General features: G+C 38.8%; 82 protein-coding genes, 1 tRNA gene and 1 pseudogene (1 of these 84 running past the window's edge). 48 read left to right on the top strand and 36 right to left on the bottom strand.

What is annotated here, in order from left to right:
- Positions 1-135 precede the first annotated feature (135 nt).
- A complete protein-coding gene (locus tag LLW17_RS10245) occupies positions 136-1,110 on the bottom strand; it encodes a DUF4270 family protein (RefSeq protein ID WP_228230164.1) in 975 nt (324 codons plus the stop codon).
- Between the two features lie 245 nt (positions 1,111-1,355).
- Between LLW17_RS10245 and LLW17_RS10240 the strand changes: the two genes are divergently transcribed.
- From LLW17_RS10240 to LLW17_RS10220, 6 genes are all read left to right on the top strand, one after another.
- Positions 1,356-2,198, top strand: coding sequence for a hypothetical protein (locus tag LLW17_RS10240; protein ID WP_228230163.1), 843 nt, complete (start codon positions 1,356-1,358; stop codon positions 2,196-2,198).
- Positions 2,195-2,659 carry a Kelch repeat-containing protein gene (locus LLW17_RS18985; protein ID WP_350355205.1) on the top strand — a complete coding sequence of 155 codons (465 nt, stop codon included), beginning with the start codon at positions 2,195-2,197 and terminating at the stop codon, positions 2,657-2,659. The genes LLW17_RS10240 and LLW17_RS18985 overlap by 4 nt, the downstream gene beginning before the upstream one ends.
- Positions 2,660-2,989: 330 nt before the next feature.
- Positions 2,990-3,187, top strand: a complete 198-nt coding sequence (locus tag LLW17_RS18975; protein ID WP_350355204.1) for a Kelch repeat-containing protein — start codon at positions 2,990-2,992, stop codon at positions 3,185-3,187.
- 88 nt (positions 3,188-3,275) lie between these two features.
- Entirely contained in the window at positions 3,276-3,608 is a 333-nt protein-coding gene (locus LLW17_RS10230) for a DUF4907 domain-containing protein (RefSeq protein ID WP_228230162.1), read from the top strand.
- A 13-nt stretch (positions 3,609-3,621) separates the two neighbouring features.
- On the top strand, positions 3,622-4,635 hold the full coding sequence (locus LLW17_RS18970; RefSeq protein WP_228230161.1) for a sensor histidine kinase: 1,014 nt from the start codon (positions 3,622-3,624) through the stop codon (positions 4,633-4,635).
- Positions 4,635-5,369: a LytR/AlgR family response regulator transcription factor gene (locus tag LLW17_RS10220; protein ID WP_228230160.1), complete on the top strand. Its 735-nt coding sequence runs from the start codon at positions 4,635-4,637 to the stop codon at positions 5,367-5,369. The genes LLW17_RS18970 and LLW17_RS10220 overlap by 1 nt, the downstream gene beginning before the upstream one ends.
- 12 nt (positions 5,370-5,381) lie before the next feature.
- Here the strand turns inward: LLW17_RS10220 and LLW17_RS10215 are convergent, their stop codons facing one another.
- The 4 genes from LLW17_RS10215 to LLW17_RS10200 all read right to left on the bottom strand — a co-directional run bounded on the left by LLW17_RS10215 (position 5,382) and on the right by LLW17_RS10200 (position 8,805).
- Positions 5,382-6,026: a pirin family protein gene (locus LLW17_RS10215; protein WP_228230159.1), complete on the bottom strand. Its 645-nt coding sequence runs from the start codon at positions 6,024-6,026 to the stop codon at positions 5,382-5,384.
- Between the two features lie 105 nt (positions 6,027-6,131).
- Entirely contained in the window at positions 6,132-6,881 is a 750-nt protein-coding gene (locus LLW17_RS10210; protein WP_228230158.1) for a dioxygenase family protein, read from the bottom strand.
- 95 nt (positions 6,882-6,976) lie between these two features.
- Positions 6,977-7,666: a LytR/AlgR family response regulator transcription factor gene (locus LLW17_RS10205; protein ID WP_228230157.1), complete on the bottom strand. Its 690-nt coding sequence runs from the start codon at positions 7,664-7,666 to the stop codon at positions 6,977-6,979.
- Positions 7,663-8,805, bottom strand: a complete 1,143-nt coding sequence (locus tag LLW17_RS10200) for a sensor histidine kinase (protein ID WP_228230156.1) — start codon at positions 8,803-8,805, stop codon at positions 7,663-7,665. The genes LLW17_RS10205 and LLW17_RS10200 overlap by 4 nt, the downstream gene beginning before the upstream one ends.
- Before the next feature lie 313 nt (positions 8,806-9,118).
- Between LLW17_RS10200 and LLW17_RS10195 the strand changes: the two genes are divergently transcribed.
- Complete coding sequence (locus tag LLW17_RS10195; RefSeq protein WP_228230155.1) at positions 9,119-10,069, top strand: hypothetical protein; 951 nt, start codon at positions 9,119-9,121, stop codon at positions 10,067-10,069.
- Positions 10,070-10,335: 266 nt separating this feature from the next.
- Positions 10,336-10,509 carry an adenylosuccinate synthetase gene (locus tag LLW17_RS10190; protein WP_228230154.1) on the top strand — a complete coding sequence of 58 codons (174 nt, stop codon included), beginning with the start codon at positions 10,336-10,338 and terminating at the stop codon, positions 10,507-10,509.
- A 164-nt stretch (positions 10,510-10,673) separates the two neighbouring features.
- On the opposite strand, the gene LLW17_RS10185 is transcribed toward LLW17_RS10190, so the two are convergent.
- The gene (locus tag LLW17_RS10185; protein WP_228230153.1) at positions 10,674-11,516 is read right to left on the bottom strand and encodes an AraC family transcriptional regulator; all 843 of its coding nucleotides are present in this window, start codon (positions 11,514-11,516) and stop codon (positions 10,674-10,676) included.
- A 195-nt stretch (positions 11,517-11,711) separates the two neighbouring features.
- Here LLW17_RS10185 and hxlB point away from each other — a divergent pair, with 195 nt between their 5' ends.
- Positions 11,712-12,293: a 6-phospho-3-hexuloisomerase gene (gene hxlB, locus LLW17_RS10180; RefSeq protein ID WP_228230152.1), complete on the top strand. Its 582-nt coding sequence runs from the start codon at positions 11,712-11,714 to the stop codon at positions 12,291-12,293.
- A 24-nt stretch (positions 12,294-12,317) separates the two neighbouring features.
- Positions 12,318-12,947: a 3-hexulose-6-phosphate synthase gene (gene hxlA / locus LLW17_RS10175; RefSeq protein WP_228230151.1), complete on the top strand. Its 630-nt coding sequence runs from the start codon at positions 12,318-12,320 to the stop codon at positions 12,945-12,947.
- Positions 12,948-13,138: 191 nt separating this feature from the next.
- Here hxlA and LLW17_RS10170 read toward each other — a convergent pair whose 3' ends face one another.
- The gene (locus LLW17_RS10170) at positions 13,139-13,483 is read right to left on the bottom strand and encodes a DUF983 domain-containing protein (protein ID WP_228230150.1); all 345 of its coding nucleotides are present in this window, start codon (positions 13,481-13,483) and stop codon (positions 13,139-13,141) included.
- 93 nt (positions 13,484-13,576) lie between these two features.
- On the opposite strand from LLW17_RS10170, the gene LLW17_RS10165 reads away from it, so the two are divergent.
- The gene (locus tag LLW17_RS10165) at positions 13,577-14,446 is read left to right on the top strand and encodes a helix-turn-helix domain-containing protein (protein ID WP_228230149.1); all 870 of its coding nucleotides are present in this window, start codon (positions 13,577-13,579) and stop codon (positions 14,444-14,446) included.
- A 107-nt stretch (positions 14,447-14,553) separates the two neighbouring features.
- Here LLW17_RS10165 and LLW17_RS10160 read toward each other — a convergent pair whose 3' ends face one another.
- The 5 genes from LLW17_RS10160 to LLW17_RS10140 all read right to left on the bottom strand — a co-directional run bounded on the left by LLW17_RS10160 (position 14,554) and on the right by LLW17_RS10140 (position 21,309).
- A complete protein-coding gene (locus LLW17_RS10160; protein WP_228230148.1) occupies positions 14,554-15,678 on the bottom strand; it encodes a PepSY-associated TM helix domain-containing protein in 1,125 nt (374 codons plus the stop codon).
- Positions 15,679-15,836: 158 nt separating this feature from the next.
- A complete protein-coding gene (locus LLW17_RS10155; RefSeq protein ID WP_228230147.1) occupies positions 15,837-18,257 on the bottom strand; it encodes a TonB-dependent receptor in 2,421 nt (806 codons plus the stop codon).
- Positions 18,258-18,458: 201 nt separating this feature from the next.
- The gene (locus LLW17_RS10150; RefSeq protein WP_228230146.1) at positions 18,459-19,361 is read right to left on the bottom strand and encodes a cation diffusion facilitator family transporter; all 903 of its coding nucleotides are present in this window, start codon (positions 19,359-19,361) and stop codon (positions 18,459-18,461) included.
- Between the two features lie 114 nt (positions 19,362-19,475).
- Positions 19,476-19,847: a DUF2200 domain-containing protein gene (locus LLW17_RS10145; RefSeq protein ID WP_228230145.1), complete on the bottom strand. Its 372-nt coding sequence runs from the start codon at positions 19,845-19,847 to the stop codon at positions 19,476-19,478.
- A 58-nt stretch (positions 19,848-19,905) separates the two neighbouring features.
- Positions 19,906-21,309: a sulfatase gene (locus LLW17_RS10140; RefSeq protein ID WP_228230144.1), complete on the bottom strand. Its 1,404-nt coding sequence runs from the start codon at positions 21,307-21,309 to the stop codon at positions 19,906-19,908.
- A 253-nt stretch (positions 21,310-21,562) separates the two neighbouring features.
- On the opposite strand from LLW17_RS10140, the gene LLW17_RS10135 reads away from it, so the two are divergent.
- The 3 genes from LLW17_RS10135 to LLW17_RS10125 all read left to right on the top strand — a co-directional run bounded on the left by LLW17_RS10135 (position 21,563) and on the right by LLW17_RS10125 (position 23,846).
- The gene (locus tag LLW17_RS10135; RefSeq protein ID WP_228230143.1) at positions 21,563-22,336 is read left to right on the top strand and encodes a M90 family metallopeptidase; all 774 of its coding nucleotides are present in this window, start codon (positions 21,563-21,565) and stop codon (positions 22,334-22,336) included.
- Positions 22,337-22,496: 160 nt separating this feature from the next.
- The gene (locus tag LLW17_RS10130) at positions 22,497-23,621 is read left to right on the top strand and encodes a formylglycine-generating enzyme family protein (protein WP_228230142.1); all 1,125 of its coding nucleotides are present in this window, start codon (positions 22,497-22,499) and stop codon (positions 23,619-23,621) included.
- 45 nt (positions 23,622-23,666) lie between these two features.
- Complete coding sequence (locus tag LLW17_RS10125) at positions 23,667-23,846, top strand: hypothetical protein (protein ID WP_228230141.1); 180 nt, start codon at positions 23,667-23,669, stop codon at positions 23,844-23,846.
- A gap of 184 nt (positions 23,847-24,030) precedes the next feature.
- Here LLW17_RS10125 and LLW17_RS10120 read toward each other — a convergent pair whose 3' ends face one another.
- The 7 genes and pseudogenes from LLW17_RS10120 to LLW17_RS10090 all read right to left on the bottom strand — a co-directional run.
- A complete protein-coding gene (locus LLW17_RS10120; protein WP_228230140.1) occupies positions 24,031-24,279 on the bottom strand; it encodes a hypothetical protein in 249 nt (82 codons plus the stop codon).
- 122 nt (positions 24,280-24,401) lie between these two features.
- Complete coding sequence (locus tag LLW17_RS10115) at positions 24,402-27,899, bottom strand: alpha-L-rhamnosidase (protein WP_228230139.1); 3,498 nt, start codon at positions 27,897-27,899, stop codon at positions 24,402-24,404.
- A 164-nt stretch (positions 27,900-28,063) separates the two neighbouring features.
- The gene (locus tag LLW17_RS10110; RefSeq protein ID WP_228230138.1) at positions 28,064-29,503 is read right to left on the bottom strand and encodes a glycoside hydrolase family 30 protein; all 1,440 of its coding nucleotides are present in this window, start codon (positions 29,501-29,503) and stop codon (positions 28,064-28,066) included.
- Positions 29,504-30,127: 624 nt separating this feature from the next.
- The gene (locus LLW17_RS10105; RefSeq protein ID WP_228230137.1) at positions 30,128-30,532 is read right to left on the bottom strand and encodes a response regulator; all 405 of its coding nucleotides are present in this window, start codon (positions 30,530-30,532) and stop codon (positions 30,128-30,130) included.
- Positions 30,525-32,726 carry a PAS domain S-box protein gene (locus LLW17_RS10100; RefSeq protein WP_228230136.1) on the bottom strand — a complete coding sequence of 734 codons (2,202 nt, stop codon included), beginning with the start codon at positions 32,724-32,726 and terminating at the stop codon, positions 30,525-30,527. Before LLW17_RS10100 ends, LLW17_RS10105 begins: the two co-directional genes overlap by 8 nt.
- A gap of 516 nt (positions 32,727-33,242) precedes the next feature.
- Entirely contained in the window at positions 33,243-34,157 is a 915-nt protein-coding gene (locus LLW17_RS10095; protein WP_228230135.1) for a helix-turn-helix domain-containing protein, read from the bottom strand.
- 20 nt (positions 34,158-34,177) lie between these two features.
- A pseudogene (locus LLW17_RS10090) lies at positions 34,178-34,690 on the bottom strand (SDR family oxidoreductase); the annotation flags it as partial.
- Between the two features lie 95 nt (positions 34,691-34,785).
- Between LLW17_RS10090 and LLW17_RS10085 the strand changes: the two are divergent.
- From LLW17_RS10085 to LLW17_RS10065, 5 genes are all read left to right on the top strand, one after another.
- Positions 34,786-34,953, top strand: a complete 168-nt coding sequence (locus tag LLW17_RS10085) for a tetratricopeptide repeat protein (RefSeq protein ID WP_228230134.1) — start codon at positions 34,786-34,788, stop codon at positions 34,951-34,953.
- Between the two features lie 247 nt (positions 34,954-35,200).
- Positions 35,201-35,608, top strand: a complete 408-nt coding sequence (locus LLW17_RS10080) for a VOC family protein (RefSeq protein WP_228230133.1) — start codon at positions 35,201-35,203, stop codon at positions 35,606-35,608.
- Positions 35,609-36,336: 728 nt separating this feature from the next.
- Positions 36,337-36,804, top strand: a complete 468-nt coding sequence (locus tag LLW17_RS10075) for a VOC family protein (protein WP_228230132.1) — start codon at positions 36,337-36,339, stop codon at positions 36,802-36,804.
- 319 nt (positions 36,805-37,123) lie between these two features.
- Positions 37,124-37,684 carry a Crp/Fnr family transcriptional regulator gene (locus LLW17_RS10070; protein WP_228230131.1) on the top strand — a complete coding sequence of 187 codons (561 nt, stop codon included), beginning with the start codon at positions 37,124-37,126 and terminating at the stop codon, positions 37,682-37,684.
- A 73-nt stretch (positions 37,685-37,757) separates the two neighbouring features.
- The gene (locus LLW17_RS10065) at positions 37,758-38,639 is read left to right on the top strand and encodes an aldo/keto reductase (RefSeq protein ID WP_228230130.1); all 882 of its coding nucleotides are present in this window, start codon (positions 37,758-37,760) and stop codon (positions 38,637-38,639) included.
- 493 nt (positions 38,640-39,132) lie between these two features.
- Here LLW17_RS10065 and LLW17_RS10060 read toward each other — a convergent pair whose 3' ends face one another.
- On the bottom strand, positions 39,133-39,441 hold the full coding sequence (locus LLW17_RS10060; protein WP_228230129.1) for a hypothetical protein: 309 nt from the start codon (positions 39,439-39,441) through the stop codon (positions 39,133-39,135).
- Positions 39,442-40,041: 600 nt separating this feature from the next.
- Between LLW17_RS10060 and LLW17_RS10055 the strand changes: the two genes are divergently transcribed.
- The 13 genes from LLW17_RS10055 to LLW17_RS09995 all read left to right on the top strand — a co-directional run bounded on the left by LLW17_RS10055 (position 40,042) and on the right by LLW17_RS09995 (position 52,693).
- Positions 40,042-40,440, top strand: a complete 399-nt coding sequence (locus LLW17_RS10055) for a BLUF domain-containing protein (RefSeq protein ID WP_228230128.1) — start codon at positions 40,042-40,044, stop codon at positions 40,438-40,440.
- A 678-nt stretch (positions 40,441-41,118) separates the two neighbouring features.
- Positions 41,119-41,454, top strand: coding sequence for a hypothetical protein (locus LLW17_RS10050; RefSeq protein WP_228230127.1), 336 nt, complete (start codon positions 41,119-41,121; stop codon positions 41,452-41,454).
- 77 nt (positions 41,455-41,531) lie between these two features.
- Positions 41,532-42,392: an HAEPLYID family protein gene (locus LLW17_RS10045; RefSeq protein ID WP_228230126.1), complete on the top strand. Its 861-nt coding sequence runs from the start codon at positions 41,532-41,534 to the stop codon at positions 42,390-42,392.
- 481 nt (positions 42,393-42,873) lie between these two features.
- Positions 42,874-43,638 carry a type I methionyl aminopeptidase gene (gene map, locus LLW17_RS10040; RefSeq protein ID WP_228230125.1) on the top strand — a complete coding sequence of 255 codons (765 nt, stop codon included), beginning with the start codon at positions 42,874-42,876 and terminating at the stop codon, positions 43,636-43,638.
- Between the two features lie 451 nt (positions 43,639-44,089).
- Positions 44,090-46,129 carry a kojibiose hydrolase gene (locus LLW17_RS10035; RefSeq protein ID WP_228230124.1) on the top strand — a complete coding sequence of 680 codons (2,040 nt, stop codon included), beginning with the start codon at positions 44,090-44,092 and terminating at the stop codon, positions 46,127-46,129.
- 407 nt (positions 46,130-46,536) lie between these two features.
- The gene (locus LLW17_RS10030) at positions 46,537-47,115 is read left to right on the top strand and encodes a Crp/Fnr family transcriptional regulator (protein ID WP_350355206.1); all 579 of its coding nucleotides are present in this window, start codon (positions 46,537-46,539) and stop codon (positions 47,113-47,115) included.
- Positions 47,116-47,179: 64 nt separating this feature from the next.
- Positions 47,180-47,800 carry a DUF998 domain-containing protein gene (locus LLW17_RS10025; RefSeq protein WP_228230123.1) on the top strand — a complete coding sequence of 207 codons (621 nt, stop codon included), beginning with the start codon at positions 47,180-47,182 and terminating at the stop codon, positions 47,798-47,800.
- A gap of 331 nt (positions 47,801-48,131) precedes the next feature.
- Positions 48,132-49,391, top strand: a complete 1,260-nt coding sequence (locus LLW17_RS10020; protein ID WP_228230122.1) for a chloride channel protein — start codon at positions 48,132-48,134, stop codon at positions 49,389-49,391.
- A gap of 98 nt (positions 49,392-49,489) precedes the next feature.
- Positions 49,490-50,068 carry an HPP family protein gene (locus tag LLW17_RS10015; protein ID WP_228230121.1) on the top strand — a complete coding sequence of 193 codons (579 nt, stop codon included), beginning with the start codon at positions 49,490-49,492 and terminating at the stop codon, positions 50,066-50,068.
- Between the two features lie 182 nt (positions 50,069-50,250).
- Positions 50,251-50,877, top strand: coding sequence for a hypothetical protein (locus LLW17_RS10010; protein ID WP_228230120.1), 627 nt, complete (start codon positions 50,251-50,253; stop codon positions 50,875-50,877).
- Between the two features lie 180 nt (positions 50,878-51,057).
- Complete coding sequence (locus LLW17_RS10005) at positions 51,058-51,456, top strand: DUF1398 domain-containing protein (protein ID WP_228230119.1); 399 nt, start codon at positions 51,058-51,060, stop codon at positions 51,454-51,456.
- 165 nt (positions 51,457-51,621) lie between these two features.
- On the top strand, positions 51,622-52,173 hold the full coding sequence (locus tag LLW17_RS10000; protein WP_228230118.1) for a DUF4287 domain-containing protein: 552 nt from the start codon (positions 51,622-51,624) through the stop codon (positions 52,171-52,173).
- 1 nt (position 52,174) lies between these two features.
- The gene (locus LLW17_RS09995; RefSeq protein ID WP_228230117.1) at positions 52,175-52,693 is read left to right on the top strand and encodes a DUF4199 domain-containing protein; all 519 of its coding nucleotides are present in this window, start codon (positions 52,175-52,177) and stop codon (positions 52,691-52,693) included.
- 219 nt (positions 52,694-52,912) lie between these two features.
- Here the strand turns inward: LLW17_RS09995 and LLW17_RS09990 are convergent, their stop codons facing one another.
- The 3 genes from LLW17_RS09990 to LLW17_RS09980 form a co-directional block, all read right to left on the bottom strand.
- Positions 52,913-53,095, bottom strand: coding sequence for a hypothetical protein (locus LLW17_RS09990; RefSeq protein ID WP_228230116.1), 183 nt, complete (start codon positions 53,093-53,095; stop codon positions 52,913-52,915).
- 1,330 nt (positions 53,096-54,425) lie between these two features.
- Positions 54,426-55,289 (bottom strand): sulfite exporter TauE/SafE family protein, encoded by an 864-nt coding sequence (locus tag LLW17_RS09985; RefSeq protein WP_228230115.1) that lies wholly within the window; start codon positions 55,287-55,289, stop codon positions 54,426-54,428.
- A gap of 98 nt (positions 55,290-55,387) precedes the next feature.
- A complete protein-coding gene (locus LLW17_RS09980; RefSeq protein ID WP_228230114.1) occupies positions 55,388-55,804 on the bottom strand; it encodes an RrF2 family transcriptional regulator in 417 nt (138 codons plus the stop codon).
- Positions 55,805-56,186: 382 nt separating this feature from the next.
- Here LLW17_RS09980 and LLW17_RS09975 point away from each other — a divergent pair, with 382 nt between their 5' ends.
- Complete coding sequence (locus tag LLW17_RS09975; RefSeq protein ID WP_228230113.1) at positions 56,187-58,739, top strand: TonB-dependent receptor; 2,553 nt, start codon at positions 56,187-56,189, stop codon at positions 58,737-58,739.
- A 421-nt stretch (positions 58,740-59,160) separates the two neighbouring features.
- Positions 59,161-60,138 (top strand): bile acid:sodium symporter family protein, encoded by a 978-nt coding sequence (locus tag LLW17_RS09970; protein ID WP_228230112.1) that lies wholly within the window; start codon positions 59,161-59,163, stop codon positions 60,136-60,138.
- A gap of 76 nt (positions 60,139-60,214) precedes the next feature.
- Here LLW17_RS09970 and LLW17_RS09965 read toward each other — a convergent pair whose 3' ends face one another.
- Both LLW17_RS09965 and LLW17_RS09960 read right to left on the bottom strand, forming a co-directional pair.
- Complete coding sequence (locus LLW17_RS09965; protein WP_228230111.1) at positions 60,215-61,432, bottom strand: site-specific integrase; 1,218 nt, start codon at positions 61,430-61,432, stop codon at positions 60,215-60,217.
- A gap of 224 nt (positions 61,433-61,656) precedes the next feature.
- Positions 61,657-61,734: transfer RNA gene (locus LLW17_RS09960), tRNA-Pro, on the bottom strand.
- A 228-nt stretch (positions 61,735-61,962) separates the two neighbouring features.
- Here LLW17_RS09960 and LLW17_RS09955 point away from each other — a divergent pair.
- Positions 61,963-62,406, top strand: a complete 444-nt coding sequence (locus LLW17_RS09955) for a hypothetical protein (RefSeq protein WP_228230110.1) — start codon at positions 61,963-61,965, stop codon at positions 62,404-62,406.
- Positions 62,407-62,410: 4 nt separating this feature from the next.
- Here the strand turns inward: LLW17_RS09955 and LLW17_RS09950 are convergent, their stop codons facing one another.
- Together LLW17_RS09950 and LLW17_RS09945 are read right to left on the bottom strand one after the other, a co-directional pair.
- A complete protein-coding gene (locus LLW17_RS09950; protein WP_228230109.1) occupies positions 62,411-62,863 on the bottom strand; it encodes a c-type cytochrome in 453 nt (150 codons plus the stop codon).
- A complete protein-coding gene (locus LLW17_RS09945) occupies positions 62,860-63,990 on the bottom strand; it encodes a PQQ-dependent sugar dehydrogenase (protein WP_228230108.1) in 1,131 nt (376 codons plus the stop codon). The genes LLW17_RS09950 and LLW17_RS09945 overlap by 4 nt, the downstream gene beginning before the upstream one ends.
- Before the next feature lie 189 nt (positions 63,991-64,179).
- Here LLW17_RS09945 and trxB point away from each other — a divergent pair, with 189 nt between their 5' ends.
- A complete protein-coding gene (trxB, locus tag LLW17_RS09940; RefSeq protein ID WP_228230107.1) occupies positions 64,180-65,136 on the top strand; it encodes a thioredoxin-disulfide reductase in 957 nt (318 codons plus the stop codon).
- A gap of 66 nt (positions 65,137-65,202) precedes the next feature.
- Here trxB and LLW17_RS09935 read toward each other — a convergent pair whose 3' ends face one another.
- Together LLW17_RS09935 and aroB are read right to left on the bottom strand one after the other, a co-directional pair.
- A complete protein-coding gene (locus LLW17_RS09935; RefSeq protein ID WP_228230106.1) occupies positions 65,203-65,535 on the bottom strand; it encodes a hypothetical protein in 333 nt (110 codons plus the stop codon).
- A gap of 74 nt (positions 65,536-65,609) precedes the next feature.
- On the bottom strand, positions 65,610-66,689 hold the full coding sequence (gene aroB, locus LLW17_RS09930; RefSeq protein ID WP_228230105.1) for a 3-dehydroquinate synthase: 1,080 nt from the start codon (positions 66,687-66,689) through the stop codon (positions 65,610-65,612).
- An 89-nt stretch (positions 66,690-66,778) separates the two neighbouring features.
- Here aroB and LLW17_RS09925 point away from each other — a divergent pair, with 89 nt between their 5' ends.
- A complete protein-coding gene (locus LLW17_RS09925) occupies positions 66,779-67,951 on the top strand; it encodes a proline dehydrogenase family protein (RefSeq protein ID WP_228230104.1) in 1,173 nt (390 codons plus the stop codon).
- A gap of 17 nt (positions 67,952-67,968) precedes the next feature.
- On the opposite strand, the gene LLW17_RS09920 is transcribed toward LLW17_RS09925, so the two are convergent.
- The 5 genes from LLW17_RS09920 to porX all read right to left on the bottom strand — a co-directional run bounded on the left by LLW17_RS09920 (position 67,969) and on the right by porX (position 72,536).
- Positions 67,969-68,352 (bottom strand): hypothetical protein, encoded by a 384-nt coding sequence (locus LLW17_RS09920; RefSeq protein WP_228230103.1) that lies wholly within the window; start codon positions 68,350-68,352, stop codon positions 67,969-67,971.
- Between the two features lie 15 nt (positions 68,353-68,367).
- Positions 68,368-69,564 carry an alanine dehydrogenase gene (locus tag LLW17_RS09915; RefSeq protein ID WP_228230102.1) on the bottom strand — a complete coding sequence of 399 codons (1,197 nt, stop codon included), beginning with the start codon at positions 69,562-69,564 and terminating at the stop codon, positions 68,368-68,370.
- Positions 69,565-69,640: 76 nt separating this feature from the next.
- Complete coding sequence (locus tag LLW17_RS09910; protein ID WP_228230101.1) at positions 69,641-70,210, bottom strand: hypothetical protein; 570 nt, start codon at positions 70,208-70,210, stop codon at positions 69,641-69,643.
- Between the two features lie 350 nt (positions 70,211-70,560).
- Positions 70,561-70,968, bottom strand: a complete 408-nt coding sequence (tsaE, locus tag LLW17_RS09905; RefSeq protein ID WP_228230100.1) for a tRNA (adenosine(37)-N6)-threonylcarbamoyltransferase complex ATPase subunit type 1 TsaE — start codon at positions 70,966-70,968, stop codon at positions 70,561-70,563.
- A 20-nt stretch (positions 70,969-70,988) separates the two neighbouring features.
- Entirely contained in the window at positions 70,989-72,536 is a 1,548-nt protein-coding gene (gene porX, locus LLW17_RS09900; RefSeq protein ID WP_228230099.1) for a T9SS response regulator signal transducer PorX, read from the bottom strand.
- 78 nt (positions 72,537-72,614) lie between these two features.
- Between porX and LLW17_RS09895 the strand changes: the two genes are divergently transcribed.
- The 11 genes from LLW17_RS09895 (at position 72,615) to LLW17_RS09845 (ending at position 83,818) form a co-directional block, all read left to right on the top strand.
- On the top strand, positions 72,615-73,844 hold the full coding sequence (locus LLW17_RS09895; protein WP_228230098.1) for an HD domain-containing protein: 1,230 nt from the start codon (positions 72,615-72,617) through the stop codon (positions 73,842-73,844).
- Positions 73,845-73,868: 24 nt separating this feature from the next.
- Positions 73,869-74,897: a UDP-3-O-(3-hydroxymyristoyl)glucosamine N-acyltransferase gene (lpxD, locus tag LLW17_RS09890; RefSeq protein ID WP_228230097.1), complete on the top strand. Its 1,029-nt coding sequence runs from the start codon at positions 73,869-73,871 to the stop codon at positions 74,895-74,897.
- Positions 74,887-76,296 carry a bifunctional UDP-3-O-[3-hydroxymyristoyl] N-acetylglucosamine deacetylase/3-hydroxyacyl-ACP dehydratase gene (locus LLW17_RS09885; RefSeq protein WP_228230096.1) on the top strand — a complete coding sequence of 470 codons (1,410 nt, stop codon included), beginning with the start codon at positions 74,887-74,889 and terminating at the stop codon, positions 76,294-76,296. Before lpxD ends, LLW17_RS09885 begins: the two co-directional genes overlap by 11 nt.
- A 4-nt stretch (positions 76,297-76,300) precedes the next feature.
- Positions 76,301-77,086: an acyl-ACP--UDP-N-acetylglucosamine O-acyltransferase gene (lpxA, locus tag LLW17_RS09880; RefSeq protein ID WP_228230095.1), complete on the top strand. Its 786-nt coding sequence runs from the start codon at positions 76,301-76,303 to the stop codon at positions 77,084-77,086.
- Positions 77,087-77,130: 44 nt separating this feature from the next.
- On the top strand, positions 77,131-77,697 hold the full coding sequence (efp, locus tag LLW17_RS09875) for an elongation factor P (protein WP_228230094.1): 567 nt from the start codon (positions 77,131-77,133) through the stop codon (positions 77,695-77,697).
- Between the two features lie 4 nt (positions 77,698-77,701).
- Positions 77,702-78,637, top strand: coding sequence for a UDP-3-O-(3-hydroxymyristoyl)glucosamine N-acyltransferase (locus tag LLW17_RS09870; RefSeq protein ID WP_228230093.1), 936 nt, complete (start codon positions 77,702-77,704; stop codon positions 78,635-78,637).
- A 1-nt stretch (position 78,638) separates the two neighbouring features.
- Positions 78,639-79,052, top strand: coding sequence for a nuclear transport factor 2 family protein (locus LLW17_RS09865; RefSeq protein ID WP_228230092.1), 414 nt, complete (start codon positions 78,639-78,641; stop codon positions 79,050-79,052).
- Positions 79,053-79,112: 60 nt separating this feature from the next.
- Positions 79,113-79,985 (top strand): succinate--CoA ligase subunit alpha, encoded by an 873-nt coding sequence (gene sucD / locus LLW17_RS09860; RefSeq protein WP_228230091.1) that lies wholly within the window; start codon positions 79,113-79,115, stop codon positions 79,983-79,985.
- 122 nt (positions 79,986-80,107) lie between these two features.
- Complete coding sequence (gene fabG, locus LLW17_RS09855) at positions 80,108-80,854, top strand: 3-oxoacyl-[acyl-carrier-protein] reductase (protein WP_228230090.1); 747 nt, start codon at positions 80,108-80,110, stop codon at positions 80,852-80,854.
- 20 nt (positions 80,855-80,874) lie between these two features.
- Entirely contained in the window at positions 80,875-82,914 is a 2,040-nt protein-coding gene (locus LLW17_RS09850; RefSeq protein ID WP_228230089.1) for a VWA domain-containing protein, read from the top strand.
- 88 nt (positions 82,915-83,002) lie between these two features.
- Positions 83,003-83,818: a prohibitin family protein gene (locus tag LLW17_RS09845; protein WP_228230088.1), complete on the top strand. Its 816-nt coding sequence runs from the start codon at positions 83,003-83,005 to the stop codon at positions 83,816-83,818.
- Positions 83,819-83,866: 48 nt separating this feature from the next.
- On the opposite strand, the gene LLW17_RS09840 is transcribed toward LLW17_RS09845, so the two are convergent.
- Both LLW17_RS09840 and LLW17_RS09835 read right to left on the bottom strand, forming a co-directional pair.
- Entirely contained in the window at positions 83,867-84,451 is a 585-nt protein-coding gene (locus tag LLW17_RS09840; RefSeq protein WP_228230087.1) for a helix-hairpin-helix domain-containing protein, read from the bottom strand.
- Positions 84,448-84,979 carry the 3' portion of an OmpA family protein gene (locus tag LLW17_RS09835; RefSeq protein WP_228230086.1) on the bottom strand. It continues 188 nt past the right edge of the window, so 532 of the gene's 720 nt are visible here — the last part of the coding sequence; the start codon falls outside the window, past its right edge — the gene reads right to left on this strand; its stop codon occupies positions 84,448-84,450. The genes LLW17_RS09840 and LLW17_RS09835 overlap by 4 nt, the downstream gene beginning before the upstream one ends.

Genomic DNA, 84,979 nt, shown 5'->3' with positions numbered 1-84,979 from the left:
ATCTATACCAACAATTAAAAACGTATTTTAGTTATTACAATACAAAAAGAAGGCATCAGGGAATAGAAAACGAAATACCGCTGGTAAAGTATTTAAACAAACAACAAAAAGCAGCTTAGTCAATATAGCCGGAACTTAATTTAAGCTGAAAACTGCCCTACAAATGGGGGGATGCTCAGTACCCTTGCCCTCAATATAATCTAAACCCGAAAGATTTGGGATTTCAATGCGGGTAGCCAGTCCCACTCCGCCCTGTACATAACTCATGCCACCGGCTTCAGTCGAGGAGACTACATTTTCCTGATCCTTTAAGGTTTCAAAATAGGTCCCTGTACGATCGCTGCTTATAGCATGAAAACTATAACTGCTGTTAAAATCCATGTCAAAGTAGTTTAGAGTGTCATCTTCCAGCTCATCGGGCAGGGAGTAGTACAGACGTACGGAACTTGTGGGTAGAAAACCTAAAATGACCGTGTTGTTGGCTCCCGGACTTAGAAGCAGACCACGGTGGGCATTTAGAAACTCATCAGAATTATTGATTTCGTTATCTCTAAGCTCCGAAAAGAGCAAGCGCCCGTAAGAGTCGTTAAGGCGCAAATGCAACGAATCTTCGCGGGTTGGTTGCGGTATAAAAACTAACTTACCTACAGGGTTTTCATCATAATCGAAAGAGGTAGTCGTATAAAAAGACCCGTCATCACTGGGTTTTATGCTCTGAAGTAACTCATAAACCTTCAGGCTTTGTACCTGGGTAGTATCATTGTAATAATAGTCATCATAATGGAGTATTAAAGCGATAGAGTCAAAAACGGCATCACGGTCAAGCGTATAGGTGCTGTTAGCTAATTGAGTGAATATCTTACTTTCGGTCTTACCAAAAATGGGATCTTGATAGGATCCCAAAAGTAAACGGTCTGTTGAAGAAACGGCAAGCGAGTCAAATTTAAACGTACTGCTGTTTACTTCTATAGTGTCAATATAAATGACCCGCGTATCACTTTGTATCCAATCTTCCCCCACTGTAATACTCGCATCTTCTTCAGAACACGACATAAACAGAAGTAGTGCTATTACAATGGCAGTAAGAAGTGTCGACTTATTTCTAGACATAGCTTTTAAATTTTGAGCAAACCTAAAAGCCAGCACGCTGCTGTTCAAATGCGATAGACAAAACCTGAAATAAAGCCCACTAAAGCTCATTTTTAATCTACCAGTCCAATAAGGCCCTGTTTATAGATAAAAATCAGCTATAGGCAGACATAAATGCACTACCTATCTAATCAATTTGGAATGCATAGGCATCCAAATCTAGTTTTGGCTCAAATTAAAAGCGCATAATGTTCAGGTTTATAAGTATGATTATTTTTTTAGGGCTTGGTACTGTGGTTTTCGCTCAGGATAGCACACTGGTGGGAACATTGGATTATCAGCTCATTCCTGCCTCAAAAGAGGTTGGCTCCACCAGTCAGCTTCAGGTAGCTTTAAATGTACCTGTTAATTTGGGAAACCTAAAGCTCGCATTCACTCCGGGATTACGCCATTATAATTTTGACTACTGGGATAACGCACCTTTCGATTTCACCCTTTTTGAACAGGTAAATAATGCATTTGTAAGTATGACGGCAGGCTATTCCTTCAATTCCAATTTAAAACTGCAAACAACTGCCGAAGCATCCTGGGCTTCCGGAATCAATGTAGAAGAAATGGTTGTTACGGGTAGCTCATCACTGATTTATAAATGGGGTCTGGTGAATCCTGCACGATTGCGTTTTGGACTTCAGTATGACTCGCCTTTGGGTAACCTAAGTTTGCTCCCTTTGATTGAAATAGCCTTTCAAACCTCTAAATTCAAGGTCAACTTAGGTTTTCCCAATAGTCAGATAAGTTATCCCCTTTCAGCCGCCGGAACCCTAAGCACTTCCTTCAGCTTTACCGGCGACTACTTCTACATACCCAAAGAGGTTGCGCTAAATGGCTATACAATGACGAAAGCCGGGCTATCCCGCCAACAGCTGGGGCTGGACTATACCTATAGGGTAGACGATTCGTGGGGTTTTTCACTGGGCGGCGGCTATTTGTTTACAAACGATTTAAGGCTTTATGGAAGTCAAAGCGATACAGATTATAAGCTAAATATGGGTGCCGGCCCCATTTTCTCAGCCGGAATTAAATTCAATTTTCCAAAATATAAATTATGAAACGAATGACTTACAATCAATTAGGTTTAACCTTGATCATCCTGCTTTTTGTGACAAGCAGTTGTAGTTCAGATGATGATGACAGCGATCGGGGAAACTGGCAGGAACGATCGGTTTTTGATGGTGTGCCGCGTAGTAATGCTGCTGCATTTACCATTGGGGATTATGGTTATATGGGTACAGGTTATGATGGGGATGATTATCTGTCCGATTTCTGGCAATATAATATTGACGGGGATTACTGGGTTCAAAAGGCAGATTTTCCGGGAACAGCCAGAAGTTCGGCAAAGGCCTTTACCCTTAATGGATTGGGGTATCTGGGTACCGGTTATGACGGGGACAATGAACTGGCAGATTTTTGGTCTTACGACCCCGATACCAATCAATGGATCCAAAAGTCTGATTTTGGCGGAGGTGTGCGCAGGGCAGCCACAGCCTTTAGCGGCAATGGTTATGGATAAATAGGTACGGGCTATGATGGTGATAACGACCGCAAGGACTTTTGGAAATATGATCCGGTTGCAGATACGTGGGAGGAACTTGTAGGCTTTGGCGGAGATAAGCGCCGGGATGCAACAGCTTTTGAAATTAACGGTCTTATCTATTTTGGTACAGGGGTTACAAACGGGCAATACCTTACCGATTTTTGGAGTTTTGACACCGCATCAGGAGATTGGGCGCGTCTCACAGATCTTGATGAAGAAGATGATTATGATATTACCCGATCAAATGCGGTAAGTTTTGCAGTAGATGGCCTGGGTTATATCGTTACGGGTTACAAGTCTGGGGCTTTGGCAAGTACCTGGGAATATGACCCCTTACTTGATGAATGGGAAAATATTACAGCACTTGAAGCTACAGCAAGACAGGACGCCGTAGGTTTTAGCACCGGGCTTAAAGGTATTGTCTCTTTGGGCAGAACCGGAAGTTTATACCTTGATGATACTTATGAACTTTTTCCTCAACAGGAATATGACGATGAAGATTAATAGTTGAGTTTTGTTTCCCCCGGGGTGTTTAAATATACAGATGTTCGGCATCCCGGGTTTTTTTAAAAGACGTTTAGACTGCTGAAATATGAATTATAAAGGCACAATTTTATACCTGGGGATTTCATTAAATGTAATTCTGTTAGTGATAGCCATTTGGCTTGTATATAGAGAAGATAAGGTCTATACGCATGTTTTTGAGACCGAGCAGGGCTATGGATATGCAATCGTAGATCACGGCCATATTTTAATAAAACAGGCGTTTATACCGGCTGTAACCAAAGAAAGGGCATTCTGTACAAAACAGGATGCAGAAAAGACAGCCAGGCTTGTCCTTAAAAAATTAAACGATCATCAAAACCCTGCAGTTTCAGAACCCGAGTTGAAGGCTTTGGGGATCGATTTAGATTGTCAAAAATAAAGATACAGATACCGTGACCAGAAAATTAGTATTGCACGCAGGAGTTTGGCTCCTGTTTTTATGCCTCTTTACAGTTGAGGTCTTTTGGAATACCGATAGGTTTCCGGCTCTGTCGGCTACAATTCTTTTGGTCAATCTGCTTCTTTTTTACATCAATTACCTCGTACTGGTTCCCTATCTTTTACTGAGAAAAAGAACCTGGCTTTATATATTGAGTATTCTCATCCTGCTGGTTCTTATTTTGGGACTAAGAGAATTGGTCTTGCACCAGCCCCGTGGCGGAGTCCCTAAGCCGCCCCGGGGATTTGGTCCAGAACCTCCTTTTTTCAGCATTTTAAAATACCTGTTTCCTCTTTTAATCTCTTTAAGTTTCATTGTAGTTGGCACTGCCGTAAAAGTTTATGAGCAATGGAGTCGCACGCTTGTCGAAGAAAAGGAAATAGAAGCTTTTAAAACCCGAACAGAATTGCATTACCTTAAAAATCAATTAAGTCCGCATTTTTTGTTCAATTCGTTAAACAGTATTTATTCCCTCATCAACAAAAAATCTGAAGAAGCTTCAGAAGCAGTGATCATGCTTTCAGAGCTTATGCGCTATATGCTTTATCAGGCAGACAATGAGTATGTGTCTCTCGCAGATGAGCTGGCCTATATGCAAAATTATGTGCGCCTGCAGCGCCTGCGCATCGCAAATAATGAAAATGTGTCCCTCAATATTCATGGAACGGTGACCCACCAAAAAATTAGGCCCTTGCTGCTCATTTCGTTTATAGAAAATGCATTTAAATACGGTACAGATTATAAAGGCAATACCGAGGTGCGCATTGTTATCACTGTAGAAGGGAGTGAACTTCTTTTTGTTTGCCAAAACCTTATTGGTACCCGCAAAGCAGACCTTCACAACTCGGGTATCGGACTCAAAAACACCACAGATCGTATAAAGCTGCTCTATCCGGAAAGCCATCAGCTCAAGGTTTACGAGGAAGACTCAAAATTTATAGTACATTTGAGACTAAACCTTAATTGATGCGTTGCATTATTGTAGATGACGAGCCTCTGGCATTAGATGTATTGTCTTCCTATCTCGAGAAGATTGAAGGAATCGAACTGGTCGCTCGCTGCACCAGTCCTTTAGACGCTGTCAATATCCTAAGCAGTGATGAGGTTATAGATCTGGTTTTTTTAGACATTGAAATGCCAAACCTCACGGGAATAGAACTCGTAAAATCTTTAGACCGCTTACCTCAATTTATCTTTACAACAGCATACCCGCAATACGCCCTCGAAGGCTTTGACCTCAACGCGACAGATTATCTCGTTAAACCGGTTCCATTTCATAGATTTCTAAAAGCTGTAAGCCGGGCCAGGGAGAAGTACGACTCCATAAGCAAACAAGCAGAGCCTAAATCTCAGGTTTCAGGTATTATACAGGAAAATGTGCCTGATTTTATTTTTGTCAAGTCTGAATATGAAAATATCAAAATCGATACAGCAGACATTAAATACCTGCAGGGATTGAAGGATTATATCAAAATATACACCTACAGCCAGACTAAGGCAATCTTAACGTTAAGCAGTTTTAAGGAGCTTCTTGATAAATTACCGGCAGCCAGTTTTATACGGGTACACCGAAGTTATGTTGTAAATATCAATGCTATAAGGGCTGTTCAGAAAAGCAGGGTGATTATAGGAGAAATGCGCATTCCTATTGGAGAAACCTATAAAGACGAAGTGCTCAAAAAGCTTCATATTTCAGGATAGGGAACTCAGGTTTTAGAATTCAAGCACCAGTAAATACGCGTTATTGGAAAGGGCCTCCAATTCAAGCTCTGTTTGATCCCATAAATAGATCGCTTCCCCCGCTTCCAGGAGACGTTCCTCAACTTCAAAAGCTCCCTGAATGAAATAGACAAAAAAGCTTTTGTCTGGCTTCGAACGGGTATATGCTGCTTCCGTTCGGCCTGTAAACTGTCCCAAATTTAAAATGCTGAAAGTGTCTTTATAGATTTGCTGAAGCATGTTTACGGTGGAAAAAGTATAATTTTCAGTTTGAGGCCTTTTTACAGCCTCACCTTTCCGAAAGATCATTATAAACCGAATGGAATCATCAGGATAGACGTTTTTAAATTCCATTTTAGTCCCCGCTTTTACCGGAAACGTGGCAATCTGGTTGATGTGAATAAACCCGGTTTTATTGTTTTCCCTGACTTCAAGTGCCCCAAAAAGCGGAAGGATCAACACGTTTCCGGATTCTGAAAACCAGTTGCTGCTTCTTTCGGTTTGTTTCAATACGACATCAGAAAAAAGTTCGATAGAGCCGAGGTCATTAAAATTGCCTATTGCTCGTATTTCACGTCCGGGTGTAAGATTTCCTTTTTTGGGGTAAAACTGAGCGGGTGATTGTTCTTTAATATCCATGAGAAGCATTGTTTTAAAACTGAAGGGGATATTAACAGGATAGGGGACCTTTAATGTAAAATACCCCCAACAGCTTTCTTATTGATAAAATGTAAAGGTTCTGGTTTAGGCCCTCACATTGATAATGTGATCCAGAGTATAACCATCTTCGATAGAACCACTCACTGTCGAGAGTTCATTAGCTACACCATCGCCAAATACGTTGTCATTTGCATTATACGTATAGCCAGACATCCCTTTGGTATAACCATATTCTGATGTGGCATTTACTGCGTTGACGGCGCTGTCGCTGCCTTCGGGAAAAGCGATTTGAGTCACCAGCAATGAGCTGCCGGTAGCGCTGTATACGTGAACATGTGTGTGTGTTGCCCTGCCGTTATACCATCCCGGAAAGATAGACTTGAACTTGACCACACCATTGGCGTCACTTACCTGCCTGCCTCTTAAAAAATGATAGTTTTGGTAATTGGTACTTTGCATACCGGTGCCTCCATATTCCGAATAATTACCATCAGCATCACAATGCCAAATATCTACAATGGCATTTTCAAGTACCGCACAGGCTTCATTTACATTTCTGATCACGATATTGATGGCCAGGTCAATACCCGTACGATCACCTGTGATGTCAATACGTTCATAGGAAGCCGGGTTTTTGGTAGGAAATGGGCCTTCGGTTTCAGAATTGGTTACTGCACATTCAGAACTGGTAGAATCGGGGTTAGATACAGCCGTATCCCCGTCTTCTGTTACAGAGGTTTGCGCGTCAGAGTCAACAGTACAGGCAAATAATGTTGCTCCCGTTGCAGCCAGGCCCATAAGGCCTATGCCTTTTAAAAATTCTTTACGATCCATAATTCTCTTTTTTACAGAACTAAAAGTAGTAGTACCCTGTAAATCCAAAAAAAAAGATGCGGTAAAGACAGGAAATTTTGCGGTATATACGTTTTTTAAACGGAGAATTGGCTTAAAACCTGCTCTTTATAGGTGTTCCGGATTGGTAATTCTGCACCGGCTATTTCGATGCAGCTAGCTTTAACAGCCTCAACTTTTGAATTGTTTACGATGTACGATTTGTGAATGCGGGTAAAATTTGCTTCGGGCAATTTTTCTAGAATGCCTTTCATCGTCGACCTTGCAACAACAGTAGGTTTGCCCAATCGCTTTACTTTTACATAGTCGTCCATCGCTTCAATAAAAAGGATTTGCTCCAGAGGTATTGTATACAGTTTATAATCTGCCCTTAAACTTAAATGGGTATTGAAGCGTACGTTGTTGAGCTCAAGTTGAAGCTCTTGCTTCACACGTTCTACGGCTTCTTTAAAACGTTCAAAGCTTATGGGTTTTAATATATAATCACTGGCTCTTACCTCAAAACCTTCAACAGCAAATTCGCTGTGCGCAGTGGTAAATATGACTTTGGTTTCCTGCTTTAGGGATTTGTAGAGTTCAATTCCATTTTGGCGGGGCATTTGTATATCCAAAAAAAGCAGGTCAACTTCAAATTTATTGATGTAGCGCTGAGCTTCGTTTTGGCTCGTAAACTTTTTTTCAAGCTTTAAACCGTCTATACGTTCACAGAAGGACTCGAGGATTTCAAGAGCCAGGGGTTCATCATCTATGGCAACAGCTTTGATCATACCAGTTCAAGATAAAGTTTTACCTCATAAAAGCCATCAGCCTCTTTTAGAAATAATTCGTATTTGGAAGGGTAGAGGTGATCTAAGCGCTTTTGTGTATTTCTTTGACCTTCACTGGAGTCTGCCGAAAGGGTATTTTTAGTTATCACAATACGGTTGGTAACCCGGAGTTCAACGCCCTTTTCACGCACGTCCATGTTTATATTTATTTCAGAATTCTCGTCGGGATTTATGCCGTATTTAAATGCGTTTTCAATGTAAGTGATCAGAATAAGGGGGGCAATCTCAAGGTTTTTGGGCTCCCCTTTTACTTTAAACGAAAGCTTTACGTTTGCCGCAAGTCGCAGTTTTTGTAAGGCCACATAATCGTGTAAATAATCCAGTTCCTTTTTTAAGGCTACCCTGGTGTGGTTGCTTTCAGTCACCACATAGCGCATCATCCCCGATAATTTTAAAATCGCTTCCGGTGCTTCGTCAGATTTGCGAAGGGCCAGTGCATAGAGACTGTTAAGCGTATTGAACAAAAAATGCGGATTGATCTGCGCTTTGAGGTAAGAAACTTCAGCTATCAATTTTTCCTTTTGTATTTGTTTTAAGTGCGTATTAAGGCGCATCAATAATGAAAGTCCTGTAACAAGGGCAAATTGTAAAATGTAGCTTTCCTTAAATTTAAACAAGGCCTGTTGCGAAATAAACGCATTTGCCGGTCTCTGCTGAGGTCCTTCCTGAAAGGGAGGAAAGGAAGGTGGGGGAGTATTTTCAGGCGGTTTTATCGCTGAGTTAAAATCAGGTCCGGCAGACAGGTCGAATAATAGGTTAGGTAAAAGCGATATTACCGCATAACAACCAATAAGGAGCACCAAATAGATACCGTATTTTTTAGAAATGTAAAATCTGGGGATAAGAATGTAATAGTTGCTGTAAAAAAATACGAGCAGTAAAAAATAACCGGTAAAATGATATTGAAAGGGTTTTATCTTCAGCAGTTGAAGTCCCGACTCCAAATCTGGCGAAGTGATAAACGGAATGCTTAAGAGCAGAATTCCTATAATTAACTGAATAAAGACCGTACGGAATTTCAATCGCTTCACTTTAAAAGATAGTCCAAAACTACTAAGAATTAAAGTCCTAAGCGGCATCCCAAAGGTGATTTATCTCTTAATCCCGTGCTCTGTGAGATTGGGCAGGTATTTTTTGATGATGAGTAATGAAGCCCCATTCTTTTAGTTTTCTTTAAGTTAGGATAAAATAAACTTGAGCTAACTAATGCTCAAAACACGAAGACCTCTTCCTCATTATAGATCAAATCCCGAGATTATTTACACTAGAGAGCAAGTGAAATAAGTAAAATGAAGAATTTTTTACGCGCTAAACAATTGATGACAGATTGCTAAAAGCGTTCATTTTTCTACTCTATTTTCCTGTACATTTGCGCGATTTTATTTTTCAACTGTGGAGCTAATCATAGGTTATCTGGGTTTTATTCTTTCTGCTTATTCTGTTATAGCCAATGATGTTATACAGACTCTGGGCACTTTTATAGCTTCCAATCATAAAGTGAAATGGTGGTTGCTTTGTCTTTTTGCCACAAGCATATTGGCGGTAACCCTATGTTACGGCTGGTATATAAATGAAGGAGATGTTTCCTACGGAAGGTTAGCCAATATTCCCTTACCGGAATCGATGAAATGGTGGTATCTGCTTGCCCCAATAGCGCTATTGGTTATAACCCGTTTTGGAATCCCGGTGAGCACCACCTTTATGATTTTAAGTATTTTTTCGACAGGCGTTATTATTGAAAAAATGATTTTAAAATCGGTTTATGGCTATGCTATTGCTTTTGTTTTTGCGGTGGTTATTTATATTGTCATTTCCCGAACATTTGAATCCAAAGGTTCACTTGATAAGCTGGAAAAACATAAAAGGAAAAACTACTGGCTAATCGCACAGTGGTTTAGCACCGGATTTTTATGGTCACAATGGCTTATACAGGATTTTGCCAATATCTATGTTTTTCTGCCCAGAAAGCTAAGCCCGGAGCATCTGTTACTATCTCTGGGATGTATTGTTTTAATAATGGCCTATATTTTTAGAAAAAGAGGGGGTAAAATACAGGAAATAGTCAATCAGAAATCAAATACAAAAAACATAAGATCGGCTACAATAATCGATATCATTTATGGAGTATTCCTGTTTGTTTTCGGGAATTTAAACTCGATACCCATGAGCACGACCTGGGTTTTTGTAGGGATTTTGGCAGGGCGAGAATTGGCTATAACCTACATTTTAAATAAAAGGAATATCAAATACACCTACATCATTATAGCAAAAGATTTTGGTAGAGTAAATGTGGGACTTGCGGTTAGTTTAATGATAGCCTTTTTGATTCAGTATCTTAAATAATGCACTAGAATTTTTTTCTAAAGCTTCGTTTCGTATTAGGAAATTCATATTCCCTAAGGCCTTTTAAACCAAACAATTTTTGAAGCGAAATCAGATAGGTTTGGGTTTAAGTCTGTAAAAATCGTTTATAGGCAAAGCGAAACTGATGTGTAGAAGCCCTGGTTGTAAGCCGGTATTTTTAGCTTATAAAATACACATCCGATACTGCCCCTAAATTTGTGCTTTCGTTAATAGGGGTTTATACTTATAAATTTTAATTTAACGAGATGATTAGTAACTTTCTTTTCGCAATCCTGCAATTACCTCCGGGCACTCAAAACCCCGATGATAATCTTCCCGTAAACCTGAAAGATCCCTTTGACCTGATCGTCTTTGTGATCCTGCCTGTTGTTCTCCTTGTTTTGTATGTTCTTTGGAGAATGAAACGAAGGAAACCCTAGCGTAGCTCATTTGTGAGTTATAGAACTGGATTTAGCCAAAGAAAGGCTTATTTATCCACCTTTATAGCGATTTCTACACCATCCCTTGGATAGATACAAGATCTTAGTAAAATCGGTTTTAAAAAGGCTGAATTTTAGAGTTTTTTCAGTTCAGGTATTTAATATCAGGAATACAGGGTATTGTGATTTATGCGTACATGTTTTTTTACCTTTTCCTGAAATTCTAGAGGCGTCTGCTCTTCGTGACTTTTAAAAAAACGGCTGAAGTAGGAGGGATCTTTAAACTGAAGCTGGTATGCGATTTCTTTTAGTGTTGTTTCACTGTGAATGATCATACGCTTGGCCTCGAGAATGATACGGTCATGTATGAGTTGTACCGCCGTTTTGCCTAATTTTTCTTTTAAAATTTGATTGAGGCGTTTTGAACTGATATCAAGTTTTTGAGCATAAAAGGCCGCTTTACGCTGCTCATAAAAATTTACCTCAATAAGCATCATAAACTCATAAATGCGTTTTTCATTGAGGTCCTGCATAGTAAAATGCTGCTCTTTTAATTGGATTAATTTCAATAAAAAAACTTTCAGGAGGGCTTTAATCATAATAAGGTTGCCATCTCCTTCTTTATAAGCTTCGTGCATTAACTCATAAACAGCATTCAGGCCCTTTTGACTCTCGGGGGTGATCTGAAGACACGAAAATTCACCCTGAATATTGAAAATTCTAAAAACATCCAGTAAAAACTCCTTAAGATCGTCTTCGAGCAATTCCTGCTTAAAAGAAATAAGCACCCCATTCTTACCGGCCTTGTTGAGTTGATGTACGCGGTAGGGTGGTATTAAGTAGATCCAATCACCGCGTAAGCGCTGAAAATCGTGTTTCGGCGTATGAAGGGCCTCTTCATTTCTTAACCATACAATCTCGAAAAATTCTTTTCTAGCCGGGTCTTCCAGGTAAGCAGGAGGACAGTTTGCCAGATCACGCATAAAAATAGGGGTATCGCTTAACATACAGATCAGTTTACGAGCAGCTTACGAAGCTCAAGAGCTCGCAAAGAGAATGTAATTTCCATATAGTACCACAAATCACTTCCAAATTAACAAAAGATTAGGCTTTACTGGCAAATTGTACCAGACATCTAGCACATACTAACACTGCTACACAATGCTTGCCAGTACCTTTGTAAAATAACAAAGCAAACAAATATGGAGGACAGTAAAACCGAAATAACAAATTCTACCCGGGAGGCCTTAAGCGCAATTTTAAAGGAACATATAGCCCTTCAGGAACGGGTTGATGCACAGGAATTACAGGCTTTGATTAAACCTATAAAAAACGCTAATTCAATTTTTTTAATCGGAATGGGACGCAGTGGTCTTATGATGCAGGCAGCTGCTATGCGGTTGATGCATTTGGGTTTTGAGGCTTATGTCGTGGGAGAGACGACCACTCCGGCAATTAAAAAAGGAGATCTGCTTATAGCCGGTTCAGGTTCGGGAACAACGGCCACGGTCATAAGAGCTGCAACCAAAGCTTTTGATCTGGGTGCCGAAGTAGCCTGTTTTACCACAGATAGCAATTCAGAATTAGCAGAGTTAAGCACCTATAGGGTTATTATACCTGCAGCAGAAAAGCAGGAACACAACAATAGCATTTCAGAACAATACGCAGGCAGTCTTTTTGAACAGGGGTTTCTGCTGGTTTTTGATGCTTTAATACAAAGTCTTTGGAAACTGGACGGCAGTAGTGCCGAGACCTTATACAAGCGTCATTCCAACTTAGAATAAACTAAAAATTAAAAACAGAAAATTATGATTAAGTTACAAGTAGCAATTGATTTATTAAAAACTGAAGATGCACTTGCTTTGGCAAAAAAAGTTGCACCTTATGTTGACATTATAGAATTGGGTACCCCACTTATAAAGAGCGAAGGTGTTGCCGTAATCCGTGCGATGAAAGACGCTTTTCCTGATAAAGAAGTTTTTGCCGATTTTAAAACGGCAGATACCGGAGAGCTCGAAGCAGGACTGGCTTTTGATGCAGGTGCTGATTACGTTACCATTTTAGGATCTGTAGACGATGCTACCATCGAAGGCGCTGTAAAAGCGGCTAAAGAACATGGCAGAGGAGTAGTTATAGATACCATCGGGGTGAAAGACCGCGTAAAACGTGCTAAAGAAGTTACCAAACTTGGGGTTTCATTTGTGGAGTTACACGCCGGTCTTGATGAACAGGCTCTGGAAGGTTATTCCATTCAGGTGCTTATTGATGAAGCTAAAAAAGCAGGAGTGCCGGTTTCAATAGCCGGAGGGGTAAATAAAGATAACATTGATGCGGTTAAAAACTCAGGAGCTGTTGTGGCTGTTGCAGGTGGAGCCATCTACAGTGCTGAAGATCCCGCTGCTGCCGCAAAAGAATTACACGATCTTATAAATGCCTAGGAAGTAAACCCGTTGCATTTTACAATTCGAAAGCCTGTAAATTTTAAAATTTACAGGCTTTTTTGTTTGAAACTTTTTAGGAGAGACAAGCACTCCTGTTCATCAGCTAAAAGACTTATTAGTTCATTGCAAATCACAGCATCTGGCGTTCCATAGACTAACCGAGCAGCCCTGTAAAAATGCAATTGGCGTTAATTGAACAGGTAAATCCAGATTGTTCTTGAAAGCCTGAAATTAAAGGTGCTGGTGATGAATGCGATGACCGTAAAGATTACAAATACGATTAAAGGTGAAAGATCCATCAACAGCCAGAAAAGAATCAGGCTGGCAATCATTTCAGCTACGGCAAGCGCGTAGCTAACGAACATAGCCCCAAAGAAAAATCCCGTTTCTTTTTCAAATTTAAGATTACAGGTTTTACAGCGTTCATTCATTTTAGGCATACGCAGTAAGAATATATTCCCTTTGGTTTCAAACACATCGCCCTTTTTACAATTAGGACATTTACCTTTTAGAATACCAACAACTTTACTCATGTTTTCTAGAATTTGCTGGCACAAAGTTAAAGTTACTTTGCAGGGTGAACCATAACTTATTGAGACCAGTTTTTGTACTTTTAGGACATCGCTATGAAAACACCGGTGTTAAATATAGAGGAATTTAAAACCTCAGACCTGCTGGATAAATTCTATGTAAACAGGTTTTCAGCTCATCTGAGGGCAAACAAAAACCTCATAAGTCATCCGCACAGTCATAACTTTTATCTGTGTGTGTTATTTACGGAAGGTTCCGGAACTCACGAAATAGACTTTAACAGCTATACCATTTCTCCGGGAAAAGTCTTTTTTTTAAAACCGGGTCAAACCCATTCCTGGAAGTTTGATCACAATCCTGAAGGATTTATTTTTTTTCATTCGAGGGAATTTTATGAGATGCATTATGTGATGCACCGGCTGCAAATTTTTCCTTTTTACTATTCCTATCAAAATGCGCCCGTACTCGACATCGCTCCCGAATTGGAATCGTTTTCAAACCTGTTTCAAAATCTTTATGAAGAGTATGGCAATGCAGAACCTTTAAGGGAATTGAAACTCCTTAACAACATTAATGAAATATACATCAGACTTACCCGAAACTATACTTCAACAATTGATCTTGCCAATTATTCAAATCCCACCTATTTAAAAATTCTCGGACAGTTGGAGCATCATATCGATACGTATTTTGAACAGGAAAAGTTGCCTAAATTTTATGCAAACCTGCTCAGTATTACTACCAAACACCTCAATCGGGTGGTAAACGAGACCTTAAATAAAACGACCAATCAGCTCATTTCAGAACGGGTAATTCTGGAAGCCAAACGTTTAATTGTACATTCCGCAGACTCGCTGGCCGGCATTGCCGAAAATCTGGGCTTTGCTGATTATGCCTATTTTTCCAGATATTTTAAATCAAAAACCGGAAGTACCCCATTAGACTTTAGAAAAAAATACCTCTAAAATTGATAGGCTTTGCACTTCTTGAATGAAAGTAGTAAGGCAAGTATTTTTAGTTAAATATTTGAAAATTAATAGAATAATCTACTTTATTGAAGATCTTAACCAGTTTAGTTACGCTTCTTTTTATACTTGCGGCCGTACCACAATAATACCCCGGTAACCGGAAGACTGGCCGTGATGAAACTGGCCAGAAATGCGATGATCTTTCCGGCGATACCACCTATGGCACCCACGTGAATGTCATAATTCATACGAAGCAGTTTTTCGGCAAATTCGGCATCTTCATACTTACCGTATACACCGGGTGTTTCCAGTTCTTCCAATGTGTTTTGGTCAAAAAACCGGTAATCGTTATTGTAATATACACCCTTGCTGTTTGTGATTTCAACGTAGATGCTTTCGTCCGGCGTATTGGGATAATGCAATTCGTAAGCTGTAGCTTCAGGCGACTCCAGTTTGAGTTTTACCATCAGGGTGTCAATAGGAGCAAAGGTGTTTTCAGAAACCCGGTTGGGCTCCTGATTTTCCGGAATGATAAAAGCTGCCACCTTATCGCCGCCGGCCGTTTTATATACCACATATTTAAGCCAGTTGTAGGATACTACGCATCCGGTAAAGGCGAGTACCAATGCAAAGGTGCAAATGTAAAAGCCCACAACGGTGTGCAGGTCAAAATTTTTGCGTTTCCAGCGGGTGGTTTTCTTCCAGTCAAACTTTAAGCGCTGCCTGAGGTTTTTACGTTTTTTGGGTAACCAAAGAATAAAACCCGATATGATGATGAGTATAAAGAGTAAAATGGAAGTACTTACCACGTGTTCCCCAATTCCTTTTGGAAACCAAAGCCGCATATGTCCTTTAAGGATGAAAGCAAAAAAACCGCTTAGGTGATCGTTAATTTTAATGACTTCGCCCGAATAGGGATTGAGAAAAATACTCTGATAAAATTCAGGTTCTCCATCGTAAAAAATGACCTCAATTGCCTCGTCGGCTTTACCGTACACAACACCGTGAATGGTATTTTCCGGAAAAATAGCCGAAGCTTCGGTCTTAACCATTGTAGGAGTAATCATTGCCCGGTCTTGTGGTGCTATGGTCTTGTAATCGTCGTATAGACTTTCTACCTCATCCCGAAAAACCCAGCAACAGCCTGTTACCGCTACAATAAAAACGACAATACCCGTGACGAGGCCGAGTATTTTATGAAGCTGAAAAATAATTTTTTTAAAAGTCATGTATAGAAATTTTAAAACGAGACTGTCTAATAAGTCTTAGTAGCTTGAGTTGTCAGGTTGAGCCTGTCGAAACCGATCATGATAATCAGTAAGTTGAAACTATTTCGACAAGCTCAATATGACATTACCTTGGTTTTTAGACAGACTCGTCTGAGAATTTAGAAAGTATACGAAACATTGGCCAGAAGCGCTCTGGGTTGTTGTGGATTAATAGTCGTCCATCCTTTATAGTACTCTTCATTAAAAGCATTGTTCAGTTTTAATGCGATGCGGTATTTATTGGCCTGGTAAAAGACTGATGCATTGGCAACGGTGTAGGCAGGTAGCACAAATTCGGTAGAAGGACCGTAGATAATGGTAGGCCGTTCACTGGCTCCGTTAAACCCAAATCCCAGACCAAAACCGTCGAGTTTACCTTGCTGAAATTCATAATTAGCCCAAAAATTATAAAGTGTCTCAGGACCGGCTTCCAGAGGTCTTAGGTTTACAAGATTTTCAGTATCAGATTTTATGATCTTACTGTCGTTAAAGCTGTATCCACCTCTGATATTTAAACCTTTAACAGGGTTGGCATTAATTTCTACTTCAAAGCCTTTGCTGTTAACTTCACCCCCCTGAATTCGGTTAAAAGGGGATTCAGGATCGGTTATTACCCGGTCTTTTACCGTGATATCATAATAGCTCAGCGTGGCATTCAGGCGATTGTTAAAGAGATTGGTTTTTACACCAAATTCAATCTGGTTCGCCTGCTCAGGATCAAAGACTTTTAACGTTTGCTGTCCTTCTGCGGGATCACCTACCAGCTGCGGAGCCACATTGGTAAAACCATTTTGGTAATTAGCAAAAACAGAAAGCTGGTCTTTTATAGGCTGATACACGATTCCTGCCTTGGGCGAAAAGGTAGTTTGATTGTAATCATCGTCAGCAACGTTTAGGTTACCTTCATTATCAAAATGATCGAGGCGTAAACCTACCATTGCAGATAACCGGTCTGTAAAATTAATTACATCAGAAGCATAAAGACTATATATGTGGTAGGTAGATTTTATGTTGTTTACCCCGGCATTTGCCAGCGCAGCATCAACAGCTGCTGTAGAAAGTGGATAGGCCGTAGTTTCGACTTCAGGGGTAAAGGGGTTGTCACCACTGGTCTCGCCATTGGCTTTTACGTTCCCAAAAAATGCGTAACCGGTGCTGTTGTCGGTTTGGGTTTCATTAAAGTAGTCTATACCCAAAAGTACCCTATTGCGAATGCTGCCCAGTTTGAAATCCCCATTAAAATTCTGTTGAACATCGGTGGTTTGGGTATTTGCATTCTGCTTATTGATCTGTCTGGAAAACGTTGTTCCTTCTAAGCGACCATAATCAAAAAGGTACGAGTAATACCCATTAGTTGATGTATTACTTTTTGACAATAAGGTCTGCGACTGCCAGGCATCAGACAATTTGTAGTCCATTTCAAGACGGTAGTTCTGAGTAGGATTTTTGAGCGATAAATCATTACTGGTAAAGGAGAGCTTGTTGTTGTAGCCCAACTCTTCCAGATTTGCGGCTCTGGAGGGAGCGCTTCGGTTTAAGAATAAAAAGGTAGGATTGGTTTGTTCAGCCTGCGTGATTTCACCATAAAATGAAAACGACAAACGGTTATTTACCCGGTATGAAAGGGAAGGAGCCACAAAGAAAGATTTTCTAAAGCCGGCATCCTGAAAGCTTTGAGAAGTGGTATAAGCAGTATTCAGTCTAAAATAGATTTGATCCTTTTCGCTTAAAGCGGTGTTGAAATCTCCCACTAACTGATTGAATCCGTATGAGCCGGAGGTGAAGGATAGTTCCCCGCCGGTGCCTGCGTAAGGTTTTTTGGTCACCACATTGATGAGGCCGCCATACGAGCTTACCGCGTTGCCAAACAGCGTTGCAGAAGGGCCTTTAAGAACCTCGATGCGTTCGATATTTGCAGGATTAATGGTTCCGTTAGTAAGACCGGGAAGACCATTAACGAGTTGTGGCTGCACCGAAAACCCGCGTAGCGAATAGTAACCTGCGCCATCACCACCTCTTCCGGTAGAAGTCCATAATTGTTCGACGCCCGTTGCATTTTTAAGTGCATCGTCAAAATTAGTCACTACCTGAGATTGCAGTAACTCGTTGGTTATAGTGCTGTAAACCTGTGTGTTTTCAAGGTCTTTGAGTGGTAGTTTGGCAACATAAGCGGTTTCTCTTCGGGAAAACTTATTGCGGCGCTCACCGTCAATCACCACTTCATTGAGGATTTCGTTTCCTTCATATAAAACGATGCTGCCCAGATTACCCGATTGTGCATCAGTAAGCCTGATATTGAGTTCTTTGGTACGATACCCCAGATAAGACAGTACCAGTGTGTAATCTGCAGCTTTAAGGTTTGGGATGCTAAAAGTCCCATCAGTTTGGGTTTGAGTTCCGGTTGTGGTGTTTTTAAGAAATACATTCACACCAGATAGTTCTTTACCTGTGTTATCGGTAACAGCGCCCTGTAAGGTGATATTTTGAGAATAGCACCAACTGCTTAGAAAGAGCATTAAGGTTGGAAAGAAAAATTTCATTAGTTTTTATTTAGACTTGTTATAGATAATAAATTTTGGCAAATTTATCATCTACGTTTATTCAATCCAAATTATTTAGATGAATTCTAAATAGAAATTAATAAGACGGTTTAGTTTGAGGAAAGACAAGAGGTTGCAGCTTATTTGTTGTCAGGTATTTAAGCTCAACTACAAAGGCGAAAAAAATTTAAAATAATCTGACTACCGAAGGTTTTTAGTGTGCTGTTTCTCACATGCGGGTTCTATGTGAATAGTGATATGAGAAATTTCGGGGAGTTCTTCCTGTAATTTATCCTGAAGTTTATGAGCCAAAACGTGCCCGCTGTCTACGCTGATTGTACCGTCAACAATAGCGTGCAGCTCCACCAGATACTTCATACCCGCTTTGCGAACAAAACACTTTTCGGTTCCTTTAATGCCTTTGACGGTAAGTGCGACCTCACGTATGTTTTCAACCACGTCGTCATAGCGGTGTTCGTCCATAATTTCACCTAAAGCAGGCCTGAAAATCAGATAGGCATTGTACAGGATAAAAGCCGAAGCGAATAAAGCAGCCCAGTCATCTGCCGTTTCAAATCCCTTACCAAATACCAGTGCGATCGAAATACCAATAAATGCAGTAACCGAAGTAACCGCGTCGCTGCGATGATGCCAGGCATCTGCGCGAAGCGACGAACTGTTGGTCTCTTTACTCTTGCGGATTACATAGCGATAGGAAGCTTCTTTCCAAATGATGATAATCGCCAGAACAATAAGCGTCCAGGCTTCCGGCACTTTATGAGGTGTTCTGATGTTTTCAATACTCTCGTAGGCAATTACGGTTGCCGAAGTAACCAGAAACGCCACCACCAGAAAAGTGATCAGGGGTTCAATGCGGGAGTGACCGTAAGGATGATTTTCGTCAGGTGGGCGCTGGGCATATTTAAACCCAATCAGCACAAAAAAAGAAGAAAAGATATCTGCTGTAGATTCAATTCCGTCTGCAATAAGCGCATAGGAGTTGCCAAAAATACCCGAAAGAAATTTTATCGCAGCAAGAAATGCGTTACCTATAATGCTGAAATAGATAGCTTTAATAGCCGATTTTTCCGGAGTATTTGCCATAAATCCTGAAGATAAAACTGCCTGGCAAACCTATTTTATTTATTTCAGGAAGGCTCAGGAAATTTGTTAATCTATCTAAAAATACGCTCTGATTTCTAAAACGGAGATTTGAGGTCAGAGTCTAAGGCTTCCGCATAATTTTTCAAGGGCTTTGCCTTTGGCCAGTTCATCAACGAGTTTATCCAGATAACGCACCTTTTGGCTTAATGGGTTTTCAATAGATTCTACGCGGTAGCCGCAAATGACACCGGTAATTAAATGAGCATTTGGGTTCAAACTCGCCTGATCAAAAAACATTCGGAAATTAGACTTTTGGTTGATGTGATGGCTTATTGCCGCCTCATCATATCCCGTCAGCCAGCTAATCACAGCATGCAGATCTTCACGGGTTCTTCCCTTTTTTTCTACTTTGGTCAAATAGTGCGGGTATACCGATGCAAAAGACATATTGGCTATGCGCTCATCGGTTTTTGTGGGCTGATTCATCGTTTTACTTTAAACTCTAAAGAACAATTATTCGGTATAAAGGTCTTGAGCTAAATAATTAGTAATCAGGATTTAGATCTTTCATTCGCTTTTTGATCATACCGGTCATTTTTTCAACGGTTTCGGGCTTATCAGCAGCTCTATTTTTAGATTCTTCTTCAGGTGAATTCATAGCGTACAATTCTTTAAAACCATCTTTGTGAATGATAAGGCGATACTCCTCTGTGCGCAGGCTTAAGTTTCCGTTGAAATAGGCAATCGCAGGATGACCTTTCTTCTTCGGTTTACTTAAGATGGAATAAAAAGAATGACCCTGAGCAAATTGTGGAATGCTCAGATTAGTGAGTTGGCAAAGGGTAGGGAAGAGGTCAATACTTTCGACAAGGGCTTCCGTTTTGATCCCGGCTGCTAGAACACCCGGATATTTTACAATTAGTGGGGAATGTAAGGCCTCCTCAAAAAGCGTATGTTTTCCCCAAACACCATGTTCGCCTAAATGCCAGCCGTGATCTCCCCAAAGCACAACTATGGTGTTCTGGTCAAGACCAGATTCTTTGAGCGCTTCCAGAATTTTGCCAACCTGGGCATCTGCATAACTTACACATGCGGCGTAATGTTTACGTACTTCGGTTGCAAAGCTTGGGTCTGTCACAGGATCTTTTCCCCAAAGATTGTATTGCCTAAATTCGCTGAACTCGTGCCAGGTTGTTCTGCCTTCCGGTTTCTGTGGATTTTTCACATGAGGCAGGTTGGCATCTGCGTTTAAATCGTAGTATTTTTTTGGAGCACCAAAAGGCAAATGGGGTTTCAAAAGTCCTACCGCCATAAAAAAGGGTTCCTTTTGATTTTTAAGGTTTTTCAGTTGAGTAACCGCTTCTGAAGCGATAAGACCATCGGGATAAATACTATCATTTCCTGTGGCAGACTGGTAAACGTCCATTTCTGAAGCCTTTTCACGTATTTCACCATGTGCAAGTCCGTGCATAATTCCTCGGGGATGCTGCCATTCTCCCGTAGGAATCAATTGCCGGCTCCATGCTCCGGGCATCTCTACCTGAGCTGGATCGTTCCAGTCCGGTCCTCCCAAACCGCCGGGATGATGGGAGACCTTACCTATTGCAATAGTAGTGTAACCCTGGCTTTTAAAAAAGCCGGGCATACTGGAGACCTCAGGATTTTCATCCTTTAGTTGAGCAGCACGTTTAAACAAAGCGTCGTTTGTTGAAGGTCCGTACTTACCTGTGAGGAGCGTATACCTTGACGGACCGCAACTGGGAGCGTTTACATAATGCCGGGTGAACATCACACCGCCTTTGGCCAGATTATCTATATGGGGACTGTGTATATAATCTTTACCAAAACCATTGAGCTCAGGCCTTAAATCGTCTATGCATAACAGCAGTATATTCGGTTTTTGAGTGGAATTGTTCTGGGCAATCAAGGGATTCAAGCCAACTAACAAAAGACAAAAGTTTATCAGAATCTGATTTATAAACCGAATAGATTTCATTTGCGGCGATATTAAACTTAGGTACTGAATTCTTAAAATTACAGTCAAAAACCCGATTTTGAAGAATTTATTTTCTCAATGTGTGGGTTAATTCAGTCAATAAAAGCTTTATGATCATTTATTTAGTTTTTTGAAAACCGAATAGCTAGTAATAAAATCCCGATTTAGTTAGATAAATCACTAAACTTGTCTTTTTTCCTTACGTATGAGTATTGCCTTACCTATCGCTCTTGTTTTAATTGTTTTCGTGATTTACGCTTTTACCCGCACACGATCCCGAAAAAAAGAAGCTATTCCTGCAAATTGGCATCAACTTCTACTTGAACATGTACATTTTTATAAACAACTGTCTGAGACCGAACAAAAGCGTTTTCAACAACGCGTGATGACTTTTTTGAGTGAAACCTATATTGAAGGTGTTGATTTTGAGCCGGATGGGCTGGATACCGTTTTGGTTGCTGCCAGTGCCGTTATACCGGTATTTGCATTTAGTGAATGGCATTATACCAATCTAAGCACCGTGTTGATTTATCCCGATCATTTTAATGAAGATTTGGATTTTGACGCCGATCACAAAGAGCGTTTTATAGCCGGTATGATTGGGACAGGTCGCTTTGAACATCAGATGATTTTATCCCGAAAAGCCCTGCACGAGGGTTTTGACCGCAAACGCGATATGCAAAATACGGGAATTCACGAGTTTGTACATCTTATCGATAAGGTTGATGGGGTTACAGATGGAATTCCCGAGCGTTTAATAGAACATAGCTATGTTGTGCCCTGGTTAAAACGCATTCACAAAGAGATGGAAGAAATTAACGCCGATCAGTCTGATATACGAAGTTATGGAGGCACTAATGAAGCTGAATTTTTTGCAGTGGCGTCTGAGTATTTTTTTGAGCAACCTAACCGAATGCGGGTTCAGCATCCTGAGCTGTATAAAATGCTCACGGCGTGTTTTCATTTAAAACAGAAGTAAATTAAGGGCTTTTATCTTGTTGAACATAGTGCGTACAGCAAAAAAACCTTTTTGACTAGATTTGTCATTTGTACATTTCGGCTGTAAATTCTTGCATTGTTTTTATCCTGGGTGTGCAATACATCCTATTTTTTAAATACCTAAAACCTAAACGCATACTATGCTTTTCAATAAAAACAGACTTGTTCAAAGCGTTTTAATCTGTGTTATTCTGGTATGTTTTTCGTGCAAGAATGAGCGTAAAGATGCTAACACCTCAGAAGAAATTTCAGAAACTCCACAGAAAGTGGGGCATGAGCTAGTTGTGGAGCAGCCCGATTCGATACCCACTCCCGAAGGCATGGTTTGGATTTCGGGGATTCGGTTTACGCAGGGAGCCGGTACTGGAGACGAGCTTGCTTTGCCTCGTGAGAAACCGGCACATCCGGTTGCTGTAGATGGTTTTTTTATAGATAAGACCGAAGTAACCAATGCTCAATTCAGGCAATTTACTGCCGAAACCGGTTACGTAACCGTAGCAGAACGTCTTATAGATTGGGAAGAAATGAAAAAGGATTTACCGCCGGGAACACCAAAGCCCGCAGATAGCATTTTGCAACCCGGATCACTCATTTTTAACCGCAAAGCGGAAGATATTACCGATTTAAGAAATTATGCGCAATGGTGGGAATGGAAAACGGGAGCGAACTGGCGACATCCTCAGGGACCGCAGTCTACTATTGAAGGAAAAGACAATTATCCTGTGGTGCACATTGCTTATGAAGATGCTCTGGCCTATTGTGAGTGGGCCAATCGCAAACTGCCTACCGAAGCTCAATGGGAGGCTGCAGCCCACGGAAAAATGCACGGCGGGGTCTATACCTGGGGCGACGATGAGTCTCAACTGACTCAAAAAGCCAATACCTGGCAGGGAAATTTCCCCAATACCAATCTCGCAGAAGATGGCTTCTCGTATGTGGCTCCTGTAGCTTCGTTTGAACCCAACTCACTGGGAATTTACGATATGGCCGGAAATGTATGGGAACTTACTCAGGACTGGTTTTCTGTAAATTATTACGAGAGTCTGGCCGGTAATGAAACGCTCAATCCACAAGGTCCCGCCCAATCTTATAACCCTGAAAATCCATACCAACAAGAAAAGGTTATAAAAGGAGGCTCATTCTTATGTGACAAATCGTATTGCGCCAGTTACCGCATTTCTGCCCGAATGGGACAAACTCTGGATTCCTCTTCAGATCATACCGGCTTTAGAACCATAGCAACACCTGACCAACTTTCAAAATGAATTTTGATACGAATTGAAAATATGAAACTGCCTAAATCCTGAACTATGATTAGAAATCTGATACTTATATTAATTATAGTGGCGATGCTTCTCACTGTTTTTAATTTTGATTTGGCCGGTTTTGATTTGAAATCTAATCAAACCCTGATATTTCTGAGTGCCGTGGTAATTGCCGTTATTGCTTTTGTTTTAGTGGTATGCAATACCCTAAAAACCTCCAATTAGGCTAGAGAAGTTTAATAAACACACTAGAAACCTGCGATTCCAACAGGCTTAAGAAGATTTAAAATAAGTCTTAAGCAATTGGGATCTACAAAACCAGTTATCCCGTAAATACTTCCCATACAGAAAAGTGTACGCAGGATTTCCGGTACAGATATGAAGTAGTAAAATAAATTTGAATGCCGCCTTAACTCAGCGCTTTTGCTATGTCAACCTGGATTATCTGTTTTCGTAACACATAAACCAGTTGCATGTTTGTTGCGCAGCCTTGGCTTTTGCGCATCGCTTTAAGCTTTTTCTCAATACTTCCCATCGAGTGGGCACTAAATCCAAAATAGCCAAGAATAGCAGGTAAATCTGAAACTTTGGCTCCGTGAGCTAAAGCACTAATAAGGTATAGCTCGTAATCTGCGAGTGCTTTTAATTTTTCTGACATTATTATTTGTATAGGGATACAACAAATATAGGTTAAGCAGTAGTCAATCAGACATTAACATAAAGGATTTTTCAATCATTTCAATTAAAAGGGGATAATCTGCTTTTTAAAATAGCCTTTCTCTAGTTGTCAGTAACCAAAACTTCATAGCTTCCGCTGCCTAGCTCGTAGACTTCGTTTCCTGAAGTATTTCCGATATAGGTCACTCCGGTTTTATCAGAAAAATGAACACTATCTTTATTCCCTTTGATCTTGAAGGTCGCAGAGGTATTTGCAGGGATAGTGAACGCGTATTTGGTTCCCTTATCACTATGGGCCCAATCACTTTCAATCTTTCCGTACATAGAATTATAAAAGCCTTTGGCATAAGTCATCTGCCCTGTAGGATCTGGCTTAGGTTGTAGTATAAAATGCTGGAAGCCCGGATGCTCTTCATCCCGTTGTATTCCCAGTGAGTGGGTGTACATCCACGCACCAACAGCACCAAATGAATAGTGATTAAATGAATTCATGCGATTATTACCGCCAAAACCATCCTCTTTGGTGTACGAATTTAAACGTTCCCAAATGGTAGTAGCGCCTTGTTCTACAGGGTAGAGCCAGGATGGATAACTGGTCTGCTGTAAAAGCGTATAAGCCATATCGGTATGACCTGCGTCAGACAATGCATCGTTAACCCAGGCAGTACCTATAAAGCCTGTCATTAATGAAAACGGGGGAGCTGTTTTTCCCTCATCAGTAAGGCTTTCATTTTGAATACTTTTGACAAAGTTTGCGATAAAGTCTGATTTATAGGACTCCTTAACGGTATTGAATGAAAGGGGAAGTACATACGAGGTCTGTGTATTGATAACTGTACCTTCTTTTCCGGTAAAAGAGGAGTGTATGGTTTCTTTTGAACCGGGATCAATATAAACAGCATTAAACAGGTTAAAGCGCTCGTTATATAACTGATTAAAACCTTGCTGATCTTCTTCCTTGTCCAAAACTGCTGCTATTTTTTGCATAAGACTTAGGTCATAAAGAAAGTACGCTTCCCAAAGTAAGGATTTATCATTTTTGCTTTGTTCCGGCGCCAACCAATCACCCAGATCAGACCATGCCCTGTTTTGCACAATAAGATTGGACTGGGGATCGATGTAGTTTTTCTGTACAAAACGGATGTAATTTTTCATTGCGTCGTAGTGCTCTTCAAGCAGGCGCAAATCGTGATATTGCAGGTAGCTTTCCCAGGCTACCGTTATACCTGCACTTCCCCATAAAAGCCCACCAAATCCGTAACCTGTAGGGGCAACATCAGGAAATCTCCCGTTTTGATCCTGAACATCCCGCATCGCAAACATATGCTTGCGTAAAAATTGAGGCATATTTGAAAGATAAGATGCAGTTTTAGCAAAAACCGAAATATCACCGCTCCAGCCTAAACGTTCATTACGCTGCGGACAGTCTGTAGGTAAGGAAAGGAAATTGCCATACGTCGACCAGGTGATGTTTTCCCACAGCTTGTTAACCTTAGGGTTAGACGTTTCATAATAAGAGTCCAGAGCGTCTATAGAACTCAATACCGTAGCTTTTACTTTTTCTAAAGGTAAAGGCTTGTCCAGACCTGTTATTTCGAGATAACGAAAGCCATGAAAGGTAAACCTTGGGGCAATTAAATCATTCTGGCCTTTTGTGATATAAATATCCTGAGCCATAGCCGCCCTGATGTTTTCTAACATCAACATCCCTATCATTCCTTTATATTCGGGAAGATCAGGATATTTTACTTCGGCATATCTCAACATAATGGTCTTGCCGGGATTCATCTCGGGTAGGTTAATGTGAGGTACACCTACCATATTTTGGCTCATATCATAAATAAAAACACCGGGTCTTATTTCTTCCACACCTATAGCCTGAAGCTCTGTGAGTTTTTTAACGGGGTCTTCCAATTGACTCAGGAGGGCATAATCTTCATTTTCCCATACCGGACCGGATTGAGATGACAGTTTTTGTTCTTTAGCTTTCTTCCAGTCTTTAGGGTTAAAGTCAGGTGTACTCCAACCTTCAATAGCCTGTTGTTCGAGGGCATTGTACACCTCTCCCTGAAAAAAACTTCCATAACGTAATGGACCCTGGTCATAATACTGCCAGGTATCCGGTTTGGTCACAATAGTTTCTGTAGAACCATCTTCATAGGTTATGACCAGTTTTGCCAAAAAGGATTGACGGTCTCCAAAGAAATTCCAGTTTTCCCCACTAAAGGTGGCTGCGCCGCTCCACCAGCCTTCTCCAAGAATTGCACCGAGGGCATTTTCACCAGAGCTTATAAGGGAGGTAACATCGAAGGTTTGGTAAAAATGTGTTTTGTTATATTGGGACGAACCCGGGTTAAAATAGGCCTCATTTACCCGTTTTCCATTGAGATAAACGTCATAAACACCTCTAGCCGTCGCGTATAATCTTGCTTTTTTGACTGTGCTTTTTTTAGTGGGAAATGTGGTGCGCAGCATAGGCATAGCAGAACCTTTTGGCTTTGCCACATTAAAAAAACCTTCCTTGCCTGCTTTTATAGAAAATGTTCCGTTTTTTAACTTTAACCCCGGTGTTTCAGAAAAGGTATCCCGAAAATTCAATTCGTTTACACTTTCAGAAAAAATAGGGTTTGACGGGCTGCGAAAATGAGAGATTGTTAAATCGGAAAATGATGCGTCTGTTTTCTTAGGGACCTTAAAACCGATACTTCCTACAACCGGAAATGCGATAAAATCACCTCCTGCGCCTAATGGGTTGATGGTGAAATCTGCGATCTTATTCTCTGAAGATTCAGATTTTATGAAAATTTGCGTAATGCCCAGATTTGAGCTTAAAAAAAGCGCATGTGCGTCCAGAAAGTTAGATTTATTGATAAGTTTTTGGGGTATTTCAAATACTTTAAAAGGTATTTCAGGATTGTCATCGGGATGATAGCCCGCTCTGAAAACACGCAGCACGGCATTTTTACCCTTGGAAATTGGGGTAATATCAAGCTCGATGGCGATGTAAGATTCCCCTGGGTCACTTTTTATCTGGTACAGGTTTTTATACGGGTTCATCAATCGTGGATCATCTGCACCATAGACAAACGCCGCTCTACTCTTGGTTTTGATCTTGTAGCTAAGTTTAAAAACCGGCAGGTAGTCGGGGTAGAAGACCATGGTATCACCGGCGCCTATCCATTTAGCACCTTCCCAGGATGCAATGGATGAGCTCAGAAGAGCGGTTTCAAACCAGGACTTTGAAGTGTAGCTTGCATCAGTAGTATCCCAGACTTCTACTTGCCAGTCATAATGCTTTTCGGGCTGAAGCGGCTTTCCCGCATATACGATGTTTAAAGAAACTTCAGAATTCACTTTTCCGGAATCCCAAATGGCTACTCCGTCTTCATCCCAAACCTGTATTCTGTAAGCGGTCTGTTTCTGGCCACGTGAGTGGTTTGGATCATACATTTTCCAGCTGAAACGGGGTTTTTGAATATCTATGCCTAATGCTTCAGATTGGTATTCAACCATCAAATCTGTAATTTCAACAGAAGATCCGGCAGAAGCCGCCAGCAGTGTAAATAAATTAAAGAAAAATAGAGGAAGGAGTGTTTTCATTTTTAGAGGGTATTCTGGTTTTAACTTTAAAAAAAATCCAAATGAGAGGAAAACTTAATATAAATGTAGGTAATTGAAAATTTGTAATTAAACCTATTCTATAATCAACTACATGCAGTTGTGATTGCGCAATATTTATGTTTTGCGGGATACTTATCATTATCTCATTTCATCTCAAATGTATTTAATGAATGTGCGGCTAGCTGGACATTTAAGTAGTTTTTATCCAGTTTTACAGAAAGGTCTTGAATGGTATCACTAAAATTTCCAGCCAGTACGATTAATTTACCCTCAGGATTCTTGGCAATCATAACAGGATTCTTTTTTGATTGATCATTAGTACTTGCTATAATTTTGCTACCCGGACTTATAAAATGCGTATAATGCTTAACGGTATAGTGTTCAGGGGTATATGTAACTGTATTGTTTTTAGAATCAACCTGAATCAATGCATTTTGTTTCCATCCCCATCCACTAACACCATTATCGGCTAAAATGGCGTTCCGAAACGTATATTCTTCGCATCCATTACCTAAATAATGATTGATCAGTTGAAAAGTATGTTCTGCAGCACTCCAGTCAAAAGCACCCCAGCCACATTCACTTTCGGTTTGAACATATTTATAATTAGGATATTTTTCACGTAGTTCGGGCAATATTTGCCCACCTTCCCATTGAAAGCTAAGTCCCTTGATACTTTGAGACATTAGAGGGTCGCTGAGTACTTCATCGATAACATCAAACCGATTGGTATTTATTGTCCCAAGATATATATCTACATCGGGATGTTCCTGATTGATTACCGGGGCCAGATATTCTGTATTGAAGAGAACGATACCCTCTGGGGTCCAGGCGCAACCAGGATATGGGGTATAGCTCCATGCTTCATTCTGAAACATCACCATGTTTATCTGGATACCTTCATTTTTATATGCGTCTATAAATTTTGAAAAATAGTTGGCATAGGTTTTTAGATATCTGGGGTCTTGAATGAAGTAGTCGTTTACCGCGAGCCTTTTCGGAAAAAGGTCTTCGTTGACTTGATTCGTTCCCTCAAACAATAAATAATCAAGCCGGGGGTCAAGATTATTATATTCCTTGTTACTCACTACCGAATAATAGTTGTTTATCTTCATCCATGATGGTGGCGACCAGGGAGAAATCCAGAATTTTAAGTCTGGATTGTACTTTTGTGAGGTTTTTATATAAGGAATTAACGTTGTTTTATCCCTTTCGATGTTGAAATATTTGAGTTCAAAATCACCGGCTACTTCATCACTACTATACCAATCCCGTGCATAGTCATTTGCATTCATAGAGAATCTACCCATAGTAAAACGCAGATCTCCATTAGCCGAAAAGAGTTTTTCGAAGATCGCGTCTTGTTGTTCTTTAGGTACCAGTTGTATTGCATCCCAGCCTAGTTCGTTAAAACAGGTTCCCCAGGCTTTAAAAGTTACAATAGGCTCATTCCCGGCAAAGGTCAAAACAGGGGCTATGAAGGGGACTTTTGATAGTATAACTTTTGATTGTTTCCAAGGGCTTTGTTCAGTTGTGGAAGTCCAGACAAATTCTTGCGCAAAAGAACTGGATGCTAGTAGCATCAGCAAAAGAGTTGATATGAATATTTTTATTTTTCCAGCCATAATTTAACTAACAATATTGCGGATTATGAATTCGCTATAGAGGTTGCTCACGATGAAATTATAGGGTACTAATCGTTCAGAATATGATTTATGTAGCATTTTATTCTTAGAAAATAAAAGCTTTGGTTATTCGCTTAATAAATGCGGTGACCATTTTGATGGTTGGTTTACGATTTTTTGATGAGCACTAATGATAACCTACCAATAAAGCGTAATGAATAGTATGACTTAATTTTAATTGTTATTCTAAAAGCGGCATTGCTTAGTACAGGATACATTATTTGGAGGAGGAAACGCCGGAAAACTAAATAATTTCAGCTAATTCTAATTGGAAAGCAACAGAAATTTGTGGGTAAACTACAATAGGGTTTTGTCTTGAAATCAGCCAAAATCAAGGTAAATGCGACCCAACTCCCAGTCAAAGCCTACTCAAAGCCTGGGATAGAGCATCAGAGTGTATGAAAGTCGACCTAAAAAAGACAGGATTTAAGAATTTCCTGTCTGTGCGAGAATTCTATATTTAGATAACCAATATCCAGATTTAGCCAATAGCAATTATTAAGACCCCTATAGCTTATTAAACTAGTTGTTTTTAATAATTTCCTTAAGCCTTACCGGAGTGATAGGTTTGATAACGTATTCTTTCACCGCCTCGGCATATTCTTTAGCTTTTTGCTTATCAAAGTTGCTAATTGAAGAGGTAACGATATAAACTTTCATGATTTTTGGAGGGTCAATTTTGGTGAACTCATCCAGAAAACCCCAACCGTCCAATACCGGCATATTTAAATCCAGAAAGATCAAATCTGGAATCGTGTCTAAATTTTTAGACTCCATAAGCGGTTTCAAATGATCTAATGCCTCCCTGCCGTTGGTGTAGACAACAATAGACTCACTAAAATCATATTGCTTCATAAGACGCGTAGCGCCAAAAACAAAGATGGGATCATCATCTATGATGCAAACTGTTTTAAATTTTTTATTCATAAGGAAAAAGTATATCGAAAGTAGTACCTTTTCCTACAGTACTGCTAACTTTTATATGACCGCCCATGGCTTCAATTTGATTTTTTGTTATAAAAAGGCCAATGCCTCTGGCATCTTTATGACTGTGAAAAGTATTATACATGCCAAACAATTTATCACCGTACTTATTAAGATCTATTCCCAAACCGTTATCTTCAATAGACAAAAGGATTTCGCCATTTACCTTTTTCGTTGTAAATCGTATGTAAGAGGCTCTGTCAGGAGATCTGTACTTAATGGCGTTTGTGGTGAAGTTAAGCAATATACTTTCCAGATACGCAGGAATAGCATGTATGATTATTCCGGGTTGGGTATTATCAATGACATTCACTTTTGTTTCCTTTATGAGGGCAGCCAGAGTATTTTCTGTAAATTTAATATAGTCTTTCAGCCTTACGGGCTTTAATTCAGCGTCATCGTTGATTTGAAGTTCGGTTACCTCATTTAAATGATCTATAGTTTCAGCAAGCTGACTTGAGGCAGAGTCCAACATCGCGATGAGTTCTCCTTGTCCTCCTTTCAGTTCTTCTTTAAGAAAAGAGACCAGCATACTTAAGTTACCCGAATGCGACCTGAGATTATGAGAAACAATGTGTGAAAAATTCTTTAGGCGTTCATTTTGATTTTTGGTCAATTTTAAAACCCTGTTTAAGTCTTCTTCAGATTGCCGTTGCTTAGTAATATCTGTTATCTGTTTGATCAAAAACAAAGGGGTATCCTGTTCGTCCTGTACAATACTTACTGAAAGAATTCCCATTACCAGACTTCCATTTTTGTGAAAATAACGTCTTTCTACCTGATGATTAACTTTTTTGTTTTGAAGTAGCTTATCGAGTAAAATCGAATCAGGCTCAAAATCATCCGGATGAACAATGTCCTGAAGTTTCAAAGCGACTAGTTCTTCTTTGGTATAGCCTAATATTTCTGAAATGCGATGATTAATTTGAAGCCATTTACCTTCAGGTGAAACCAGTGCCATCCCAATAGGAGCGTTCTCAAAGCTCGATTTAAAGATGGTCTCGCTTATAATTTTCTCCTTATTTGATTTAATAATTCCTGATATATCGTGCATGGCCACCACAGCACCAATCAAATTATTCTTTTCGTCAAAAAGTTGATTGCCGGTTACCCTCACGTATCTATCCCGATCAGAAGTTTTTATTACGATAATTTCATTATCACCCAATTGCCGACCCTCTAAAACTTTTAAAAGAGGAATATCCTTTTCAGGTAGCAGCGTTTTGGCATTTGCCTGATACAAGCTGTAATATTTAGAAAGCTGAGATGCAGGCACAGGTTCAGACGGCAATCCATGCCATTCGCGACTGGTATTATTAAAATAGGTCAATTCCTTTTTTTCATTGCAGGCAACAATACCTACATCTATGGCATTGAAAACGGTTTCCTGAAAACGACTCTGTCTCAGACGCTCTATCTGCAGCTTCTTAAAAGTGGTCAGGTTGGAGGTTTGCATCAGCAGTCCCCCAACTTCACCATTGCGATACCAGGGTTTTACCTGCCACCTGAGGTAAAATGGATTTCCGGTACGGTCAAAGAACTCGTCTTCTTCTGCCTGATGGGTTTCACCGGCAAGACATTTTTTGTGAATTTCCTTCCAGCGCTCGGGGATATCAAAGAGATCGTAGTGATTTTGGCCCTCAATGTCTTCCGGTAGGTTATAATCAATTATCCATTGTTTGGAGGCAGCCAGATAGTTGAGTTGAGTATCAAACATGGCAATGGCACCCGGAGCCTGATCAATAAAAGTGCGTTTGATTTCAGCATCAATTTTTGCCAGAGTCGTTTCCTTATGAAAACCGGTCATCCATTCGGGATTACCGTCTTTCCAGCTTACTACTTTCCCCTGATCTTTAACCCAGATATAACGCCCATCTTTATGTCGCATACGCACTTCGCTCTCATAAAATGAACTTTCCCCCTGAAGGTGCATTTCAAGCAATTGTTGAGATTTTTGATAATCCTCAGGATGGCACAGGTCTTCCCAAAGCGTTTCAGTATGCGTAATCTCATCTGCTGTGTAGCCAAGAACTTTAGCCCATTCTTCACTAAAGATCACCTCTTTGGTAAGGATATTCCATTCCCAAAGTCCAATTGCGGTTCCTTTTAAAATATGTGCGTAGCGTTGTCCGGTCATGTTGGTTCTTTATACATAGCTGAGACAAATTAGGTAAAAAGGAGCAATATAAAATAGAGATTAGGGCTTATTTGCAATTGAAATTGAAAAAAGCATTTCACAGCAAAACTTGAAAAAATAAGTCTTTCAGCTAATTTTGTTGGTTTTTACTAAACATAGCACATATGAAGCCCTGGAGTTATTTGCCCGAACTCGGATCTTTAATTTGGGTGGACGTAGCTATACAAACAGCTTCAATTTATATTGAAAGTCAAGCGTTTGATCATCAGGATATCTTAGTATGAAAAAATGATCACTTCCATTTTGAAATAGGAAAAGAATTGACCAAAGGTCATTTAAAGATTTTTACTACAAAAGTATTTGAATTTTAGGTATTTAAAGTCGCTTTTAAATCCCATAAGTGCGTAGACTAATTGTTAAAAATGAAGGTTTTATTTCAAAATTGAGCTAAAATGATTTGATTTTTAACTCAGATCTTTGGTGGGTGCTGGGCTTTTGTTTCCGCCCGTTACGTTTTTAATTAAATGACCGTCTAAACTCCAAAGGCGAAATATCCATTTTCTTTTTGAAAAGTTTGCTGAACGATTGTGAATGTTCAAAGCCTAATTTGTAAGCAATTTCTGATACGGAAAGATTTGTTGTAGATAATTTTTCTTTTGCTTTTTCTATGATAGCGTTCTGAATGTATTGTTGTGTGTTTAGTCCCGTCAGTGAATGCAACATATCACTCAAATAACGTCGCGATAGTTTTAATTCCGTGCTGATATATTTCACGGACGGCAATCCGTTTTTAAAGCTTTCTTCTCCTTCAAAATAAATGTCTAAAAGTTTGTCTAAAGAGGTTATAATATCGTGATTGATTGCTTTTCTTGTAAGGAATTGTCTGTTGTAAAACCTATTGCTATAATTCAATAACAATTCTATTTGAGACACCAAAACATCCTTGCTGAAGCTGTCAATATTATTATTCAGTTCGTTGGCTATTGAAGCAAATAGATTGGATATAGTTTCCTTTTCTTTTGCTGATAAAAACAAGGCTTCTAAAACATCGTAAGAGAAAAAACCATATTGATTTATAGTGTTTCCTAATGGATGATTTTGGATTAAATCAGAATGAAAATACAAGGCAAAACCTTCATAATTTTCTATATTTTCAGGTGAGACAACAATTTGTTTGGGTTTTAAAAATGCCAATCCGCCTTCTTCAAAATCGTAATATCCTTGCCCGTATTTTGTTTTCCCTTTAAAAGTAAGCTTAAAGGAAATTTTGTAAAAGTCCATACTGATTTTTTGTCCTTTCGGAAGCATTTCAGCCGTCACATTATTGTAATCAACCAATTCAATCATTGGGTGCAAAGGTGCAGGAAGTCCCAATTCCCGCAGCAATTGCGATATGCTTTTAATGTGATTTATGTTCGATTGGTGTTGCATTCTTTCGTAAACTAATCTAATCAATTTTGTTTCGACGGACGAATAACAATGTCGCCAATTTCAACATCTTTTGGCTGACTGATTGCGTATATTACTGCATTTGCAATAGTTTCGGGACTTATCGCTATTGCTTCAACCGCTTTAGATGCGGCATCTTTCTTCTCTTTAGTATTTACACTTTTTACTGCAAAATCCGTTTTGATATATCCGGGCGAAATACTTGTTATTCGTATGCTTCCGTCCGATTCCTGCCGAAACGCTTCCGAAATAGTGCGGATGGCATTTTTTGTACCTGCATAAACGCCTTGTGTTGGAACAATTTTTATTCCCGAAGTCGAAATGATATTGATGATGTGACCCGATTGTTGTTGCTTAAAAACAGGAATTGCGGCTGCTATTCCGTACTATGTTCCTTTGATGTTGCTGTTAATCATTTCATCCCAAGCGTCAATGTCTAATTCGTCTATACGACTAAGTCGGGCGACACCTGCATTATTTACAATAACGTCCATTTTTCCGAATTGCTCAACAGCAACATTTACTGTAAGCTTCCCCTAAAACCGAACTGTTTAGAAGTATAATAATTCTTAATTTTAAACAGTTAGAACAAGGAGTTAATTTCTTAATTTTGGCTTTATACATATATCCAACATCAGCAAATCTATCCGATAGTTTAGCAGAAGCATATTTTCATAATGAGGACTACCAAAACGCAATTTTGAATTACAAAAAGTCTTTGAAATTAAACCCTGAAAATCAAAATGCAATTAACCGGTTAAAACAATTAAAAGAATAGAGCCCGCAGGTAAGAATGAACTTAAAGAATAGGCGTAATAGTACTAAAGACAGGAATTGTGCATCGTATCAAAGGTTGTGCTTAACCGAAAGTTTAATGATTCGTAATCGCCTGCTTCTAATAATCCTCGAGCATTTTCCAAAGCAGTTATTATCGGTAAAGTTCCGTGCATAGACATTACATATCTCGTATATATACCAGGGCAGGCAAGCTAAAATAGGAAATCAATAAACACTAACGAACTATTATGAAAGTACAAACCATTTATGTCAACTTACCTGTGACTGACATAGAAAAAACAAGAGCTTTTTGGACAAAACTTGGGTTTCAGTTTAATGAAGACTTTTGTGATGAAAACACATTAGCCCTGGAATTGAACGCGGGGACAATTTATGCGATGCTCTTAAAAAAAGACAAATTCTCAACATTCACAGACAGACCGATTGCAGATCAATCAACAACTCAAGTATTGATTGCTATTCAAGTTGAGAGCAAGGACAAAGTGCTTGAACTCGTTAAACTGGCAATAGAAAATGGTGGGACCAGTTACAAGGAACCTGCTGACCTTGGATGGATGTACTATGACACATTCGCTGATTTAGACGGACATCAATGGGAACTGATGTTTACGGATATGTCAAAAATGGAAAATTAAAAAGCTCGTGTACCCTTGAATAGACAGCCTTGAGCGATAGCGCACTACGTGATTACGGGAGCTCGGTTGAATCTGATACATGAACCGAAAAACCAACAGAAGTCCTGGTTTATCAGTAATTCGTGTAGATATTCTTTCCTGATCAATAATGCTGTAGGAGCTTTCACGTTTTGTATTTCCTGGTTAACGGGAGTATAATTTTGGGATCAATCTAATTTGTCAATTTATAAAACCCGTTTTAAACCCTGTTCAACAAAAAAAACCGGGGTAGAGTGGGATAAGAGTGTAGCTGCACTTAATAGCACTTGGAGGGTGCTTGCGCGTAAACTGCTCTTTTAGTAAGGACCAAAACAGACTTGATTAAGGGAGTAACAGGTATAAAATCTCAGGTCTTTTGAGGGACCTAGTTTCATTTGAAAGGATGGAAGCAACGAAGGATTTGATGGGCCTAAACTTTTGTGGAGATATGCATATAGTTAGCGATACTATAAAGAGGGAATTCAACCGGTTGTGTAATTCTTATGTTGTTGGAAATTTGAAAAAACGTAGTGACCTTATAGACTTCAAAAGTATATTGATTTTAACTGGAGATGTATAGATTTAATACGTTTTGCAGCAACCTTTGCTTTCCTGAAAATATCTTGTAAACATTCAAATCGAAAAGTAAATAAAGATATTTCAAGTAAAAATTTTGTAGCTAAAATAATTCAATTGAAAATTGTGAAATTATGATTAATCAAAAAATAACACCTTCAATCTGGGTCGAAACAACAGACGCTAAAACAGTTGCTAACTATTATCTTTCTATTTTTAAAGATGGCAAACTAAAAGAACATCACAAATACCAAAACCCACCAGAAGCTGGAGGCGGAAACTTTGAAACAGCGATTATTGAAATGGCAGGTATGGAATTTAGCATTTTGGCAGCAGGGCCATTTCAAAAATTTAATGAGTCAGTTTCCTTTGTAATTAATACAAAAGATCAAGCCGAAACAGATTATTATTGGGAAGCACTTACTGTCAATGGGGGAGAAGAAAGTTCTTGTGGATGGTGTAAAGACAAGTATGGCTTATCTTGGCAAGTGGTTCCTGCGGAATATTTTGACCTAATAAATAGTGCTGACCCAAAGATTAAAGAGAAAGCAGTGAGGAACACTTTAAAGCAAAAGAAAATAATTCTATCAAAACTTAAATAAAACTACACGCAAATGGTAATCGATTCACAAGACTCTAATTCTTATAAAGCGATACCATTTAAACCTACCGAAGCCTCGGGATTAAGCCGTTCTCTAGTCTCAAACCATTGATGAATTAATAGTTTATGTTTGTTAGGATTAATTTATGCGCTTCTTCCAGGGCTGATTTAATCTAAAAAAAACAAGTCGAGCATTCCTGCTCCGTTTTTGGCGTTTACAAATAAATTGTGGTAGAGGCCTTGTGCAAGGATTGTGTAATTGAAAATACATTTTACCTAATTGTAATTTTTTTAATAATCAACTATACTAATTTGGTAGTATGAATGAACTTGAAACTTTTTTACTGCAATTTGGGAATTTGAACTCAAAACAACTCGATCTTGTTAAAAGCAAAACCAACCCATTAGAACTTAAAAAAGACGCTTATTTCATAGAAGCAGGACAACTATTTGACCAGGTAGCTTTTATTTTACACGGTATTTTACGTATCTGTTATTACAATAACAAGGGTGAAGAGATTACAAAGTATTTTCTTCACGAAAACCGTTTTCTTGCAAACCCATACAAAGGAGAACCGATGACTGAGTATATTCAGGCTGTTACCGATTGTAAACTTTTGGTATTTCACAAGAAAGACTGGAACGAGCTTTCACAAACAATTGATAGTTGGGACAGCATGACCAGCAAAATAGTTCAACAAGCTTTAGTAGAAAAATTAGACCGAAGAAGTTCATTGGTAACAGAAGATGCTACAACGCGTTACATAACATTTTTAGAGAAATTTCCTAATATGGTCAATCAGGTGCCGCTATCTTATGTTGCTTCTTACCTTGGTATTACCCAACAATCCCTAAGTAGAATACGGAAAAACATCCATTAAAATCGCTTTTTACCAAATGGTAAACGATTTCATTTTTCATTCAAGCAACTTTGTACTTTAAAAACTAGCGAAGATGAAAATCAAGAAAACAATTACTATTGGTGCAGATACTAAAAACCCCTTAACTGTAAAGCGTTTGGGTTATGGAACGATGCGACTTACCGGAGAACACGTGTGGGGAGAACCCGAAAATAGAGTAGAAGCCTTAGAAATATTAAAAGCAACTTCCGAAAATGGTATTCAATTTCTGGATACTGCTGATTATTATGGAGCGGATGTGACCAACCGACTGATTGCAGAAGCACTGCATCCTTATAAGAACGATTTGGTCATATGTACCAAGGTTGGTGCTGATAGAGGTGCTGATAAAAGCTGGAGAGCTTTCGATAAACCGGAAAATTTAAGAACCAGTATTGATACCAACCTAAAGACCTTAAAAATAGAGCAAATGCAATTGGTGCATTTTCGGGTAATGCCTGATAGCGTTACGCCTTTTGAAGAGTCTCTGAACACGATGTTCGAAATACAAAAGGAGGGTAAAATTTTACACGTAGGATTGAGTAATGTAAATGAAGAAGAATTGAATACAGCTCTTAATATGGGGAGTATTGCAAGTGTGGAAAATGCTTTTGGTTATGAACAACGTACCACCTTTTCCGTGTACGGTCAAGAAGTAAGGGGGATGCAGGAGGTAATGGAAATCTGTAATGAAAATAGGATTCCAATGATTCCTTTCTTCTCACTTCAAAGCTCTTTACCCAACACGGAAAATAAAATAGCCGAAGTTGCGAAGAAATACAACACTACAGCAGCACAACTCAATTTAGCGTGGTTGTTGCATTACAATGATTTGATTTTACCCATTCCCGGAACTTCGAAATTGAGTCATTTTAAAGAAAACAGTGAAGCCTTTAACATTGCACTCTCAGAGGAAGACATGGCATTTTTGGGGTAAATTAGAAATTACAGCTGGCGGAGTTCCTCAAGAATAGAAAACAAAAACGAAGTCTTAAAAAAACACAACTCTAATCAGGTATAATCTCTATTGCGGTTTGAGTTGACACTCAAACCGCAATTGTGTTTAAGTTAATATCGAGTTTATGAGAGGGCAGCATCAATACCCGAACGATAATAAGATTGGGATATTAGATCAAATTATGCTAATAATTTCGGTCGGTTAGAGCATACCTCTGTTAAATTGGGTCGCTTCTAAAGATCAGGAAAATAACATTGTTGTATATTCAGCGCTTTGCTGTCCCGTTTGGTAATTCAAATAAGCCGGGAGATAAGATTATAGCAGCCTATGTTAACCCCTAATTAACTTAGTTTATGACTGATCATTATGGTATGATGCTTCTCCAAATGTCTGTATGGGATTTATCTAAACCTCTTAACCTGTTTTAATTCACAAAAACAGGAAATTACAAGTGTAATTTTTTCAACTGTTTTTATTCCATATCGATAGGATAAAGCCCAATCAGATTACTATAAAACTTATGAAGTCTTGTAAATTGCAGCACATAATCACTATAGGCGCAACTCAAATAAATAGGACTCAAGCCCAAACCGGCTATAACTTTAAAACCAAATTCCTGCTCAAACTCTTGAAATCCTTCATTTCGTGTATCAAAATACCGCATTTTATCATGAAGCTGGCGACCATTTTTGATAATAAAATCATCAAATTGTATTTCGAGTTCTTGCCTCCTGGATATTAGTTTTTCTAGATAATCCCGGTACCGTTGTTCATCCTCCATAATTTACAATCCTTTTATTTTAAATGTGTTTATGATGATAATGTGATTTTTAAGGAATCCCTCCTAGTTTTTGAATTGCCTAAAAATAGCCTGATCTTTTTATCTTCATTTGCGTCAAATGAATCAAGGCAGAATGCTTAAAATCTAAAATTCAGGTCCAATTCTAACCAATTTTCAAGGGCATAGTGTAGACCATCAGAGCGTATGCTGAACGGTCTTTGACTGACGCAATTAAAGAGTTCTTTAAGTATGTTGTAGTGCAGCATTACTGCAATACAAACAATAAGAAAATCAGATGTTCTACTTACTAGAAATATTCAAACTTAATTTTCTTTTTTGAGAGGTCTCAAACCATTTCCCATACTGGTAGTAAGCTTTTTGCCCGAAATCTTTAAATAATTCGTTTTAGTATTGCAAAATAGAATATTATTGTTTTAAATTATAAAATATTTAAAAATTTAGTGTGGTTGATTCCTTCCCCTTTAATCATTCTGCATCTAATTTTTCAGCCAAAATAGATAGCACTCAATAAGTCCTTCCCAATTGTTGACGAATCTTAGAGTAGCATCCGTTTTAAAGAAATACCTATAAAAACCTCCAATGATGTACGCTATCTGCTACGTAAGCGATGAACGTAAAGAGTTAAACAAAGAAGATTTAATCTTGCTCTATGAACAGACGGTATATAATAACTACCGAGAACAAATAACCGGTGTTCTTATCTATAAGGATGGTAGTTTTTTTCAGGTTCTTGAAGGAGAGCATCAAATAATAACTTCTTTATTTGACAAAATAAAAAAGGATAAAAGACACATGAATGTGATCACGCTTTTTAAAAGGGAGAGTGATCGCGTTTTTGACGATTATCTAACCGGTTTTAGTATTGTTGACAATTATCAGGGACTAGAAAGTCTCAGAATTTTTCTGGCTGATAAAAGAGCGGTTTCTACTACCTCCGCTTGCGTTGAGAGTATTATAAAATCGTATTTAAAAGCTTAATTTAAAAAACGCATAATTCCGGATTGGGTATGCCACTAAAAATTTTAAGAAATTGATTTAAGCACGGGATTGAGCTAGGTTTTTTTGTTTAAACCGCTCAAGGAATGGATAACACTAACCCTTAACTGGATAAATGGCAACTATGAAGTCTCCTTCCTGAGCTTTGATAATTTTCAGTGGCCTCTTTTTTTAAACGGAAAAAAAGAGGCCTATTGAATAAATTCTAAGCATTAGTCATTCCGGTAATTCGTTCTTAACTTATTATAAAATCTAATTTTCCCCTCCTTAGTTACACTTCCTGAATACGGATAGCTGTGTCATTAATCAGTCTGGTCTCTGCTGGGGTAAAACCGCATTTAAGCCTGATTCAACCCCAAAAGGTATAGTTAATGGTAATTGTCCTGTGGTAGCATCTGAAGGATGCCTGCACGTAAACTGCTTGTTAATGAGGAGTAAAACGGGATTCTTTAAAAGATTGAAGGGCTTACATTTTTCTGGGATCTAACGGGACTGACAATTTATTTAAATGGGCTCCCTGTCAAAAGGGGTGAGATCCATATATTTGGCATTGATTAATGAACTGCGTGCCGTATAAGAAAATTTATAAAAGGGCGTTTACGATTTAAGGTGTTAAGAAAAATAGGAAATAGCGTATTTACTAAAATCCTTTGGGGACTAATGGGACTGTATTTGCTCAACATCAGTGTTGACCCAATAGACCCTAATCCTGAACATATTGCAGAAGATTTATCAATCAACGATCAGGAAAGTATTATTGAAATAGTTTTTGAGAAAGTATTGGGTTATGAAGATGCCATCAAAGAATATGATGACCACGATACAGAAGACCACACTAAAAAAGCACATGTAAAGATTGATTTAACCACGCATTCCGTGCTTCACAATAACCTCAATAAATCCTTCATTGACACAGCCAAAAAGAAATTCCCGAACTATACCGTCAATTTGAAAAACGGTTTTCAAAAGCTGGATATTCCACCACCCAAAATTTGATTTGTTTAATGACTTGACTAATTCTCATCTATTTTCTTAGTGGGAAAGTTTCATAATACTTATAAAACAAATCAAAAATGAATTTTAAAAAATCAGTAGTGCTAATTTTTCTATTGGCATATTCAACATATTCAATTGCCCAAATTACAAATACAAAAAAAGACAGTATTTATATTCAACAAGTAGAAGACCATAAGGAGCCTGACAAAGTATTACACGCTGAACCTCTTTATATTGATCTTATCCGAGATTTGGGAGCAAGAAAAGGAGAAAAAGAGTGGAATTTAGGTTTAGGGCTAACCGACAACTTAAAATTTGATGCCTATGAGGCACTTATAGAGTATGAGTGGGCTCCAATTGACAGATTAGGATTTGAAGTCGAGCTGCCATTTACTTTTTATTCTCCTCAAAGTGGTGTAAATCGGGATTCAATTCCCTCTAATAGTTTAAATAGTATCAAAATAGCGACACAATGGTCATTTTTTGTTAATGAGCAAATGGCCACATCAATGGCAATTGGATATATCAACGAGTTCGAACTTTCAGATTTTAGAGAATTTGGAAGTCCCTTTATTAAAGGAAATATTTACAACCCTTTTTTTATCGTTGCAAAACGCTGGGGAAACAACTTCCATTCATTGGTTTATACAGGTCCAATGATTGAACAGAACTTCAGCACCAATACCTTTCATACTACGTATGACATTAACACCAGTTTCCATTATATGATTACAGGTACAAGAAATTTTATTGGTGTCGAATTCAATAAAACCTTTGATTATGGTGCATTTGATATGACGATACGTCCACAAATGCGTTTAGGAATCGTCGAAAACTTATTGATTGGAATTGTGGCAGGAATTCCCGTGAGCAAAGAAAATGAAAGATTGAGCTCATTCGTCAGATTAATATGGGAGCCTAAGCATAAAGAGAACTAAAAAATACCATTTGCTAATACGTATTGAAAAGATAGCGGTTCAGGTGCAAACCTGAACCGTATTTTCTCAAGTAAGCTCATTAATGGTTTAAAAGAATAAATAGCATTATTTTAAATTAGTTCTCATAAAACTCCTGTCAAAGAGAGCATTTCAAAAAAAATGAGAAATTAAGGAAAAGGATATTTTCATGCAGATCTAAAGCCTTTTGACCAGGCGTTTTTTTGTTTCCAACCTAAGTTAGAACTCAGCCTGGCATCCTCGAGCTAATGATTAGATGGAACTTGATATAACCCAATAGAGACAATAAAGAATTGTTCCTGAAGCAGTAACGGTAATACTGTAAATTGGAAACCAGGCAAAGCATTATTAAAATCGAAGTAATCAGTCTATTTCAAACGCCAAGGTTTTTTTAAAAATTACAGCTATTCAGATCGATTACATTTCATATATTAAACCCTGATAGCTACTTAAAAACGACGAAATGTCAATAACAAAGGAATCTGAATTAATAGGAATGCAAAAAATTAGTGAAGTTGTAGGTACTACACTAAAGTTAATGAGAGCATATGCTAAAGTGGGAATGACAACAAAAGAATTAGACCTCTATGGAGCAAGTCTTTTAAAAAGTTATGGAGCTAAATCAGCACCTTACGAAACTTATGGTTTTCCAGGATTCACCTGCATTAGTGTAAATGAAGAAGCCGCTCACGGAATACCATCTGAGAAAAAAATACTACAGGAAGGAGATTTAATCAATATTGATGTTTCAGCAGAACTCAATGGCTTTTGGTCTGATAATGGAGGTTCTTTTATTCTTGGTAAAGACCTTTATAACCATCAGCCGCTTGTAGATGCTTCTAAAAACATTTTACGTAAAGCAATTCATAACATAACAGGCGGAGTGAAAATTTCCGAAATAGGCTATTTAATAGAAACAGAAGCCAGAAAGTCGGGATTTAAGGTCATTAAAAATTTAGCTGGTCACGGAGTTGGTAGAAGCTTACACGAGGAGCCTGATAATATTTTAAATTACAGGGTAAAAAGCAACAGAGAACGATTCAAGAAAAATACAACGGTCGCAATAGAGACTTTTATCTCAACAAACTCTAGTGTTGCAGTCGAGCTTAATGATGGCTGGACTTTAGTGGGAAACAAAGGTGGGTTTGTTACTCAACACGAACACACAATTCTAGTAACTGATAATTATCCCATTATTTTGACCGCATCAAATGAAATTTGGAATTAGATCATGGAATACGATTTAGTTTAGTGTCATTGAAAAGAGCAACTTATTTTATATTTCTAAAGAATTTCTAAAACTACAGGTTTTTATGGTTCTGCTGTTCCAGAATGTGATTTGAGGCTTAAAGGGTAAATGCTTTGTTGTTGATCTGATATTGCACTAGATTACAGATTACATTTTGAATGCTATATAATCTTTTTGCTCGCGTTTTATACGTTACTGATAAGTATTGAGATAGTACTGTGAAAGCCGAGCAGGATTGCAGTTCGATATAGAGGTGAATTGTATATGGGTTAAATTGTTTTAAACCAGTCCTATTTAAATTTCAGGACTTCTATTTTGTAATAATTACAAATACAAAACTTTGGCCCTGTACTCAACCGGGGAACATAAGAATTTTTACGGATGTACTCCTGCTGGCTTGGGCGTATGTTTTAACCAAAATAACCAAAACATGAAACAAATCTTTAATGTTGTCTTACTCCTTTTAAGTGCATTTGTATATGCTCAAAATGATGGTTGGCACATAACCACTCAGAATAACGAAGATCCCTATACCGGGATCGCGATGTCTAATGGGAGAATTGGGATTCTGACATCCGCCGAACCCTTTAAAATTAAGCATACCGTTTTGAATAATGTGTATGACGTAGATCCGGTGCTTAAAGTTAGTCAGATAGTACATGGGATGGATTTTGGCAATTTGGATGTATTCATAGATGGCGAACAGGTAACTTCTGAAAATATTGTCAATTGGAGTCAAACGATTGATATGAAAGAAGCCGCATTTACTACTCATTTTGATTTTAAAGGAAAAGCAAAAATATCCTGTACGATTTATGCGCTTCGCAATCTTCAGTATACAGGTTATATTGACGTAAAGATTTCCGCATTAGAGGATATCTACTTAAAAGTGATAGGAAAGATTACTACACCAAAACAGTATCAGGATCCACAGAATACCTATGAAGTACTGCGCGATGTAGAAACGACCATGCCCATTTTACAATCTATAGCAAAGACCCCCTTTGGCAAACATGTGGTTGCGACATCGGGTACCTTTGTTTGGCATCACATTAATTCTTCCCGGGAGCAACAACGTCCGGAATTAACGCATAAAGTTGCCTCCCCATACGAAAACACCCTTTCATTTGAATATGAAATCAAAAAGACTAAGAACCTGGAATTTGCCTGGACAGGTGCAGAATGTACTACCGCTAATTTTTCTGACCCAAAGTCGGAATCAGAACGTATGGTGATTTTCAACTTATTAAACAGCCGCGAAGTACTTTTAGGCGGTCACAAAGCTTTATGGGAAAAGCTTTGGGAAGGCGATATCCTAATTGAAGGAGATTTAAAATCCCAGCAGGATGTTCGATTGGCATTGTATCATTTATATGCTTTTGGTAGAGGAGATTCAGATTTGAGTATCGCTCCTATGGGGCTTTCTCTTCAGGTTCCTTACAATGGTCATATCTTTTGGGATACCGAATTATGGATGTTTCCACCACTACTATTACTGAATCAGGATATTGCGCGCTCTCTGGTTAATTATCGTTCAGATCGGCTGGAGCCTGCCAAAGAAAGAGCCGTAAACTATGGGTTTAAAGGAGCAATGTTTCCCTGGGAGAGTGACGATACCGGGGAGGAAGCCACACCTCCTTTTGCCTTAACAGGACCTTTTGAGCATCATATTACTGCAGATATCGGAATAGCGTTTTGGAATTATTTCCGCGTGACGAAAAATATAAAATGGCTGGAAGATAAGGGATATCCTGTAATGAAAGCAGTCGCTGATTTCTGGGTGAGCAGGGTAAGCAAAAATGACGACGGATCCTACTCCATAAATAATGTAGTTGGGGCCAATGAATTTGCTCCAAATGTTAACGATAATGCCTTTACCAACGGTGCAGCAATAACCGCCCTAAACTTTGCTACCCGAGCCGCAAAAGAATTGGGTATTATTCCAAATGCAGAATGGGAGCAAGTGGCCAATACTATAAGAATCTTAAAATTCCCTGACGGCGTAACGAAAGAACATGCTGATTATGATGGTGAGCGTATTAAACAGGCAGATGTAAATTTATTAGCGTATCCCTTAAACATAATTAACAAGGAAGAGACGATTTTAAAGGATTTGCAATACTACGAACCCAAATTGGCCAGGGAAGGGCCTGCTATGGGGAAGTCTATTTTTGCAGTACTTTATGCCCGTCAGGGAGATGCAGATAATGCGTTTAGGCTGTTTAAGGAAAGTTATGTGCCTAACCAACAGAAGCCTTTTGGGGCACTTTCGGAAACAGCTACAGCCAATCATTCCTACTTTGCGACAGGAGCAGGCGGAATGTTGCAAACCGTTTTGTTTGGTTTTGGAGGCTTAGAAATTTCAGAAGAAGGTATTACGCAAAAAAATCCAATACTCCCCAAGCAATGGAAATCCTTAACTCTTAAAGGTATTGGGTTAGATAAAAAAACCTATAAAATTGAAAGATAAACTTCAAAGCTCAATGGAGTAGGGAACCCTATGCGTCAAGCACCGGCTTTAGGCTTAGCCCCCGGAACCAGTTCGCTGAATTTTATAGTATTTGATAAGGCTTTTTCTAAAGCATGCCTATCTTCCCAACAGAAGACCAGGACCAGCAATTTAGGCCTAGGTGATATCAAATAGTACTTTAAAACAAAAAATTCGAGATAGGCTTATATCCTGTTGTTGTAAACGATTTTCACCAATTAAGCTAACCAGAATTGTGCTTTTGACTACCGAAAAACCTAAATACAGGCCGAGCTATATTCCAGACATAAGCCTCAGGATAAATAAGCAATAAAACGCATTCCTATCCCGCTAATTATGGAGAGATATTGATATATTTAGAGTAGATATAATAAGTTTGCAATAAGGCAATCCCACCAGCATATAGCATCGAAAATTTAATAGCCCATATAAGCGATTTCATTTCGGTTTCAAGAACATTAAAAGATAGACTTGAGAACATCAGCACAATCCATGTCTTACCCAAAAATCATTTTCTACACAAACCCAACAAAATTTGTTCACACACCTATTTTATAAATAGCGGATTGATTAGGACGTATTATCTGAAGGATGCTAAGGAAATAACAGACAACTTTTCTGCAGAGAACGAATGGATCACTTCCATTTATAGCTTTCTTCAAAACGTTCCAGACTGTTTTCACATACAAACTTTGGAAGAAACTGAATTGGTAAAAATTTCATTATCCGATCTTGAAAAATGCTTTGAAGATTTCCCGGAAATGGAGCGTTTTGGGCGAATGTTGATCTCAAAATACTTTTTGGAACAATCTGAGCGCATCATTTCGCTTCAATTCAATTCTGCAAAGGAACGCTATCAGTTTTTTGAGCGGTCTTCAAAGAACAAATTATCAAGAGTGCCTCTCGGGATGTTGGCTTCTCATTTGGGTATGACACCCGAAACCTTGAGCAGGGTGAGAGCTTCTTAATGACTTTTTGATTTACATCAAATTTTGGTACAAGGGGTTTCGGTAAACTTGTAAAAAATATCGAATGACAAACAAATCTTATGGTATTATAGGCATTGTGGCACCCATTTTATTTTGTATCACTTACATCGTGATGTCTTCTATTAGATCTGAATATTCGATGCTCACAAAAGCAATAAGCGAATTAGGTTCCGTAGATGCACCAAATAAACATATTTGGAATTTCATCGGCTATTTCCTTACCGGTATATTGATAGCTTTTTATTCAATAGGTCTTTATAAAAATGTAACTGTTACCAAATCGAGCCAATTACCCCTTTATGGTATTTTATTAAGTGGCATTTTTATGTCCATTTCTGGAATATTTGCAGGCGATTTTGACAATCCCCAATCAACCACAATGGTAATCCACACCATTGGAAGTATTGGGAGCTATATTTTCTTCCTCATTGGGGCTTTTACCTATCCAAAAGTGATGAGCCAAACCGAGTATTGGATATCTGCAAAGAAGCCAACCCTGTTATTTACCCTTTTAACTATTGTGTTTGGAACCTGGTTTATCGCCTTTCCGAATATTCCTGCGTTGGGACAGCGTATCGTTTTCCTCTTCTATTTTTTATGGATATTCTATACTGGAATTAAACTTTATCGACAACCGGAAAAAGCCCGGTTGATTGTGGAATGACGGCTCTTGCCCCTAAGCAGTAAAGTACTGCGCCTAAAAGTAGGCAGGTCTCAGACCACTACCGAAGCGTAGGAATACGAGTTTTCCCAATACAAAACCTGGACAGGCGGTTCGTTTAATCAAAACCTTACTTTTAAGTAATATAAAATGGTTAAAACCTATGATTGTGACAACTGATACCGTTACAGTAGACAAAGCGCCACAAGTTAATTTAAATACATACATTTAAAATTTATTAAGCTGATAGAGATTCTTAATCTTTAAATTTTAGATTTGTTTAGCTTTCAATCTACGGGTCGTATCTTTACGCCCGTAACCACCGCCACAGCTCATGAAACTCAAACGTCGAAGAAAGCTAATCACTTATTTAAATCTTTTAGACCAGCCTGTTAAATTTAATCCGTTCGTTTTCAGTCGAAACTTCATATTATGGGCTTTATTGGGATTGATAGGAGGCGTGATTGCAGGAGTTTATTGGTTAGGGCTTGAATTTTTGACGCACCAGTTACATTTTTTTAAGGGATGGCAGGTAATCCCGGTAATGGCAATTTGTGGATTTTTAGCAGGACTGATTATACACTTCATTGGAGATCCCGGAGAAATACATCTGATTGTCGATAATATTCGATTCAACAAAGGAAAACTTGACCCAAAAAATAACCCTTCAATGATACTTTCTTCCCTGCTCTGTGTAGCTTCCGGAGGCAGCCTGGGCCCAGAGGCTCCCTTGGTTCAAGTGACAGGCTCAACAGGTACATGGTTGGGAAAATTATTTCGCCTAAAAGGTGAAGAACTGCGATCATTGAGCATCGCAGGAATGGCTTCAGGATTTACTACCTTGTTTGGTGCTCCTTTGGGGGGAAGTTTATTCTCTTTAGAAATACTTCACCATAAACATGCGGTTGAGTATTACAAGGCAATTATACCTGCATTCGTTGCAAGTTGCTTTAGCTATTTAATTTTTGCCTTAATCATTCATTTGGGACTGGGTCCAGTATGGGATCTTTCGGCCTATCAATATTCAGGAATTTTCGATTTTGCTTATGCCTTTGTGTTTGCTATTGTAGGAACTGCTTTTGGATGGATATTTATTCTGTGTACTAAATTCTTTAAATCCATATTTGAGAAAAGACCCCTACCCATATACTATAAAACCTTAGTTGGTGGACTAGTGCTTGGAACAATAGCATTTTATCTCCCCATAACACGCTATTTTGGGCATCATGAAATCAATATCTTACTATCTGAAAATTTTCCCGTTACCCTATTGCTGACAATTCTAGGCTTTAAGATTATAGCGATTTCTATAACCGTAGTTTCAGGTTGGAGGGGCGGCTTTATCATTCCGCTATTTTTTGTGGGAGCCACCCTGGGTCTGATTCTGCACCAACTTTTTCCTGAATTAAATTTGACACTGGCTGTAGTGAGTTGTATGGCTGCTATAAATGCCTGCGTAACCCGCACACCAATGAGTACAACCATACTCCTTGCAACCCTGACTGGTTTTGGTCATATTATTCCGATCTTTTTTGCAAGCTTAACAGGCTATTTCCTAGCACCGAGAATCCCTTTTATCAGTTCACAGAAATAAAAAGTAATTCAATTTATATTCAATCAATTATAATTAGGAAATTTACATTTTAAGCACATATTTTATATAATACATCCAGTAAGAATAAGATTTTTTAAATGTCTAAAAAACGTGTAAATCGTACGTATAGAATTACAAGATATATTATCTACAGAGAAACTTTAATTGATTATAAAGAGCATTTCTGGACCTTTATTGGGGCTTTCGTAGGTATAGGATTAATTGCATTTTTTCAATCTTTCTTTTTAGAAAAAATGGAAAATGTTTTTTTGATCGGGTCTTTTGGAGCTTCCAGCGTTCTGGTGTATGGAGCTATTCAAAGCCCTTTTGCTCAACCGCGAAATTTAATAGGTGGGCACGTCATTTCTGCACTCATTGGTGTTACCATTTACAAAGCAATGCCCGATATAATTTGGTTAACAGCTCCCTTAGCAGTAGCATTGGCTATAGTTGCTATGCAATTTACGAAGACCCTGCACCCTCCAGGAGGAGCTACGGCACTTATTGCAATAATAGGCACAGAAAAAATTAAAGTTCTGGGATATTTTTATATTTTTTCTCCGGTATTAACCGGAGCTGTAATTTTATTAGTGGTGGCATTAATTTTTAATAATTTAACCAAGAACCGCTTTTACCCTTCAACACTTCGTAGGATACGTAGACCAGAATCTAAGTAGAGAATTGTAATGTCTTAATATAAAAGCTATTTGTTATCCTAATTCATGATATTAAATGAATTTTGGAGACCGAAAACGTTCCTCTGGAGGTGACTCTATTTTGAGATGGACGGCCAGGAGAACATCTATGAAGTAACAAAAACACCTTTCACGCGTCGATATAGAAAATCCGAATTCCTCCAATGGATAAACTAAAACACAGATTAATTCCACAACTAGGTATTATTTACACCAGATACCTCATTGGCGGCGCCTTTGTTTTTGCAAGTTTGATAAAGATAAAGGGAATGCGTTTTACAACGGAAAGTGGAGCAATGCATCCTATAGATTCTGCGTGGCATCTTTTTGAAACGCTGTACCAATCCGGATTGTATTGGAAATTCCTAGGAACAGCACAGGTACTTGCAGGCTTTCTTTTAATGACGCAAAGGTATGCAAAGCTTGGAGCAATAATCAACCTTCCCATCATATTGAATATTTTCATAATTACATTGTCTTATTATTTTGCCTTAACACCCGTCGTTACCGGACTGATTTTACTGGCAAATATGTTGCTCCTCCTTTGGGAATGGAATGAACTTAAAATCCTGTTCAATTTAAGGCCTCAGTTTGATACCGGCTTCAGGTTGGAGAACGATAAGATTTGGCAACTAATGGGATTGCTATTATTTGTGTTCACCTTTGGTTACAGACTAGTGATTAACAACTATAACATTGCATTTTGGGCTGTAACCTGTCTTAGCATTGGAGCCATAGGCCTAATTATTGGATTACAGAGAGAACGAAAAAGAAAGCAATACCTATCCTAAAAACAACCCGGGTAAATTCATTCTATTTTCAAGTAGAATGGCATTACGATTTTGAAAAAAAAGACTGCGGATTGCTTTTTGTAATTGTTAACCAATAAACTTCCATTAACCTAATTGCCTTGAGCATTTTTTACGCGAATAGCATTATATTTAGAGTTGGTGTAACTAATTTAGTTCGATTTGAAAAAATTTACCATAGAACAAATTAAAGCTGCTCACCATAAAGTAAAATCGGGAGCAGACTTTCCAGCTTACATCCAGGATATTAAAAATCTGGGTGTAACTTATTATGAGACTTTTGTTGCTGATGGCCATACCGATTATTATGGCGGCAAGGAGTATAAAAGATCATCACCTGCAAAATACAATATGCTGAAGGTTGCAGACTCTTCAAACAAAGAGCAGTTTAAAGTAGACCTCAAAGCGCATCAGGACGGCAAAACAGATTATCAAACATTTTGTAAGGATTGTGCCAAATCGGGCATTAAAAAATGGGCGGTTAGTATGGGAGAAATGACCTGCACCTATTTTGACAAATCAGAAACTGAAATCCTGGTAGAACGAATACCACCGTATTAAATACCTAATATCTAAGCAAAAGAACAAGCGGGTGCTCCGTCACCTGACAATTGGCTCTAATAACTCTAATTAGTGTATCCTATACCGGACAGGCCTCACCACTCTTACGGATAGATGATCGTATGAGTTAATGCATTTAATTGACAAACCTATAAAAGAAAGAAAATGGATCAAGCAGCACAGACCATGATTGAAAACCTGTACAGGAACACAGGTAAAACCTTAGAGCAATGGATAGACATTGTAAGTCATGAAAATTTTACTAAACACGGTGAAATCATCAGGTTTCTCAAAGAAAATCACGGCTTAACTCATGGTTTTGCAAATCTAATCGCCCATAAATCCAAAGGCTCTGACTCCGGATCGGCAGAAAATAGTGAAGACTTAATCACAGCTCAATACAAAGGAAAAGAAGTCCTTAAAATAATTTACGATAAGCTTATCGCAGAGATTCAAACTTTTGGAAACGATATTGAAATCGCACCCAAAAAGGTCTACGTGAGTTTACGACGAAAAAAGCAATTTGCAACGCTACAACCTGCGACAAAAACGAGATTTGAAATTGGTATTAATCTCAAAGGGCAGGAACCAAAAGGAAAATTGGAAGCAGAAAAACCAAATTCCATGTGTTCCCATAAAATTAAAATTTCTGATATCAACCAAATTGATTCTGAAGTTATGAATTGGATAAAAATCGCTTACGATAACGCTAACTAACATGGCTATGAAATTTATCAGGATTGAGATCAAATGGGCAATCATTTTTTCAATAGTTGTATTAATATGGATGGTTTTAGAAAAATTAGCTGGACTACATGGAAAGTTCATCGATTATCATCTTTACCTAACCAACCTTTTTGCAATTCCGGCAATCATCGTAATGGTAATAGCATTGAAAGACAAGAAGAAAAGTGTTTATGATGGAAAAATGGACTATAAACAAGGACTAATTTCAGGAATCGTACTTTCGGTACTAATTGCTTTAATCAGTCCGCTAACGCAATGGATAACCTCTTATATCATAAGTCCGGAATATTTCCCAAACGTAATAAAGCGTTCTGTAGAATTAGGCTATTTTAAGTCAACAGCTGAAGCGGAAGCGAATTTCAATTATCAAAACTATGCAGTGCAAGGTGCAATAGGGGCTTTGGTTATGGGAATTGTAACGACTGCTATCTCAATGCTTTTTATTCGCACCAAAAAAGAAAAGAAAATAGAGCCGATGGGTCATCTATAAATTGACGTACGGTACCCCTTAAACCTTCTTAACCTGGCCTCCTCTTTTAAAAAAACTTGCCGAGGGATCTCTAAGAATATGCAAAACAGTTCGGAGAGAAAAGTTTATTAAATCAAAAGCAGTATCTAAGAGTTCTTAAAAACACCACTAAACAAAGGTAGCTTTTGCCTTTTTAGATCGGTAAATACTATACGTCTATTTTTGGTTGAGAGAAAAATTTCACCATCCGTCTATCTGAAAAGGAACAGTAGTTTTTTTATCCAAATAAAAGGCTATAATGGTATTCCTTAAATCGGGATTAGATGCGATCCATTTGTAGAAACGATCATTTTGTTTCTGAACAGCGTCAATTCTATCAAGACTTTTAAGTTCTGAATAGAGCGCATTGAAGAAATTTTGCATCAATTTAGTTCTATGGACCATTGCTTGAAACAGAGCGTCGAATATAAAAATTTCCAATTGACTCATATCCTTTTCAGTACTGGTTAAGCTCTGAACTACTCCAGTACAAAAACGTAATTTCAAAGTTGATGTATCGCGTTCTAAAATAAAAAAGCGTGCAGCTACCCACATCAGTTCAGATTCGCTAAACGCTATCTTCTCAAATTTTACAAGCATTTTTATATAAATGTATGTAAAAAGATCAATCCTAATCAACACAGATTTAAAAATAAATTTTACAAAAAGTGGGAGATCACAGTGCTGAATTTCTGGATATAATTATTCTGCTAAATGACATTGATAGTCTCAGTCACTTTTAAAATAGTGACCTGAAATAAGTTGGTTAAGCTTTTATTGGAGTTTTATTAAATTTGAACGCAATGGATTCTCAGAATAGCGTATCCTATGTAGTGTAATCACAGATTTTGTTTAATTCACTTTTCTATAACTGCACCAATTTCATGTGTAGTTTATAGGGTACGAGGCATTTCTTAAATAAGAAATTAGTAGTGATCCCAATGTTTCGGATATCTGGAAAGACGGAGCCCCTAAACCGTAGGTTTTAGTATTCGAATATTGGGATTTTTCCTTTTTATAAAGCAGGCAGTTCTATATTAATATCCCTTAAGATTACCCTGTTCCCTTAATAAAATGCCTATAAAGTGTTTAGGAGATAACGATCAAAGGTACTAAGATTGAGCTCCTGCGAAGAAATTTTTAGCACAACAGGAGTGTAAAACATGTATAATGACAATTCATAAATCCCAGGCTTTATCATAATAACGCTAAAACAAGTCTTACGCAAAAATAATCTCAATTATCGGGCTGGTAAGCAGCCCAACTTTAGGGAGTTGGCCCGTTATTTAATTCCTTACCACAGGCGCCAGTTTGAAGTATAACACCGGTTTAAAATGAAAAAAGCCGTTCAGGTTGCCGGTAGCGGCGATAAGGATATCTTCTGTATCAGGGGCGTGCATATCTGTAAGTACACGAATACAAAATGAGGCGGATTCGTTCTTGCCCAGTGATAGACCATTATCCTTAATAAAAGTCTATAACCTTGGTGTAGAGCGGCACAATAACGTTCCTAATACCGTCAAAATAGTACCGTGCCTGGGCTCAATTATACAGTTGAAACTGGCATCCCTATATCTGGGAATAGCAATCTGCAATAACCCGAATGAAGTATGCCTTTTTTTGAAGCATATCTATTTAGGGTGAAACAGGTCTTGGATTTTGAGGTACAGAATATAAGAGATTGCGCTAATCAGACTTAAAGAGTCTGCACCAGTTAAAAATACCAGGCCTTCAATGCAGAATACAGCGAAGTAATTATTATCACGATTCCTACCACAATCATTAAATTTTTAGCTGAAATACGCTTGGTCATATAGGCTCCAAGAGGAGCAGCCAATGTTCCACCCAAAATTAGACCCAGAATTATCTGCCAGCTTTGTATTCCGGTAAAATATATCAATATACCAGCGCTAAAGAAGGTTACAAAGAATTCAACGGTATTAACGGTACCTATAATAATCTTAGGAGTATTGCCTTGTCGAATAAGATTAGATGTTACTATAGGACCCCAACCGCCACCGCCAATGGAGTCTAAAAAACCTCCTATGGCTGCATAGATTGTGGCATATTTCAAATTACCTTTTTTATTGGCATTTTGCTTAAATGCTTTTAATAAAATAATTATTCCCAGCCCCATCAGATAAAGGTTGATGTAAGGCTTGATAAGGTTTCCATCAATAATATTACCTAAAAGATAGGCCCCTATAGAAGCACTTATTACCCCGGGAATTAACAACTTAAGAAAAAGAGTTCTGTCAAAATTTCCAAACTTGATATGAGACAAACCTGAAATACCTGTTGTGAATATTTCTGAAGCATGTACTGCCGCTGAAGCCAGACGTGGCGAAAGGCCAAAACTTAAAAGAACCGTATTTGACGTTACACCATATGCCATGCCTAAAGCGCCATCAACTAACTGAGCCAGAAAGCCGGCTAAAAGGAACCAAAAAAAGGTATTACTAAATGCCACATCCTCTGGCGAGGCATCCGGTAAAAATTTTAGTAGTACAAAAATGATTAAGAATAACTTTAGGGATACTATGGTTATTGCGATATGATTGCTCTTAATACGATCCACAATTAGATTTTAAGTAGCAAATATATATTAATCCCTATTAATCCTACCAGTTTAATAGGGATTAATTTTAATACTATTATTAAAGGATGTCTAATCGGCTATTTAGATAATTTGGAGAGCTCTGAAATTGAGCGATTAAGTACTGGCAGCATCTCTTTTCTTAAATCTCTAAAAACTGTTTTTATTTCGCATTCGTGCTCACTCATACACTCATCGCAAGTATCGTAAAAATTCTCTGAAGTGCACGAGGTCAAAGCAATTGGCCCGTCTATTATACGCATTATTGCTGCGATAGTAACATCATCGGGACTTTTGAGAAAGCCATAGCCTCCCGAAGGTCCACGCTGGCTTTTGATAATAGCAGCCTGTTTAAGCTCCTGAAGAATTGATTCTAAAAATTTGAAAGGAATCTTTTTAGCATCAGCAATTTTTTTTGCTGACAGTGGGGTATGAGCTTTTTGCTCGTGAATATATAATAATGCGTGAATGGCATACTTTACCCGACTTGAAAGCATATTGGACGTTTTTAACGAATATATTGATTTTGCGCGTCATCATAGAATGCTTATGACATATTCCAATTAATAAATCTTACAATACTCATTAAAAGTTGATTGATTGTCTTTAGTGATAGCGAATTAATAATAAAACTATAATTCCTATAGGATTAGTAGGATATATAGAATTTTAGTTTAGTTTTGTCTTGTCAACAAAAAAATAATGGATTCTACTTTCTCTAATTCTTCTTTAAAACGCTGCTGTACAATTAGGAACATGCAGTGGGTGAGGTGTTGCTGATCAGCATCTACGCCGTACTACAAGATATCCCTCCTATAAGCGGGATTTTTATCACCACAAATTTCAAAGTCAACTTATCGTACAATCAATTCATCTAAAATGAAAAATTATATACAATTCATAAGCTCTTTATTTTTTCTCACCAGCTTTTACAGTTTTAGTCAACTAACAATTTCAGGGGAAGTATTAGACCAAACAACCCGTGAAAGTCTTATAGGGGCAACTGTTGTTATCCAGGGGAGTAGCATCGGGACAACGACAGATCTTTCAGGAAGGTTCAGTATAAATTATGACGGCAATCTACCCATAGACCTGCGGATAAGTTATGTGGGTTATGAATCTGAGGAGATTCAAATTGAAAGAGGTGGGGAATATATTATAGGTTTACAATCTTCGCCCTCTTCGCTCAATGAGGTCATTGTAACTGCAAGGCGAAAAAGTGAGGAAGCGCAGGAAATTCCGATTCCCATCGCTGTTGTGGGGGCTAAGGAGCTCGATAATTCTGTTTCTTTTAATGTAAATAGAGTAAAGGAACTGGTACCTTCAGTACAACTCTATTCTTCTAATCCCAGGAATACTACTTTGAATATCCGGGGGATTGGTTCCACCTTTGGGCTTACTAATGACGGCATTGATCCGGGTGTAGGTTTTTACGTTGACGGGGTATATTATGCCCGTCCGGCGGCGGCCACACTTGATTTTATTGATATTCGGCAGATTGAAGTGCTACGGGGACCTCAGGGAACACTTTTTGGAAAAAATACAACTGCTGGAACTTTTAACATTACAAGCCGCAAACCCACCTTTTCAACATCGGGAATATTTGAACAATCTTTTGGGAATTTTGGATTTATCCAAACTAAGGGTTCTATTTCTGGCCCGATTTTGAAAGATAAACTCGCAGCGCGATTATCTTTTACAGGCACTCAACGGGAAGGTACTATTTACAATATAGCTACAGAAGATTATACCAATACGTTAAACAATCAGGGTTTTAGGGCACAGTTTCTTTATCTTCCAGCTGAAAATATTAGCCTCAACCTTACCGGAGATTACACGCGTCAACGACCGGATGGTTATGCGCAGGTATATGCAGGTACCGCCCCAACACAGCGAGCGCCATTCAGACAATTTGAACAAATTATTTCAGACTTAAATTATACGTTGCCCAGCAGGAATCCATTTGATAGAATAATTGATACGAATACTCCCTGGCGCTCTAATCAGGATATGGGGGGAATTTCACTAAACGCAGAAATCGAACTCGCAAAAGGGACTCTCACTTCAACATCAGCCTGGAGAACCTGGGAGTGGGATCCTTCAAGTGACCGTGATTTTACGGGTCTGGACGCTATTAATAAATCTCAGGCACCTTCTATACACCATCAGTTTTCTCAGGAAATAAGATATACAGGACAAATAAATGAAAAATTGAATGGTACTATAGGGCTTTTTACTTTTTATCAAAAGCTTGATCCTGATGGGGCACATACTCTTGAAGCAGGAAGCGACCAATGGCGTTTTGTACAAAACAATCAAAATCCACTTTGGGAAACCCCCGGGCTTCTCGATGGGTTAAAACAGGAAACCAAACCCCGTTTCCGCAATTTTAGTGGGGCACTTTTTGCGCAGGTAGATTGGAAAATTACCAATAAACTCATTGCAAACCCAGGTATTCGATTGAATTATGATCAGAAAGAAGTCGATTTTGAGCGTACAGTTTCAGGAGGCCTTGAAACGACTGATCCAGAGCTTATAGCATTAAAAAATCGTGTTTTTACACCGCTTGAGTTTCAGACCCGTATTGATGACTGGAATATTTCCGGGCAGTTGGGACTGAGGTATTTGTTTAATCCTAGTTTTATGGCTTATGCCAATTATTCCTGCGGCTTTAAACCGGTAGGGTTAAACCTGGGAGGTATACCAACTGAAAATGGAGAACCTCTGTTGGATTTGGCTGTTGTGGATCCTGAACGCGTAAGTCATTTTGAAGCGGGAGTTAAAACACAGCCTTTGAAAAACGGAACACTTAATGTAACCTTTTTTAATACTGATATTTTTGACTACCAAACCACCGTACGTTCAGCTGAAATTGGAGTTATCAGGGGGTATCTGGCTAACGCAGAGCATGTAAGGACTTCGGGTGCAGAACTTGAAGCGGGATACTTTACAAAACACTTTAGTTTCAATACTTCCATAAGTTATACAGGTGGAAAATACATCGATTTTAGAAATGCACCGGTTCCGTTAGAAGAGACCGGAAGTGGAGGAAATGAACTAAAAGATGTTTCAGGAGGGGTATTGCCCGGTGTCTCGAAATGGTCTTTTGCTTCAGGAGCTGAAGCTTTTGCTAAAGGATTTTTTATAGGTCAGAATGGGGAATATTTTGTAGGATCAGATGTGTTTTACCGCTCTTCCTTTTCATCTAATCCCACACCATCAGCCTATCTAAATATTGACGGCTATGCGTTGTTAAATGCACGAATAGGTTTTAGAACACAAAAGGGAATCAGCCTATATGTTTGGAGCCGAAATTTAGGTAATACCGATTATTTCGAACAACTTTTAGCAGCCGGTGGTAATGCGGGTCATTATGCAGGGGTATTGGGTGATCCGCGCACTTATGGGGTTACAGCACGATATACGTTTTAAATTTAGCTTTGGAATTGTTTTCCGTACTCAAAAATGAAATTTAGGTTCCGGTTTAAGGTGTAAATGTTGGTTAGATTAGATTTTGAATAATTTATAGGAAATCGGAAAGAAATTGCTGAAATAAGATAGTAAAAAAGGAAATTTGCCGATTTAAATTAAAAAACTGCTTTTGATTTGACTGTAAGTTAAATAGCAGAGGATTTAAATCACAAATACCTAAACCGAATCTACGGTATGAGAATTCCCTTTATAATAATTGCGCTAATGGTTCATTGGTTTCATTACCAGCGGCTCTGTAAGGCGACAGGTTTAGAGGTACAAAAGCCTATGGCAATTATATTCGTGGGAGACCTGCTCATTTGTTTGTAATTATCGTTAACGTTTTGTCCTATCAAATAAAGATTCAAAACCAAAATCGAATATGAGATTAAAGCTTGACCCCTTTGTTAGTGCTATATTTTTAATAGTGGCAATTGCTTACTTCTTTCCACAATTCGGAATAGATAATATGGAACCTTTTCTTAATAAGATTACTACCGTGGGAATCGGGTTGATCTTCTTTTTTTACGGTTTAAAATTAAGTCCAGCTAAACTTAAAGCTGGTTTAAGCAACTGGAAACTTCACTTGTTGATACAGGGCAGCACATTTTTTTTGTTTCCGGTTTTGGTATTGTTGTTCAGGCCTCTGCTGCATAATGCAGAGCAGGAGATTATATGGTTAGCGTTTTTCTTCCTTGCAGCTTTACCCTCAACCGTAAGCACTTCTGTGGTAATGGTGTCTATTGCTGAGGGTAACTTACCATCAGCAATATTCAATGCGAGTATTTCTGGTATTATCGGGATTCTGGTCACACCGTTGTGGATTGGTCTTTTTATAAACACTGATCAGGTAGTATTTGATTTTTCAGATATTTATGTCAGTCTGATATTACAGGTTTTACTACCACTTCTTCTGGGTATTTTTCTTCAGCTGATAGTAGGATCGTTTGTGCAACAATACAGCAAACAATTGGCGCTGTTTGACAAAAGTATTATACTACTCATTATTTATAAAAGCTTCGCAAAATCATTTTCAGATCATCTTTTTAGCCATATTTCCCTCACAGATTTTCTTTTCATTATAATTGGTGTTCTGGTTCTATTTACACTTGTTTACAGTCTTATAAGTCTACTGTCAAGAAAGCTAGGTTTTTCCTTAGAAGATCGGATTACGGCTCAATTTTGTGGGACTAAAAAGTCGTTGGTGCACGGCACTGTTTTCTCAAAAATTATTTTTCAGAATGCAGCTTCGGTAGGTATTATACTCTTACCATTGATGCTTTTTCATATATTTCAAATAGTCATCATTAGCATGATAGCTTCCCATTATAAAAAAATGATTGAGGTGCGTGTAAAGTGAGCATACACCTTTGCAAAGGACAGTTTTTACATAAATTAAGTTTCAATTATTTTAATTAAGCTGCTATTGTTCTTGCCTATCCAAGCCGGGATCTCAAAATTTCGATATCAGAACTTATTTTTTCTTCCAAGACCCTTGCATAAATTTGAGTTGTTGTGATTTTGGTATGTCCAAGCATTTTAGACACGGTTTCAATAGGGACTCCATTGGCAAGTGTGACGCTGGTAGCAAACGTATGACGTGCCGAGTGAAAGGTCAAGTGCTTGGGGATTTTTAATAAAGTGGCTATGTCTTTTAAATACGAATTGACTTTTTGATTTGAATAAACAGGAAGCAATTTTCCATTATTCAGCTCAGCATGTAGATTGTATTTGTTTAGGAGTCGGAGGGGAGTGGGAAGCAAAGGAACTTTAACCTTCTGTTCATTTTTCGCTCTCTGAGTGAAAATCCAATCGCTACCGTCTATCCCTTTAACTATGTTATTACGATGAAGATTCTTAATATCAATGTAGGATAATCCGGTATAGCAGGCAAATATGAAAATGTCACTGACAGTTTGAAGCTTAGAATTTTTCAAATCTGTATTTTCTATAATTTTTAATTCCTCCTTAGTCAAAAATTGTTTTTCAAATTTTCTAAACTTTAACCGATATCTGGCAAAAGGATTTTTTTCTAACCATCCAAGATCTAAGGCAAAATTCATCAGTTTACGAAGGCGCTCCAAATGCTTCATTATTCCATTGTTGTTTAAAGAATTTGAATTTTGTAATGAAGAACCTTTGCGTAAATAATGCTCAAAATCAATAATGAAACTATAATTGATCTGTTTAAGTAATAGATCGGGAGTCTTCTTTTTATTAATTAAGAAGATCTTTATGGACTTCTCTGTAGTATAATAATTTTTTAATGTGCCTGGCTTGAGAATGCCTTCCATTTTCTCATTGTGATAGGAGACTAATTCCAAAAGTGTTTTATTACTTTCATCAAGACCTAAAAACCGGGCTTTAACTGATTGCGCGGTAACTACATTAAACTCATCAGATAGCTCCGTGTTGCATGTTAATAATTTAGTGTAAACCTGATCCAGATACGTATTTAAGGCTTTTCCCTCTGTGGACCTTAAATTAGTTTGTTTTAGTTTGGTATCCCAAAAGGTAACCGAAGTTTGCTTTTGTAGACTGATTTCTGCACGTTTTCCATTAACAGTAATACGTGCGTAGATAGGTGCTAAATCTCCATTTCTTTTGGAAAGATTCAGCCAAAAATGAATGTTAAATGTGTTTGAAGTGCCCATAAACTCTCGCTTTAGGTTAATAATCGATTTGTTTACGAAAGTCAAATCGAAGCGAAAGTCAAACCTGATCAGTAGTTCAGATCTTTATTAAAATCAACTTTTTTGAGGTAACCGAATTGGTCACTTTTTGGTTGATTTTAAAGCTAACTATATGAAATCAAAAAATATTAATATTACTGATTTTCATATAGTTAGCATTTTTTTGATACTATTAAGTACCCCTTTGGTCGGGATGAGAGGATTCGAACCTCCGCTCTCGCGCCCCCCAGACGCGCACTTTAACCGGACTAAGCTACATCCCGAATTTTCAGGGTGCAAATATAAATAATTAAGACAGACTGCAAAGTCTTTTAAAATTTAAGTGACTCAGATAAAATAGGGAATACTTTGAATTTGGTATGAAAACTTAAATAGTATTCATAAAATAGGGGTAATTAATGATTAATAATAAAACTATAACGTTTTCATTTTGTGATATCATATTTTTTGTAACTTAAGATTGCAAAAAAGTCTTATTAATCCTCTTTATTATGAAACTTAAACATTACACTCTCGTACTTTTATCAATAGTACTATTCAGCAGCCTCAAACTAAACAACATACGCCCTGATCATTTAATTAAAGGGACCTGGGAGTTGGAAAGCTTTTACTATTACGACAACAACGAAATTTCGGACACTTTACCTACTACTGATGGTTATAGACAAATAAAAATGTACACGTCAGATAAGGTCATGTGGACACGCTACGTGCCCAAAGACTCAGTAGAGTGGTTTGGCTATGGAAATTATAAGGTAAAAGACGGTATGCTCATCGAAACTTTAGAATACGGTTCAGAAAGTATGATGGGGGCAATAGATACCTTACGCATTTTCACCTTTGAACTTCAGATTTCTGAAGATGCATACAGCCAAATCAGTATTGACGAAGAGGGCAATCGCATTTCATCAGAAAATTACAGGCGTATCGAGTAATTTACTATTCTTTTATTGCAGCTACTTCAGCTTCTGTTACCATTTTCGGGCTTGAATTACCCCAGGAATGTAAAATATAGTTCATTACATCTGCGACTTCATTATCATAAAGTCCTGGAGCAGTCATTACACTATTGTAGGTGCTGCCGTTAACCGTTATCTCACCTTTAAGACCGTATTTTACAGCGTGAATAGCCGCTTTACGGTTTTTTAGTAAATAATCTGCCTTGGCGAGTGGAGGGTAAACACCTGCAACACCTGCGCCGGTAGGGAGGTGACACTGCATACAAAAGTCCTCATATACCGTTTCACCACGTTCGATACTTTTCTTTAGTTCATCCTGAAAATCAGCATTTTTAGGAATTATAGAGTACGATTCCTGATGGGATTTTAAAGTTGTCAAGTAACCGAATCCACCTAGTATGAAAACGGTTAATGTTGCTAAAGTTATTTTCATTTTTTGATCAGTTTTACAATTCCTACTCCTTCAACTCCTGCATAAATCATACCATCTGGTCCTTGAACCACATTGCGTACACGACCTATACCGTCAAGAAGCTTTTCGCGTTTTACAACTTCATTATTAGAATTGAGATAAAGAGCTTCTAAATACACAAATTTTAAAGATCCTACCAAGAGATTTCCTTTTAAGTCAGGATAAGAGTCCCCGGTAACCAAAGCAAACCCGCTGGGAGCTATAGAGGGAACCCAATAATAGAGGGGTTGCTCCATTCCTTGTTTTTGAGTTTCATCGGTTATAGGAGTACCGGAATAATTGATCCCGTAAGTAATTACCGGCCAGCCGTAATTGGCACCTTTTTTTATTACATTAATTTCATCACCCCCTCTTGGTCCGTGTTCGTGAACCCAGATTTCGTTTGTATTTTCATTGTAAATCATCCCCTGTGGATTGCGATGTCCATAAGACCAAATGGCTTCTTTAGCATCTTTAACACCAACAAAAGGATTATCCTGAGGTATACTGCCGTCGAGGTTAAGCCTGTAAACTTTCCCGTTATCGCGGGTAATGTCCTGCGGATTTATATCTCGTTCACCGCGTTCACCTGCTGTGAAAAATACGTGGCCGTTCTTATCAAAAACGATTCGGCTACCAAAATGCTGACCTTTAGTGGTATTTGGACTTGCTTTGTAAAGAACCTCCTGATTTGTCAATTGGTTTCCAGAAAGTTTTGCGCGCATCAAAGCGGTATTTGCCCCTTTCTCTTCACCTTCGGTAGAAGAGTACGTGATGTAAATCCATCCACTCTCCTGATAATCGGGTGCGATTTGTATGTCTAAAAGTCCGCCCTGACCTCTGCTTGAAAGTTCGGGAAGCCCTGATATTTCTGTTTTTTCACCTGCCTTAAAATGAATGAGTTTACCTTCTTTTTCGGTAATGAGAATACTTCCATCTGGCAGAAAAGCCATTCCCCAGGGATTAATCAGATCCGGGACCACTGTTTCATAGGTATAGGCCTCAGACACTGTAATAGGCACATCATTTTCTTTGACTTCCTGTTGATCCTGTCCACAGGAAGAAAGACTTACTAGGAGGAAGGTTAAGACACTTATATAGTTTTTCATAGCTTACAAATTTGCCTAAAAATAGAAAATATAGAACGATTATGGGACTTATAATCTCCAAGGCGTAAATTTTTGTTGTTAATAACGACTTATAACTGGCTTTAGGTAATTTTTAGAATGCGTTTTTATTGATGTACTTTTGCATTTCATAGAAAATGATCTAAATCCCAAAGGATTAAATTTAAATTTATGGCAGTAGAACGAATTAAATGTTTGATTATAGGGTCTGGACCCGCGGGTTATACAGCAGCAATATATGCTGCAAGAGCTGATATGAAACCTGTGCTATACACCGGTCTGGAGCCCGGAGGTCAGTTAACAACAACTACAGAGGTAGATAACTTTCCGGGGTATCCTGATGGAATTGATGGGCCCACCATGATGGTACAATTACAAAAACAGGCAGAGCGTTTTGGTACAGAAGTGCGCATAGGTATGGTGACTTCGGTAGAATTTGCCAAAGAGGCCGGAGGTATTCACAAAGCTGTGGTTGATAATAAAACGGAAATTGAGGCAGAAAGTGTAATCATAAGCACCGGGGCGACAGCAAAATATTTGGGATTGCCCAGTGAGCAGCGTCTAAGAGGCGGAGGAGTTTCTGCCTGCGCAGTTTGTGATGGTTTCTTTTATAAAAACCAAAAGGTTGCCATTGTAGGTGGTGGTGATACTGCTGCTGAAGAAGCAACCTATCTGGCTAACATTTGTGAGCACGTGACTATGCTAGTACGTAAGGATGAAATGCGTGCTTCAAAAGCCATGCAGCACCGGGTAAATTCCAGAAAAAACATTACGGTATTGTACAATACCGAAGTAGAAGAAGTAATTGGAGAACAGGTTGTAGAAGGCTTGAAGATGATTAATAATGAGACCAAAGAAACCAGTCAAATTGATATTACCGGTTTGTTTATCGCAATTGGGCATAAACCAAATACAGACATTTTCAGGGATCAGATTGATATGGACGACACAGGTTACATCATAACCGAACCCAAAACAACCAAAACCAATATTCCAGGAGTTTTTGCCTGTGGTGATGTACAGGATAAAGATTACCGCCAGGCCATAACTGCGGCCGGTACGGGTTGTATGGCGGCTTTAGATGCAGAGCGCTATCTGGCTTCAATAGAGCAGGAGGTAGAGGCTTAATGCGATAAAGATATATAAAAGCAAAAAAGCTCTCCGGTTTGGAGAGCTTTTTTTATGGGATTATTATTAATCTTCGTCTTCTTCTTCAGTGGGTTCATCAATCAGTTCATCGTCATCATCATCCGGCAATTTGCTCGGCATTTCGCTGATTGGTTCGTTTAAATCATCATCGTCGTAATCATCAACGTCATAATTCTCCATTGTATTTTCGAGTTTCTTGCTCACTTTTACCAGATAGATTGTATCAGCTGTACGAACCTCAACACATTCTATGAGTTCATTTTTTGCATTTTTAAAAGATATGATGTGATCATCATCATATCCGTAGGGGTACTTGTCCACGAGAAGTGCGAGAATCTCCGGAGTAAGTTTTTTAAAATCGACAATAACGCGACGCATAAGTATAATTTAGTTTAAGTGCAATGAGTGGTTAAATGTAAAAAAAAACGTTTTGCTTCTGCAAGGCATTTTACTTATTTATTACTTAAATTTTTATAATAATCAAATGCCTTATATATCAGTTCATTTGAAACCTCCTGATTTAAGACCGGGTTCCCAATTTCCTGAAGTAAGACAAAATATACAGTTCCGTGACTATTCTTTTTGTCATACTTGAGTAATCTGATGATTGCTTCAATATCTCGGTCTTCAAATGCAACCTTTTTGTAGTAATTCAGTATGACTTTTGAGGTATTATCACATACAGAAGCATCTAAGCCTGCGATCTCCTGAGATAAAAAGTTGGCCAAAATCATACCGATGGCAATAGCCTCCCCGTGCAGCAGGCGTGTTTTAGATTCTTCCTCCATGAAGTAAGATTCTATTGCATGACCCAGGGTATGACCGTAGTTGAGGCTTTTTCTGATGTTTTGTTCGTAAGGGTCTTCTAATACTACCTCATTTTTAATAGCTACAGATTGTCTGATTAAATCTCCCAGAGTTTCAAAGCTTGTATAGTCGGAGTCTTTCACGGCATCCCAATACGATTGCGAATGAATGAGGCCATGCTTGAGCATTTCGGCATAACCGCTTCGTAGTTCTTCAAGCGGAAGAGTTCCCAGAAAATAAGGATCAACCAATACCAGACCGGGATTGCTTATCACTCCAATCTGATTCTTTAGAGCACCCAGATCCACTCCTGTTTTTCCGCCCACAGAGGCATCAACCATTGCCAGTAGGGTAGTGGGGATATTGATAAAATCAATTCCTCTTTTAAAACAGCAGGCCACAAAGCCTCCCAAATCGGTCACCACACCTCCGCCTAAATTGATGATAAGGCTTTTACGGTCTGCATTGAGTTCAGACAAAACATTCCAAACTCCCGTACAGGTTTCCAGGTTTTTAAATTCTTCTCCCGGATCGATCTCGACGATCTCAAGAGGTCTGTTGGTTTCCAGATTTTGCAAAAAATGCGAAAGACAATACTCGTGCGTATTGCTGTCTACAAGTACAAAAATAATGCTGTGATTCTTTTCCCGGAGAAGGTTGTTTAGGGCGGTGTATCCTGAATTTCCAAATACAACCTGATAGTCCTTTGCCTGTACTGACTGCATGTTAAAACTTCTTTAAGGGAGCGAAATTAGTACCTTTTTGTTAAATTCCCGTTGCGATTCTAATTATATTTGGCGCCAAAAATTACTTTATGTTAGAGCAAAAAATATTTGACGATACCAAATGTGCATTTTCTTTAAAATCAGACAGTGAGTTAGAAAGGGCTTATTTTCTGTTTAAAATGATATCTGTACAGCCTTTGGTTAAAATTGGTACCGCCGTAACTCGATTTGCTCTAAATGCCAGTTTGCCAGTAGAAGGGCTTATCAGAGCGACTGTTTTTGATCATTTCTGCGGAGGAGTTAGCGAGAAGGATTGTGAGCCTACCATAAAGGCTATGTATAGTAAAGGGGTACATTCGGTTCTTGATTTTTCGGTCGAAGGTAAGGAAACCGAATCTCTATTTGATGAAGCTTTAGAACGGGTTCTTAGTATTATCGAGTTTGCCAAAGAAAAACCGGGAATGCCCTTTTCGGTTTTCAAACCAACGGGTTTTGGGCGCTTTGAAGTGCTTCGAAAACTTACCGAAAACGAAGCCCTTAATGAGAAAGAGCAAACGGAGTGGGAGCGTATTCAGGAACGTTTTGACCGTGCCTGCCAAAAAGCAAAAGATTGTGACATTCGTTTGTTAATAGATGCCGAAGAAAGCTGGATGCAGGGTGCTGTAGATGATCTTGTACAGCGGATGATGAAAAAATATAATACCGAATACCCTGTTGTGTATACCACCTTACAATGCTATCGCTGGGATAGGCTTAATTATCTCAAAGAAATGCACGCCGATGCACTTGAAAATGGGTATAAGCTGGGTGTAAAAATTGTGCGTGGCGCCTATATGGAGAAAGAGCGGGAGCGTGCTGAAGAGAAGGGATATGATTCACCTATTTGTAAGGACAAAGCTGAGACTGATGCCCATTTTAATGCGATGTTGGTTTATATTCTGGATAATCTGGATTCGATTTGGGCTTTTATAGGAACTCACAATGAAGAAAGTAATTACCTGGCGATCGAAATAATGGCGCAAAAAGAGATCGAAGCGAAAGATGAGCGTATTTGGTTTGGCCAGCTTTACGGAATGAGCGATCACATCAGTTTCAATCTCGCGGACCACGGCTATAATGTTGCAAAATACCTGCCTTTTGGACCTGTGAAAGACGTGATGCCCTACTTAATACGCAGAGCAGAAGAAAATACTTCGGTTGCCGGTCAAACTAACAGAGAATTAACCCTGATCAAGCAGGAACGTAAGCGCAGAAACCTTTAGACTTACAAAAGTATTGATCATTTTTTGGATACGCTAAGTACCTCAAAGGCTTCATCACAACGCTCCACTTTTGCTACAAGTGGAACCGGCATAGTTTCCTGAGATGTGATAATATAAAATCCACAGGGTTCTTTTCGGGGATCACTATTTTTGAAATCAACTTCGCCCTCTAAAAAAACCGTATTAAGATCTGTAGTGTCTAACGACAACTCTTTCAATTGCTTTTCGGCCTCTGGAGAAAGCGTGTAGCCATTATTTCGAATGGTTTTAAGAAGGCGGGCATTAGGTAGATAATCGCAGGAAGGTAATTCAACCCCACTTCCTTTGATAAAAACGGCTAACAAAATAAGACCTATAGAGAAACCTCCAAGGTAAAAGCCCAGACGATATAAAATTTTCATGAATTGCGTTTGTGTCTAAAAAAACAGCAGATTGATGTCTCTAAATGGAAGATCAAACCAATCTGCTACTGATTTACTGGTTAGAATTCCGCGGTAAAAATACAATCCGTTTTTTAAACCCTTATCCATTCTCAGGCTATTTTCAAGACCGCCGTGTTCACCAATTTCGATAAGATATGGGGTGAAAATATTGCTGATAGAGATTGAAGAGGTACGCGCATACCTGGATGGAATATTGGGTACGCAGTAATGAATAACTCCGTGTTTTACAAACGTGGGTTTATCGTGAGAAGTGACCTCGCTGGTTTCGAAACAGCCGCCCATATCGATACTTACGTCAATTATAATAGATCCCGGTTTCATATATTCGAGCATGGCTTCTGAGACAATTACAGGAGAACGCTCTTTACCCCTAACCGCACCAATAGCCACATCACACCTTCTCAGAGCTTTTAGCAGGTTTTTAGGTTGAATAGTTGAAGTATATAAGGGCTGTCCCACATTAACCTGAAGGCAGCGCAATTTGGTTAAGGAGTTGTCAAATACTTTTACATTAGCACCTAAACCCAGTGCAGATCGTGTTGCAAATTCACCCACCGTTCCGGCACCAATGATTACAACCTCAATAGGAGGTACGCCGCTAATGTTACCAAACATCAGGCCGTTGCCCTGCTCAGGTCTCGACATTATTTCAGAGGCTATAAGCACAGAGGCTGTTCCAGCAATTTCGCTCAAGGCCCGTACGGCAGGGTAGGTGCCATCAGCATCTTTTATAAACTCAAATGCCAGTGCCGTAATGCGTTTAGAGGCCAGAGCTTTAAAATATTCTTTTTTCTGTGTTTTGAGCTGAATAGCAGAAATGATTACGGTCTGCGGATTGATCATTTCAAGCTCCTGCATAGAAGGCGGTTCTACTTTGAGTACCATAGGGCAACCAAAAACACGTGCACGATCGGCAGTTATTTCGGCACCGGCCTCAGAATAGTCGTGGTCCGAAAATCGTGCATCTGCTCCCGCATTAGATTCAATCAACACCCGATGACCATGCGCAGTAAGGGCGCCTACAGCATCCGGAGTAAGACATACACGCTTCTCCTGAAAGTGATTTTCTTTTGGAATTCCTATAAACAGGGATCCTTTTTTCTGTTTTATTTCGAGTTTCTCTTCTTGTGGAAGCAGTTCTTCGCGCGAAAACGGACTGTTTGAAATCATATACTAGGTTTCAAGTGCTAGACTTCAAAGTACGTATAAAATATATAATGAAAAAAGTAAGAAGGGACATTAATGATTAACCCATAAATAAAGGCTCTTCATCATCGTCATCGTGGCTGTCGGAATAAAGTTTCTTGGACTTCTCATCCTCATCCTTGATTTCACCTTTTAAAGTAACACGCTCCAGTTCAGATAAGTCAATATTATGGATGCGATCAAAAATTTTCATCCGAATGGTATACAAAAATATAAAAGCAACGAGTACAATAGGAGCTAAGTAATAAATTTCAACACTATCCTTGTAATAAACATCTTCCGAAAAAAGACTATATATTTGAAAAATATACATACATATCGGAACCAAAATAGCATGGTACCACCAGTGTTTACAAGTGAAAAACCAAATTAATAAAAGCACGAATGGAATTAGTTTACTAAATAACATCCAACCTACAACATTTACACTTTGGTAAAAGCCACTTTCATATCTTATGTCGAAACCAAAAAAAGAGGTTTCCCAAATTTTTATATCTGGAAAACCTTCATATAAATAAAAAAAATACGGCGTAGCAGTAATAAATGCTGCTATGACACTACCCGTTAGTAGGGACTCTGATCTTCGCCGGGTCAACTTTTTTTGCTGCATAATCTGCATTATCTTCTTGAACAGATGTGTAAGTAACCGCGGTTGCACCTGCAATTAAAAGGCCTAGGAGTAAAGCTTTGATTTTCATAATGTTAATTGTTTTTGAGTATTATTAATGATTTGTTGAAACAAAGATCAAAAACATTAAACAAAAACCACTATTTCATGAAATTCCTACATTTGCATTCCTTCTAAATTTCTTAACGCGTTTTAACGACATCTTATTAAGAGCACAATTTAAGAATAATTAACTTACTCGTTTAATTTAAATCTATAACTTTTATTTCGACTTTAATTTGTAGGATATTTCTTCAAATATAATTTTTGTATTTAACATAATGTTAACAAATTTAGTTGAATTCTAAGTGGCGAAAATTTTCCTTAGTCGAGATTATTGTCGCTGAATGGTAATCTGTCCCTAGTAAACTGTTAATTTTATCAGGCCACTCAATAAATTTCCAGGAGTCATTCTCTAAAATTTCTTCCAAACCCATATCAAAAGCTTCAATTTCATTTTTTAAACGGTACAAATCCATATGATATATAGTTTCTCCATCTTCTGTTTTGTATTCATTTAAAAGAGAAAATGTAGGACTTGACACATAATCTTCTGAGCCTAAACTTTTAACCAGGGCTTTAATAAGCGTGGTTTTTCCAGATCCCAAATCTCCTTGGAAAAGAATAGTTTTATAATTAGATAATTCCAGAATTTGTTGAGCAATCTGGTCTACTTCCTTTAAGCGGTACTCTACTGTCATCTTTTTTATCGCCTTTTTTACTATCGCGGATTTAAAACTACAAAAGGAATAATCATTTCTTCAAGGGATACTCCTCCATGCTGGTAGGTATTCCTGAAATAACTCACATAGTGATTGTAATTATTAGGATATGCAAAAAACAAATCTCCTTTGGCAAAAATAAAGGAGCTGCTCATATTTATAGTCGGCAGGTGTATACTCTTAGGATCTTTTGCTGCCAGCACATCTTTATCTTCATAGGTTAAGCTTCTTCCGGTTTTATAGCGCAGATTAAGGCTTGTATTTTTATCACCTATTACCTTCGAAGGATTTTTTACATTGATGGTGCCATGGTCTGTTGTAAGAATGATTTTAAAACCCAGTTGCTGCGATTTTTGAATCATTTCCAATAGCGGTGAATTTTTAAACCAGCTTTCTGTAAGTGAGCGATAGGATTTGTCATTAGATGCCAGTTCCTTAATGACTTCCATCTCGGTTTTAGAATGACTAAGCATATCTACAAAGTTGTAAACCAATACTGTCAGGTCATTATTTTTAAGTGAATTAAAATTTTCCACCAGTTTTTTGCCGCTCTTTAAATTGGTAATCTTATGGTATTCCCATTTTAAATTAAGCCCCAGTCGTTTTAATTGGGCTTCCAGAAATTTATCTTCATTCAGGTTTTTACCTCCGTCATCGGTGTCATTAAGCCATAAGTCGGGATGCTTTTTCTCCATATCGCTGGGCATCAACCCCGAAAAAATCGCATTTCGCGCGTACTGTGTCGCGGTTGGCAGAATACTGTAATAAGGTGTTTCGCTTTCCTTTTTATAATAGTTGCTTATAATTGGCTCAAAGGATTTCCATTGATCATAGCGCAGATTGTCAATAACTACCAGTAGCACAGGAGCATCCTTGCTTAAGTGGGGTACCACTTTATCTCTGAACAAGGTATGGGACATGACAGGTTTTTCATCCTCAGAAAACCAGTCTTCATAATTGCGCTCTATAAATTTGAAGAACTGATTATTAGCCTCAGTTTTTTGAGATTCCAGTATTTCCTGCATACTTTGATCTTCAATATTCTCAAGCTCAAGTTCCCAGTAGATAAGTTTTTGATACAATTCGGCCCATTCTTCAAATGAATTAACCTGAGCCATATCCATCGCAATTTTGCGAAACTCCTGTTGATAATTCAACGTTGTTTTTTCAGAAATAAGTCTGCTGGTATCCAGATTTTTCTTCAGGCTAAGGAGAATTTGATTGGGATTTACCGGTTTTATAAGATAATCGGCTATTTTGGAGCCTATGGCTTCTTCCATTATATATTCTTCCTCACTTTTGGTGATCATAATCACGGGCAGGGTATCCCGTTTAGATTTTATTTCACTTAGCGTATCCAAACCGGTTAATCCCGGCATGTTTTCATCTAAAAAAACCACATCAAAATTTTCCTTTTCAACCAGTTCGATGGCTTCAGTTCCACTTTGACATGTAGACACTTCATAATTTTTTTTCTCTAAAAAGAGTATATGGGGTTTTAATAAATCGATTTCATCATCTACCCAAAGTATTTTAATAGCACTCATATATAGTATATTTGTTTATCGGCAGGCATAAGCCCGCGACTATGCTTAAGCATATTTTAATTCAAAAAGATTTCTTGTTTGAAGATTCCTCACAAACTTACGATAATTAACGACCCTATTTATGGCTTTATTACCATCCCAAAGGGGCTCATTTTCGATTTAATACAGCATAATTATTTTCAGCGACTAAGGCGCATCTCTCAAATGGGAATGTCGTATCTGGTTTATCCCGGTGCACATCATACGCGTTTTCATCATGCCATAGGTTGTTTGCATATCATGCAAAAAGCTTTAGAAAAGCTTGAACAGAAAGGTGTTATGGTGAGTCTGCAGGAAAAAGAAGCGGCGATGGCTGCAATCTTGTTGCACGATATTGGTCACGGGCCTTTTTCGCATGCGATGGAAAATAGCATTGTAGAGCACATTAATCACGAGCAAATAGGTTTGCTGTTTATCGAAAAACTGAATGAGGAGTTTAACGGAAGTTTAACCCTGGCCATTAAAATTTTTAAGGGAACCTATCACCGTCCTTTTTTGCATCAATTGGTTTCCGGGCAATTGGATATGGACCGAACAGATTATCTTAAGCGCGACAGCTTTTACACGGGAATGGCTGAAGGAAATATCAATACCGATCGTATTCTGGCTATGCTTAATGTAAAGGACGATCAGCTTATGGTTGAAGAAAAAGGGATTTATACCATTGAAAAATTTCTCGTCGCACGCAGATTGATGTACTGGCAGGTTTATCTTCATAAGACCAGTCTGGTTGCAGAACAGGTTTTAGTACGTGTTTTGATGCGGGCCAAAGAGCTGACACATAAGGGAGTTGAATTGCCAGCCAGCAGACCTCTTGGGTTTTTTCTTAAAAAGACCAATTCAGAAGGTAAATTTGACGATCACGCGCTGGAGGTGTTTGCTCAACTGGATGACTATGATGTAATCTCGGCTATGAAATCCTGGTGTGATCACGACGATTTTGTTTTGAGGAAACTTTCTCAAATTATTATAAACCGAAAACTTCCGCGTATAAAAATCAAGAAAAAGCCATTTGCTTCAGACTTTATACAAGGGCAAAAAGAGGCTGTTAAAAAGCTCCTGAATCTTTCTGATGATGAAGCAGATTATTTTGTTTTTACCGGAACAATTACCAATCAGGCCTATACTTTAAAAAAGGAGGCGATAAATATTTTGACGAAAAAAGGAAAAGTTGTTGACGTTGTTTCGGCCAGTGATCAATTGAGCCTCAAGGCTTTATCCAAGGTTGTCACCAAAAACTATATCTGTTATCCAAAGCATTTGATTTAAGGCTTTTTTGCTATTTTTGCCAAGATGAAATTTACAGCCGAACAGATTGCTGGGATTTTAGATGGTACTGTTGACGGCAATCCCGAAGCAGAAGTATCTAAACTTTCAAAAATTGAAGAGGGAACAGAAGGCTCCTTAACCTTTCTTTCCAATCCTAAGTACACGCCTTATATCTATAAAACCGGTGCTTCAATTGCTATTGTTGACAAAGGTTTTAAACCCGAGAAAGAGCTAAATATAACGCTTATTCGCGTTGAAGATGCTTATAAATCCTTTTCCAAACTTCTGGAATATTACAATCAGGTCAAGCTAAATAAGACAGGGGTCGAAAACCCGGTTTTTATATCAGAGTCGGCCAGTTATGGTGACAATGTCTATATTGGGGCCTTTTCCTATTTGGGCAATAACGTAAAAATTGGCAACAACGTCAAGATTTACCCCAATGTTTACATAGGAGACAATTGCAGTATTGGAGATGATTCGGTTATCTTTCAGGGAGCAAAAATATATTCAGATTCTGTAATTGGTAAAACCGTATACGTACATAGCGGCGTTATCATTGGAGCCGATGGTTTTGGTTTTGCACCAGATGAGAAAGGCGAATATACACGCATACCCCAAACGGGAAATGTGATTATCGAAGATAATGTAGATATTGGTGCAGGAACTACTATAGACAGAGCAACTTTAGGCTCTACCATTATCAGAAGAGGGGTGAAGCTCGACAATCAAATACAGATTGCCCATAATGTAGAAATAGGCGAGCATACAGCAATCGCTGCTCAAACCGGTATTGCAGGCTCTACCAAAATAGGCCGAAACTGCCTTATAGGAGGCCAGGTGGGAATAGTAGGGCATCTTACCATTGGTGACCGGGTGCGTATTCAGGCACAATCCGGTATTGGTCGTAATCTTAAAGATGATGAGGCGGTTCAGGGTTCTCCGGCTATCTCTTACAGTGACTACAATAAGTCTTATGTACATTTTAAAAACCTTCCCGATTTAGTCAAACAAATAAATAATTTGGAAAAACAAAAATCCAATGATAAGTAAAGCTGAAGGAAAGCAATATACAATCGCCGGTGAGGTTTCCTTAACCGGCGTTGGTTTACATACAGGTAAGAATGTTACTCTTACTTTTAAACCTGCCGATGAAAATACAGGGCACTTTTTTAAGCGCGTAGACCTTGAAGGTCAGCCTATTATTGAGGCAAATGCAGATTATGTGGAAAATACCCAGCGAGGTACCAACCTTGAAAAAATGGGTGTTTATATCCAGACCAGTGAGCATGTTCTCGCTGCCTGCGTTGGCCTTGGGATAGATAATATTTGTATTGAACTCAATGCCTCTGAGCCTCCTATAATGGATGGTTCTTCTAAGTTTTTTGTGGAAGCCCTCGAAAAAGTCGGACTTAAAGAGCAGGAAGCACAGCGTGAAGAATACGTTGTAACTGAGGTTATCAGCTATCTTGATGAAAAAACCGGGAGTGAGATCATTCTTATGCCGGCAGACAACTACCAGTTGACTACTATGGTCGACTTTGGCACAAAAATTCTGGGAACTCAAAACGCCAGTATTAAAGATATTTCAGAGTTTAAAGACGAAATTTCAGATTCGAGAACCTTCAGTTTTCTACATGAAATTGAAATGTTGCTGGAGAATGGTTTAATAAAAGGAGGAGATCTTAATAACGCTATTGTTTACGTAGATAAGGAATTGTCTCCTGAAACGATGAAAAAATTGCGTTCGGCTTTTAATAAAGATTCGATTTCGGTTAAACCAAACGGAATTCTTGATAATCTTACCCTACATCATCCTAATGAAGCAGCCAGACACAAACTGCTTGACGTTATAGGTGATCTTGCTCTGGTAGGAATGCCCATACGCGGTAAAGTGATCGCCAATAAACCCGGGCACTATGTGAATACCCAGTTTGCCAAAAAACTGAAGAAAATAATCAAGCTTGAGAAACGCAACAACGTTCCCACTTTCGATTTGTCAAAACCCCCGGTAAAAGACATTAATCAGATTATGGCGATGCTGCCGCACAGACCTCCGTTTTTGCTGGTCGATAAAATTCTTGAAATTTCAGATACCGGAGTAGTTGGGCTTAAAAACGTAACGATGAATGAGCCTTTTTTTGTAGGCCATTTTCCGGGAGCTCCCGTTATGCCTGGAGTTTTACAGGTTGAAGCGATGGCGCAAACAGGAGGTATACTGGTATTAAGTACCGTACCCGATCCTGAAAATTATTTGACGTATTTTATGAAAATTGATAATGTACGCTTTAAACAACAGGTTTTACCGGGAGACACACTTATTTTTAAACTAGATTTGTTGTCCCCAATACGCCGGGGAATATGCCATATGCAGGGAAGCGCTTACGTTAACGGCAAGCTGGTTTCTGAAGCAGAACTTATGGCCCAAATCGTAAAAGTTAAGAAAGACTAGATTTATGAATCAACCTTTAGCATACGTACACCCCGGAGCAAAAATTGCCAAGAATGTGGTAATTGAGCCTTTTACAACCATCAACAACAATGTAGTCATTGGAGAAGGAAGCTGGATAGGCTCAAATGTAACCATCATGGAAGGTGCACGCATCGGTAAAAATGTAAATATTTTTCCCGGAGCAGTAATTTCTGCAATTCCACAGGACAAGAAATTTGACGATGAAGATACAGTAACCATTATAGGAGACAACACCACCATCAGAGAGTGTGTAACTATAAACCGTGGTACTTCAGACCGCATGAAAACTCAGATTGGTCAAAATTGCTGGATTATGGCTTACAGCCATATCGCCCATGACTGTATTGTAGGAGATCATTGTATCTTTTCAAATAACAGCACACTGGCCGGTCACATTGTGGTAGGAGATTATGTTGTTTTGGCCGGAATGGCCGCAGTACAGCAATTTTGTACCATAGGCAGTCACGCTTTTGTTACCGGTGGTTCTCTGGTGCGTAAAGACGTACCCCCTTATGTAAAAGCAGGTCGTGAACCCCTTTCGTATGTGGGTATAAACTCCATTGGATTAAGACGTCGCGGTTTTACTACCGAAAAAATCAGGGAAATACAGGATATTTACCGCATCTTGTACCAAAAGAATTACAACAATACTCAGGCAGTAAATATCATTGAAGCCGAGATGGAAGCAACTCCCGAACGCGATGAAATCCTTCAGTTTATACGTAATTCTCAGCGCGGAATTATGAAAGGATATTTTACTACCAACTAACAGATTTTTTTAAAAGCATTATCTAAAGATTATAACTTAATAGTATGGCAACTACTTCAGACATCCGCAACGGGATGTGTATTCATTACAATCACGATATTTATAAAATTATTGAATTTTTACACGTTAAGCCGGGTAAAGGTCCCGCTTTTGTTAGAACAAAATTAAAAAGTGTCACCAACGGAAAAGTTTTAGATAACACCTTTTCAGCCGGACATAAAATTGACGAGGTACGTGTAGAAACCAAAGGATATCAATTTTTATATAACGATGGTGAATGGTATCACTTTATGAATACCGAAGATTACACTCAAATACGATTGATGGAGTCTGCTCTTGACCAACCCGGTTTATTAAAGGAAGGCGAAGTGGTAACCATTGCAATAAATACCGAGGATAATATGCCCCTTTCTGTAGATATGCCGGCACACGTTATTCTTACGGTTACGGCCACAGAGCCCGGTGTAAAAGGAAACACTGCAACTAACGCAACCAAACCGGCAACTGTTGAAACCGGTGCGGAAGTAAACGTACCCTTGTTTATCAATGAAGGGGATAAAATTAAAATAGAGACCGAAAAGGGGACCTATAAAGAGCGTATAAAAGAATAAGCGTTTGAAATTTCCGCAAAAACATACTCTGGCTCAGATAGCTGCATTGCTCAATGATATTGAGTATGTAGGTGATGCTGATTTTCCGGTAACCGGAATGAATGAGATTCACGTGGTTGAACCCGGAGATATCGTTTTTGTTGACCATCCCAAATATTACGATAAAGCCCTGGAGTCTGCTGCTACCGTTGTATTGATAAACAAAAAGGTAGCCTGTCCTGACGGAAAGGCACTTCTCATTTCAGATGATCCGTTTCGGGATTTTAATAAGTTAACGCGCTATTTTAAACCTTTTCAAAAAGCAAATGCGTCAATCGCAGAAACGGCCGTTATAGGTGAGCACACCATAATTCAGCCTAATTGCTTTATTGGCAATAATGTGAAAATTGGTAAGCATTGTATCATTCATCCTAATGTCACTTTGTATGATGATACCGTGATTGGAGATCACGTGATCATTCATTCGGGTAGCATTCTGGGAGCCGATGCATTTTACTATAAAAAGCGGGAGACCGGTTTTGACCGCCTTCTTTCGGGAGGGAAAGTGGTGATAGAAGATTATGTAGAACTGGGAGCATCCTGCACTATAGACCGCGGAGTTACCGCAGATACCGTTATCGGTTGGGGTTCAAAACTCGATAATCAGGTACACGTAGGTCACGATACACGTCTTGGAAAACGGGTTCTGGTCGCTGCCCAGTCCGGTATTTCGGGCTGTGTGGTTGTTGAAGACGATGTGGTGATCTGGGGTCAGGTAGGTATCGCGAGTGGCATAACAATCAAAGAAAAGGCTGTGATTTTTGCCCAAAGTGGAGTAGGGCGTACCCTTGAAGGCGGAAAATCCTATTTAGGAAGCCCGGCAGAAGACAGCAAGAAGAAATTCAGGGAAATGGCATCAATCAGACAGATTCCTTATATTTTAGAACAAATAAAAAAATGAAATGAGTGCATCAGCTAAAGAACTTGTAAAAGGCTTATACGAATCCGATTTTTTTAATGATCCCACTGTTCTCAAAAAATACCTGCATAAAGAAGCAGAATTATATTGGAATGCTTCAACAGGCTTTTCTAAAATGACTTATGACGACATTTCTAATATGTCTAAGGAAATGGGCAAATCATTCATCTCGCTGCGCTCTTCCGTAAGTCATCTGATTGAAGAAGGAAATACGGCGAGTATACGCCTTACCTATTATATTAAGACCGTAGAAAATCCGGAAGAAGAAGTGGGTATTATTCATTTTATGGCGATGTGGGAGCTTAAAGACGGACTCCTGTATCGCGGGTATCAAATAAGCCAGCCCAGTGATGAAGACCCGCTTAATATCGATGCCCACATTCGCATAAAATCTTAATATTCCTTTAGGTTTCGTCTTTAAAAAATTACTTTTGCTTTCACAAAAATTAAACAACTCATGAGCGTTTTAGTTAATAAAGATTCCAAAATAATTGTACAAGGTTTTACCGGTAGTGAAGGTACTTTTCACGCGGGTCAAATGATAGAATACGGCACTAATGTAGTAGGCGGTGTGACTCCGGGTAAAGGAGGACAGTCCCATCTTGACAAACCGGTTTTTAACACCGTTGAGGATGCTGTAAAAGAAACCGGCGCAGATGTTTCAATAATTTTTGTACCACCAGCCTTTGCTGCTGACGCTATAATGGAAGCTGCAGATGCCGGCATTAAGGTAATCATTGCGATTACTGAAGGTATCCCTGTATCAGATATGATTAAAGCTGCAGACTATATCAAAGACAAAGATTGCAGATTAATAGGTCCTAACTGCCCCGGAGTTATTACTCCCGGCGAGGCTAAAGTGGGTATTATGCCAGGCTTTGTATTTAAAAAAGGAAAAGTAGGCATCGTTTCTAAATCAGGAACCCTTACTTATGAAGCTGCCGATCAGGTTGTAAAACAAGGTTTAGGAATAACTACTGCGATAGGAATAGGTGGAGACCCAATCATTGGGACTACCACAAAAGAAGCTGTAGAATTGCTTATAAACGATCCAGAGACCGAAGCTGTAGTAATGATCGGGGAGATAGGTGGTCAGCTTGAAGCCGACGCTGCACGATGGATTAAAGCCAGCGGCACCAAAAAGCCGGTTATCGGTTTTATCGCTGGAGAGACTGCCCCGGCAGGAAGAACAATGGGTCACGCAGGTGCTATTGTTTCCGGAGAGGGTGAGTCTGCCGCAGATAAAAAGAAGATTTTAAGAGAAAACGGAGTACACGTTGTGGACTCTCCTGCTGAAATTGGCAAAAAAGTAGCAGAGCTTTTAGCCTAATAGGTTCAGAATAAATTTAAAAACCGACACGCCACAATGTGTCGGTTTTTTTATGCCCAAACATTTCAAGTTTCCTATATTTACCGCTCTTCAAACTAACTAATTATTGATACCCGATTAGAATGAAACTTTTAGAAGGAAAAAACACAATTATCACCGGAGCAAGCCGCGGTATAGGCCATGGTATTGCTAAAGTCTTTGCACAAAACGGAGCCAATGTGGCTTTTACATACAGTTCATCTGCCGGTCCTGCCGAAGAACTGGAAAAAGAACTAACGGCAATGGGGGTTAAAGCCAAAGCCTATAAGTCTAACGCAGCTTCATTTGAAGATTGCCAGGAACTTATTAAACAAATAAGCGAAGACTTTGATACTATCGATGTTTTGGTAAACAATGCCGGAATCACCAAAGATAATCTGCTTATGCGTATGAGTGAAGAAGATTTTGATCAGGTGATTGAGGTAAACCTGAAGTCTATTTTTAATATGACTAAAGCGGTGCAGCGTACCATGCTTAAGCAGCGTTATGGCAGTATCATCAATATGAGCTCTGTTGTTGGCGTAAAAGGAAATGCCGGGCAGGCAAACTATGCAGCTTCAAAAGCCGGTATTATTGGATTTTCAAAGTCTATGGCCTTAGAATTGGGTTCGCGTAACATACGCACCAATGTGGTGGCTCCCGGTTTTATTGAGACCGAAATGACTGCAAAACTAGACGAAAAAGTAGTTGCCGGCTGGAGAGATGCTATTCCTCTTAAACGCGGTGGTACTCCGGAAGATATTGCCAATGCCTGTGTGTTTCTTGGCAGCGATATGAGCGCCTACGTTACCGGGCAGGTATTGCAGGTTGATGGCGGAATGTTAACCTAATTTTTCAACTTAACTTATTTATGGCAGCATCCACACTACTTTATATTATCCTGTTTGGGGTAATAGCTTTGGGTGCTGCCGTATTTTTTTACTTTTACAGGCCACAGGGTTCGCTGAGACTGCGTATCCTTCTTGCAGGACTTCGGTTTGTAGCTATTTTTGCGCTTTTAATACTGCTGCTCAATCCTACCTTTAAACAGGCAACCTATACCACGCTAAAACCAAAACTGGCTCTTGCCGTAGACAATTCAGCTTCTGTAGCTCATTTAGGATATTCAGATTCTGTACGGCAAATACTTCAGGAAATTCAGAATTCAGAAGATCTGGCGAAGCGTTTCGATATTGACTTCTACACATTAGGAGCTACACTCGAGACCTATGATTCCTTAGCGTTTACAGAAAATCAAACCAATATTTCCAAAGCACTTTCGGGCCTGTATACCATTTATAAAAACGAAAATTTTGCGCCTGTTCTCATTACCGATGGGAATGCCAATTTGGGATCAAACTACGTGTACACGGCAAAGGAGCAAATTCAAATCCCACATTATTTTATAGCTGTTGGTGACACTACCAGTTATGAAGATTTAAGTATAGATCGCGTCAATGTGAATAAATACGCGTATCTCAAAAACCGTTTTCCGGTTGAAGTTTTGGTTTCCTACTCCGGAACTTCAGCAGTAAATACGACACTTTCCATCCGTAAAAACGGGGCTGTTTTGTTCCGGGAAACTATTTCACTAAGTAAAGACGAGCCAGCCCGGCGCGTAAATACGTTTTTGGAAGCTTCGGCTATAGGTGCCGAAACCTACGAGGTGATTGTTGGCGAATTAGCCGATGAAAAAAACACGGCTAATAATGCGAAACACTTTGGTATTGAAATTATAGACCAGCGCAGCCAGATTTTGATTGTATACAGCACGCTGCATCCCGATCTCGGAACACTAAAGAAAGCTTTTGAGAGTAATCAACTGCGAACCGTTACACTACAGAAAATTAGTGAAGTTAAGTCCGTCGAACTGGATGATTATAATCTGGTGGTACTTTTTGAGCCCCAGCGCTCATTTGCGGAATTGTATAGTAAACTGAATACGCTGAATAAAAACAGGTTTACGCTGGTTGGTCCGGCTGCAGACCGAAGGTTTCTCAATGGAATTCAGGATTTGTATCAATTGCCTCTTAACAATCAGACGGAAGGAGTACAACCTGTATATAACTTAAGCTTTTCCAGTTTTCAATTGGATGACGATGATTTTTCAGGTTTTCCGCCGCTGGAAGCTCCCTTTGGCGAAATCGAATTAACGGCTGCAGCCGATGTGATTCTCAATCAGCGCATAACCGGTATTGAAACAGACAATCCTTTGCTCGCAGCTGTAGAAGCCGGCGGTAGAAGAGAGCTGGTGTTATTCGGCACCGGAATCTTTAAATGGCGCAGTCAGGCATTTTTAGACACTCGAAGTTTTGAATCTTTTGATGTCTTTATCGAAAAATTAGCTCAGTTTTCGGCTTCAGATACCAAACGAAGCCGTTTGCAGGCCGAATATGAGCGTTTTTATTACGGAGGCAGTGGTATTGTCATTCGCTCTCAATTCTTTGACAAGAACTATGTTTTTGACTCTGGAGCTTCATTGCAACTTGAGCTTAAAAACGCAGACACCGGTGAGACTTATCAAAGCCCAATGGCTCTCACCAGAACAAATTATACCGCAACACTCCCGGCACTGGAGCCGGGGAGTTATACCTTTCAAATTTTGGAAAGCGGTTCTAGTATACGTATCAATGGCGCTTTTACGGTAATTGAATACAATATCGAGAATCAGGTCATACAGGCTGATTTTGTCAAAATGAAAACCGCTGCAGCAGATACAGAAGGTATGGCTGTAACAATACATGAGTTAGACCTACTTATAGAGAGCCTGGTTGAAGATGAACGATTTATTCCTGTTCAGCGGGAAACTATAAAAAACACACCGCTTCTTGAGTTCTGGTGGTTATTGCTTATTATCGCCATAGCTGCCAGCGCTGAATGGTTTATACGTAAATACAACGGTCTTATTTAAGCTTTTGCGTAAGAGCTTTAAATGTTTTAGATTATCAAATGTCACATCCTGAATACTTCAGGATGCTTTTAAATTAAATTTTAGTATCATGGATAAATTTCCTAAAATCGGAATACCCCTTATTATCGGTCTAATTATCGTTCTTATTCTCGTTTTTAAATCTGCAGTAACCATAGATTCCGGTGAGGCAGGCGTTCTGTACCGTCCCTTTGGAGGAGGTGTGGTCACCGAAGAACCACCACTGGGCGAAGGTTTTCACATAGTTGCCCCCTGGAATAAAGTATATATCTATGAAGTGCGTCGCCAGGAGCTCAAAGAAATCATGAACGTATTGTCATCTAATGGTTTAGATATTAAACTGGAGGCATCGGTGTGGTATCAGCCAGATGCATCCCAGTTGGGTAAATTGCATCAGGAAATTGGGGAAGATTATTTAAACCGTATTCTTTTACCTACCATACGCTCTGCAGCACGATCTGTAGTTGGCCGTTATACTCCGGAGCAGTTGTATTCTTCAAAACGGGATGCCATTCAGGCTGAAATTTATGACGAAACCAAAAAGATTATCAAAGATCAATATATACAGCTTGATGAAGTTTTGGTACGAGATGTAACCCTTCCGGCTACGATAAAAGAAGCTATTGAGCGAAAATTAAAGCAGGAACAGGAATCATTGGAATATGAGTTTCGCTTGATTTCTGCACAGAAAGAAGCAGAGCGTCAGGTTATAGAAGCTCAAGGTAAATCTGATGCCAACCGTATTTTAAGTCAATCCCTGAATGATCAGATCTTAAGAGACAAAGGGATTGAAGCTACCTTGCAGCTAGCTAAATCCAATAACACCAAAATAATTGTAGTAGGTTCCGGAGAGTCTGGTTTACCCATCATACTGGGCAATAACTAGTATTTCCGTAAAAAAAAGAAAGCCGGTCATATTGTTGACCGGCTTTTTTTATGCTCGCTTCATACGCGGGCCTTCCCGACGCGCCTGAGAACGCCTTTTAGATTCCGAAAGCATTTTGGCTTTACTTACCCACTGATCGTTCTTTATGCGATCCGGGAAAAATTGAATCAATTCGGTAATCAGTTCAATATCACTTTCATTAAATCGGCTTATCTGTTCAAAAGTGTATATCCCAATTGTATTGAGCTTTTCTTCTGTATACGGGCCTATTCCTATTATTTTTTGAAGGTCATCAGCCTCATCGGGATCTGCTGTACCAATACGTTCAAAATCTAAAGTACCAGATTTAGGTTTACTTTTTGATCTGTATGGCTGTTCCTCATTTTCGGCTACTACAAATTCTTCCAAATCTTCTTCCGTATCATCAAATAACAATTCCTCTTCCGTTTCGCTAAGATCGCTGCGTTTTTTGAGGAATTTTAATTTTTTAAGGTATTTCGATTTCTGTGCAAAATAGGCGAAGAAGTATCCTATAAGAAATGATGATAGCATCAAAAAAAATACTTCGATATAGATAAGCGGCACTGAAACTGCGTCGTCTGCTTTTTGTAATATGATGCTAAATACTGTCATTCAAAATAAATTTCTATACGGTGATTGAGTTCCCGGTTTTCAGAATCGCGGTCATAAATAGGCTCTGTCTCTCCGCTAGAATATGCAGAAACCTGATTATCAGGCAATTTAAGGCTTTTTATGAGAAATTCGCGTACTTTTTTTGCCTCATCTAATGCAAGCATATAGTTATCTTCCTTATCCCCAATATAATCGGTATGCCCTACCACTTTAATGTGGAGATTTGCGTCAGCAGCTAATTTTTGTTTTACAAAACTCAGAAAGCTGGTTGCTTTCTGGTCAACAACAAAGCGCGCATGTTTAAATTCCGGATAAAAAAGGGCATCAAAGGTACGCGGAGCAACAGCAGTCGCATTTGTATTCTTCTTTACATTTCGCAGTTTTTCTAGGTCTTCGGCGAGTTCTCGTTTCTTTTCCTGGATACTTCTTGTTAGATCCTCCACCAGCTGCTCGTTACCCCGGCTTAAATTATTTACCATAAAGGTATCAGCCTCTTGAAATACGGTATTGGTATCGTTTTCTCGAGGA

It is taken from the genome of Leeuwenhoekiella parthenopeia, from assembly GCF_020782115.1.
Classification (GTDB): Bacteria; Bacteroidota; Bacteroidia; order Flavobacteriales; family Flavobacteriaceae; genus Leeuwenhoekiella; species Leeuwenhoekiella parthenopeia.
Note: the sequence above shows the minus strand (reverse complement) of the source record. Positions and strands in the feature narration are given on the sequence as shown.

What these genes read in the sequence shown, in the direction of transcription:
- LLW17_RS09925 (WP_228230104.1), top strand. Translation starts at nt 66,779, where the DNA reads ATGTTAGAGCAAAAAATATTTGACGATACCAAATGTGCATTTTCTTTA.
- LLW17_RS10230 (WP_228230162.1), top strand. Translation starts at nt 3,276, where the DNA reads ATGAATTATAAAGGCACAATTTTATACCTGGGGATTTCATTAAATGTA.
- LLW17_RS10190 (WP_228230154.1), top strand. Translation starts at nt 10,336, where the DNA reads ATGATTAGTAACTTTCTTTTCGCAATCCTGCAATTACCTCCGGGCACT.
- LLW17_RS10060 (WP_228230129.1), bottom strand. Translation starts at nt 39,441, where the DNA reads ATGGAGGATGAACAACGGTACCGGGATTATCTAGAAAAACTAATATCC.
- LLW17_RS09970 (WP_228230112.1), top strand. Translation starts at nt 59,161, where the DNA reads ATGAGATTAAAGCTTGACCCCTTTGTTAGTGCTATATTTTTAATAGTG.
- lpxA (WP_228230095.1), top strand. Translation starts at nt 76,301, where the DNA reads ATGAATCAACCTTTAGCATACGTACACCCCGGAGCAAAAATTGCCAAG.
- porX (WP_228230099.1), bottom strand. Translation starts at nt 72,536, where the DNA reads ATGAGTGCTATTAAAATACTTTGGGTAGATGATGAAATCGATTTATTA.
- LLW17_RS10015 (WP_228230121.1), top strand. Translation starts at nt 49,490, where the DNA reads ATGTCTAAAAAACGTGTAAATCGTACGTATAGAATTACAAGATATATT.
- hxlA (WP_228230151.1), top strand. Translation starts at nt 12,318, where the DNA reads ATGATTAAGTTACAAGTAGCAATTGATTTATTAAAAACTGAAGATGCA.
- LLW17_RS09840 (WP_228230087.1), bottom strand. Translation starts at nt 84,451, where the DNA reads ATGACAGTATTTAGCATCATATTACAAAAAGCAGACGACGCAGTTTCA.
- LLW17_RS09965 (WP_228230111.1), bottom strand. Translation starts at nt 61,432, where the DNA reads ATGGGCACTTCAAACACATTTAACATTCATTTTTGGCTGAATCTTTCC.
- LLW17_RS10185 (WP_228230153.1), bottom strand. Translation starts at nt 11,516, where the DNA reads ATGTTAAGCGATACCCCTATTTTTATGCGTGATCTGGCAAACTGTCCT.
- LLW17_RS09995 (WP_228230117.1), top strand. Translation starts at nt 52,175, where the DNA reads ATGGCTATGAAATTTATCAGGATTGAGATCAAATGGGCAATCATTTTT.
- LLW17_RS10020 (WP_228230122.1), top strand. Translation starts at nt 48,132, where the DNA reads ATGAAACTCAAACGTCGAAGAAAGCTAATCACTTATTTAAATCTTTTA.
- LLW17_RS10220 (WP_228230160.1), top strand. Translation starts at nt 4,635, where the DNA reads ATGCGTTGCATTATTGTAGATGACGAGCCTCTGGCATTAGATGTATTG.
- LLW17_RS09980 (WP_228230114.1), bottom strand. Translation starts at nt 55,804, where the DNA reads ATGCTTTCAAGTCGGGTAAAGTATGCCATTCACGCATTATTATATATT.
- tsaE (WP_228230100.1), bottom strand. Translation starts at nt 70,968, where the DNA reads ATGACAGTAGAGTACCGCTTAAAGGAAGTAGACCAGATTGCTCAACAA.
- LLW17_RS09990 (WP_228230116.1), bottom strand. Translation starts at nt 53,095, where the DNA reads ATGCAAAATTTCTTCAATGCGCTCTATTCAGAACTTAAAAGTCTTGAT.
- LLW17_RS09950 (WP_228230109.1), bottom strand. Translation starts at nt 62,863, where the DNA reads ATGAAAATAACTTTAGCAACATTAACCGTTTTCATACTAGGTGGATTC.
- LLW17_RS10110 (WP_228230138.1), bottom strand. Translation starts at nt 29,503, where the DNA reads ATGCTACTAGCATCCAGTTCTTTTGCGCAAGAATTTGTCTGGACTTCC.
- LLW17_RS18985 (WP_350355205.1), top strand. Translation starts at nt 2,195, where the DNA reads ATGAAACGAATGACTTACAATCAATTAGGTTTAACCTTGATCATCCTG.
- LLW17_RS10205 (WP_228230157.1), bottom strand. Translation starts at nt 7,666, where the DNA reads ATGATCAAAGCTGTTGCCATAGATGATGAACCCCTGGCTCTTGAAATC.
- trxB (WP_228230107.1), top strand. Translation starts at nt 64,180, where the DNA reads ATGGCAGTAGAACGAATTAAATGTTTGATTATAGGGTCTGGACCCGCG.
- lpxD (WP_228230097.1), top strand. Translation starts at nt 73,869, where the DNA reads ATGAAATTTACAGCCGAACAGATTGCTGGGATTTTAGATGGTACTGTT.
- LLW17_RS09865 (WP_228230092.1), top strand. Translation starts at nt 78,639, where the DNA reads ATGAGTGCATCAGCTAAAGAACTTGTAAAAGGCTTATACGAATCCGAT.
- LLW17_RS10045 (WP_228230126.1), top strand. Translation starts at nt 41,532, where the DNA reads ATGAATTTTAAAAAATCAGTAGTGCTAATTTTTCTATTGGCATATTCA.
- LLW17_RS10170 (WP_228230150.1), bottom strand. Translation starts at nt 13,483, where the DNA reads ATGAGTAAAGTTGTTGGTATTCTAAAAGGTAAATGTCCTAATTGTAAA.
- LLW17_RS10080 (WP_228230133.1), top strand. Translation starts at nt 35,201, where the DNA reads ATGAAAGTACAAACCATTTATGTCAACTTACCTGTGACTGACATAGAA.
- LLW17_RS10210 (WP_228230158.1), bottom strand. Translation starts at nt 6,881, where the DNA reads ATGGATCGTAAAGAATTTTTAAAAGGCATAGGCCTTATGGGCCTGGCT.
- LLW17_RS10160 (WP_228230148.1), bottom strand. Translation starts at nt 15,678, where the DNA reads ATGACTTTTAAAAAAATTATTTTTCAGCTTCATAAAATACTCGGCCTC.
- LLW17_RS10075 (WP_228230132.1), top strand. Translation starts at nt 36,337, where the DNA reads ATGATTAATCAAAAAATAACACCTTCAATCTGGGTCGAAACAACAGAC.
- LLW17_RS10125 (WP_228230141.1), top strand. Translation starts at nt 23,667, where the DNA reads ATGATTAGAAATCTGATACTTATATTAATTATAGTGGCGATGCTTCTC.
- fabG (WP_228230090.1), top strand. Translation starts at nt 80,108, where the DNA reads ATGAAACTTTTAGAAGGAAAAAACACAATTATCACCGGAGCAAGCCGC.
- LLW17_RS10050 (WP_228230127.1), top strand. Translation starts at nt 41,119, where the DNA reads ATGGGACTGTATTTGCTCAACATCAGTGTTGACCCAATAGACCCTAAT.
- LLW17_RS10165 (WP_228230149.1), top strand. Translation starts at nt 13,577, where the DNA reads ATGAAAACACCGGTGTTAAATATAGAGGAATTTAAAACCTCAGACCTG.
- LLW17_RS10155 (WP_228230147.1), bottom strand. Translation starts at nt 18,257, where the DNA reads ATGAAATTTTTCTTTCCAACCTTAATGCTCTTTCTAAGCAGTTGGTGC.
- LLW17_RS10135 (WP_228230143.1), top strand. Translation starts at nt 21,563, where the DNA reads ATGAGTATTGCCTTACCTATCGCTCTTGTTTTAATTGTTTTCGTGATT.
- LLW17_RS10145 (WP_228230145.1), bottom strand. Translation starts at nt 19,847, where the DNA reads ATGAATCAGCCCACAAAAACCGATGAGCGCATAGCCAATATGTCTTTT.
- LLW17_RS10100 (WP_228230136.1), bottom strand. Translation starts at nt 32,726, where the DNA reads ATGACCGGACAACGCTACGCACATATTTTAAAAGGAACCGCAATTGGA.
- LLW17_RS10055 (WP_228230128.1), top strand. Translation starts at nt 40,042, where the DNA reads ATGATGTACGCTATCTGCTACGTAAGCGATGAACGTAAAGAGTTAAAC.
- LLW17_RS09975 (WP_228230113.1), top strand. Translation starts at nt 56,187, where the DNA reads ATGAAAAATTATATACAATTCATAAGCTCTTTATTTTTTCTCACCAGC.
- LLW17_RS10070 (WP_228230131.1), top strand. Translation starts at nt 37,124, where the DNA reads ATGAATGAACTTGAAACTTTTTTACTGCAATTTGGGAATTTGAACTCA.
- LLW17_RS10240 (WP_228230163.1), top strand. Translation starts at nt 1,356, where the DNA reads ATGATTATTTTTTTAGGGCTTGGTACTGTGGTTTTCGCTCAGGATAGC.
- LLW17_RS09850 (WP_228230089.1), top strand. Translation starts at nt 80,875, where the DNA reads ATGGCAGCATCCACACTACTTTATATTATCCTGTTTGGGGTAATAGCT.
- LLW17_RS10010 (WP_228230120.1), top strand. Translation starts at nt 50,251, where the DNA reads ATGGATAAACTAAAACACAGATTAATTCCACAACTAGGTATTATTTAC.
- LLW17_RS09935 (WP_228230106.1), bottom strand. Translation starts at nt 65,535, where the DNA reads ATGCGTCGCGTTATTGTCGATTTTAAAAAACTTACTCCGGAGATTCTC.
- LLW17_RS10095 (WP_228230135.1), bottom strand. Translation starts at nt 34,157, where the DNA reads ATGCAACACCAATCGAACATAAATCACATTAAAAGCATATCGCAATTG.
- hxlB (WP_228230152.1), top strand. Translation starts at nt 11,712, where the DNA reads ATGGAGGACAGTAAAACCGAAATAACAAATTCTACCCGGGAGGCCTTA.
- LLW17_RS10115 (WP_228230139.1), bottom strand. Translation starts at nt 27,899, where the DNA reads ATGAAAACACTCCTTCCTCTATTTTTCTTTAATTTATTTACACTGCTG.
- LLW17_RS10150 (WP_228230146.1), bottom strand. Translation starts at nt 19,361, where the DNA reads ATGGCAAATACTCCGGAAAAATCGGCTATTAAAGCTATCTATTTCAGC.
- LLW17_RS09945 (WP_228230108.1), bottom strand. Translation starts at nt 63,990, where the DNA reads ATGAAAAACTATATAAGTGTCTTAACCTTCCTCCTAGTAAGTCTTTCT.
- LLW17_RS09885 (WP_228230096.1), top strand. Translation starts at nt 74,887, where the DNA reads ATGATAAGTAAAGCTGAAGGAAAGCAATATACAATCGCCGGTGAGGTT.
- LLW17_RS10245 (WP_228230164.1), bottom strand. Translation starts at nt 1,110, where the DNA reads ATGTCTAGAAATAAGTCGACACTTCTTACTGCCATTGTAATAGCACTA.
- LLW17_RS10200 (WP_228230156.1), bottom strand. Translation starts at nt 8,805, where the DNA reads ATGCCGCTTAGGACTTTAATTCTTAGTAGTTTTGGACTATCTTTTAAA.
- LLW17_RS10000 (WP_228230118.1), top strand. Translation starts at nt 51,622, where the DNA reads ATGGATCAAGCAGCACAGACCATGATTGAAAACCTGTACAGGAACACA.
- LLW17_RS10105 (WP_228230137.1), bottom strand. Translation starts at nt 30,532, where the DNA reads ATGAATAAAAAATTTAAAACAGTTTGCATCATAGATGATGATCCCATC.
- LLW17_RS10065 (WP_228230130.1), top strand. Translation starts at nt 37,758, where the DNA reads ATGAAAATCAAGAAAACAATTACTATTGGTGCAGATACTAAAAACCCC.
- LLW17_RS10120 (WP_228230140.1), bottom strand. Translation starts at nt 24,279, where the DNA reads ATGTCAGAAAAATTAAAAGCACTCGCAGATTACGAGCTATACCTTATT.
- efp (WP_228230094.1), top strand. Translation starts at nt 77,131, where the DNA reads ATGGCAACTACTTCAGACATCCGCAACGGGATGTGTATTCATTACAAT.
- LLW17_RS10035 (WP_228230124.1), top strand. Translation starts at nt 44,090, where the DNA reads ATGAAACAAATCTTTAATGTTGTCTTACTCCTTTTAAGTGCATTTGTA.
- LLW17_RS10215 (WP_228230159.1), bottom strand. Translation starts at nt 6,026, where the DNA reads ATGGATATTAAAGAACAATCACCCGCTCAGTTTTACCCCAAAAAAGGA.
- LLW17_RS10025 (WP_228230123.1), top strand. Translation starts at nt 47,180, where the DNA reads ATGACAAACAAATCTTATGGTATTATAGGCATTGTGGCACCCATTTTA.
- map (WP_228230125.1), top strand. Translation starts at nt 42,874, where the DNA reads ATGTCAATAACAAAGGAATCTGAATTAATAGGAATGCAAAAAATTAGT.
- aroB (WP_228230105.1), bottom strand. Translation starts at nt 66,689, where the DNA reads ATGCAGTCAGTACAGGCAAAGGACTATCAGGTTGTATTTGGAAATTCA.
- LLW17_RS09915 (WP_228230102.1), bottom strand. Translation starts at nt 69,564, where the DNA reads ATGATTTCAAACAGTCCGTTTTCGCGCGAAGAACTGCTTCCACAAGAA.
- LLW17_RS09920 (WP_228230103.1), bottom strand. Translation starts at nt 68,352, where the DNA reads ATGAAAATTTTATATCGTCTGGGCTTTTACCTTGGAGGTTTCTCTATA.
- LLW17_RS10130 (WP_228230142.1), top strand. Translation starts at nt 22,497, where the DNA reads ATGCTTTTCAATAAAAACAGACTTGTTCAAAGCGTTTTAATCTGTGTT.
- LLW17_RS09955 (WP_228230110.1), top strand. Translation starts at nt 61,963, where the DNA reads ATGAAACTTAAACATTACACTCTCGTACTTTTATCAATAGTACTATTC.
- LLW17_RS09845 (WP_228230088.1), top strand. Translation starts at nt 83,003, where the DNA reads ATGGATAAATTTCCTAAAATCGGAATACCCCTTATTATCGGTCTAATT.
- sucD (WP_228230091.1), top strand. Translation starts at nt 79,113, where the DNA reads ATGAGCGTTTTAGTTAATAAAGATTCCAAAATAATTGTACAAGGTTTT.
- LLW17_RS09910 (WP_228230101.1), bottom strand. Translation starts at nt 70,210, where the DNA reads ATGCAGCAAAAAAAGTTGACCCGGCGAAGATCAGAGTCCCTACTAACG.